The 115,343-nt window shown below is 35.8% G+C and carries 116 protein-coding genes, 1 pseudogene, 1 riboswitch and 3 other annotated features; of the genes and pseudogenes, 75 read left to right on the top strand and 42 right to left on the bottom strand.

The features are described from left to right. Nucleotides 1–542 precede the first annotated feature (542 nt). The 4 genes from AC3WSK_RS16900 to AC3WSK_RS16885 all read left to right on the top strand — a co-directional run bounded on the left by AC3WSK_RS16900 (nucleotide 543) and on the right by AC3WSK_RS16885 (nucleotide 5,933). Entirely contained in the window at nucleotides 543–1,076 is a 534-nt protein-coding gene (locus AC3WSK_RS16900) for an RNA polymerase sigma factor (RefSeq protein WP_427483276.1), read from the top strand. A 19-nt stretch (nucleotides 1,077–1,095) separates the two neighbouring features. Then, entirely contained in the window at nucleotides 1,096–2,676 is a 1,581-nt protein-coding gene (locus tag AC3WSK_RS16895; protein ID WP_492535072.1) for a DUF4179 domain-containing protein, read from the top strand. A 634-nt stretch (nucleotides 2,677–3,310) separates the two neighbouring features. Then, nucleotides 3,311–4,750: an MDR family MFS transporter gene (locus tag AC3WSK_RS16890; protein ID WP_079562222.1), complete on the top strand. Its 1,440-nt coding sequence runs from the start codon at nucleotides 3,311–3,313 to the stop codon at nucleotides 4,748–4,750. A gap of 381 nt (nucleotides 4,751–5,131) precedes the next feature. Beyond that, nucleotides 5,132–5,373 (top strand) — a binding site (T-box leader). Between the two features lie 245 nt (nucleotides 5,374–5,618). Further along, nucleotides 5,619–5,933: a hypothetical protein gene (locus AC3WSK_RS16885; RefSeq protein WP_079562115.1), complete on the top strand. Its 315-nt coding sequence runs from the start codon at nucleotides 5,619–5,621 to the stop codon at nucleotides 5,931–5,933. 250 nt (nucleotides 5,934–6,183) lie between these two features. Here the strand turns inward: AC3WSK_RS16885 and AC3WSK_RS16880 are convergent, their stop codons facing one another. The 4 genes from AC3WSK_RS16880 to AC3WSK_RS16865 form a co-directional block, all read right to left on the bottom strand. Continuing rightward, nucleotides 6,184–7,125 carry an ABC transporter substrate-binding protein gene (locus AC3WSK_RS16880; protein WP_492414274.1) on the bottom strand — a complete coding sequence of 314 codons (942 nt, stop codon included), beginning with the start codon at nucleotides 7,123–7,125 and terminating at the stop codon, nucleotides 6,184–6,186. A 139-nt stretch (nucleotides 7,126–7,264) separates the two neighbouring features. Beyond that, on the bottom strand, nucleotides 7,265–8,077 hold the full coding sequence (locus AC3WSK_RS16875) for an ABC transporter ATP-binding protein (RefSeq protein WP_492414273.1): 813 nt from the start codon (nucleotides 8,075–8,077) through the stop codon (nucleotides 7,265–7,267). A gap of 15 nt (nucleotides 8,078–8,092) precedes the next feature. Further along, entirely contained in the window at nucleotides 8,093–9,109 is a 1,017-nt protein-coding gene (locus AC3WSK_RS16870) for a FecCD family ABC transporter permease (RefSeq protein WP_079562118.1), read from the bottom strand. Beyond that, nucleotides 9,106–10,161: a FecCD family ABC transporter permease gene (locus tag AC3WSK_RS16865; RefSeq protein ID WP_079562119.1), complete on the bottom strand. Its 1,056-nt coding sequence runs from the start codon at nucleotides 10,159–10,161 to the stop codon at nucleotides 9,106–9,108. The genes AC3WSK_RS16870 and AC3WSK_RS16865 overlap by 4 nt, the downstream gene beginning before the upstream one ends. Before the next feature lie 716 nt (nucleotides 10,162–10,877). Here AC3WSK_RS16865 and AC3WSK_RS16860 point away from each other — a divergent pair. Then, nucleotides 10,878–12,650 (top strand): oleate hydratase, encoded by a 1,773-nt coding sequence (locus AC3WSK_RS16860; protein ID WP_427483287.1) that lies wholly within the window; start codon nucleotides 10,878–10,880, stop codon nucleotides 12,648–12,650. A 74-nt stretch (nucleotides 12,651–12,724) separates the two neighbouring features. Here AC3WSK_RS16860 and AC3WSK_RS16855 read toward each other — a convergent pair whose 3' ends face one another. Then, nucleotides 12,725–14,389 (bottom strand): methyl-accepting chemotaxis protein, encoded by a 1,665-nt coding sequence (locus AC3WSK_RS16855; RefSeq protein ID WP_427483289.1) that lies wholly within the window; start codon nucleotides 14,387–14,389, stop codon nucleotides 12,725–12,727. A 651-nt stretch (nucleotides 14,390–15,040) separates the two neighbouring features. On the opposite strand from AC3WSK_RS16855, the gene AC3WSK_RS16850 reads away from it, so the two are divergent. The 3 genes from AC3WSK_RS16850 (at nucleotide 15,041) to AC3WSK_RS16840 (ending at nucleotide 17,192) form a co-directional block, all read left to right on the top strand. Beyond that, nucleotides 15,041–15,616, top strand: coding sequence for a GNAT family N-acetyltransferase (locus AC3WSK_RS16850; protein WP_427483291.1), 576 nt, complete (start codon nucleotides 15,041–15,043; stop codon nucleotides 15,614–15,616). 41 nt (nucleotides 15,617–15,657) lie between these two features. Beyond that, nucleotides 15,658–16,095, top strand: coding sequence for a GNAT family N-acetyltransferase (locus AC3WSK_RS16845; RefSeq protein ID WP_492414272.1), 438 nt, complete (start codon nucleotides 15,658–15,660; stop codon nucleotides 16,093–16,095). A gap of 146 nt (nucleotides 16,096–16,241) precedes the next feature. Next, nucleotides 16,242–17,192 (top strand): alpha/beta hydrolase, encoded by a 951-nt coding sequence (locus AC3WSK_RS16840; protein WP_492414271.1) that lies wholly within the window; start codon nucleotides 16,242–16,244, stop codon nucleotides 17,190–17,192. Here AC3WSK_RS16840 and AC3WSK_RS16835 read toward each other — a convergent pair. Next, nucleotides 17,181–17,828, bottom strand: coding sequence for a TetR/AcrR family transcriptional regulator (locus AC3WSK_RS16835; protein ID WP_492414270.1), 648 nt, complete (start codon nucleotides 17,826–17,828; stop codon nucleotides 17,181–17,183). The two genes, AC3WSK_RS16840 and AC3WSK_RS16835, sit on opposite strands and share 12 nt — an antisense overlap. Before the next feature lie 143 nt (nucleotides 17,829–17,971). Here AC3WSK_RS16835 and AC3WSK_RS16830 point away from each other — a divergent pair, with 143 nt between their 5' ends. The 6 genes from AC3WSK_RS16830 (at nucleotide 17,972) to AC3WSK_RS16805 (ending at nucleotide 21,365) form a co-directional block, all read left to right on the top strand. Beyond that, nucleotides 17,972–18,889, top strand: a complete 918-nt coding sequence (locus AC3WSK_RS16830; RefSeq protein WP_492414280.1) for a DsbA family protein — start codon at nucleotides 17,972–17,974, stop codon at nucleotides 18,887–18,889. A 34-nt stretch (nucleotides 18,890–18,923) separates the two neighbouring features. Beyond that, the gene (locus AC3WSK_RS16825) at nucleotides 18,924–19,229 is read left to right on the top strand and encodes a monooxygenase (RefSeq protein WP_079562125.1); all 306 of its coding nucleotides are present in this window, start codon (nucleotides 18,924–18,926) and stop codon (nucleotides 19,227–19,229) included. A 272-nt stretch (nucleotides 19,230–19,501) separates the two neighbouring features. Continuing rightward, nucleotides 19,502–20,359, top strand: a complete 858-nt coding sequence (locus AC3WSK_RS16820) for an ABC transporter ATP-binding protein (protein ID WP_492414279.1) — start codon at nucleotides 19,502–19,504, stop codon at nucleotides 20,357–20,359. A gap of 4 nt (nucleotides 20,360–20,363) precedes the next feature. Next, complete coding sequence (locus AC3WSK_RS16815) at nucleotides 20,364–20,762, top strand: ABC-2 transporter permease (RefSeq protein WP_492414269.1); 399 nt, start codon at nucleotides 20,364–20,366, stop codon at nucleotides 20,760–20,762. Nucleotides 20,763–20,768: 6 nt separating this feature from the next. Beyond that, on the top strand, nucleotides 20,769–20,978 hold the full coding sequence (locus AC3WSK_RS16810) for a hypothetical protein (RefSeq protein WP_492414268.1): 210 nt from the start codon (nucleotides 20,769–20,771) through the stop codon (nucleotides 20,976–20,978). Nucleotides 20,979–21,095: 117 nt separating this feature from the next. After that, nucleotides 21,096–21,365, top strand: a complete 270-nt coding sequence (locus AC3WSK_RS16805; protein WP_079562128.1) for a hypothetical protein — start codon at nucleotides 21,096–21,098, stop codon at nucleotides 21,363–21,365. A 120-nt stretch (nucleotides 21,366–21,485) separates the two neighbouring features. On the opposite strand, the gene AC3WSK_RS16800 is transcribed toward AC3WSK_RS16805, so the two are convergent. Further along, nucleotides 21,486–23,114 (bottom strand): hypothetical protein, encoded by a 1,629-nt coding sequence (locus tag AC3WSK_RS16800; protein WP_492414267.1) that lies wholly within the window; start codon nucleotides 23,112–23,114, stop codon nucleotides 21,486–21,488. 2 nt (nucleotides 23,115–23,116) lie between these two features. Beyond that, nucleotides 23,117–23,893, bottom strand: coding sequence for an ABC transporter ATP-binding protein (locus AC3WSK_RS16795; protein ID WP_492414266.1), 777 nt, complete (start codon nucleotides 23,891–23,893; stop codon nucleotides 23,117–23,119). 442 nt (nucleotides 23,894–24,335) lie between these two features. Here AC3WSK_RS16795 and pdxR point away from each other — a divergent pair, with 442 nt between their 5' ends. Further along, nucleotides 24,336–25,784: a MocR-like pyridoxine biosynthesis transcription factor PdxR gene (pdxR, locus tag AC3WSK_RS16790; protein ID WP_492414265.1), complete on the top strand. Its 1,449-nt coding sequence runs from the start codon at nucleotides 24,336–24,338 to the stop codon at nucleotides 25,782–25,784. After that, nucleotides 25,768–26,691 carry a D-alanine--D-alanine ligase gene (locus tag AC3WSK_RS16785; RefSeq protein WP_492414264.1) on the top strand — a complete coding sequence of 308 codons (924 nt, stop codon included), beginning with the start codon at nucleotides 25,768–25,770 and terminating at the stop codon, nucleotides 26,689–26,691. The genes pdxR and AC3WSK_RS16785 overlap by 17 nt, the downstream gene beginning before the upstream one ends. Nucleotides 26,692–26,788: 97 nt before the next feature. Here the strand turns inward: AC3WSK_RS16785 and AC3WSK_RS16780 are convergent, their stop codons facing one another. Next, the gene (locus AC3WSK_RS16780; RefSeq protein ID WP_079562132.1) at nucleotides 26,789–27,628 is read right to left on the bottom strand and encodes a YitT family protein; all 840 of its coding nucleotides are present in this window, start codon (nucleotides 27,626–27,628) and stop codon (nucleotides 26,789–26,791) included. A 363-nt stretch (nucleotides 27,629–27,991) separates the two neighbouring features. Here AC3WSK_RS16780 and AC3WSK_RS16775 point away from each other — a divergent pair, with 363 nt between their 5' ends. Together AC3WSK_RS16775 and AC3WSK_RS16770 are read left to right on the top strand one after the other, a co-directional pair. Then, nucleotides 27,992–29,113 carry a serine hydrolase gene (locus AC3WSK_RS16775; RefSeq protein WP_492414263.1) on the top strand — a complete coding sequence of 374 codons (1,122 nt, stop codon included), beginning with the start codon at nucleotides 27,992–27,994 and terminating at the stop codon, nucleotides 29,111–29,113. Nucleotides 29,114–29,224: 111 nt separating this feature from the next. Further along, nucleotides 29,225–29,788: a cupin domain-containing protein gene (locus tag AC3WSK_RS16770; RefSeq protein WP_079562134.1), complete on the top strand. Its 564-nt coding sequence runs from the start codon at nucleotides 29,225–29,227 to the stop codon at nucleotides 29,786–29,788. Between the two features lie 64 nt (nucleotides 29,789–29,852). On the opposite strand, the gene AC3WSK_RS16765 is transcribed toward AC3WSK_RS16770, so the two are convergent. After that, entirely contained in the window at nucleotides 29,853–31,322 is a 1,470-nt protein-coding gene (locus AC3WSK_RS16765) for a serine hydrolase domain-containing protein (protein WP_492414278.1), read from the bottom strand. A 584-nt stretch (nucleotides 31,323–31,906) separates the two neighbouring features. Here AC3WSK_RS16765 and AC3WSK_RS16760 point away from each other — a divergent pair. The 4 genes from AC3WSK_RS16760 to AC3WSK_RS16745 all read left to right on the top strand — a co-directional run bounded on the left by AC3WSK_RS16760 (nucleotide 31,907) and on the right by AC3WSK_RS16745 (nucleotide 35,383). Then, the gene (locus AC3WSK_RS16760; protein WP_170938988.1) at nucleotides 31,907–32,260 is read left to right on the top strand and encodes a YunG family protein; all 354 of its coding nucleotides are present in this window, start codon (nucleotides 31,907–31,909) and stop codon (nucleotides 32,258–32,260) included. Between the two features lie 550 nt (nucleotides 32,261–32,810). Next, the gene (locus AC3WSK_RS16755) at nucleotides 32,811–33,404 is read left to right on the top strand and encodes an NADPH-dependent FMN reductase (RefSeq protein WP_079562135.1); all 594 of its coding nucleotides are present in this window, start codon (nucleotides 32,811–32,813) and stop codon (nucleotides 33,402–33,404) included. Between the two features lie 417 nt (nucleotides 33,405–33,821). Then, nucleotides 33,822–34,760, top strand: coding sequence for a ring-cleaving dioxygenase (locus AC3WSK_RS16750; protein ID WP_094075108.1), 939 nt, complete (start codon nucleotides 33,822–33,824; stop codon nucleotides 34,758–34,760). A gap of 14 nt (nucleotides 34,761–34,774) precedes the next feature. Continuing rightward, entirely contained in the window at nucleotides 34,775–35,383 is a 609-nt protein-coding gene (locus AC3WSK_RS16745; protein WP_094075109.1) for a flavin reductase family protein, read from the top strand. Nucleotides 35,384–35,431: 48 nt separating this feature from the next. Here AC3WSK_RS16745 and AC3WSK_RS16740 read toward each other — a convergent pair whose 3' ends face one another. Together AC3WSK_RS16740 and AC3WSK_RS16735 are read right to left on the bottom strand one after the other, a co-directional pair. Beyond that, nucleotides 35,432–36,367, bottom strand: a complete 936-nt coding sequence (locus AC3WSK_RS16740; RefSeq protein WP_492414262.1) for an aldo/keto reductase — start codon at nucleotides 36,365–36,367, stop codon at nucleotides 35,432–35,434. Nucleotides 36,368–36,501: 134 nt separating this feature from the next. Next, the gene (locus AC3WSK_RS16735) at nucleotides 36,502–37,254 is read right to left on the bottom strand and encodes an IclR family transcriptional regulator (protein ID WP_079562139.1); all 753 of its coding nucleotides are present in this window, start codon (nucleotides 37,252–37,254) and stop codon (nucleotides 36,502–36,504) included. 269 nt (nucleotides 37,255–37,523) lie between these two features. Here AC3WSK_RS16735 and AC3WSK_RS16730 point away from each other — a divergent pair, with 269 nt between their 5' ends. From AC3WSK_RS16730 to AC3WSK_RS16715, 4 genes are all read left to right on the top strand, one after another. Beyond that, nucleotides 37,524–38,924, top strand: coding sequence for an amino acid permease (locus AC3WSK_RS16730; RefSeq protein WP_079562140.1), 1,401 nt, complete (start codon nucleotides 37,524–37,526; stop codon nucleotides 38,922–38,924). A gap of 867 nt (nucleotides 38,925–39,791) precedes the next feature. Beyond that, on the top strand, nucleotides 39,792–40,835 hold the full coding sequence (locus AC3WSK_RS16725) for an AI-2E family transporter (RefSeq protein ID WP_079562228.1): 1,044 nt from the start codon (nucleotides 39,792–39,794) through the stop codon (nucleotides 40,833–40,835). A gap of 287 nt (nucleotides 40,836–41,122) precedes the next feature. Then, on the top strand, nucleotides 41,123–41,386 hold the full coding sequence (locus AC3WSK_RS16720; protein ID WP_079562141.1) for a CD3324 family protein: 264 nt from the start codon (nucleotides 41,123–41,125) through the stop codon (nucleotides 41,384–41,386). Between the two features lie 126 nt (nucleotides 41,387–41,512). Then, nucleotides 41,513–42,052 carry a GNAT family N-acetyltransferase gene (locus AC3WSK_RS16715; RefSeq protein WP_427483318.1) on the top strand — a complete coding sequence of 180 codons (540 nt, stop codon included), beginning with the start codon at nucleotides 41,513–41,515 and terminating at the stop codon, nucleotides 42,050–42,052. A 160-nt stretch (nucleotides 42,053–42,212) separates the two neighbouring features. On the opposite strand, the gene AC3WSK_RS16710 is transcribed toward AC3WSK_RS16715, so the two are convergent. Continuing rightward, entirely contained in the window at nucleotides 42,213–43,556 is a 1,344-nt protein-coding gene (locus tag AC3WSK_RS16710; RefSeq protein ID WP_079562143.1) for an MATE family efflux transporter, read from the bottom strand. Next, entirely contained in the window at nucleotides 43,543–44,010 is a 468-nt protein-coding gene (locus tag AC3WSK_RS16705) for a GNAT family N-acetyltransferase (RefSeq protein WP_079562144.1), read from the bottom strand. Before AC3WSK_RS16705 ends, AC3WSK_RS16710 begins: the two co-directional genes overlap by 14 nt. 176 nt (nucleotides 44,011–44,186) lie before the next feature. On the opposite strand from AC3WSK_RS16705, the gene AC3WSK_RS16700 reads away from it, so the two are divergent. Further along, complete coding sequence (locus AC3WSK_RS16700) at nucleotides 44,187–45,017, top strand: MerR family transcriptional regulator (protein WP_079562145.1); 831 nt, start codon at nucleotides 44,187–44,189, stop codon at nucleotides 45,015–45,017. A gap of 57 nt (nucleotides 45,018–45,074) precedes the next feature. Next, nucleotides 45,075–46,250, top strand: a complete 1,176-nt coding sequence (locus tag AC3WSK_RS16695) for a DUF4272 domain-containing protein (RefSeq protein ID WP_492414261.1) — start codon at nucleotides 45,075–45,077, stop codon at nucleotides 46,248–46,250. Between the two features lie 55 nt (nucleotides 46,251–46,305). Here AC3WSK_RS16695 and AC3WSK_RS16690 read toward each other — a convergent pair whose 3' ends face one another. The 3 genes from AC3WSK_RS16690 to AC3WSK_RS16680 form a co-directional block, all read right to left on the bottom strand. Beyond that, nucleotides 46,306–47,730, bottom strand: coding sequence for an erythromycin esterase family protein (locus tag AC3WSK_RS16690; RefSeq protein ID WP_427483326.1), 1,425 nt, complete (start codon nucleotides 47,728–47,730; stop codon nucleotides 46,306–46,308). Between the two features lie 329 nt (nucleotides 47,731–48,059). Then, the gene (locus AC3WSK_RS16685) at nucleotides 48,060–48,413 is read right to left on the bottom strand and encodes a hypothetical protein (protein WP_079562148.1); all 354 of its coding nucleotides are present in this window, start codon (nucleotides 48,411–48,413) and stop codon (nucleotides 48,060–48,062) included. 23 nt (nucleotides 48,414–48,436) lie between these two features. Further along, nucleotides 48,437–49,132 (bottom strand): DUF2225 domain-containing protein, encoded by a 696-nt coding sequence (locus AC3WSK_RS16680; protein ID WP_197143899.1) that lies wholly within the window; start codon nucleotides 49,130–49,132, stop codon nucleotides 48,437–48,439. Between the two features lie 748 nt (nucleotides 49,133–49,880). Here AC3WSK_RS16680 and AC3WSK_RS16675 point away from each other — a divergent pair. Together AC3WSK_RS16675 and AC3WSK_RS16670 are read left to right on the top strand one after the other, a co-directional pair. Next, nucleotides 49,881–50,654, top strand: coding sequence for a Cof-type HAD-IIB family hydrolase (locus tag AC3WSK_RS16675; RefSeq protein WP_492414260.1), 774 nt, complete (start codon nucleotides 49,881–49,883; stop codon nucleotides 50,652–50,654). 102 nt (nucleotides 50,655–50,756) lie between these two features. Next, nucleotides 50,757–51,362 carry a DedA family protein gene (locus AC3WSK_RS16670; RefSeq protein WP_427483328.1) on the top strand — a complete coding sequence of 202 codons (606 nt, stop codon included), beginning with the start codon at nucleotides 50,757–50,759 and terminating at the stop codon, nucleotides 51,360–51,362. Nucleotides 51,363–51,406: 44 nt separating this feature from the next. Here AC3WSK_RS16670 and AC3WSK_RS16665 read toward each other — a convergent pair whose 3' ends face one another. From AC3WSK_RS16665 to AC3WSK_RS16655, 3 genes are all read right to left on the bottom strand, one after another. Beyond that, nucleotides 51,407–52,144, bottom strand: coding sequence for a cyclase family protein (locus tag AC3WSK_RS16665; protein WP_079562152.1), 738 nt, complete (start codon nucleotides 52,142–52,144; stop codon nucleotides 51,407–51,409). Between the two features lie 126 nt (nucleotides 52,145–52,270). Next, a riboswitch (SAM riboswitch) is annotated at nucleotides 52,271–52,375 on the bottom strand. 164 nt (nucleotides 52,376–52,539) lie between these two features. Next, nucleotides 52,540–52,947 (bottom strand): YuzC family spore coat inner layer protein, encoded by a 408-nt coding sequence (locus tag AC3WSK_RS16660; protein WP_079562153.1) that lies wholly within the window; start codon nucleotides 52,945–52,947, stop codon nucleotides 52,540–52,542. A 350-nt stretch (nucleotides 52,948–53,297) separates the two neighbouring features. After that, nucleotides 53,298–54,482 carry an MFS transporter gene (locus tag AC3WSK_RS16655; RefSeq protein ID WP_492414259.1) on the bottom strand — a complete coding sequence of 395 codons (1,185 nt, stop codon included), beginning with the start codon at nucleotides 54,480–54,482 and terminating at the stop codon, nucleotides 53,298–53,300. 110 nt (nucleotides 54,483–54,592) lie between these two features. On the opposite strand from AC3WSK_RS16655, the gene AC3WSK_RS16650 reads away from it, so the two are divergent. After that, nucleotides 54,593–54,976 (top strand): winged helix-turn-helix transcriptional regulator, encoded by a 384-nt coding sequence (locus tag AC3WSK_RS16650; protein ID WP_079562156.1) that lies wholly within the window; start codon nucleotides 54,593–54,595, stop codon nucleotides 54,974–54,976. Nucleotides 54,977–55,030: 54 nt separating this feature from the next. Here AC3WSK_RS16650 and AC3WSK_RS16645 read toward each other — a convergent pair whose 3' ends face one another. Further along, nucleotides 55,031–55,876, bottom strand: coding sequence for an aldo/keto reductase (locus AC3WSK_RS16645; RefSeq protein ID WP_492414258.1), 846 nt, complete (start codon nucleotides 55,874–55,876; stop codon nucleotides 55,031–55,033). A gap of 225 nt (nucleotides 55,877–56,101) precedes the next feature. Between AC3WSK_RS16645 and AC3WSK_RS16640 the strand changes: the two genes are divergently transcribed. From AC3WSK_RS16640 to AC3WSK_RS16625, 4 genes are all read left to right on the top strand, one after another. Continuing rightward, the gene (locus AC3WSK_RS16640) at nucleotides 56,102–56,911 is read left to right on the top strand and encodes a GNAT family N-acetyltransferase (protein ID WP_492414257.1); all 810 of its coding nucleotides are present in this window, start codon (nucleotides 56,102–56,104) and stop codon (nucleotides 56,909–56,911) included. Nucleotides 56,912–56,989: 78 nt separating this feature from the next. Continuing rightward, on the top strand, nucleotides 56,990–57,436 hold the full coding sequence (locus AC3WSK_RS16635; protein WP_492414256.1) for a VOC family protein: 447 nt from the start codon (nucleotides 56,990–56,992) through the stop codon (nucleotides 57,434–57,436). A gap of 281 nt (nucleotides 57,437–57,717) precedes the next feature. Beyond that, nucleotides 57,718–58,386 carry a response regulator transcription factor gene (locus AC3WSK_RS16630; protein WP_079562160.1) on the top strand — a complete coding sequence of 223 codons (669 nt, stop codon included), beginning with the start codon at nucleotides 57,718–57,720 and terminating at the stop codon, nucleotides 58,384–58,386. Next, on the top strand, nucleotides 58,383–59,744 hold the full coding sequence (locus AC3WSK_RS16625) for a HAMP domain-containing sensor histidine kinase (RefSeq protein WP_079562161.1): 1,362 nt from the start codon (nucleotides 58,383–58,385) through the stop codon (nucleotides 59,742–59,744). Before AC3WSK_RS16630 ends, AC3WSK_RS16625 begins: the two co-directional genes overlap by 4 nt. 42 nt (nucleotides 59,745–59,786) lie before the next feature. Here AC3WSK_RS16625 and AC3WSK_RS16620 read toward each other — a convergent pair whose 3' ends face one another. Further along, on the bottom strand, nucleotides 59,787–60,098 hold the full coding sequence (locus tag AC3WSK_RS16620) for a hypothetical protein (protein ID WP_492414255.1): 312 nt from the start codon (nucleotides 60,096–60,098) through the stop codon (nucleotides 59,787–59,789). Between the two features lie 66 nt (nucleotides 60,099–60,164). Here AC3WSK_RS16620 and AC3WSK_RS16615 point away from each other — a divergent pair, with 66 nt between their 5' ends. The 5 genes from AC3WSK_RS16615 (at nucleotide 60,165) to AC3WSK_RS16595 (ending at nucleotide 64,282) form a co-directional block, all read left to right on the top strand. Next, complete coding sequence (locus tag AC3WSK_RS16615) at nucleotides 60,165–61,076, top strand: ABC transporter ATP-binding protein (RefSeq protein WP_427483339.1); 912 nt, start codon at nucleotides 60,165–60,167, stop codon at nucleotides 61,074–61,076. Then, on the top strand, nucleotides 61,073–61,783 hold the full coding sequence (locus AC3WSK_RS16610) for an ABC transporter permease (RefSeq protein ID WP_079562164.1): 711 nt from the start codon (nucleotides 61,073–61,075) through the stop codon (nucleotides 61,781–61,783). The genes AC3WSK_RS16615 and AC3WSK_RS16610 overlap by 4 nt, the downstream gene beginning before the upstream one ends. Further along, complete coding sequence (locus tag AC3WSK_RS16605) at nucleotides 61,783–62,517, top strand: ABC transporter permease (protein ID WP_079562165.1); 735 nt, start codon at nucleotides 61,783–61,785, stop codon at nucleotides 62,515–62,517. Before AC3WSK_RS16610 ends, AC3WSK_RS16605 begins: the two co-directional genes overlap by 1 nt. 67 nt (nucleotides 62,518–62,584) lie before the next feature. Next, nucleotides 62,585–63,847, top strand: coding sequence for an erythromycin esterase family protein (locus AC3WSK_RS16600; RefSeq protein WP_079562166.1), 1,263 nt, complete (start codon nucleotides 62,585–62,587; stop codon nucleotides 63,845–63,847). 276 nt (nucleotides 63,848–64,123) lie between these two features. Then, complete coding sequence (locus tag AC3WSK_RS16595) at nucleotides 64,124–64,282, top strand: DUF1540 domain-containing protein (RefSeq protein WP_079562167.1); 159 nt, start codon at nucleotides 64,124–64,126, stop codon at nucleotides 64,280–64,282. A 46-nt stretch (nucleotides 64,283–64,328) separates the two neighbouring features. On the opposite strand, the gene AC3WSK_RS16590 is transcribed toward AC3WSK_RS16595, so the two are convergent. Continuing rightward, nucleotides 64,329–64,574, bottom strand: a complete 246-nt coding sequence (locus tag AC3WSK_RS16590) for a group-specific protein (protein WP_079562168.1) — start codon at nucleotides 64,572–64,574, stop codon at nucleotides 64,329–64,331. Nucleotides 64,575–64,911: 337 nt separating this feature from the next. On the opposite strand from AC3WSK_RS16590, the gene AC3WSK_RS16585 reads away from it, so the two are divergent. Further along, complete coding sequence (locus AC3WSK_RS16585) at nucleotides 64,912–65,583, top strand: uridine kinase family protein (protein ID WP_079562169.1); 672 nt, start codon at nucleotides 64,912–64,914, stop codon at nucleotides 65,581–65,583. A 52-nt stretch (nucleotides 65,584–65,635) separates the two neighbouring features. Here AC3WSK_RS16585 and AC3WSK_RS16580 read toward each other — a convergent pair whose 3' ends face one another. The 3 genes from AC3WSK_RS16580 to AC3WSK_RS16570 form a co-directional block, all read right to left on the bottom strand. Continuing rightward, nucleotides 65,636–66,286 carry an SIMPL domain-containing protein gene (locus AC3WSK_RS16580; protein ID WP_492414254.1) on the bottom strand — a complete coding sequence of 217 codons (651 nt, stop codon included), beginning with the start codon at nucleotides 66,284–66,286 and terminating at the stop codon, nucleotides 65,636–65,638. A gap of 63 nt (nucleotides 66,287–66,349) precedes the next feature. Next, nucleotides 66,350–66,973: a DUF2238 domain-containing protein gene (locus tag AC3WSK_RS16575; protein WP_079562171.1), complete on the bottom strand. Its 624-nt coding sequence runs from the start codon at nucleotides 66,971–66,973 to the stop codon at nucleotides 66,350–66,352. Nucleotides 66,974–67,087: 114 nt separating this feature from the next. Then, complete coding sequence (locus tag AC3WSK_RS16570) at nucleotides 67,088–67,390, bottom strand: YunC family protein (RefSeq protein ID WP_079562172.1); 303 nt, start codon at nucleotides 67,388–67,390, stop codon at nucleotides 67,088–67,090. 204 nt (nucleotides 67,391–67,594) lie between these two features. Between AC3WSK_RS16570 and AC3WSK_RS16565 the strand changes: the two genes are divergently transcribed. Then, complete coding sequence (locus AC3WSK_RS16565) at nucleotides 67,595–68,329, top strand: polysaccharide deacetylase family protein (protein WP_427483349.1); 735 nt, start codon at nucleotides 67,595–67,597, stop codon at nucleotides 68,327–68,329. Nucleotides 68,330–68,416: 87 nt separating this feature from the next. Here the strand turns inward: AC3WSK_RS16565 and AC3WSK_RS16560 are convergent, their stop codons facing one another. After that, nucleotides 68,417–68,677, bottom strand: a complete 261-nt coding sequence (locus tag AC3WSK_RS16560; protein WP_079562174.1) for a hypothetical protein — start codon at nucleotides 68,675–68,677, stop codon at nucleotides 68,417–68,419. Nucleotides 68,678–68,783: 106 nt separating this feature from the next. Here AC3WSK_RS16560 and AC3WSK_RS16555 point away from each other — a divergent pair, with 106 nt between their 5' ends. Further along, nucleotides 68,784–69,572: a DUF2268 domain-containing putative Zn-dependent protease gene (locus AC3WSK_RS16555; protein WP_427483351.1), complete on the top strand. Its 789-nt coding sequence runs from the start codon at nucleotides 68,784–68,786 to the stop codon at nucleotides 69,570–69,572. A 266-nt stretch (nucleotides 69,573–69,838) separates the two neighbouring features. On the opposite strand, the gene AC3WSK_RS16550 is transcribed toward AC3WSK_RS16555, so the two are convergent. The 3 genes from AC3WSK_RS16550 to AC3WSK_RS16540 form a co-directional block, all read right to left on the bottom strand. Then, nucleotides 69,839–71,161: a CitMHS family transporter gene (locus AC3WSK_RS16550; protein ID WP_492414253.1), complete on the bottom strand. Its 1,323-nt coding sequence runs from the start codon at nucleotides 71,159–71,161 to the stop codon at nucleotides 69,839–69,841. Nucleotides 71,162–71,266: 105 nt separating this feature from the next. Continuing rightward, a complete protein-coding gene (locus AC3WSK_RS16545) occupies nucleotides 71,267–71,980 on the bottom strand; it encodes a response regulator (RefSeq protein ID WP_492414252.1) in 714 nt (237 codons plus the stop codon). Beyond that, nucleotides 71,949–73,487, bottom strand: coding sequence for an ATP-binding protein (locus AC3WSK_RS16540; protein WP_492414277.1), 1,539 nt, complete (start codon nucleotides 73,485–73,487; stop codon nucleotides 71,949–71,951). The genes AC3WSK_RS16545 and AC3WSK_RS16540 overlap by 32 nt, the downstream gene beginning before the upstream one ends. A 558-nt stretch (nucleotides 73,488–74,045) precedes the next feature. Here AC3WSK_RS16540 and AC3WSK_RS16535 point away from each other — a divergent pair. Beyond that, nucleotides 74,046–74,558, top strand: a complete 513-nt coding sequence (locus AC3WSK_RS16535) for a DNA-deoxyinosine glycosylase (protein ID WP_492414251.1) — start codon at nucleotides 74,046–74,048, stop codon at nucleotides 74,556–74,558. Between the two features lie 74 nt (nucleotides 74,559–74,632). Here the strand turns inward: AC3WSK_RS16535 and AC3WSK_RS16530 are convergent, their stop codons facing one another. Further along, nucleotides 74,633–75,493 carry an endo alpha-1,4 polygalactosaminidase gene (locus tag AC3WSK_RS16530; RefSeq protein WP_492414250.1) on the bottom strand — a complete coding sequence of 287 codons (861 nt, stop codon included), beginning with the start codon at nucleotides 75,491–75,493 and terminating at the stop codon, nucleotides 74,633–74,635. Nucleotides 75,494–75,653: 160 nt separating this feature from the next. On the opposite strand from AC3WSK_RS16530, the gene AC3WSK_RS16525 reads away from it, so the two are divergent. Then, nucleotides 75,654–76,163 carry a transporter gene (locus tag AC3WSK_RS16525; protein ID WP_492414249.1) on the top strand — a complete coding sequence of 170 codons (510 nt, stop codon included), beginning with the start codon at nucleotides 75,654–75,656 and terminating at the stop codon, nucleotides 76,161–76,163. 128 nt (nucleotides 76,164–76,291) lie between these two features. On the opposite strand, the gene AC3WSK_RS16520 is transcribed toward AC3WSK_RS16525, so the two are convergent. Continuing rightward, on the bottom strand, nucleotides 76,292–76,783 hold the full coding sequence (locus AC3WSK_RS16520) for an SRPBCC family protein (protein WP_492414248.1): 492 nt from the start codon (nucleotides 76,781–76,783) through the stop codon (nucleotides 76,292–76,294). A 1,136-nt stretch (nucleotides 76,784–77,919) separates the two neighbouring features. Here AC3WSK_RS16520 and AC3WSK_RS16515 point away from each other — a divergent pair. Genes AC3WSK_RS16515 through AC3WSK_RS16500 form a run of 4 tightly spaced genes read left to right on the top strand, consistent with a single transcriptional unit; the run spans nucleotide 77,920 to nucleotide 81,878 of the window. Next, nucleotides 77,920–78,813, top strand: coding sequence for a polyprenyl synthetase family protein (locus AC3WSK_RS16515; RefSeq protein ID WP_492414247.1), 894 nt, complete (start codon nucleotides 77,920–77,922; stop codon nucleotides 78,811–78,813). Nucleotides 78,814–78,821: 8 nt separating this feature from the next. Then, nucleotides 78,822–78,995 carry a competence pheromone ComX gene (comX, locus tag AC3WSK_RS16510; RefSeq protein ID WP_492414246.1) on the top strand — a complete coding sequence of 58 codons (174 nt, stop codon included), beginning with the start codon at nucleotides 78,822–78,824 and terminating at the stop codon, nucleotides 78,993–78,995. Then, nucleotides 78,992–81,262 (top strand): ATP-binding protein, encoded by a 2,271-nt coding sequence (locus AC3WSK_RS16505; RefSeq protein ID WP_492414245.1) that lies wholly within the window; start codon nucleotides 78,992–78,994, stop codon nucleotides 81,260–81,262. Before comX ends, AC3WSK_RS16505 begins: the two co-directional genes overlap by 4 nt. Further along, a complete protein-coding gene (locus tag AC3WSK_RS16500; RefSeq protein ID WP_492414244.1) occupies nucleotides 81,255–81,878 on the top strand; it encodes a response regulator in 624 nt (207 codons plus the stop codon). Before AC3WSK_RS16505 ends, AC3WSK_RS16500 begins: the two co-directional genes overlap by 8 nt. 141 nt (nucleotides 81,879–82,019) lie before the next feature. On the opposite strand, the gene AC3WSK_RS16495 is transcribed toward AC3WSK_RS16500, so the two are convergent. Beyond that, complete coding sequence (locus AC3WSK_RS16495) at nucleotides 82,020–82,193, bottom strand: hypothetical protein (RefSeq protein ID WP_492414243.1); 174 nt, start codon at nucleotides 82,191–82,193, stop codon at nucleotides 82,020–82,022. Between the two features lie 862 nt (nucleotides 82,194–83,055). Here AC3WSK_RS16495 and AC3WSK_RS16490 point away from each other — a divergent pair. Further along, a complete protein-coding gene (locus AC3WSK_RS16490; RefSeq protein WP_492414242.1) occupies nucleotides 83,056–83,523 on the top strand; it encodes a hypothetical protein in 468 nt (155 codons plus the stop codon). A gap of 426 nt (nucleotides 83,524–83,949) precedes the next feature. Here the strand turns inward: AC3WSK_RS16490 and AC3WSK_RS16485 are convergent, their stop codons facing one another. The 3 genes from AC3WSK_RS16485 to AC3WSK_RS16475 form a co-directional block, all read right to left on the bottom strand. Next, a complete protein-coding gene (locus tag AC3WSK_RS16485; protein ID WP_492414241.1) occupies nucleotides 83,950–84,129 on the bottom strand; it encodes a hypothetical protein in 180 nt (59 codons plus the stop codon). A 96-nt stretch (nucleotides 84,130–84,225) separates the two neighbouring features. Then, complete coding sequence (locus tag AC3WSK_RS16480) at nucleotides 84,226–84,435, bottom strand: Blp family class II bacteriocin (protein ID WP_492414240.1); 210 nt, start codon at nucleotides 84,433–84,435, stop codon at nucleotides 84,226–84,228. Nucleotides 84,436–84,448: 13 nt separating this feature from the next. Beyond that, the gene (locus AC3WSK_RS16475; protein ID WP_492414239.1) at nucleotides 84,449–84,670 is read right to left on the bottom strand and encodes a bacteriocin, lactococcin A1 family protein; all 222 of its coding nucleotides are present in this window, start codon (nucleotides 84,668–84,670) and stop codon (nucleotides 84,449–84,451) included. Between the two features lie 249 nt (nucleotides 84,671–84,919). Between AC3WSK_RS16475 and AC3WSK_RS16470 the strand changes: the two genes are divergently transcribed. From AC3WSK_RS16470 to AC3WSK_RS16455, 4 genes are all read left to right on the top strand, one after another. Further along, nucleotides 84,920–87,112 carry a peptidase domain-containing ABC transporter gene (locus AC3WSK_RS16470; RefSeq protein WP_492414238.1) on the top strand — a complete coding sequence of 731 codons (2,193 nt, stop codon included), beginning with the start codon at nucleotides 84,920–84,922 and terminating at the stop codon, nucleotides 87,110–87,112. Between the two features lie 13 nt (nucleotides 87,113–87,125). Beyond that, the gene (locus AC3WSK_RS16465) at nucleotides 87,126–88,802 is read left to right on the top strand and encodes a beta-barrel domain-containing protein (RefSeq protein ID WP_492414237.1); all 1,677 of its coding nucleotides are present in this window, start codon (nucleotides 87,126–87,128) and stop codon (nucleotides 88,800–88,802) included. Between the two features lie 10 nt (nucleotides 88,803–88,812). Beyond that, nucleotides 88,813–90,087: a TolC family protein gene (locus AC3WSK_RS16460; RefSeq protein ID WP_492414236.1), complete on the top strand. Its 1,275-nt coding sequence runs from the start codon at nucleotides 88,813–88,815 to the stop codon at nucleotides 90,085–90,087. A 100-nt stretch (nucleotides 90,088–90,187) separates the two neighbouring features. Then, nucleotides 90,188–90,547 (top strand): YybH family protein, encoded by a 360-nt coding sequence (locus AC3WSK_RS16455; protein WP_492414235.1) that lies wholly within the window; start codon nucleotides 90,188–90,190, stop codon nucleotides 90,545–90,547. Here AC3WSK_RS16455 and AC3WSK_RS16450 read toward each other — a convergent pair. Further along, a complete protein-coding gene (locus tag AC3WSK_RS16450) occupies nucleotides 90,544–91,338 on the bottom strand; it encodes a sulfite exporter TauE/SafE family protein (RefSeq protein WP_492414234.1) in 795 nt (264 codons plus the stop codon). The two genes, AC3WSK_RS16455 and AC3WSK_RS16450, sit on opposite strands and share 4 nt — an antisense overlap. A gap of 179 nt (nucleotides 91,339–91,517) precedes the next feature. Between AC3WSK_RS16450 and AC3WSK_RS16445 the strand changes: the two are divergent. The 13 genes and pseudogenes from AC3WSK_RS16445 (at nucleotide 91,518) to AC3WSK_RS16385 (ending at nucleotide 101,230) form a co-directional block, all read left to right on the top strand. Further along, nucleotides 91,518–92,083 (top strand): annotated as a pseudogene (locus AC3WSK_RS16445) (nucleotidyltransferase family protein). Nucleotides 92,084–92,107: 24 nt separating this feature from the next. Beyond that, nucleotides 92,108–92,572 carry a DinB family protein gene (locus tag AC3WSK_RS16440; RefSeq protein WP_492414233.1) on the top strand — a complete coding sequence of 155 codons (465 nt, stop codon included), beginning with the start codon at nucleotides 92,108–92,110 and terminating at the stop codon, nucleotides 92,570–92,572. 10 nt (nucleotides 92,573–92,582) lie between these two features. Then, nucleotides 92,583–93,413 carry an AraC family transcriptional regulator gene (locus AC3WSK_RS16435; protein WP_079562181.1) on the top strand — a complete coding sequence of 277 codons (831 nt, stop codon included), beginning with the start codon at nucleotides 92,583–92,585 and terminating at the stop codon, nucleotides 93,411–93,413. A gap of 219 nt (nucleotides 93,414–93,632) precedes the next feature. Further along, a complete protein-coding gene (locus AC3WSK_RS16430; protein WP_079562182.1) occupies nucleotides 93,633–94,616 on the top strand; it encodes an ABC transporter substrate-binding protein in 984 nt (327 codons plus the stop codon). A 282-nt stretch (nucleotides 94,617–94,898) separates the two neighbouring features. Next, nucleotides 94,899–95,906, top strand: coding sequence for a FecCD family ABC transporter permease (locus AC3WSK_RS16425; RefSeq protein WP_492414232.1), 1,008 nt, complete (start codon nucleotides 94,899–94,901; stop codon nucleotides 95,904–95,906). Further along, a complete protein-coding gene (locus AC3WSK_RS16420; RefSeq protein WP_276207762.1) occupies nucleotides 95,899–96,930 on the top strand; it encodes a FecCD family ABC transporter permease in 1,032 nt (343 codons plus the stop codon). The genes AC3WSK_RS16425 and AC3WSK_RS16420 overlap by 8 nt, the downstream gene beginning before the upstream one ends. Before the next feature lie 11 nt (nucleotides 96,931–96,941). Continuing rightward, on the top strand, nucleotides 96,942–97,742 hold the full coding sequence (locus AC3WSK_RS16415; RefSeq protein WP_079562184.1) for an ABC transporter ATP-binding protein: 801 nt from the start codon (nucleotides 96,942–96,944) through the stop codon (nucleotides 97,740–97,742). Continuing rightward, the gene (locus AC3WSK_RS16410) at nucleotides 97,739–98,509 is read left to right on the top strand and encodes an alpha/beta hydrolase (RefSeq protein WP_492414231.1); all 771 of its coding nucleotides are present in this window, start codon (nucleotides 97,739–97,741) and stop codon (nucleotides 98,507–98,509) included. Before AC3WSK_RS16415 ends, AC3WSK_RS16410 begins: the two co-directional genes overlap by 4 nt. A 92-nt stretch (nucleotides 98,510–98,601) precedes the next feature. Continuing rightward, nucleotides 98,602–98,796: a hypothetical protein gene (locus AC3WSK_RS16405; protein ID WP_492414230.1), complete on the top strand. Its 195-nt coding sequence runs from the start codon at nucleotides 98,602–98,604 to the stop codon at nucleotides 98,794–98,796. A gap of 121 nt (nucleotides 98,797–98,917) precedes the next feature. Further along, nucleotides 98,918–99,328, top strand: a complete 411-nt coding sequence (locus AC3WSK_RS16400; protein WP_492414229.1) for a GNAT family N-acetyltransferase — start codon at nucleotides 98,918–98,920, stop codon at nucleotides 99,326–99,328. Between the two features lie 5 nt (nucleotides 99,329–99,333). Further along, nucleotides 99,334–99,984, top strand: a complete 651-nt coding sequence (locus AC3WSK_RS16395; RefSeq protein ID WP_492414276.1) for a hypothetical protein — start codon at nucleotides 99,334–99,336, stop codon at nucleotides 99,982–99,984. A 99-nt stretch (nucleotides 99,985–100,083) separates the two neighbouring features. Then, entirely contained in the window at nucleotides 100,084–100,566 is a 483-nt protein-coding gene (locus AC3WSK_RS16390) for a DUF4871 domain-containing protein (RefSeq protein ID WP_492414228.1), read from the top strand. Nucleotides 100,567–100,717: 151 nt separating this feature from the next. Continuing rightward, entirely contained in the window at nucleotides 100,718–101,230 is a 513-nt protein-coding gene (locus AC3WSK_RS16385; protein WP_492414227.1) for a YfiT family bacillithiol transferase, read from the top strand. Between the two features lie 140 nt (nucleotides 101,231–101,370). Here the strand turns inward: AC3WSK_RS16385 and AC3WSK_RS16380 are convergent, their stop codons facing one another. Then, entirely contained in the window at nucleotides 101,371–101,979 is a 609-nt protein-coding gene (locus tag AC3WSK_RS16380; RefSeq protein WP_079562188.1) for an exosporium glycoprotein BclB-related protein, read from the bottom strand. A gap of 252 nt (nucleotides 101,980–102,231) precedes the next feature. Next, nucleotides 102,232–103,683, bottom strand: coding sequence for a hypothetical protein (locus tag AC3WSK_RS16375; protein WP_492414226.1), 1,452 nt, complete (start codon nucleotides 103,681–103,683; stop codon nucleotides 102,232–102,234). Between the two features lie 308 nt (nucleotides 103,684–103,991). Here AC3WSK_RS16375 and AC3WSK_RS16370 point away from each other — a divergent pair, with 308 nt between their 5' ends. The 4 genes from AC3WSK_RS16370 (at nucleotide 103,992) to AC3WSK_RS16355 (ending at nucleotide 106,427) form a co-directional block, all read left to right on the top strand. Further along, complete coding sequence (locus AC3WSK_RS16370; protein WP_079562190.1) at nucleotides 103,992–104,630, top strand: BMQ_0737 family morphogenetic spore coat protein; 639 nt, start codon at nucleotides 103,992–103,994, stop codon at nucleotides 104,628–104,630. 141 nt (nucleotides 104,631–104,771) lie between these two features. Continuing rightward, nucleotides 104,772–105,347: a hypothetical protein gene (locus AC3WSK_RS16365; protein ID WP_079562191.1), complete on the top strand. Its 576-nt coding sequence runs from the start codon at nucleotides 104,772–104,774 to the stop codon at nucleotides 105,345–105,347. Beyond that, complete coding sequence (locus tag AC3WSK_RS16360; RefSeq protein WP_240518307.1) at nucleotides 105,340–105,618, top strand: hypothetical protein; 279 nt, start codon at nucleotides 105,340–105,342, stop codon at nucleotides 105,616–105,618. The genes AC3WSK_RS16365 and AC3WSK_RS16360 overlap by 8 nt, the downstream gene beginning before the upstream one ends. Nucleotides 105,619–105,632: 14 nt before the next feature. Then, nucleotides 105,633–106,427, top strand: a complete 795-nt coding sequence (locus AC3WSK_RS16355) for a hypothetical protein (RefSeq protein ID WP_492414225.1) — start codon at nucleotides 105,633–105,635, stop codon at nucleotides 106,425–106,427. A gap of 75 nt (nucleotides 106,428–106,502) precedes the next feature. Here the strand turns inward: AC3WSK_RS16355 and AC3WSK_RS16350 are convergent, their stop codons facing one another. Beyond that, nucleotides 106,503–107,045, bottom strand: coding sequence for an isoprenylcysteine carboxyl methyltransferase family protein (locus AC3WSK_RS16350; protein WP_492414224.1), 543 nt, complete (start codon nucleotides 107,043–107,045; stop codon nucleotides 106,503–106,505). A gap of 1 nt (nucleotide 107,046) precedes the next feature. Beyond that, nucleotides 107,047–108,129 carry a type III polyketide synthase gene (locus AC3WSK_RS16345; protein WP_427483384.1) on the bottom strand — a complete coding sequence of 361 codons (1,083 nt, stop codon included), beginning with the start codon at nucleotides 108,127–108,129 and terminating at the stop codon, nucleotides 107,047–107,049. Between the two features lie 419 nt (nucleotides 108,130–108,548). Here AC3WSK_RS16345 and rsgA point away from each other — a divergent pair, with 419 nt between their 5' ends. The 4 genes from rsgA (at nucleotide 108,549) to metG (ending at nucleotide 113,008) form a co-directional block, all read left to right on the top strand. Next, nucleotides 108,549–109,577 (top strand): ribosome small subunit-dependent GTPase A, encoded by a 1,029-nt coding sequence (gene rsgA, locus AC3WSK_RS16340; protein ID WP_427483506.1) that lies wholly within the window; start codon nucleotides 108,549–108,551, stop codon nucleotides 109,575–109,577. A 51-nt stretch (nucleotides 109,578–109,628) separates the two neighbouring features. After that, complete coding sequence (gene fosM, locus AC3WSK_RS16335) at nucleotides 109,629–110,054, top strand: FosM family fosfomycin resistance protein (RefSeq protein ID WP_079562197.1); 426 nt, start codon at nucleotides 109,629–109,631, stop codon at nucleotides 110,052–110,054. A 55-nt stretch (nucleotides 110,055–110,109) separates the two neighbouring features. Then, on the top strand, nucleotides 110,110–110,757 hold the full coding sequence (locus AC3WSK_RS16330; RefSeq protein WP_079562198.1) for an HAD-IA family hydrolase: 648 nt from the start codon (nucleotides 110,110–110,112) through the stop codon (nucleotides 110,755–110,757). A gap of 164 nt (nucleotides 110,758–110,921) precedes the next feature. Beyond that, nucleotides 110,922–111,188, top strand: a binding site (T-box leader). A gap of 185 nt (nucleotides 111,189–111,373) precedes the next feature. Beyond that, nucleotides 111,374–113,008, top strand: a complete 1,635-nt coding sequence (metG, locus tag AC3WSK_RS16325; RefSeq protein ID WP_492414223.1) for a methionine--tRNA ligase — start codon at nucleotides 111,374–111,376, stop codon at nucleotides 113,006–113,008. Nucleotides 113,009–113,106: 98 nt separating this feature from the next. Here metG and AC3WSK_RS16320 read toward each other — a convergent pair whose 3' ends face one another. Beyond that, the gene (locus AC3WSK_RS16320) at nucleotides 113,107–114,678 is read right to left on the bottom strand and encodes a 2-isopropylmalate synthase (protein ID WP_079562200.1); all 1,572 of its coding nucleotides are present in this window, start codon (nucleotides 114,676–114,678) and stop codon (nucleotides 113,107–113,109) included. Between the two features lie 123 nt (nucleotides 114,679–114,801). Then, nucleotides 114,802–115,039: a binding site (T-box leader), on the bottom strand. Nucleotides 115,040–115,343: the final 304 nt, after the last annotated feature.

Genomic DNA, 115,343 nt, shown 5'->3' with positions numbered 1-115,343 from the left:
TCCAACTTAAAAGTATTTCCCAAAAAAAGCAGATGGCTTAGAAGTTCTATAATGAGCTTCTATATCGCCGTCTGCTTTTATTATGAGATTGTAAATGACTTATTATATCTCTTTTTAGAACGTGGATTTCAACACAAATTGGAAGACTTCCTATTTGGACTTACGAGTTAAAAGTGCTTATACAAGGAATGGGCTAAAATATACTGAGGAAATTCCGGAAGAAGATTACCACATTAGATTTTTAATAGCTAAAAATAGTTAGTGGATTAGTATGGCAGAAAAAATACATATATGAAGGCGATAATCTGATTTATCATATTTATAATAGCTCAAATTTGAACCCCGCGCTTTGACATTATTTCAAAATGCGGGGTTTCTTTAGGATAAAAGCTTTCATTTCTGTTGTAGCTATCTTAGTAATGAATAATAAAGTGTGAAAAAGTAATTAAGTATAATTAAAGAATAATTTTACTAAAAAAGATGAACCTTTTCCAATAGTCATTTGTTTATAAAGTATAACGCAAAGAAAGGAGTGCCTTGGATTGACAGAGCGTGAATTATTCGATTCTTATAACAAGGATGTATACCGCACATGTTATTACATGCTGCGAAACGCACAAGATGCGGAAGATCTATGCCATGACGTATTTATCACCGTTTTTCGTCAGGATTGGCAAAACGTTGAGCATACGCGTGCCTGGATCATGCGCATCGCAATGAACCATTGCTTAAACTTGCTAAAACGGAATCAGACTCAGAGGGATAAACAGGGTCAGGTGCAATGGCTTCATGAGCAGGAAACATTTTCAATTAAATCCGTAGACACCATTGTAGTAGAAAAAACAGCTCAGGAAGAATGGGAGGAACTACTGAAGCAACTACCAGACAAATTGGTGGCAGTTGTTACCCTCCGCTATATCGGTGAGCTATCCATGGCAGAGATCGCTGAAACTCTGCAGATTCCTGTGGGTACAGTGAAGTCGAGACTCCATAAGGCATTGAAAATCATGCGCAAAAAGCTTGAACACAAAAACAACTTATGGTTGAAGGGAGAGAACCAATTTGGAACGCATTGAAAACAAGGTTAAAAACCAAATGAAGGCATCAAATAACATCGATTATCCTAACTTTGATCAGATGTGGAACAGTATCCAGCAGGACGAGCTAAAGGTTGCTGGGGGTGAACCAGTTGTGCTCCGTCCTCGAAAACGAAAGCGCTTTGCATTGGTCGCAGGGCTATCTGTAGCTTTGATGGCTACACCAGTTTATGCAGCTCTGAATTATGACTGGTCCAGCATGCTTTCATATAGGGAAGGTATTCAGTCCGCATTAGAGCAGGGCTTAGGTCAAACGATTGAGCAATCCGTTACAAAGGAGGGTGTTACGTTAACCGTACATACGGCGTTTATAGATGAGAACAGAACCGTATTGCTGTATAGTTTGAAACCTGAAACATCCCAAGATGTAACGGATATAGATTTTAAACTTATCGGACTAAAAGATTCAAAGGGCAACTTTGTTGAAGGGAATTATAGGGGTAAGTGGAATGAAGAGCTAGGTGAATACCAGGGATATTTTGAAACGGACTGGGTTGCCGAAGGGCAGACGACCGATGTTGAGTTTATAATGGAGAATATCCGATTCATCGGCAATAAGAAGCAGTCCATCAGCTATAATCCTAATGACGCTACTACGCAAGTGTTCCCAATTCAAAAGGATGGAGTGGGTAGCGTGACCTTACAGTCTTTTGAACAGGCTGAAGGTAATGTTCTCCTAAAATCAGACGTTACGTTTACGGATACTGAAATGCCGTACAAACGTGTAGAATTCGAGGCAATTAATGATGTGGGTGAATCTGTTAAACAAGTGACAGGTACTTCTTCTTCATACCGTGACGGAGGAGCAAACATAAGTCAAATATTCAAGTCTAACAACTTAAGTGAAGAAGGGACTAAATTCCAGCTTTCTTATGAGCACATACTAGAAACAAAAGAAAGTACTTGGAACATAAATATGAATCTTTCCAAAAAACAGTTGGAAAATGCGTCTTTCAAGCAAGTGCTAGATATCCCTATGGGCAATGTCCCTAACACGAAAATCCATGAAATGAAGGTTACACCAACCCAAGTTCGTTTGAACATTACTCAAGAAGACTACTACACTCTTCCTTTTAGAGAGTATCAACTAGATGTAGGTGGAACTCTGTTAAAAGGCTATTCTATGGGTAAAGGACAAGATCTACGCTTTGAAGTGGTAGGGCTAGATGCAGCTTCTCTGGCTAATAAGCCTATAACCCTCGTCGCGAAGCACCGTATCGATAGTTTTTACGGAGACGAGAACGACAAACCAATCCGTTTGACTGACATATCAGAAAAACATCAAACTACAACGTCTAGCATTGCGGGGTATCCAATCTCATGGACTTATTATTTGAAGGACAATAACCTCTATGTGGAAACCTTGAGCTCAGACCCGATGTTTGAGGGAGTCGATCGAACTTATTATCTGGACGGTAAAGAACAGATCTTAGGGGAACCGGAATCTTATGATGAAAGTAATAAATCTATGGACGTTTATGAAAATTTCGACAAGAAAGAGCTAGATATTTACATTTATAGTTATGGAATCAATAAGCCAAACGAAGAGCTTCGTATTCCACTTAAGTCTGGAAAATGACCTGCATTATGAATGTCAGAAAGCCCAGTGGGGGTTTAACAGAACTTGAAGAGATATATTTTTAATTGAAAATCTAACCTACTATAGATAGTCCTATTCATATAACTAAATGAAGTAACGAAAAAACCCAGCTTCTCTATATTAATTTGCAGAGAAGTTGGGGCTTTTAATTAAAGTAACAAGCTCTTTTAAATGAGATTAACTATAACGCTCCTTTATTCTACTTTCTCAATTTACAACTTTATTATCTCTGCACATCAATCACCTCTTTAGCTATTCTTTGAGGTGGTTTTTTTATGGATATTTGTGTTAAAATTAATGATTGTCTTGTGAATTATAGAATGAGCAATTATTAAGAAGGTTAATGAATAACTTTTCTTGTTCCATTAACGAGCGATTATTCTATTAGAGCAATCGCTTTTTGTGCTAACCTAGGCAAATCAGTTGAAGTACATAATGTTAATGAGGCAGAAATTAATGGTGACTGACGATAATTGTTTTATTGATATCCGTTTCAATGGTGGAGATATTCAAATTGACGTTTTAGAAGATACATAGTTATTAATTGATATATAATAAAAAAACTTAGCTATATATTGGGTTATTTAACTAGATGGAAGTGAAAGGGAAAAATATGAGAAAAAAAGTTATTTTATCATTAATGTTAATGACATTTCTATCTGCTGTAGAAGGAACAATTATTAGTACAGCAATCCCCCGTATAACGAATGATTTGTCAGGTGTCGAACTTGTTAGTTGGGTTTATGCAATTTATATGCTTGCCACAGCTGTTTCGACTCCAATCTACGGGAAACTGGCTGATTTATTCGGTCGTAAAAAAGTTTTACTGATCGGAGCTACAATATTTTTAGTTGGCTCTGCACTTTGCGGTATCGTTACATCGATGGAACAGCTCATCGTCTTTCGTGCCCTTCAAGGTCTAGGTGCTGGCGCTATTATGCCAATAACAATGACAATCATTGGTGACTTATATAGCGAAGTGAAGGATCGTGCAAAAGCACAGGGATGGATTAGTGCTGTTTGGGGTATCTCTGGTGTGATCGGACCATTAGTTGGCGGATTTTTAGTGGATTCTCTTTCTTGGCGCTATATCTTCTTCTTAAACGTTCCATTTGGAATTATCGCTTGCATAATGATTGTCATTTATTATAAAGAATCTATTAAGCCTGCTAAGCATCATATCGACTATCTTGGTGCAACAGTCTTCTCTTTAAGTACAATCGCTTTACTATACGCATTATTAACAGGTAGCAGTCAGCAAAACTGGGGTGATATGACAATTGTTGGTCTCTTAATCTTTGCAGCTGTTTCATTTATTATTTTCTTATTCATTGAGAAAAAATCTCCGGAACCATTAATTCCGCTAGCACTTTTCTCTAACCGTACATTATCTATTATTAATATACTAACACTTATGTCGGGTGCAATGATTATTAGTATTACAATGTATCTTCCGATTTGGAGCCAAGGTGTATTAGGAAAAAACGCGACAGACGCTGGACTCATATTAATGCCACTACCTGTAATGTGGACATTCGGCACTATTTTTTCAGGTAAATTAGTTGGTAGTCTAAATACGAGACAAATTATTTTACTTGGAGCTAGCGTTCTTTCGGTTGCTGCCTTTTCATTATTTACATTGTCGACAGATTCACCAGCATTCCTAATTTATGTTGCAGTTGGACTATTCGGCTTAGGGATGGGGCTTATTACACCTATCTATATGGTAACAATTCAAGCAGCTGTTCCAAATCATACGCGCGGGACGGCAATTGGCTTAAACACATTTATCAATACGTTTAGCCAAACATTAGGAGCTGCAGTTTTCGGGGCGATGTTTAACACGATGATTCATGCACGCGGTATTAAAAACCTTGATCTTGTAACTTCTGGTGGTCATGAAGGAACTACAGCAAACGTAGTAACCGAATCGCAAGAAGCATTAGCCTCAAGTGTACATTTTATTTATATGGGTACTTTTATATTAGCACTAGGAACTTTAGTAATTGTTTGGTTCTTATTAAAGCCAAACACACAAACTAGGGAGCAATAAAAAAAGAGGACAAGCTTGTCCTCTTTTTTATATGTATATTCTAGTAACTTCATATTGTTTTCGATTTTAGCAAATGAAGCTGGTTTTTGACACAATTACTATGTCAGGCTATGATTCTAAGGAATTAAAAGATATCTTAAATATTTCTGAAAGGTATTTAGACGTTATGCTTATAGCCATTGGTAAAGGTACTAAAGCCGGCCATAAGACCGTAAGGCATAATGTTAGTAAGGTAATGTATAGAAACAACATAATTTAGTGTTCCTATGGTCTTTGTGAAAACAGTACCAACTTAATTTATTGACAATTCAAAAAAGACGCTATAATAATTAACAAGATTTGCATAACGAAAAATTGTTGTTAACAATTTGGAGTATAAGAGTAAAAGTGTTGAAGAGAACTAGTAGTTTTAATGGAACTTACAGAAAGTAGCCGGTCGATGAGAGGCGCAAGGAAAGTTAAAATGAATTCATCTTGGAGCTGCGTACCGAACTTTAGTAGGCTACGACGGGTTTGCATCCGTAATCAATGCAAAGGTATCGCATATAGCCGTACCTATTGAGAAGAGTTATGTGAGTAGCTCTTAAATTAAGGTGGTAACACGTTCATAACACGTCCTTTAGGTTTATTCCTAAAGGGCGTTTTTTTTTATCTCCATTCAGCAGAAGTGGATGATAAGATGAATGCGATGTGATTCCTTTTCAGTAGGTGTCCAAACAACTTTATAGAGGAACCCAGTCTACGTTATGTCTTGTGATAATTTATCTGTAGCGAAAGCAAGGCGTCCGCTACAATTATGCCAAGGCGAAATTGATTTTTACTCTTATAGAACTTGCAATATTAATTCATATTGAAGGAGTTGTATTGTATGTTTTTAAAACTTGAAGAACAATTAGGGGAGATTGAAAATGGTATAGGTAGGACCGTTAATGAGGGAGAGGTTTTGCCTGATATCATCCCCACTATGTTAATTGAAATAGGAAAAGAATCTGTATTAGATATTATTCCATCATTAATTACCGAAGGATATATTAAAAGTAAAAGAGAATTTATGCGTTTAATTAAACAAAAGGGTGTTTCTTTAAATGGGGAAAAACTTGAAGAAGAGGATACGGATATAATATTAATGAATGATGAGATTTTGCAAATTGGGAAGGAAAGATTTATACGATTTATAAAATAGGGGATTAAGTTGAACTATTTGCAATCGATAACTAAACAACTATATCATGCTTCTTAAGCGAGGTTTTTATTAAAAAAAGAGGTTGGGACAGAAGGTTTTAAGTAACTTGAAAAGCCGAACTATTATAACAGTGCTGACACAGCATTCTACAATAGTTCGGCTTTTTGTATTTCAATAAATAAAAAGTAAATTTATCATTCGGCTTTGGATACAGATAAATTAGTTATGTCCCAGCCTCTTCTCATTATTATTATTTCCCTAAAACAAATTCAGCAATTTCATCTAAAATCATTTCTTTACCAAGAGGGAAGTATCCTTTATTGACTGCATCATTTTTAATAATAAATACGTGGTTGTTCTTAACTGCGTTCATGTTTTTCCAAATTGTTTCTTCTTGGAATTCTTTCAAACGTTCAGAACCATCACCTGTTGTAAATACGAATAGGTAATCTGGATTGTAGTCAATTAAAGCTTCTTTTTGTACTTGTACTAATGCTTTATCCAATGGTGTACCTGGAACTGCTGGTAATTTTAAATCATTAAAGAGTACGCTACCGTAACCATAGTCACCGTATACACGGAATGCATTTGGATATGCAGCCATTTTCATGAACTTTGCATCACCAGTCTTAGCAACGATTTTATCGTGTAACTTGCTCGCTTTTTCGTCATACTGTTTGAACCATTCTTCTGTCTCTTTTTCTTTATCGAAGATTTTGCCTAATTCCTCGAACTTTGGACGCCATTGATCTAATGGAGTTTTTAACATAACAGTCGGTGCAATCTTAGATAGTTGATCATAGATTTTTTCTTGACGATCATTGATAAGAATTAAATCCGGTTTTGCAGCAGCTACTGCTTCGATATTAATTTTGTCACCCCATGCTGAGCCGACTGGTTTTACATCTTTTAATTTATCTGCAATATGTGGATCAATCTCTTCTTGAGACGTATTTGCAGTAATGATTGGTTTCATGCCAAAGATTAATAATTCTTCTGTTGAACCACTAAGGTCAGCAATTTTCTTTGGATTAGCAGGGATTTTAATTTCCCCTTTAGCGTGTTCTACCGTACGCTCTTCTGCTTTTGTGTCGGTCTTTTCTTCTTCTTTCTTATCTGAAGAACAAGCTGCAAATAGTATAGATGTAACAACTAATACCATTGCTAGTAACGATAGTTTAAATTTCTTCATATTTTTGTTCCTCCCGGATAATTTGTCTACGACCCATTTCATTCTAATGGGTGTTCAGCCTCTCGGGCTAAGTGAGGAGCTCAGCACCCATTAGAATGCTTCCTCTCTATCTATTTAAAAGAGAAAGAGGGATTTCCTATTATGCTTTTTCCTGTTCTAGATTATTAACCAACGTTAAATCGTAAGTTAAACAAATAGGTTTACTGTTTACAGGACACGAAACGATTAGTGCTTCAATTTCAAACACATTTCGAAGTGTGTCACTTGTCATTACTTCGTCTGGAGCTCCTTGATGCATCAGTTTACCAGCTTTTAAAGCAACCATATGATCAGAAAAACGAGAAGCATGGTTTAAATCATGAATGACCATAACGATTGTACGGCCTTCTTCCTGATTTAATTTTTTCAATAACTTTAATATTTCTAACTGGTGAGCCATATCCAAGTAAGTTGTCGGCTCATCTAATACAAGTAAATCCGTTCCTTGAGCAAGCGCCATCGCAATCCAAACTCGTTGGCGTTGGCCACCTGATAAAGCTTCTGCTGAACGATTTGCAAATTCTGTCATCCCTGTCACTTCAAGTGCCCAATGAATATAGCGATAATCTTCTTCCTTCAGCGTTCCAAATCCATTTTGGTGTGGAAAACGACCATATGAAACAAGCTCAAACACAGTAAGACCTGTCGGCACTTCTGCAGTCTGCGGTAAAATTGCCATTTTCTTTGCAATTTCTTTCGTTGACTGTTTCTCAATTGCTTTTCCATCAAGATAAACAGATCCGCGTTTTGCCTTTAAGATGCGAGAAGCTGCTTTTAACAATGTAGATTTCCCACATCCATTTGGCCCAATAATCGTTGTGATCTTTCCTTCCGGGATTTCCACTGATAGTCCATCTATAATTAATCCTTCATTATAGCCAACGGATATCGAATCAACTGCTAAAGTTACCATTAAAAAAGACTCCTTTTATTTTGTCCTCATAAGTAAATAAATAAAATAGGGTGCACCAATAATAGAAATAACAAAACCGACTGGTATCTCTGAGGTTGTTAGTACACTTCTTGAAATTAAATCTGCAAATAGTAATAGAAGCGTGCCGATTAATGCTGCTGTCGGTAACATAATTTGATGTTTCCCCCCAACAAGGCGTCTTGCCAAATGGGGTGCCATTAATCCGATAAATCCAATTCCACCAGCAACAGCTACCGATGCACCGGCCAAGCAAACGGCGATAAATAATAACTTACGTCTTTCCTTCTCTACATTTAGACCGAGGCCTACCGCTGCTGCATCTCCTAAATTCATGACATTCAATACATGTGCCTTGCAAAATGCGATTGGTATAAATATGAGCATCCAAGGAAGTGCACTTAATACAAATTTCCAATCTGTTCCCCATAAACTCCCTGCCAACCAAATAGTTGCAAAACGAAAATCATTTGAAGTCATTTTCATCGAGAAGATTAAACTAACAGCACCGAATCCTGCTGCAACTGCAATACCGACAAGAATCAAACGAGTGGATGAAACCCCGTTCTTCCAAGCTAGGGTATAAATAATAACCGCTGCTAATAAGGCACCAACTAACGCAAATAACGGAAGAATGAATACAGATAGTAGCGTACCGGTTCCAACTTTCCCGAAGAAAAAATAGACGAAAACTACAACTGTTAATCCGGCACCAGCATTTATACCGATGATTCCTGGGTCAGCAAGTGGATTTCGAGATAAACCTTGCATGATAGCCCCTGATATCGCTAGCGCTGAGCCAACTAAAATAGCAATAACCATTCGAGGCATACGAAACTCGAATAAAATGACAGATTGTTCTTCAGAACCTAAACCAATTAACGATTTCAATACTTCTATTGGCGGTATTTTAAACGTTCCTGTATTTAAGCTAATTAAAAATACTGCCACAATTAGGCAAGCTAAAATAGCTAAAACTGAAATATTCTTTGTTGTTAAGATACGTTGCCTCATATTTTCCCTCTCCCTTCATTACGAGCTAAATAAAGGAAGAACGGAACGCCAATTAAAGCTGTAATTGCACCAATTGGCGTTTCAAATGGAGGATTGATCACACGCGATAACATATCTGCACATTCTATTAATAACCCACCTAGTACTGCTGAACATGGAATGACCCATCTATAATCGGATCCGACAAGAAAACGCGTCATATGTGGGATAACAAGCCCAACAAATCCGACAGAGCCTGCCATAGATACAGCTGATCCAGTTAAAACAAGCACAAGTACAGTACCAATAAATTTAATGAAGGTTGTATTTTGCCCAAGTCCAATTGCAATTTCTTCACCGAAACTTAAAATAGTAATGTATCTTGACAATAAAATTGCAATAACAAGACAAAGTAGTCCAATTGGTAGCAACATTTCAATACTTACCCATTTCACACCTGAAACGCCTCCTGCATTCCACATGCTTACTTCTTGAGCAAGATTGAAATAAAGTGCGATACTAGACGAAATGGCCCCAAGCAGTGCACTAATCGCTGCACCAGCTAACGCTAATTTAACAGGTGTTAGCCCTCCTGGTGAGAACGAACCTACACCATATACAATACTTGCGCCAAATGCAGCACCAATAAATGAAGCAATAACAAACATTATGTATGGGGAATTAGGGAAAAAAGCATATGTAATGGCAATTCCAAATACTGCACCGTCTGTAATCCCCATTAAAGAAGGTGAGGCAAGAGGGTTACGTGTCATACCTTGCATAATTGCTCCAGATACCGCTAGAAACGCACCAGCGACCACTCCTCCAATTGCTCTTGGAATGCGAAGCTCCCAAATGACATTATGATGTGTATTTGAAACATCAAACTGAAAAACAGCTTGCCAGACAGTCTTTAAACTAATATCTGCTGCTCCAAATGAAATGGACGTGCTCATACTGAAAGCTAATAAAATCGTACCTGCTATTAAAATAATAGAAGCTATAAGCGGTCTGCTCTTAATCTTTTTCATATTCGCTTCTTGTTGTTCTACGCTCCTTGCGCTTGCTTCCATTCGTTAACCATCCTAACTAACAACTTATATTCTTTTGAATGAGATTCATTCTCAATCAGAAATAAAAAATATAATTCTCATCCTAACTGATAATGATTCTCATAATCACTCGTCCTATTCTACATACCGCCCTTTTAGGTGTCAAACATTATTTTTAAAAATATATTAATTTTGTTTATTTTTATACGTTTAAAAATTCGTTTACAGCGCTTACATTAAGCGGTTTATCAAAAAGAGTGGAGAAAGTAAAATTATTCAAAGGATAATAAATTCGCATAGAAGCTTAAATAGTTTTATAAAAAGTAGATTTTACAAATTTGAATAAAACGGATTTAAAAAGTTGAATTAGTATTTTTTTGTTTTCTTACTATAGTAATTATGTGAGGCAGCACTTGAAAGGTTGTGTACTTTAACCACTTAGGACAGTCTTATGGTTAATAGTATAGAAGGAGATCATTCAATAAATCCAAGTTCCTTAAAGTTTAACCACTACAATGACAAACTAATTTTAGGTGTTGCATAAAATCGTTGATATAAAAGACATTGATAAACAATTTATAAAAATGCAATGAATTGTTATGTCAAATAATAGGGTATATGTATATTTAATGTTCAACTTCAAAATTGAATTTTTTGTTAATTTCTCTCTCATTTTACCATTATCATGCGAATTGGTGGTATGCTATATCACGATAATAGTTTATGGAGGCGGTATTATGTATTACAGTAATGGTAATTATGAGGCTTTCGCACGTCCTAAAAAACCTGAGGGTGTTGATGAGAAGTCAGCGTATCTTGTTGGTTCGGGGCTAGCTTCACTGTCAGCCGCATGTTTTTTAATTCGTGATGGTCAAATGAAGGGAGAGAATATTCATATTCTCGAAGAGCTAGATATCTCAGGAGGTAGCCTTGATGGTATTCTAAATCCGACAAGAGGTTTTATTATCCGTGGTGGTCGGGAAATGGAAGATCATTTTGAGTGCTTATGGGATTTATTCCGTTCAATCCCATCTTTAGAAGTAGAAAACGCTTCTGTTTTAGATGAATTTTATTGGTTAAACAAAGAGGATCCTAACTATTCTAAATGTAGATTGATTGAAAATAGAGGGCAAAGACTTGAGGATGATGGCAAGTTTACATTATCTGATAAAGCTTCTGAAGAAATGATTAGATTATTCTTTACTCCTGAAGAGAAGTTAGAGGATGTAAAAATTACAGATGTTTTCTCTGAAGAGTTCTTTGAATCAAACTTCTGGCTATATTGGTCAACGATGTTTGCTTTTGAAAAATGGCATTCAGCAATGGAAATGCGTCGTTATATTATGCGTTTCATTCACCATGTTGGGGGTCTACCTGATTTATCTGCTTTAAAATTTACGAAATATAACCAGTACGAATCGTTAGTACTGCCTATGATTAAATATTTAGAAAGCCATAATGTTGATTTCCAATTTAATACTGTTGTAGAGAATGTTTTAGTTGATAAAGTTGGAGACAAAAAAGTAGCTCATACTTTAGTGTTAAAACAAAATGGTGTGAAAAAGAACATTGAGTTAACAGAAAATGAATTAGTGTTTGTTACAAATGGCAGTATTACGGAGAGTACAACTTATGGTGACAATAATACGCCAGCTCCTATAAGCACTGATTTAGGTGGAAGCTGGTCACTTTGGAAAAACATCGCTTCTCAGGATTCTGAGTTTGGTAGACCAGAAAAATTCTGCGATGATCTTCCAGAAGAAAGTTGGTTTGTTTCAGCAACACTAACTACATTGGATGCTAAAGTTGCTCCATATATTGAAAAGATAAGTAAAAGAGATCCATATGCAGGCAAGGTAGTTACGGGGGGGATCGTAACTGCTACAGATTCTAATTGGATGCTAAGCTATACATTAAACCGACAACCTCATTTTAAAGATCAACCAAAAGACCAATTAGTAGTTTGGATTTATGGTTTGCTATCTAATAAACCTGGTGATTTTATTAAAAAGAGTATCACTGAATGTTCTGGAAGTGAGATAGCGCAAGAGTGGTTGTATCATATGGGTGTACCTGTAGACGAAATACCGGATTTAGCACAAAATTCTTGTAATACAATTCCATGTTACATGCCTTATATAACATCTTATTTCATGCCTAGAGCAATGGGAGATCGTCCTTTAGTTGTCCCTAAAGGATCTACTAACTTAGCCTTCATTGGTAACTTTAGTGAAACAGAAAGAGACACAGTATTCACAACTGAGTATTCAGTAAGAACAGCGATGGAAGCTGTTTATCAATTGTTAGATATTGATCGAGGCGTTCCAGAAGTATTTGGATCTACTTATGATATTCGTACTTTGCTCGCTTCAACTGCTCGCTTACTAGATGGTAAAAAATTAACAGATGTAGATGCGCCGTTTATGTTAAAACAAATAGGTAAATTTGGTATTCATAAAGTAAAAGACACGATCATCTATGATTTACTCAAAGACAGTAAATTGATATAAAAATATATGTTAAAAAAGCTGATTCAATTAAGAATCAGCTTTTTTGCAATACTATTTAGTCTTGCTTCGTTCAGTTAAATAGTGAATTTTTTCATTTCATCTCTTAAAGCATCCACCATAGCGGTAAGATCCTTTGCTTTTTCAGAAACAGTTTCAATGCCTTTAAGCTGTTCAGTTGCGGATGCTGAGACTTGTTCTGCTCCAGCAGAGGTTTCTACTGCAGAAGCGGATATGTTTTGAACTGCACTAACGATTTGCTCTTTGCGCTTATTCATCTCATGAGATAAATGTTTCACCTCTTGTGCCACTTCACTAGTTTGGTCTAGAGCTACCTTTATTGTATGGAAGATTTCACTAGTATCCTCTGTAGCTTTAGCATTTTGCTCAACAATGCTAAGGCTTGTACTAATTTCCTCCACAGCACTATTAGATATATTTTGAATTGCGGAGATTTTATTTTTAATATCTTCAGTGGCAGTGGATGTCTGTTCTGATAATTTTCGAATTTCATCAGCAACAACCGCGAAACCTTTACCTGCTTCACCTACTCGAGCTGATTCAATGGATGCATTTAGAGCCAATAAATTAGTTTGAGTTGCGATATCTGTAATTGTATTGACAATGCTTGATATATCAGATGAAGTATTATTTACTTCTTGAACGATGTTACTTACTTGTTGAGAAGAATCACGATTCTTCTCTGACCAAATAGAAAGTTGGTTAATCGTTTCTACACCTTGATTACTTAATTGTTCAATATCCTCTGTCATGGAAGCAATTTTTTCTGTATGCACAATAACACGATCAATATTTCCGGATAGTTGATTTAATTGTTCAGCACTTTTTTCTGTATCATGAGCCTGCTCTTCTGTAGCTTTTGCTATTTCATTAATAGCTGAGCTAATTTCGTCAGTTGTACGTACCGTATCTTCTGCTACTTGAATAAGAATTTGTGATGAATCTGATAACTCGGTGCTAGTATTATGTATGTTGACGGTAACATTCTTTAATGAAGATTGCATGCCAGAGATGCCTTTCGCCATAAGACCAATTTCATCTTGATGATTTAAAAGTTTTTCTAATTCTGGATTTGCGGTAAAGTCTAAGCTTGTTGTTTGATGAATAATATTTTCGAGATTCTTAATAGCGGCAACAATGCGACCGATAATCCACCACATTAAAGCACCTATAATGATAAAGCTCACTACACCTGTAATAATCTGATAGCTTAGTACAGAGTTTGTAATAGATTGAATACCACTTTCAGGCACTCCAATATCAATTACTCCATAAAGCTCGCCATCTTTATAGATAGGCTCCATGATGTCATATGTCCATATACCTTGAACTTCGGCATACCATCTTGTAAATTGCTTTTTTCCTTGTTTAGCACCATCGATTGTGTATGTATCCGTATATGTTTTTCCTAGTTTATCTTTATCACTATGCGCTACAGCTTTTACATTGGTATCAATGACAACAGCATAAGTCACATTCTCTTGTTGTGCTTTTAACTCCATAAAATCTTGTAAAGCTGGAATGGGATCACGCTCAGAGTTTAATATAGTTTCTGCTTGCTTTGCGATTTCATAGACCTGTTCATTGGCCTTCTCAATTAAAACTTCTTTACTATTTTTACCAACAACCCAAACACCTAATACAGAATTGATTACAGATGACAATAGCAGCAAACTTAATGTAAAGAACAATAAACGTCGCTTCATACTTTTAATTTTCAAATAGTTTCCTCCTCTGAGTTTTGTTGGAAATTTATACCTAAAAAAACTCGAATTTTAAGTATAGTATTAAGCAATGGAACAGGAATGTCAATGACATATTGTAAGACTTGTTACTTATATTGTGTCAAAGATAGGGATAAAAGTCCTTTTATTTTTCGGTAATATTATAAAACTTAGAACGGATCGTAAATACCTATTTTAGGAGAGAAAGCAATGTTAGTTGTTTTACATATCCTCTCATTTACAATTTATATTAGTAGATGGCAACCAGCTTTTATTTCGTTGGTTGCTTTTTAGTTAAAAAGTAAAGAATTATAGAGCGTTTTAATTCCCTTCCAATTCCAGACGCAATTATGCCGAGGCATAATTGATTTTTTATAACGATTATCTGTCGGGAGCGGACAGGGTTACTTTAGGTGAAAAATATTATTTGTCTTCAAAGAGCATCCAAAGAATTGTACTAAAAGAGAAAAGAAGAAGAATAGAATAGAATTAGCCAGTGTGGTTTTTGACCACATTGGCTTATTTTCTTTTATGAAATATGTATGAGGTTTTTTCAGGCAATATAGGTAGGGTATAATTTAATCAGCTTCTTTTGAATTTTCATCTTTAGTCTATTTTGATAGTCATTCAAACAAAGGGGAGAAAAAAATGAACTTTACCGAACTATTAGGAAGCTCTTTTCCAACAGTACAAACTGAACAGATTATATTAAGAAAGTTGAAGTTGGAGGATGCCCCTGCGTTATTCAACTATTATTCAAATGAAAATGTAAATCGTTATCTTGATTGGAACGGACCAGAGACTTTAGAAAGAAGTTATGAAGTAATTCATTTTTGGAACGAAGGCTATGATAAAGGTTGGATTGTTCGTTTTGCTATTGCTAACAAAGAAACGGATGAAATTATTGGTACCATTTTCTTGAGTGAATTTGCAGGCAAACGAGCTGAAATTGGCTATGAATTATCTGAAGAATATTGGCATCGTGGTATTATGTCTGAAGCTGTTAAAGAAGTATTATCAATAGGATTTAATCAGTTAGGTTTAGTAAGAATACAGGCAATTGTGACGGAAGAAAATATAGCATCAAAGAAGTTATTGTCGAAATTCAACTTTAAGGAAGAGGGCTGTTTAAGACAGTTTGAATGCCATAGTGTTACAGGAGAATGCAAAGATATGTTGATCTATAGCTTGTTGAATACCGAGTTTTCGAAGAAGCATATATAAGTTATATGGTAGTTTTTTTAATACTAAGGGGGTTAGTTAGCTTGGAAATATCAATTAATAGCTTGCAAGAACGTGACGCAGAAGAATTATTTCAGTTTGAAACGGATAATAGACTATTTTTTGAACAAACGGTCCCTAGTCGTGGGGAAGATTATTATAAGTTTGACACTTTTAAAATAAAACTTAGAGAACTTTTAGCTGAACAAGAAGAAGAGAAATCGAAATTCTACTTAATAAGGGATAACTCAGGCAATATTATTGGGAGAATTAATTTAGTCGATATAGATATAACGAATGATATAGCAGAAGTCGGTTATAGAGTAGGTAAAGAATATGGCGGAAAAGGAATAGGGGCAAAAGCCTTAAAACTACTTTTAGAAACAGAAGTAAGTGTAAAAAAGATTAAAGCAAAAACAACAACAACTAATATTGCCTCTCAAAAGGTTCTTGAAAAAACGGTTTTAAACAAGTGTGTATAAGTGGTGATGAGTTCGAAATGAATGGCCAAAAGATGCGGTTTATCGATTACATGTTGGAACTCTAAAGGCTATACAAATGTTGTTGGGGGAATTTTCACCTGTTCTTGATGAATAGTAAAAATCTTGTGAGGGGTGGTTGAAAGACAGTGTTTAAACGAATATTGATACTTTTTTCAATTATTGCAGCGATATTTTTGTTAATCATTGTGACAAGTTATATTATTCATCAAAACCAATTATCGAAGGAAGATCAATTATTTACGTCAACAGGGAAAATGGTAGAAGTGAATGGTCATCAGATGCATGTGTACATAGAAGGAGATGGAGAAGATACGCTTGTATTTATGTCTGGAGGAGGCACAAGCTCACCTGTTTTAGATTTTAAATCATTATATTCATTATTAAGCGATAAATATAAAATTGTTGTCGTTGAAAAGGCAGGCTATGGATTTAGTGACATTTCAGATACTGACCGTGATATGGATACTATTCTACAAGAAACAAGAGAAGCTTTATTAAAATCAGGTGTTGAAGGACCATATATTTTATTTCCTCATTCTATGTCTGGCATTGAAGCATTGTATTGGGCACAAGTCTACCCGAATGAAGTAAAGGCAATTATAGGATTGGATATGGCCGTTCCTGCCGCATATAAAGAGTATGATATAAATATGCCTCTAATTCATTTAAGTGCCTTTGCTGCAAATATTGGTTTTACTAGATGGATTTCGGGTCTGTCTGAAAGTGATGCTATAAAATATGGGACTTTAACAGATGAGGAAAAAGAGATGTATAAAGTGATTTTTTACCGCAGAACGGCAACTAAAAATATGATAAATGAAGTTCAGTATATTAAAGAAAATGCTGAAAAGGTAGGAGCGGCTAGAATTCCAAATGTTCCTCTGCTTTTGTTCTCTTCAAACGGTCAAGGGACAGGTTGGAATGAGGAGGCGTGGAATGAATTTCAAAGAGATTTCATCAGTAAGCATAAAGAAAGCAAATTAATAAAATTGGATTGCTCACACTATATTCATGATATTGAATTTAAGCGAATAGCGGACGAATCAGAAAAATATATAGAGAGTTTAAATCGTTAAATATTCAGAGCATGTTTTGAACAATCTTTTCAAAACATGCCCTATTTTTATGTGATATGGAAACTCCTGGTTTTTAGAATCTAATGTAATCCCAGATAATATATAAGGTATTGACGATTTAATAAATTCCTCCGGGGATTTATCTGTATCATTTTTTCTCCATTCCACAGAAGCACCGTAAATTCCCCAGCCTAGTATGACAGCGGTAGTTTTTAGTGCCGCATCCTCTTTTGTATTATGTTGTATTAATAACATCTTGTATAAAACGATTTCGAGATGCTCCCTAATAATACGGGAAATGGTATCTTCGTATCCTCTATGACATCGATTAGATAAAGATTTTTGAAAGTTCGTGATGGCTGTAAAAATACGAATAATTGATTCTTCATTTAGATCGCTTTTTTCGAAGATACTACAATTTAAATTAACTAATAATACTTCGGATAATACCTTATCCAATAAATTATATACATCTTGAAAGTGATAATAGAATGTTGCGCGATTAATCATAGCTTCTGTCGTAATATCCTTCACAGTAATATCCTTAAACTCTTTTTGACCTGAAAGTTCAATAAAAGAATCCATAATTAATTTGCGAGTACGAAGAACACGAGGGTCAGTCTTTGATTGAGTCATATTTTTGTATCACTCCCTACTTTTTAAACAATTTCTTCGATGTGTTGTATATACGACAAATCTAAAGAACTATTGGTACAGATGATCTTCATTATTTACTAAACTACGCTTATAAAGCAATTAAAATGAAAGTGGTGAGTATGATGACGAACAATAATTTAATCTGTGATTTAGAAACTGGCGTATGTGGTGTTTCAGAAGATAACGAAATGCAGGTGATTGATTTCGATCAAAAAAGGAAATCGATTAATTTATATTATGTGACAGATCCAATCTGCTCGCATTGTTGGGCATTAGAACCGATTCTTCGTCGCTTTGTAGAGCAATACGGTCATTATATAAATTTCCATACTATAATGGGCGGTTTGCTAGAAAAATGGGCCGGCTTTGCTGATGTATCTAATGGTATATCACGCCCATCTGATGTGGCTGGACACTGGAGAGAGGTTGGCGAGCAGAGTCGTATGCCGATTGATGGTACGCTTTGGCTTGAGAATCCCATTCAGTCCTCCTATCCTCCATCTAAGGTTTTTAAAGTGATTCAACAGCAAAATGAGGATTTAGCAAATATATTTTTACGCCGCGCAAGAGAAGCAGTTTTCGTATTTAATCAAAATATTGCAGAGAAATCTGTTTTAATTGAAATCGTTAATAATATCGGACTTGATGGGGAGAAGGTTATAAAAGAGGCCGAGCTACCGATTGGACAGCAATTATTAAGTGAGGACTTTGCGCTAGCTTCACAACTAGGCGTAAAAGGATTTCCAAGTATTATCATGTTTAACAAAGACAATAAAGGTGTGAAAATTGTCGGCAGCCGAACGTTAGAATCCTATATTGCTGGGCTAAAACAAGTTCTTCATTTAGATGAACTACAGCCAAAACAACAACCAGCACTTTTCAGTTTACTTGAGAAAGAAAAGCTTCTTTTTTCGAAAGAGATTGAAGTTATGTATGATATTGAGCAAAAAGATATCAACGTATTTGCTGAAAAAGAGCTTTCAACGACTGCTTATGATGCGAAAGAAATACTTGGTGAAACTTATTTTGTAATGAAATAAAAGAGTCGCTATTTATAAAATGGGGGTTTTAATCATGAAATATTTATTACAAGTCGATTTTACAATGGATGGACCATTCGGTGAAGAAATGTCCGAGGCATTCGTTGATTTAGCCAAAAGTATTAATGAAGAGTCAGGTGTGATTTGGAAGATTTGGACTGAGAATGCAGCGGCTAAAGAAGCGGGTGGGATCTATTTATTTGAAACCAAAACAGATGCTGAACAATATTTAATTATGCATTCAGAACGATTAACAAGTTTTGGTGTTACCGATATTCGTGGGAAGATCTTCGAAGTGAATGAAGCATTATCAACAATTAATCATGCACTAATTAAATAGTTACCTAGGCTAAGGTTTATCAACTAAATAATTCGGAATCGAAAACATGGGATTGTAATTTAACAGTCCCATGTTCTTTTTTGGGGCTAATAATAATTCTTTACTTGCAAAATTAGTATAGTGTGTATATATTGTATATAAAGTGTATATACATTGTATTATAGATCTTGAGAAATACGGATGGATTCTATTTGTTGGAAAGGTTCGTTCATTTCGCGAAAGAAACGGACACTCAAGGAAATGCTTACATTATTGTATACGGAGGATGAATGATGGAAAATGTCATTGAATTACAGAATATTCATAAAGTCTTTAATGGATTTCAGGTAAAGGATTTTTCTATTAACGTTAAAAAGGGCTATGTAACTGGATTTATTGGGGGGAATGGTGCAGGTAAATCAACAACGATCAAGTTGATAATGAACTTATTACAGCAAGATAGTGGTACTGTTTCATTATTTGGTATGAAATATAAGGGACATGAGAAAGAAATAAAAGAACGTATTGGTTTTGTCTATGATGAAAATGTCTTTTATGAAAATGTAACGTTAAAGGATATGAAAAAGATTATTAAACCCGCCTATAAAAACTGGGATGATAACACTTTTCAACATTATGTTGAAAAATTCGAACTACCATTGAATAAAAATATGAAGAACTTTTCGAAGGGAATGAAGATGAAAGCTTCGTTAGCCATTGCTCTAGCTCATCATGCAGAATTAATTATTATGGATGAGCCAACTGCTGGGCTCGATCCGATATTTCGAAGAGAGTTACTAAACATTTTGCATGAGTTAATGCAGGATGGTGAAAAAACAATTTTCTTTTCAACACATATTACAACAGATTTAGATCGTATTGCGGATTATATTACCTTTATTCATAACGGAGAACATATTTTCACGAAAGAATTTTATAAAATTGAAGAGGAATATGCCCTTGTCAAAGGGAAGTTAGATTTATTGGATATAGAAACGGAACAAAAGTTTATTTCGATTAGAAAAACGAATGCAGGCTTTGAAGCATTAACAGCTGATAAAAATCGTGTGGCAAACATATTTGGGGATTCTGTGATTGTGGAAAAACCAACGCTTGAAGATATTATGTATTATACGAAGAAAGGGTGGTAACTGTATGTTTAACCTTATATTTAAGGATATTTTAATACAAAAGAAAGTATTTTTAATTTACATTGCTACTATAATAATTTACTTATTGATAGATGTTTCTCCAATTCCTATTGCAGTTGTATGTAGTCTAACCTTTATTAATATGGCTTTGTCTTATGATGAAAAAGATAACGCTAATATGCTGCTCAATTCGCTTCCATATACGAGAAGGGAAATTGTTTCTTCAAGGTATGTAGGTGTATTAATATTTACATCACTATTTATAATGCTTACTTACGGAGGGAGTTTCTTGTTAAATGGAAAAGAAACACCGTTTTCGTGGAAAGCAATACTGCTAATTATCGGTATTGTCATGGTCGCTATTTCACTCTTGCTCCCAGTGTTTTATAAATTTAAAAGGTAATATTTAATGCTTGCTGCAGGTGCTTTATTTGGCATCTATCTAGCAACGATTAAGCTTTTAATCCCTAATTTAAATGAAACATTAAGGGAATTGACACGAAAGTTCCTAGCTTTACAAGAAACGCAAATGTATCTTGTAGCTATCCTTACAATTGCTATATTGTATGTTGGGTCATGGCTACTATCTATTCGTATATATGAGAAAAAAGCTTTTTAAAGCGGTTTTCTTATAAGCTCCAACAAAAAAACAGCTTCATCCTAATTGGTTAGCTATTAATTAAGTGTAGTTCTGCAAATACTTCTAATGAAATGTTTTTAAAGGAGGAGGATAATTATGGGCAAGTCTATTGTAAAAGCTCTTATTTCTACATTAGTGACCTTACTTGGAATTTTTATTGTTTTTTGGTTATTGGATAAAATTGAAGCTGGTGTAAGGGGAACGGACAATCTATTTAGCACTTTAGATAATGTAGGCATTTCATTTATAAATGTATACAATTTAGAAGCTTATAATATCGGTGCGAGTATTGCTGTAATTATCTCTGTATTACATTTAATTGTTGTTGTAGCTAGTGAGAAAGTTAAAAAAGCTAATGAAAAATAACTTGATCTGATTAGACCAAGTTATTTATATATGATAGTTCATGAAGTGTAGCTAGGAGGGGCATCCACTAAGCAAAGGGATGGTTAGTATAGCTTGCTAGATTTTTACGGTCACTAGATATTACTGTGTACGTCTAAAAACTAGTTTCCATATAATAAAATTCATGATAATAAGCACAATTAGATAAATAATTGACCCAAAGGAAATCTGACTAGCTATTAAATAGTGTAGCCCCGCCAGCATACCTAATGGAATTAACAACAAAAGAGTTTTCCAACTCTGGGCATCGCCAACTTCATTATAAGGCTTTGTGAAAGGAATCTTGCTTCCTATTCCGAGGTAACAAATGACTGTGTACATGCAGCTTGCTACTAAAACAGTCAGTAAATCAGGGATAATTCTCGTACCATAAATGAAGCAGAAAATGATGCTCAGAACAATATACAATGGAATATACAATTTAATCAAAAATGCTTTTAAGCTACCTTTTTTTAAGTTTGTATAATCTTTCATTGGAAAGACTTTATAGATCCAAGCGGCTTTGTATTTGCCGGAATGCCCAAGCAAAAGCACAGCTGTCGGAATAATTAGCATGCTGAAATAAATGTTTAAATAGCCCATGCTAACGGAATAATCAATAGCTTCGTTCCTTGAAAAAGAAAACATAAAAATAAATGGAATGACAAATGAAAATCCTAAAGATGGATATACTTTCAGTTTAAACTCTCGCTCCTGTTTCATCATAAGGGAGGAGAAGCGGTAAAAAGCTCTTTCTTCATTTGTTCTACAAATGATTGTTAACAAAATCGTCTTAAGTCGATTGTTCTTTTCTTTTTTCGATTTGCTAGTGTTTAATAGTTTTTGCAGATTACGTTCAAAGGTTGGAATTAGCTTTAGGTAAAGCCATATTGAAATGATTGGCATGACGACAGCTAAAATACTAAAGATCACTGTAAATAAAGAGACGTCACCGTTTAGCAGTAATTCATAAGGAGCGGCAAACCACATAGGAATGAGAAAAACACTCCACCAATGAAATGTTACGACCATATCAAAATTGACGAATTCAAAGGATCTAATAAGAACTTGATAGCCAATCATCAGCATTAAGGATAAGCCGATTTGTACATAATTGATGACATCTTTCAGCTTTTCTCCATCAAAGAATCTTAAAATAGCAATATATAAAACAGCAGTTAATACGACAATAAAAATATTAATTAAAACTAGTAAGAGCAACGTTAAAATAAAGAATACAATTCCTTGCCTAAATAGGCCAACGACTAAGGAGATGGCAGTAAAAGCAATCGTTAAATACGTCAAGTAGATGAAAATATGCATAAATTTGGCCGCATTGACCGTCCTAGCAGAGATAGGCTTGGTCGAGAGAATGCTTCTGTCCCGTACATCCAAAAGTACGGAAGAAAAATCAGAAATCAATGTTGTCATGATGATAAAAATAATCATGGCATAAGCAATACTCATCTGGAAAAGATAGTTTTGACCAAATCCCATAAAAGGAATTAACATAAGCCCAAATAATACATAAATCCATAAAGATTTGATGTAACCGTATTTTTGCTCTTCTTTGTTTTTATTTGATGCTTGGTTAAATATTGTCGGTACTTTGCGCTCATCCATTGTTAGTTTTATATGGAGAATCTTTCTCATGATGTCGTAATCGATGCCCATTCTCACAAAGATAAATTGAATTTTATCAAGCAATTGTAGGATTTTAAAATCTTTCATGTTCATACCTCTTGTACAATAGAAACGAATTTCTCGCCAATTTCCTGATGATCATGGAAGCCTGTCAATTGGTTGAAAATTCTTTCCAGAGTTCCTTCAGTATTGTCTGCCTGTAGTTGGGCAAATGTCCCGTCGGCAGCAATTTTCCCATCATTCAACAAAATGATACGACTACTGATTTTTTCGACAACATCCATGATATGAGAGGAATAAAATATTGTTTTTCCTTGGGCAGCCAGTTGAGTCAAAATTTCTTTGAAAATCATTACACTATTTGCATCTAACCCATTGATTGGCTCATCTAAAAATAACAAGTCGGGATTATGTATAAGGCTAGCGATAATTAATAGCTTTTGCCGCATCCCTTTTGAATAAGAAGATATTCTGGAATGATACGCTTCTCCAACACCGAACAATTCCATTAAGGATGTTGATTTATCAGCAGCCACCTCTAATTCAAGACCATAAAGCTGCCCGATGAAGGTTAAATACTCATACCCCGTTAAATTATCGTAAACGTCTGCTATCTCCGGTACATAGCCAATTCTTCGTTTATATTCAAGGCTGTCTTTGCCGATATTCTCTCCGAAAAGCTTAATGTCTCCACCGTAATCGCCTTCAATTCCTAAAATGATTTTGACAGTCGTACTTTTACCAGCACCGTTCGGGCCGATATAGCCAATGATTTCACCCCTCGAGACGTGCAAGTCGATTCCTTTTAATATTTCCTTGCTACCATAACTTTTCGTCAAATTTGTAATCGTTAAGATTTCTTCCATGTTGTAACTCCTTTCTGTTTTTCACTTTATCTTATGTTCAGTGTAATTGATTTAGAGAAAATATCCATAAATATAATATAACATTTAAAAGTGGGTAAATATTCCTCTTCGGAAATGAAGTGGGTTCTTTAGAGGACTGTTAAAAAAGAACTGTATATCAAAATGATTACTTATTCCCAGGAGATGAGTAAGATTAGTGCTTTAAGATACTATATGAAGTTATGAATATTTTCGAAGTGTTCAATTAGAATTTATTAAATATACAACGATTCATGTTCAAGAATAAAAATAATAAATAGCATATAATAGGTGCAATTCTTCATGTTGAAGGATTGCATTCTTTTGAGGTTGGAACCATACCACTCGGATGGGAAAATACATATACTGTGGACCTTTTGAGTTAGATACGGTTATGCAAAAATAAAGCAAGGAGGTCAAGGAAATGTTTAATGATTTTAAGCTTATCGATGATCGTCCGGTTTATATTCAGTTAAAAGATTATTTGAAAGAAAAGATTATGAAGGGACACTTGCTGGAGCATCAGAAGCTTCCATCAACCCGTGAACTAAGTAAATTATTATTGGTCAGTAGAAATACGGTACTGAATGCATATGCAGATTTAGAGCAAGAGAGCATTATCTATGCGATAAAAGGAAAAGGAAACTTTGTAGGGAAGGTCACAACATTGAAAGCACCCTCCATCGAGCTTAAATGGAAGGAAAGGCTTAATAAAGCTACCTTATTAGCTGATGAATTAGATTTAATGAAGCAAGATATTCACTGGGAAAAAGGCATGATTTCCTTTAATAGCATCGCCCCCGAAGAAAAGCTTTTTGATGTTGAAAATTTTAAAAGATCCTTTCTGACTCGAATGTCCCTTGAAGGTGATATCGTTTTGAATTACGGGTACGCAAAGGGTTATAAACCGTTAATCGAGTACCTTCTTCACTATATGGAAATGAAGGGCGTAGATATTTCCAATAAGGATATTTTGATTACGAATGGCTTTACCGAGGGATTGGATATTTTATTATCTTCCTTAGCGAAAAAATCTGGATGTGTTATTTGCGAAAATCCTACTCATCATGCAGCATTAAAGCTTTTTCGCTTACATGGATTTGAGATCCACGGAATCGACATGAAGGATGACGGTATCGATATTGAACAAGTTGAGAAAAGCTTGTCGGAAAAGGAATTTGATTTTGCCTACTTAATCCCGTCTTATCATAACCCGACAGGCATTGTTACATCCTCTGAAAAAAGAGCTGAAATTATTAGGCTTTTTTCACAATATCAAATTCCGATTGTAGAGGATGGCTTTAATGAAGAATTACGTTATTCAGGCTCGCATTTAGCACCGTTAATGACTTTTATCGGTGAGGGCAACAATGTTATTTATATCAGTAGCTTTTCTAAAATTCTTTTTCCTGGCTTACGTGTTGGATGGATATTAGCAGATAAGGAGCTCATCAACTGTTTGGAAAGTATGAAAAGAGCCCGTACTATTCATACATCGACACTAGATCAGGCTGTACTTTATCAATATTTACAGGATGGCTATTTTGAAAAATATTTAAAAAAGGCTAAGTTCGTGTATAAGAAAAAATATGAATTAGCCCGTCAAGCATGCCATCAATACATCTCCTTTAAGAGAATGACAGGAGATGGTGGACTGCATCTCTTTATTGAGCTTGAAGAAGGAATGAATGCTCGTACATTATTGGAAAAGTGCTATCAAAGGGGAGTTGTTTTTTATCCTGGAGATGTTTTTTACAGTAATGGCGAAGGAAGTAACACATTTCGCTTAGGATTTTCCCGGCTAACAGAAGAGGATATTGTGCGGGGTATTAAGATCATTGGAGATACCTTGAAAAATGAAATGGGGAGTTGAAAATATGAAGGTTGGCGTTATTATGGGAGGCGTTTCCTCTGAAAAGCAGGTCTCTATTATGACAGGGGAGGAAATGATTGCTCATTTAGATAAGAGTAAATATGAAGTTGTAGCAATTGAATTACATGATAAAAAAGAGCTTATAGAAAAGGTGAAAAATCTCGATATTGCCCTGCTAGCGCTTCACGGGAAATTTGGAGAAGATGGAACGATTCAAGGTGTGCTAGAAACGTTAGGTGTTCCATATACCGGAAGTGGGATGCTATCTAGCGGTATTTGTATGGATAAAAATATATCGAAAAAAATTTTGCGTTATGAAGGAATTGAAACTCCAAATTGGCTTCATCTTTCGAATATTGAGGAGCTTCAGTGGGATGAGTTAGACAAAATGGGCTATCCGTTAGTAGTAAAACCTAATTCGGGTGGCTCCAGTGTAGGGGTAAAAATAGTTTATGATAAAGATTCTTTACTCACTTCGGTTGAGGACGTATTCAAATGGGATGCTGAAATCATTATTGAAAAATATATAAAGGGTGAAGAAATAACATGCTCTATTATAGATGGCAAGCTTTTACCGATTTTTTCGATTCGCCATACAGCAACATTTTTTGATTACAAGGCGAAATACGAAGATGCCGCAACGATCGAGGAGGTTGTAGAACTTCCGTCTGCCATACATGACCGAGTTGCGAAAGCTGCAAAGGCCAGTTATGACGCATTAAAATGTAGTGTTTATGCCAGAATTGATATGATGCTCAAGGATGGAATCCCATATGTCATGGAGGTAAACACATTGCCAGGAATGACAAAAAAAAGCTTACTGCCAAAAAGCGCATCCTCGGCAGGAATGTCTTATACACAACTTTTAGATACGATTATTGAAACTTCCTTACAGGTAAGAGAATAAAGGGTTCAGCTAAGCATGAATAGCGCTAAAAAACACCTTTAATGTTGAGAGGGGATTAAACCCATTTTCAACAAAAGGTGTTTTCTCAGTTATCTTATTAAGCCTTAGATAATTCAATAAATCCATGTCCAAAGACATCTCGTACATCATGAATGGCAATAAAGGCATCCTTGTCTATTTCTTTGACGATTTTCTTCAGCTTTACAACTTCTTGTTTACTAATGACAATATACAGAATTTCTTTTTGCTCTTTCGTATAATAGCCATGACCTGAAAGGACCGTCACGCCTCGATTCATAAAACCATTTACATGACTGGCAATCTCTTCAGGTTTTTTCGAAATGATCGTAACAGCTTTTTTAGGATTCACACCTTCAATAACAAACTCCATTACCTTTGTTCCGACATAAAGCATAATAATAGTAAGCATTAATGCTTCTGCCCCAATAATAAAATAAGATGAAAAAGCAACGATTAAATCAAAAAACAATAAACCGTAACTAATACTCCAGCCTAAATATTTATTGGTCATTCTAGCTAAGATTGTTGAACCTGCTGTTGTTCCACCAACTCTTATAATTAAGCCTATACCAACTCCAGCGAACACCCCGCCAAAAATAGTATTCACGATAATTTCATTTGAAGAAATTGACCACGATTCTGTTAAATGTAAAAAGAGTGAATGGAGGGACACGGCAATAATTGTATAAATAGTCGTTTGTCTACTTAAAAATTTATAACCAACTGCTAATAAAGCTGCGTTTAACACAAGGCTCACAATACTAGGCGACCATCCGAACAAATAATAGGCAATGATTGTTACACCTGTAACGCCACCTTCACCTAAATCATTAGGTATAACAAATAAGTTTACAGCTAGTGCAAAAAGCAGCGCTCCGACCGTAATCATTAATAAATCCATACTGAACTTCTTCATATATACACCACCAAACAAATTGATTATTCCTAAATACATACTATATCAAGTTCTAGTCAAATTATATACTTTTTGGAATGTTCGTTTTTGATAAATCTATAATTGATAGTATGTCCTTTATCGGTGAGAACATTGAAAAATATATGAGCGTAGAAAGAATTGTTAACGGCAACGTTAGATTTTATTGAATATATTGGTATATCTTTAAAATGTTTTCTGGAAAGGGAGGATAAGTTACACTACTAGTGAGGGACATGCTATTTTCATCTCTGCGTGATCGGGGGAATCGTATGAGAACAAGTGTTGAAAGCAACATAACAAATTCGGCAGTGAAGATAGAATATTAATAATGGAGGTATTAATTTGAAAATAGTACTTTGGGTTATTGGAGGTTTATTAGTTTGTGCTGTTTTAGTGATAGGAGTTGGAGTTTGGATGTTTAAGAAAGAAGTAAATGAAGAGAATCCTGAATATATTGTACAATTCATCAAGGAAAATATAAGTAATGAAAATGTATCTTTAGCAATCAATTACAATAACGAAAAATGGTCAGAGGTTAATACGAATAAACAACTTCCTTTAGCAAGCACAGTTAAAATTATTGTAGCCATAGAATATGCACAACAGGCAGCAGACGGACTTATAAACCCTCAGCAACAGGTCAGTTTAAAGGAATTAGAAACGTTTTATATTCCAAAAACAGACGGTGGGGCACATGAAGCATGGATATCTGGGTTAAATCAAAGCGAAAATATTGATAGTGTGCCTTTAAGTGAAGTAGCCAATGGGATGATTGCTTATAGTTCTAATGCAAATACGGAATATTTAATGCACGTGCTAGGGCTTCATAATATTAATGAAGTGCTAAAGAGTTTAGATGTTTTAGATCATGAACCCTTATATCCATTCACGAGTGCATTGTATATACCTATTCAGTTGATGAATGAAAAGAAATTAACTAAAGAAGAAACATTAAAAGCTATGCAAAGTATGGATATGACTGAATATCGGGATCGAGCGCTGAGTATTCATAATAAATGGTTAAAGAACCCTCTTACTGATGAGGAGAAAAAACAGTTACAAAAAACGCTAAGTATGGATATGCAAAAAGTATGGTCTGATCGTTTGGTAAAAGCAACTACAGCGGACTACATTTCTATTTTGGAAAAACTAAATAGTAAAAAATACTTTAATGAAAATGTACATAAGTATCTTGACCCAGTTATGGAACAGTTAATGCAAAACCCTAAAAATCGTGAATGGCTAACTCACGCTGGTCAAAAGGGTGGGTCTACTGCATTTGTTTTGACACAAGCTTTCTATGCAAAAGATAAAGATGGTAATCAAACGGAAATCGCCTTTTTTGCAAATAATTTATCTACGATAGAGCAGGCAAAACTATCTAAAAACATGAATAATTTTCTATTAAAATTTTTAACAGACGAGGAATTCCGTTTGCACATAAAAAAAGAATTGTCTCACTGATCGATGTCTATATACAAAGTTTCCGACTGAGACGATGATGTTTGCAAATGAAGTACATTCTTTTAGCAAGCTGCATAGGATATTCTTATAATGTGTGAGGGGATTGAGAAAATGTACTACATTCCTTATTACGAAAACATGCCTATGTATAACTATGGAGATCAGCTTGTTTATTGGGCACCTCCTTATCAGATAGGGTATGCGAACAGCGCTGAACCTTCTCGTTTTTCTAATGGTGGAAGTATTGAATTAAAAGATTATGGAGCTCAGCCACTTGTCATCGATCTTGAAAATGCGACTAAGCAAAACGATATGTATCGTACGGCTCTGTGGACGGGAAAGAACTTACAGATTACTTTAATGAGTATTAATGTTGGTGATAGTATCGGTTTGGAAGTACACCCAAATGTTGAGCAATTTTTATATATTGAACAGGGTGAGGGACTTGCTCAAATGGGCCCTAGTAAAAACAATTTAAACTATGAAAGAAGGGTCCGTGAAAATTATGCCATAGTAGTACCTGCTGGAACATGGCATAATGTCACAAATACAGGGAATGTTCCACTAAAGCTTTATTCGATATACGCTCCTCCTAACCATCCATTTGGTACTGTACATGTTACGAAAGCAGACGCTGAGGCCTCGGAAGCAGGATATGGACATGGCGATGAATAATCAATTTTAGATATGTAACTTTTTCTTCGATAATACAAGCATAACTAAAAAAGACAACTCCTATTTAAAGGAGTTGTCTTTTTTGTCGTCGTTTAAATGATATATATATAGAAAATAAGCCATTCAATGTTAAAAGAGTAACCATCATTATAGTCAAAAATGCAATATCAGGAGCAAAATATCTAATCGTATGCCAAGGTGTTTCTATACTATAGCTTAATAATGGGATTGAGATCATGGCTAAAACCAAAAGTATGAAACCGAATATACCCAAAACGCCTCTTTTATTTACTTTTTTAGCTTTAACCTTTATTAAAAGATAAATAAACATCACAAAAAGTAAACATATTATAGCAATTGCTATGATTTGTAATGTTGGTTTATATTTAGGCGCTTCAACGGGCTCTTTCCCATTTAAAATATTGATAATCCCTTGTTTTAAGTAAAGAAGGGACTTTTCCTCTAATATATGACTTTTGTTAGTGAGAATCACACCGCCCCAATCGGTTTCTGGTAGATAAAATACTTCTGAGCGTGCGTCAGGATTTGAACCAGAATGCCATATCATTTCTTCTTTAGATTCTGGATAGGAGATTCGTACACCAAGGCCGTAATATCGAGATTTACTAGTTCGAACAAACGGTGAAATATAAAGGTTCATCGCATTTTTACTTAAAAAATTGTTTTGCTTATGTTGACTAAGTAGTCTAATATACTGCACCATATCTGTTGCACTTGCCGTTATATATCCATACGGTGCACCTCCATTATCATAGGTGACTGCACTTTTGACAGGGTGACCGAGCCATGATTGATAACCAGATAAGTATCCATTATCATAGGCCTTGCTACTATTAGCTGCTGCATTTTTCATCCCTAATGGAGAAAAAACTTGTTCCTCCATATACTCAGAAAAGGTTTGATTAGTCACTTCTTCGATGAGAGCGCCAAGAATTGAAAAGTTAGCATTACTATACTGATGCTTTTCTCCAGGAGCAGCAGTCAGCTTAACATTCGATAAGCTTTCTACATTTTCCTTTATAGCACTCAAATCATTAGATTCTTTGTCCGATATAGATAAGCCAGAATAAGTGCTTATCCCACTTGTTTGGGTAAGCAAATGTTTAATCGTTATTTGGGAAGCGGCCTTTTTATCTTTAAGTGTAAACCATGACATATACTTTTGAACGGGATCATCTAATTGGATGGTGCCTGCATCAACCAATCTCATGATAGCTAAGCCAGTTAACGACTTACTGATAGAGCCGGTTACAAATGGAGTTTCAGCAGTTATTTTTTCTTCGGATTCTCCTGTTACGCCCCACGATTTAGAGTAAAAGATATTATTTTTATGAACGATAGCAATAGATGCTCCTGGAATTCGCTGCTCTTCCAAAAAGTTTTCAACATATTTATCTATAGTACTCTTAATGTCTTGTTCTGCTGCGGAGATTTGTGAGACTGGTAGAAATAGATTGAATGGAATTAATAATAAACAAACTAATATAGCTTTATATATGGGGGTTGTTTTCATTGTCGTTTTCACCTATTTCCTCCAAAAAAGTTTTCCTTCATAATTTCATAGCAAAGATCTTTCATCCATGTTTAGCAAAAATATACACTTCTTTATAGTATATGATAGTTGCTGCGTATACTATTCGAAAGAAATTTGTATTCTCTTTTGCTAGCTTTGGCATTGTAACTTTAAAAACACCATTTTTCGACTCATCAATAAAAGTTGGGAATAATATTTGTTAAAATGTTTGCCTTGTAAATAAAGCAATAATCCCTTTATTCGATCTCCGTTTAAGTACACGTTATAGAGGAAATGGATACGGAGTAAAAACACTCCTTTGGTTACAAGACTATCTGTTTGGAGAAAAAGATAAGATTCGAATCGAAGGATATACGAGAATCGATAATATCGGTATGAGAAAATGCTTTACGAAAGCTGGCTTTGTGAAAGAGGGCTATTTAAGAAATGCCTGGGGAAATGCAGATGGTACTGTAACTGATAGTATCCTATATGGTGCAATAAAAGATGATTGGGCATTAGCGGAACAACTCCTATTAAGATGGATGATGTACCTTTTTAAAATAAAGTATAGGTTGAAAAGGATGATGAGAATGTATACAGAAAATGAAGTGCTAAGAGCTTTAAAAAAATCCTGGTCAATTCACTCTAGCTCAAAATGGAGTAAAGATAACCCTGCAAGAGGACATTGCGGAGTCACTACATTAGTTGTAAATGATATTCTTGGAGGCAAAATTTATAAAACATGGCTTGATGAAGGCTGGCATTTCTATAATATCCTAAATGGAGAAAGAAAGGATTTTACACAAGAACAATTTACATACAACCCCGAATATCATGATGTTCGTTCAAACAGGGAAGAGGCTTTTCAAGATACGAATGATATTCAATATAGCTATCTAAAATCGCAGGTTTATGTGTATTTAAGAAAAAGCTAGGGAGTTGAAGGCAGAAATGTTGTTTTCATAACACCTCTGCAAAGTCTCGTCTTCTTCCATGATAATTTGTCTGGTTTTCTTGATATTTTAGCAAGGTATAGTACTTTTTGATTCCAGCTTTGCGATTCATCCTGTGATAAGGAATAATTGAATTTTAGCGGAATTGTTTTTTAGGGATGATAATTCATCTTTGTTCATTTCTGCATTTAGCTATTCACTAAAAGTTGGAGATGGCATATGCGATGTATAATATGTTGATTGTAGTGGAGGCTGGGCGACTCCTTGGGGATCAGCGTCACAGATGAGACCCTGCAGCGAAGCGAAGCGGCTCATCGGACGCCGCGCCCAGCCGGAACGGAAATCAACCCCACGCTAAAGTGATGAGCCATATTATTTTTTTAATAAACAAACATGTTGACGTAAATTAACCCATCGTGTTATTATTATCTCGAATTCAAGATAACTTAATTCAAGATAAACGAATTCGAACTTTTAAATCCATATATAGAAAGTAAAGTTTAACTTTTTTCATCAGAAGGAGGTAATGATCATGGGTTTTTTAAATAAATTATTTACTTCAAAAAAAGAGGAGGAAAAAACAATGGCAGAATTAAATATCGGAATTATTATCGGATCAACACGTGAAGGTCGTGTAAGTCCACAGGTAGCACAATGGGTGAAAGAAATCGCAGATCAACGAGGCGATGCTAATTATACAGTTATTGATATTGCAGATTACAAATTACCTTTACTAGGTGAACCAGGGCAAGATGCTTCAGGCGCTCAAGCTTGGTCAGAAATTATTGCAAAACAAGATGGATTTGTATTCATCGTACAAGAGTACAATCACTCTATTACAGGTGCTCTAAAAAATGCACTAGATTATTTACGTGAAGAATGGAACAACAAAGCTGCAGGTATTGTTTCTTATGGTTCTGTAGGTGGTGCACGAGCAGCTGAACATTTACGTGGTATTATGGGTGAACTTTTAATTGCAGATGTACGTGTACATCCAGCATTGTCACTATTCACAGACTTTGAAAATGGTACTGAGTTTAAACCAAAAGAAGTGCAATCAGATTCGGTTAACCAAATGTTAGATCAATTAATTCCTTGGTCAAAAGCTTTATATACAATTCGTTAATCTGGATCAACTTACTTCAGCGAGTGTCCAAACACCCACTGAAATAGAGGAACTTAGTCTAACGCCACGTCCTGTGGCAATTTATCTGTGCGAAAGCGTAGCGACAGCAACACACGACTGAGTGACCAACATCTTGTTGCTGCCGCTACGTTAGCACTACGCTTTCGCACAAAAAACATCTGTTGGCCCAAAGCCTCCGGCGGATGTCACGGAATCGGAAAGGAGTTCTTAGGGGGATGTTAGCCTATAATCATCGCATCCATGCGATAACGCTAACTGACCTGCATCCTGCAGGCCTAAGCGCAAAGCCGATTTCGGACGCAATTATGTCGAGGCATAATTGATAGATTGAGTTAGAACAGTATTGGGTAAAGTATAGGTGAGAAAATACATTTAGTCATGAAGGGGCTTGTTAACATGAAAAAACATACTGCGGGTATTCACCATATCACAGCCATTGTAGGGCATCCACAAGAAAATATTGATTTTTATGCTGGTGTACTAGGCTTGCGTTTAGTTAAACAAACAGTAAACTTCGATGATCCTGGCACATACCATCTTTACTTCGGTAACAAAGGTGGTAAACCTGGTACAATTATTACATTCTTTCCATGGGCAAATGCTTATCAAGGACGTATTGGTGATGGTCAAGTAGGCGTAACTACTTATGTTGTACCAGAAGGAGCACTACCATTTTGGATTAATCGTCTTGCGAAATTCACTATTCCATTCCAAAAAGCTGAACGCTTCGGTGAACAAGTAGTGCAATTTGATGATCCACACGGACTTCATATTGAATTGGTGGCACGTGCAGAAGGCGAATTGAATGAATGGACATTTGGTGAAGTAACTCCGGAGGTTGCCATTAAAGGATTTGGCGGTGCAACACTGTATTCAAGTCACCCAGAAGAGACAGCAAAAGTATTAACTGAAGTTATGGGTCTTGAAAAAGTAGCAACAGAAGGCGAGTATACTCGTTACAAATCCAGCGCAGATATTGGCAATACAGTAGATTTAAAAGTTGTTCCTGGTGTGCGTGGTCAAATGGGCGTTGGGACAGTTCATCATATTGCTTGGAGAGCACAGGATAATGTAGATCACCTAGAATGGCAAGAGTATGTAATGAATCATGGACAACATGTAACCGAAGTGAAAGATCGTAATTATTTTAATGCGATTTATTTCCGTGAACCTGGTGAGATTTTATTTGAAATTGCGACAGACCCACCTGGATTCGCTCATGATGAGACACCTGAGACAATGGGTAGCCAATTAATGTTGCCATCTCAATACGAACAGCATCGTGAACAATTGGAAAGAACATTAATTCCAATCGAAGTGCGTGCACTAGATTAAAGGAGATGGGACGTTTGATTTCAATTGATCCTAAGAAAAATACAGAGCGTGAGAATTATAAGTTATTGATTGGCAGTATTATTCCGAGACCGATTGCCTTTGTTACGACAAAGTCAGAGCAAGGGGTCATCAATGGCGCACCTTTTAGTTTTTTTAATATCGTGTCTTCCAATCCGCCGATGATTTCTCTAGCTGTTCAAAGACCAAATGGGCGTTTAAAAGATACCGCTCGCCATATTCATCATCAGCAACAATTTGTTGTGCATATTGTAGATGAGGATAATGTGAAGCAGGTGAATGAAACAGCCGCGTCCTTACCTGTGACTGAAAGTGAAATTGATCGAGCACAATTTACATTAATCGATAGCCAATTGATATCTATACCAGGCATTCAAGAGGCGAAAGTTCGAATGGAATGCCGTTTAGTACAGTCGATTCCTTTAATGAATGGTGACGAACAGACAGGTGATTTGTTTATTGGTGAAGTCGTACAATATCATATAGATGAGACCATTTATAATGAAGGACGAATTGATCCAAGAAAACTAAAAGCAGTTAGCAGACTTGCCGGCTCAAATTACGCAAAAATTGGAGATATATTTGAGATAGAACGTCCTGATTAAAATAAAATGCGAAAATGTTGGTATAACAGCATTCTCGCATTTTTTTGTTTATATTAAAACTTTTCCTATATTCACTATATCTTCGTTTGTTAATAGGACATCCGTTGCTTTCACATTGTTAGCCACTTGGTTTTTATGTTTCCCGCCCGGGATAACTGCATCAACGCCATCTTGAGCTAATAACCAAGCAAGCGCTAAATTTGGTAATGTCGTTTGCTTTTCCTCTGCAATTCCTTTTAATGCTTCTACTTTTACTAATGTTTGTTCAAATGATTCGCCTTGGAATAAAGGGTCTGAAGTTCGCCAGTCACCTTTACCTAGCTTAAAGTCTTTTGTATACTTTCCGCCAAGTAGGCCATATGCAAGTGGACCGTAAGGAATAAATGAAATTTCATTTTTTATACAGTATGGCAATAAATCCTGTTCTCCTGAACGATTTAACATATTGTAAGGGGATTGTAGGACAGAAATATCATTATGCACATTTGCCTCTATAAGCTGTTCTAATGTTACGTTTGAAATGCCTATTGCTCGGATCTTTCCTTCTTCTTTTAAGCGTGACAATTCACCAATCGACTCCGCAAGAGGAGTTTCGTTATCCGGGAAGTGTAGGTAGTAAAGATCTACGTAATCCATTTGTAGCCGTTTCAAGCTATTTTCAAGTGCCCCACGTAGATATTGCGGATGATTATCTGTTTTTACTGAACCATCCTCAAACCAATGTCTACCTCCTTTTGTTGCTAAAACGAACTCATCCCTGGAGTAATTTTTTAATACTTCGCCAACAAGTTCTTCTGAACGCCCTTTTCCGTAAATGTCTGCTGTATCAATAAAAGTTATCCCTAAGTCAAGTGCAGCTGAGACTAGTTCCTGCCCATCTTGTTCATTTAAGTTTTCAAATAAGTTATGCCCACCTACAGCATTCGTCCCAAGACCAATTTCGGAAATCTTGATATTTGTTTTTTTCAAAGTATGAAATTTCATATTCCTACCTCCTCGTTGTTCTGTAATCAGAATAGAGTAAAAAAGAATATTTTACCAATATGCATCGTTATCGTTTCATATATAGAAACAAGTGCATTTTAATTGCAAAAAAGGACCAATCAAAGGTCTTAACATTATGCTAAAAGATAATGTATTTCTTCCGTCAACTGCTGACTTGCCTCGCCTAACTTTTTTGCAAACGACCGAATGGCAGTTTTCTTAATTTGATTCGTCGAACCGTGGACAGCAATTGCCCCGATGACTTCTTCATTCACATAAATAGGAACGGCAATACAACATTTACCTTCATACGTTTCTTCATTATCAACAGCATATCCTTGAGCTCTAATGACCTGTAAATGAGGAATCAATAAACCATAATCATAGAAGGTTTTTGTTGTAAAGGTATTAAGTTCAATACTATTTAATAGTTCACGTTGTTTTTTAGGTGACAGATGAGCTAATACTACTTTTCCTAGCGCGCTTGAGTGCATAGGTGTCCGAGTATCGATCGCATGAAAAGTAGGCTGTTCAAAAGGCTCACTAATCACATTTTTTATTACCATCTCACAATCTTCCAAAATACCAATATAAGTAGTTATTTCTTCTTGGCGGGCTAAATGGTATGGCGCTACGAGAGACGCCCATTGGATATCTTTGTGCCAATATAAGTGCTCATCCCTAAAAATATGAGGGTTTAATTGATAATACTTATTATATTTAAGAACATAATTCATTTTTTCTAGCGTATAAAGCATGCGAAAAACGGACGTCTTATTCATTGATAATTCTTCCATAATTTCAGTTAATGTAAGAGAATGCTTCTGACGTAATATATCTAAAATCAAAAGGCCCTTTTTTAATGTCGATACTTCATAGGAATCCATTTTGTCCTCTCCTTGCTTCTAGATAGCTTGTACAATATCATCTTTACTATTTATTTACTAGGTTGGATCGTTCATTCATTCCAGTAAAATAGTATTACAAAGTTTGATATAAAAGAATGCATCGATTAACTCGTTTTCTAGTAAAAGATAAATTGCTATAATAATCTAATTGTTGACTCGATTTAAAAATATATATAATATACTGATTATTAGTAAAAATGCATAAAAATGATATTTATTAGCTGTTTATTGGAAATGGAGTGGTTATTATGGCGAATTTTTTTCGAAGGAAGTCAATTGAGCAGGCCAATAAAATAACTGAAGTCGAACGTTTTAAACTAAAGCGTGAATTAGGGTCGTTGCAGTTATTGCTGTATGTACTAGGGGCTACAATAGGAGCTGGAATTTTTGTACTGCCAGGAACTACAGCTGCTCTTCATGCAGGCCCAGGTGTCGTTGTTTCTTTCTTAATTGGGGGTCTTGTAACAATCGCAGTCGGATTAGCCTATGTCGAATTCGCAGCGATGGCGCCCGTCGCAGGTAGCGCTTACACCTATTCTTATATAGCGCTAGGTGAAATTATTGCCTGGATGATCGGTTGGGACTTATTACTGGAATTCATCGTTATTTCTAGCACGGTCGCAGTCGGTTGGAGTGGTTACGTCGATTCATTTTTACAATCTGTCGGTATTCACTTACCGGGAGCCTTAACAAAAGATATTGCTCATGGTGGGGTTGTCAATCTACCTGCTGTGGTAGGTTGGCTTATTGTAGCTTGGATTGCTATGAGCGGGATTAAAAATGTTGGTCGATCAAATATGTTATTTACAATGGCAAAAGTCGGCGCGATTGTTTTATTCCTTGCTATCGGGGCTTTTCACATTAACCCTATAAACTGGACACCATTTACACCGTTTGGCTGGTCAGGTGTAATGGCAGGGGCGGCATTAGTGTTCTTCGCCTTTACTGGATTTGATGGTGTAACAACTGTTATGGAAGAAGTAAAAAATCCACAAAAAACAATACCAAAAGCTTTAATTGGTGGTCTGAGTGTATTAACGCTTATTTATGCATTAGTTGCGCTAGTATTAACAGGTATTGTACCATTCCCTCAATTGGATGTCCCAAATCCTACAGTGTTTGCACTACAATCTGTTGGTATTCAATGGGGCGGTGCTATCATCGCAGTATCAGTTATTTTTGGATTGCTTGCTACGATGATTGCAAATACAACTAGTGCGACGCGCGTGTTGTTTGCAATGAGTCGTGATGGGCTTCTGCCAGAACGTATTGCACAAACAAATAAAAAAACAGGGGTACCTGTATTATCAACTTTAATTGTAGTTGGAACAGGTATTCTCTTATCAGGATTTTTATCAATCGGGGAATTAGCGGAATTTGCTAACATCGGAGGTTTAACTGCTTTTGCTTTAACAACAGTTAGTGTCGTTGTTCTTCGTTATACACGACCAGATCAACCGCGTATATTCAAAGTACCTGCGTTATGGCTTGTAGCAACTGTAGGGGTTGGAGGATGTATTGTATTAATATTTAGTCTGCCACTATTTACTATAGTACGCTTTATGATTTGGTTAGCGATAGGTTTAGTCATTTACATAGGCTATGGATATAAGCACGCTAAAATGGGCTCTGATAATGAAAATCTATAAATGAGATAAACACCTCTTTAGCTCTAAAGAGGTGTTTTTTTAACTAAATTTAATGCAGGATCTGGCGCACATCCTTGTGAATAACAACATAGTATAAGTTAAACTCCCTTATATGCCCATGCGTCGATTTCGCAGAAGGCATAGCCAAGAAAGTCGTTTATAATTTTTTGCTTTTCTTGTGCCGTATTAATTTCCCCAAACAAATAAAAAGACTATCTTCGTTATATCTTGAAGTTCCATATGTGCACTTTCAAGACTCTTCCGGTACAATCCCATCTTGTCCAGAGATTTTAAGGACTCGTTACTGCAACTTGATGTTCATAAGGAGCAATTGGTTATGAATATCCTTCGAGGTTTATGGAACTTTCACAAAATCCATCTTTTCTATTATTTTCAGTTTAAAATTTTAATAAGAATATCATACTGAAACTAAGGAGCAATACTAAAATCTGTTCTTGATTAATAGGAATGAATGCTATTATGCCAGAGCATAATTGATTCCCTTCATAAAAGAAGTTACATTGGCTATGATGGTGTTCAAAGGGTTATAATAGAATAATAGAATTAAGGCTTATAACGCTGATACAGCTTTCAATAAAGTACAAAAGTATGGTCATTAATTTACAATTTGATAAGACATATAATTCTTTTCGCTCCATGGATTTAGTTATTTCTTATAAGACTTATAAAGCGGCATGCAGTAAGTCTTTTTCTAAGTGATGATGGGAATAATAATCCAAAGAAGGGGGCATATACATAAGAATGATACGTAATGTTTTACATCAATTTATTAATTGCTTATGTTCATTTGATAGCGAAACCCAGGCAGTAAAGGCAGCGAAGCCGTTTTGTAGAAGGAGTGAATACATGAGTAATTTCTTTCGAAGCCACGGATTTAAACGTTTTATAATTCTTGTTGGGATCGCTATTGCACTATATTTGATGCGAAGTATGATCAATCTTATTCTTCTCACGTTCATTATTACTTACTTGATGAATCAACTGACTACGAAGACAACAAAAAAGATTAGAAAATACACACCAATGAACGAAAAGGCTGTGACAGTTACCCTTTATCTTTTACTTGTCGCAGGTATTGTTGCAATTATCTACAAGTATTTGCCTGTCGTAACCCAACAAATTACACAGCTCTTTGACCTCATTGCTAGCTTTAGTCTCGATCCAGATGATAACGAGATTGCAAGGTATTTAGCTCCAACCTTCGAGAAGATTGAACTAGGTAAATATTTAGAGCAGGGTGTAGACCTCACACTAAAAAATCTCACGAATATTGGTAAAATTATTTTGCACATATTCATCGCACTAATTTTAAGCTTGTTTATTTTACTTGAGAAGAAGCGGATTATAGATTTTACAGCGAAATTTAAAGATAGTAAAATGAGCTACCTGTACGATGAACTACATTATTTCTCGAAGATCTTCATTCGTTCTTTCGGTAAAGTTATTGAGGCGCAGTTCATTATTGCCGCTGTTAACTGTGTTTTATCTGTTATTGCTTTATACATTATGGGCTTCCCGCATTTAATTGCACTGGGAATTATGCTCTTTATACTAGGATTAGTGCCAGTTGCAGGGGTTATCATGTCCTTGATTCCTCTCACTATAATTGCATATAGTATCGGTGGACCAATGTACATTGTTTATATTTTGGTGATCGTTATGGTACTACATGCTATGGAGGCATACTTCTTAAATCCAAAGCTGATGTCTGCCAAGACAAATCTTCCAATTTTCTATACATTCATCGTCATCCTCTTCTCAGAGCATTTCCTTGGTGTATGGGGATTAATTATTGGTATTCCATTATTCATGTTCCTTCTCGATATTCTAGGGGTTACGTCCTCGGAGGATGAACGGCAAAAAATAATGGAAACACAAGTGGACCAATAAATTGTATAAAGTTTCGGAAAAGGAATCAGTGTATCTGATTCCTTTTTGTTTTATTAATTGAAAATATATACATATGATAAAATGAACAATGACACAATTTAGGGGGGGATAGATGTGAGTAATTATGTTAAGTTCCTAGATACGGAAGCAGCCCATGCAAAGCCTAATTTTGATAGGGCAATACTTTGCATGGGGTGAATTTCAATATTTGCCCTGAAGTATTTCTTATAAAATTAGCTTTGCTACCTTATTTTATTCATTTCAAAATAAATGAGGGGTTGGCATAATTGGCTTATAAGAAGGCTTCAGCTATATTACCGGAAGAACTTTTAGTAGAAATCCAAAAATACGTTCAAGGTGAAACGATTTATATTCCTAAAATAGAAAACACGTATTTAGAGTGGGGTGCTCGTTCAGGCTCAAAGAAATATATTGAGAATAGGAATAAGTCTATAAAAGAAGCGTTTACAAATGGAGCTTCTATTGAACAATTATCTAAGGAATATCATTTAGCTGTAGAAACGATTAAAAAAATTATATATACAAAGTAATTTATTGAAGCACTAGCACCTGATATGTTAGTGCTTTTTGTATGTCTAGTACGTTTCTTAATCGAACTAGGCATATTCTTTCCGCTAGAAATCTTGTTCAATATAGTTAAAGGGGGAGGTTGATTTATGATTACAGGGCAAAGTGTATTTTTAAGACCAATTACTGAAGAAGATGTAGATAGTATCTATGAGTGTTTTCAAGATGAAGAAATTATGTATATGACAGGTATACGTAACATTTTAACGAAGGATCAAATTAGAGAGGCTTTGAGTCGATTTAGCGAAGATTCTACACGCCGTGATTTTGCTATTTGCTTAGTAGAAAATAGCCGAGTTATTGGTGATTTAGCTATTATGGAAATAGACTTAGACAATAAAAAGGCAATATTTCGCATAGCTTTACATAGGATAGAGGATTGTGGCAAGGGATATGGGGCTGAAGCGGTTCAGCTTGTTCAAAAATTTTCGTTCGAGGAGCTTCAGCTTAATCGCTTAGAGTTACAAGTATACTCCCATAATATTCGGGCAATAAAATCGTACGAAAAGGTAGGCTTCAAAAAGGAAGGAGCTTTAAGGCAATCCTTATATATGAACGGTAAGTATTCAGATGAAATTATTATGAGTATTTTACGTGATGAATATATGGAATTAAATAAGAGCTATTAGAATAGGTCAATGGTTTGGCGGTATTCTGCTAGCGATTGATGGAGGAACAATCATGGCCTTCAAATGCCTTGTAGATAGTTAATTCTTTTATTTAGGAAAACAATAAAAAACAGCTAACCCCCTTTCAATTGAAAGAGGGTTAACTTCTTTTATTGTGCATTTAAGAACTTGTTACTGAAAAAATTGTATGCGTTTTTTTCTTCATAAATATAAAAATTAGCAATGCGGTAATACCTTCTGCGACAGGGAACGTCCACCAAATAGCTTGTGGGCCAAAGAATTTAGGCAATAGTACGAGAGCAGGGATAAATAATAGAATACTGCGAAGTAACATGATGGTTGTTGCAAGACGTATTTTTTCAATTGACTGGAAGAATTCCGCAAATACCATGTTCACTCCAAGGAATGCATACCCAATTGCAAAATGTATAAAGCCTTGTGTAGCCATATTGCGAATGTCAAATGTGCTATCACCAAATAATGCAATTAGCTGGGAAGGGAATAACATAGCAATAATGACAGTCGTTAAACCTATAATAAATGCAGTGGCAATACCTATTTTCAATAATGCTGTTAATCGGTCAATCAACCTCGCACCGTGGTGATAACTAACTAGTGGCTGTAAGGCCATACCGATGCCAAGGAATACTGTTAAAAGTACAGTATGAATATAGTTAACCATTGCATAAGCAGTAACGCCGTCTGAGCCTAAATAATGTAAAAATGTAACATTGTATAAAATAACCATTACAGCGACGGAGGCTTCAACGATAAAGCTTGGTAGACCAATAGCGAATATTTTCTTTAAATCAGATGTGCTGAAAAATGTACGAACAAATTTTAATTCGGATTGCTTGCGGAAGAAGTGTAGGCATAGAACCGACATACCGATTATTGTGGAGATTGCTGTAGCTAGGGCACAGCCAGTTACGCCGTAATTGAGTACGAAAATAAAGATGTAGTTTAAAATAATGTTTAACACAGAAGTAGTGATTAAGCCCATCATCGCAAGCTTTGGATTGCCATCATTTCGAATAAAAATACTTAATAAGTTTTCAATTGTATAGAACACACCGAAAATCAAAATAACATGTAGATACTCTTGAACATAAGGGAAGGTGGCGTCACTTGCCCCAAATATATAGGAGATTTCCTTTAAATTTAATAAAAGGATTAGAATCAGTGTCATGACGACAACGATCATTGTTGTAAATGCTAATGTAAAGAGCTGATGTGCTCGTTTTTTATTGCCTTCACCGAGGGAAATTGAAAATAGTGTTGCTCCACCCATACCAATCCAAAGGGAAATGGATAGTAAAATCGAGAAAATTGGTACGGCGATATTTACTCCTGCTAAAGCGGCTGGTCCAACTCCATGACTAACGAAAATACCATCTACTAAAATATTGACTGACATCAGCAGCATACCAATCATAGCCGGGAATAAATATGATAAAAACAAGGGCCTGAGCGGCCTTGTTTCAATTGGATTAATGGTAGTCATGAGCATATACCTCCTTTACCATCACCTTTTCACCTTTAGTATCTAGCTCACCGTTAAAGACGAAGCCAAACTTTTTATATAATTGAATAGCTACTGTATTGTTGTCATAAACGCTTAAATATATATTTTGACAGCTGTATTTAGCTACTAAATATTGAATAAGCTGCTGTAAAAAGTATTTTCCCAATCCTTTGTGCTGGTAGCGCTCATCAATGAAATAGCGATCTAACCAAACACGTTGTGAATTGTCTGTTTGTGGGAACATGCCATACATAGCGAAGCCGACTGCATGATCTTCCTTATACAATCCTACAGGGATAAAGCGTTTATCTTCCTTTGCCTCTGCTAAGCATTGTTCTGTACTTTCAATAAAATCTTGCTGATTATCAGCAATGCGTAGTGCTAATACTTCCTCTTTGTTTAAAGCTGTAATGTCACGAATTTCCGTGAACATAATTTCAAAACCTTTCTATTTTTAATTTCTTTCAGCAGATGTCACGGAAATCGGAAAGGGATCTTTATGCAAGCACAAACCGATCCCGGACTCAATTATGCACTGGCATAATTAATTGTGAATAGCTACAATCTAATGTATATAGTTACTATATAGTCAAGGAGGGGATTTTAAAAATGTTTAATAAAAATGTAAAATATTTTACAACTGGTGAGTTTGCTAAAATATGCAAGGTTAATAAACAAACGTTAATTTACTACGACCAAATTGGTTTATTATCACCAATTATGAAAGATAGTAAAGACTACCGTTATTATTCTGTTGCACAATATGAATTTTTTAGTGTGATCGAGCTATTAAAGGCGGTCGGCATGTCTTTAAAAGATATTCAAAAATATATGGCCGAAAAATCACCTGAAAATTTTTTAGACTTGATGTATCAGCAAAAGGAAATTGTAGCGAAAAAACGCCGGGAGCTGGAGATGATTGAAAGCATTATTGATGTCAAAATTGATTTAACAAAAGAGGCTTTACACCTTGATTTTGATAGCATTACGATTGAACATCTGCCAGAGGCAACGTTGTATTTAAGCAAAAATATTGAGGATTCGACGGAAGAACAGTTTACGAAGGCTGTTTCAGACTTTATAGATGAATTAGATCGCTCGCAATTAGACACAGGCTATCCTATTGGAGGAATTACAAGAAGAGAGCAAATATTAGCCGGAAACTATGATAACTATAGTTACTTGTATATAGAGCAGCCGCATCCACGAGAAGGCCATCCTTATTTCGAAGCGATTGAAGGGGATTTTATTGTTGGATACCATGTAGGAACGTCCACTACATTGGGTGAATCATATGAGCGATTATTTAAGGTCATGCGGGAAAAGGGCTTTGAACTAGGGCAATACGTATATGAGGAATATATTTATGACGCCGTTATTAAAAATCGTGAAGAGGATTATGTAACGAAAATTATGATAGAAATTAAAAAGGGTTGTTGATCCGTAGTATGTAATTTAGGTACAAAAAATAGTTGGTGAATAAAAGGGGAGAGAAGAATGAACTATTTTACAATATTTGCATCTAAGAACAACATTGATGATATTGAGTTTAAAATTTCAGATGTTTTTGCAAAAGGTTTTGCCATTGGTAAAAATGAAAACGAGTATTTATTAAAGTCTAAGGCGCTGTTTAAAAAACATAAATTAATCATTAGAGTCATGTCTGAAGATACGAATCCAAACTACTTCGTTAATAATATTCCTGGGATGATGGGGTTTTACGATAACATTCCTTTTGAAGATGATCATTTAAAAGAATTAGTGTTGACTCAAATAGCCGTTTTAAATACAGTGATTGCGATTGAATCAGAAAAAGAGATACATGAAGACCAGATGCTGTTATTTACGGAACTGCTATCAAAAATAGGGGGGATTGGCTTTTTACCGAATGGCACTTTGTTAGCCGATGAAGGAGCGGTTATTGTTTATCCTGACGGGCAATCAGGACCGTCCAATTTCAGACCCCATGCGTGTACACGCAAGGTTATGGGACAAGAGGTGACATCAGAAGAAGGCGAGCAAAGAAAAAATAAAACGATAGCCTATTTAAAAGAAAAAGCTATTCTATATACAGCTTCCCTTCCTCAACTCCCAGCAATAGAGGCTTGTCAGTTTAAAACCAAAGAAGACATTGCTAGAAGAGCAGTAGCTCTGTTAATTGTCATTCAATTTGCTTGTGATGTGGCACAAGGCGGAAATGTGGAAGAATCGCGAGACTTTTTCATCAATATGTTACGCACATATAAAGTGGAAAACTATCTAACTGAAAATGAAAGAGACTTTTTACAAGCTTCAGAACCAGATGTGCAAAAAGCCATTAATATTTCATGGCAATACGAGGCTTATTGGGCACTTATTTGGGCACTTGGCTTTGTTGAAGAACTCGATTTTCCTGATGAAGTATGCGATTGCGAGTATGCCATTCAAGTTGTTTCTAACTGTGAAACGTTTGAACAACTTTATCTTCAAGCTGTCATGCGTAGTCAGGAAGAGATTTTAGATGAAGCCGACAAAATTTACAGATATCATTGGGCTTGTGTAGATAGTCGTATACAAGAACGACCAGCTCCTGCGGGGATGAATGAAAGTATCGTTATGGAAAGACGTAGGGGCTTGTTCTGGATAATAGGGCATCGCAATGAAGACTGGGATACAATTTCAATGGATACTTAAACATAAAGAAAAATAGCAAACTAGTAGGTTGAGCTAGTTTGCTATTTTAACAATATTATTTAATATAATTAGGCTTACTTACCTTATCAATCAGAAGAAGGCCATCATATTGATCTCGCGGAACAAGACTTTCCTGAATCATTCCCCAGCTATACGATAAACGTGGTTCAAACATCCATGAGTTTCCTCGCTCATTTTGACGGTTTCGCATGTCGATAAATGTGTACGGTTTATTTGATGACGAAAGAATATCCTCGACCGATCCCTTTATAGGAGGTAAAACGGTCATAGGTTCACCCATATTGTTTGCTGTTTCGCCACTAGCCATATAAAGGCCAAGTACATAGCTATATTTCTTGTAGATATCTGGTAGACGCTCACCCATTAACTTTACCGGGTAAGGAGAACCCATTACTTCGGATTGTGCTTTACGAATATGGTCATTATGCGCCCAGACGATAAACTTTTCAGTCGGATAAATCTCCTCTGCCAACCAAAGTAGGTTTTCCATCATTGCTTGGTCACGCCATTCCATTGTCTTATAAAAAGACTCAGGGTTATATTTTTCTAGATCAATATTTGATTGAATTGATAGTTCTACATATTCGTCTGCTAAACGGATACGGTCAGCCAAAGTACGTTCCATAAGTTTTACAATATGTGGCTCGCTAGGATAAGCTGCTTGTAACTCTTTTTCTTTAAGCTGTACCTGTGATTTTACTTGTTTATACACGTCGATAATGCTAGGTTTCGCCTCTTGGTAGCCTTTTAAATCCTTACCGAAGCTCCAATCAGCAAGTTGCTTCTCTACTTCACTGAACTGTTTCGCAAGCTGACTATTTTGTAGCCAGTCACCGTTCGTAAATGCATTTTGCTGTTGAATATCAAAGCCTGCTAATTTTAAAGGTTTATCTGTTTTCTGTGTTTTTTTAGCATATTCAAATAACGGTAGTGTTTCTTTTGTCCACCATACACCAAAAATAGAATCCTTCATCGTTTGTTTCGCTGTTTGTTTGTCGATTTGCCCCTGAGCATTCATGGCATTCCCCATACCACTTTCGAAGGCTAGGACATTGTAGCCCATTTCTTGGTGTAAAAATTGAATTAAACGTGTTTTTGCTAGGTTAAATTCTGCTGCGCCATGTGAACTTTCCCCTAAAAAAACGATGCGCTTATCATGGAGTAAAGGCTTTAGCATCTCTAAATCTTCAAATTTATTAGATGGAATGTTTTGTTGAATAATAGCTTCAGGCTGAATGGACGTTAAACTGTAAGCATGGTCGTTTGTCCACTTTTTCCACTCTTGAAGTGTTTCATTAGATGTGCGAGCTACCTTAACTTCTAATTTATTTTCGAAAGCTACGCGTTCTTCTATCACCGGAACTGCTGCCGATGCATTTGAAACTCCGTTGAACGCTACAAAACTTGTTAGCGCGATACTTAATGATAATAAAACCTTACGTTTCTTACCTTTTGTCACTCTCTATCAGTCCTTCGTTATATGTTAAGGCTAATTATAGATAGTGAAGTTTAAAGTAAAAGGGGAGTTTGTTTAAATTTTGTTTAAATTTGGTCTAATTACATGATTAAGGTTCATCACCAAAAGTAGTGGGTGAAATTTTTAAAAAAACATTTTATATTAGTTGATCTTCGTTCCGGCTGGCCGACTCCTCGGGGCGTCAGCGACAAAGCGCCCAGCCGGAACGGAAATCAACCACACGTTAGGGTGATGAGCCATTATTAAAGTTATTTGAGCGAAGACAGTAAAAAAACATCTCCAAAGTGTAAGTACACTGTAGAGATGTAATTTTATTTATAGTGATACGTGCTAGCTCTAGGATGATTCCGTTGTATTTGATTGAACCATGCACGATCCTTTTCCTCTTGTTTTAATGTACTAACGATTGTTGATGAGCAACTAACACAGATTTTTGCCTGAGTAATTTGTCCACAGCGTTCACAAGGCGCCCCTAAATTAGGGAAAATCGATTTTTTTAACTTTCCTGCTTTTACCCATTTATAGAGTAGGTCTGATGAAACCCCAGTCACTGCAACTACCTCATCGTTCGTTAAATAGCGATTATTTTTTCTTAGTAAAAAATGATGCAATTCCGAAAAAATATCTTCTTCTCTCACATCAATCCTATTAGTAAATAGCAACATATTTATTACTCTCCCCGTTTACATTAATTGATGACTTCTCCTATATTGTCATTTACGTTGTTAGGTTGATCGTCGTATTTATAGTTTTCCCAACGATTTCGTGCTAGTTTTCGATATTTATTGGAAACATGTCGATCTGCAATTAATCGAGAGAATCCTTTTTTCGCCTCAGCAATATCTCCAAGTCGAAGGCTTAATTCAGCATGTAAATATTGAATTCTCTCTCCGCCCTCTTGATTGGATGCAAAAGATTTACTGTAAAAGTCTCTTGCTGCAAAGAGGTAGCGCATTTCCGATTCATGATCATTTTTTAAGCGATATAGCCAGGCTATTTTTAGTGCGAAATTGGCCATAAGAAGTGACTCTTCCATTGATGCTCTTGATACAAGATAGGCTAATTTAAGGCTTACAATGGCATCATCAATCGTACGTTCCTTGCAAATATCCATTGGTTTTTGTAGCTCTTTAATGTACAGCTCATCTATAAGAAGCATGAAAGGTCCATACGTTCTTGTCATAGATTTGTGATAAGCGTAGCCACAATGCGGACAAACGGCAACCTCATACAATAACGGGTTTAAACCTTCATAAACTGGCATGAAGTCTGTTTGTTCCTCGATAATTTTATATCGATTAGGGCGAACTTTATATGTAGTAAAATGCTTTTTGCAAAACTTACAATCCACACTACTTTCATAGTAATAAATATTAAATGCCATAAGAATCAACTCCTTTCCACCCAAATAATTTTATGTAGAAGACTCCTACCTCTGATGGTAGTAAGAGGGATGTGAATATATTTCTTTTGTTCTATTTATATGAAGGGCGATGTCGTTCAATATATTTAATTTAGTTTCTCTTATTTTAACAATTCTATGTTCTTTGGTATACTCCTTTAGAATTATTAAAATAAAAATGTTCGATGCTTTTTTAGTTATTTGAAATACCGATACGTACCCGTAATAGTATTTATCGGTGTTGCTGAAGTAATTTACATGTTCGTTTTAGTTTGTCGAAATACGTACAAATGTTTAAATAAATAACTACTTATTTTTTTATTATAAAGTCGTTTGTGCAGGTTAAAATACCTATATTGTGTTTTGGAATAAAGATGCTTCCTCTCAATTATTAACGTAAAATTACAAGTATGTTGGATAGGGAATATAGGATTATGATTGACGGTAAAGAGGAGCCAATTAACGCTCGCCTGTAGTGGAAATGAGTGTCTTTAAATTAGATTCATCATCAAAATTGCGGATGACATTTATAGGGTAATCTTCGTTCCGGCTGGGCAAATCCTTGGGCAGCAACGAAGCGGCTCATCGGACGCCCCCAGGAAGCTCTACTCTGTGCGAAAGCGTAGCGGCAGCAGCAAAGCGCCCTGCCGAACGGAAATCATCCCCCATGCTTTGGTGTTATTCCTCTGCTAGATTTACATCTAATATGTAAAATGAAAAGGAGCGAACGATGGATTATAAAATTGTATTCTTTGATGTAGATGGAACGCTTGTTAATTATGAAGATGGTCGTATGCAAGAACGTACAAGGACCGCTATTCAACAATTAAAGGATAAAGGAATTCATATTGTAGCTGCTACAGGAAGACCTTTATCAATGTGCCAGGATTTAAGGAATGTAGGAATAGAGACGTTTATTACAGCTAATGGTGCATATGTTAAGCACCAAGATCAAGTCATACATAAAATACCGATTGCCAAAGAAGTAGTCCAAGTAGTGAAGGCTTTTGCTGATGAAAATAAACAAAGTCTATCGTTTTTTACAGAAACATTATCAATGAATAACGTTCAAGAAGAAGAGACATTAAAAGCTATGAAAGAAACATTATCTTTGCGAGAGTTTCCCGTTATCAATGAAGATATTGGAACGAAAGAAGTGTATTTAATGTGTTTATATGGTGATGAGGATGTTGAGAAAAAGTATACCTCCACATTTCCTCATTTATTATTTAAAAGGTGGCATCCTAACATAACAAATGTTTTGCAGTATGATGTTTCTAAGTCTATTGCTGTTCAAGCTGTACTAGAATATTTCGACTTGAGTCCTGATGAAGCACTTGCTTTTGGGGATGGAGATAATGATATCGATATGCTAGAGCAGGTCGGCTTCGGTATTGCAATGGGAAACGGTAGTGAAGCATTAAAAAATATCGCTAATTTTGTAACAAAGAAATCAACTGAAGATGGTATTGATTATGCTCTTCGTGAGCTAGGAATCATTTAATGGGAAAAACTGTATTGAATTCATAACACTCATAATGTTGTCTCCATTGAGTTATGATAAAGCTAACTATAAAAATTATTATGCTTTAGGTGGGATGGATTTATGGCGCAGCATGTGCAATCTCTTATTGAACATTATGGATATTTTGGCATCATTCTTGTCCTAATTGGGGGGATTGTCGGGCTGCCACTTCCTGATGAATTATTTTTGACATATGTAGGGTATAGCGTTTATCGAGAAACGCTTGCACATATTCCTGCTTTAATCAGCGCTATCGTAGGTGCGGTAGGAGGAATTACTTTGAGCTACTATATAGGCTATAGATTCGGGCTACCTTTATTGCAAAAATACGGTTCGAAAATTCATATTACTGAGCAGAAAATTGATTTTACTAAAGAGTTATTTGCAAAAATAGGGCCGGGATTATTATTAATAGGATATTTTATTCCTGGTGTGCGCCATCTTACAGCATATATTGCCGCTATTAATAATTATCCTTATAAAAAATTTGCTTTCTTTGCGTATACGGGAGCAGTTATATGGACATTTACGTTTATTACTTTAGGTAATGTACTAGGTGAGAAATGGCATTATGTTGAGGCATATTTATCCCGTTACAGCATTTATCTTATAGTATTGTTTATAATAATTATGCTGATCGTTTATGTTGTTTTTAAAAAAAGGAATCCCACTAATATAAATGATTAAGAAAGGTCTGGTTCAATATTTATTGAATCAGACCTGTTGCTATATTAAGGCAATATAGCAAATGAACGAACAGGGAATCCAGATGCTTTTTCAGGCTTCGGCACAATATTGAATATAACGGCGCCTTTTGGAGGTAGCTTATCCAAATTTGTCATAAGCTCAATTTGATAAGTATCTTGCTCAAGCACAAAATATTCGCCGTCTAACTTACCGTTTTTACGAAAATCTGTTGCTGAATCCGTATCAAAAGTTTCGTGGCCGATTGCACTTACTTTTCGTTCGTTGAATAAAAATTGCAAAGCTTCTAATCCCCAGCCAGGAATATGATTATTGCCATCGGTATCTTTATTGCTGAAAGCCTCTTTATCTGGCCAACGTTTACTCCAATCTGTACGCAGCGCAACAAAGGTACCTTCTTCAATTTCTCCATATTCAGCTTCAAAGTTAAGAATATCTTGAACGCTTAACGTGTAGTCGTTGTTAATTTCAGCTTCCTTCGATTTATCAATAACGATTAGTGGGAGTACTAGTTCTTTTAGCTCCAATTCCTCTAAATAGCGTGTTTCTTGCACGAAATGGATAGGTGGGTCGATATGTGTTCCGTATTGTCCAGGGAAAGAGAATTGTTGTGCAAAGAATCCATCATCATGTGAAAATAATGTTTCAAATTTTGCATCATCAAACATAAAGAAATGAGGAGAGTTTGGACCGAATGTATGTGTTAAATCAACCCATTCTTTTGATTTCAATAATTTTATTGCTTGTAAAAGTTCGTTTGCCATACTATTTCCCTGCTTTCTGTGCATATTTTGGGTGCGATTCTTTGCGTATCATTCACGTTAAAGAGCAAATAAAAAAGAGTCCTCCTTGTAGAAGAGGACTCTTGTGCAAAGCAAATGCAGTAAGTCTTCTCATCTTCAAGGCTAAATTATGCCATTTGGAATTAGCACCATACCTATAGGCTGGTTGCTGAGACTTCATAGGGCCAATCCCTCCGTCTCTCTTGATAAGAAAATACGATATAAAAATTTTCAGAAATAAAGTTTACAAATAATTTAGCATATTTATTTATAGGTTACAAGTTCAATAGGGATACGAGGTTAAAAAATTTCAACACTTCAAAACCTCCAAAAGCATGCGAAAAGCAAAAAGAGGCCCTCTTCAAAGGGCCAACTCTTCACCAACTCAAAGCTAATGTAAGCTTACAACAGCCGCTATCAGTAAATATTATACGAATGCCATCTGGCGTATAGGTAGTTTCGAATTTTATCGTAACGCCCGTTGACGTAATTAATTTTTCAACTTCTGTTTTATTTGATAGTTGCGCTGCGTTCATAAGATCATGTGCAAATTGCTCTGATTCATCAATTTTATCCGTAAGTAATTGTGCTTGCTGCATAATAATCTTGACTCGTTTCGCGGAAGTCTTTAATTTCACTGTATTGATGGATGGAAATGGACTTCTATTCGTTGGGTCAGGCATTGCTAGATGTCTAGAAGGTTGTTGAGTAGTTGGTTGATTTGCCATTACCCATGCCGGATAATAATTAGGATAGACAAAATACGGATAAGGATTGTAATACAACTAAATTTCCTCCTATCCTATAGTTGATACATTATCTTATGTACAACAAAGACTTTAGGTGTTAATGGCAAATGCTTTGAAAAGCCTGAGCGAAAAGGTACTCAAGTCTATGCAAAAGGAGGGATTGATTTCCGTCATCGCTGATCCCCGAGGAGTCGCCCAGCCTCCACTCCAATCAACATGTATCTTCTGGCATGGCACTTTAATTTATAGTGATAAAACAAAACATTAGCCACAGATTTTTTGAGCGAAAGCGAAGTAGCTTAGAACGGAAATTATCCTCATTTAAAGTGCTATAACATTGACAAATATGTCCTTTTCATTGTTTTTTGATCCTATAAGCAAGGGGACTATTGTTTGTTTCTATCAAAGATTAACCATAGGAATGTAGTAGCTGCTGCAAGCATCACTAAGCCGAATCCGTATATAGGTGTATGTGCTAATGATTGGTGGCGAATGATGAATCCTCCAATGTATGACCCTATAAAAATGCCAATGTTAAAGGCCGAAATGTTTAATGCGGAAGCCATTGAAATAGCTGATGGTATATATTTTTCTGAAAGCTGAACGGCATAAAGCTGTAATCCCGGTACATTCATAAACATAAATAGACCCATCATAAGGACCATTAATAATCCCATGATTGATGACTCCAAAAAGAAGCCAATGCCGAGTACAGCCAGTGCTAAGCCGATAAAGATAATAAAGATAGAACGTAAAGGGTTATTATTCGCAAAATGACCACCTAATGTATTACCGATTGCAACACAAATACCGTATCCGATTAAGATCACGACAAGTGCTTTTGGTGAGTAGCCCATATACTTCTCTAAAATAGGGGAAATATACGTATATACTACGAATGCGCCACCATATCCAATTGAGGTAATAAAGAGAATTAGTAGCATTCTTATATTCCCTAAGACTTTCCCGATATCTCGAATAGATATTGGATTTCCTTTAGATAATTGACTAGGTACAAGCAGGGCATTACTAATTAATCCGATAATACCAATAACAACAATGAAAAAGAACGACATTCGCCAGTCAGTTACTTGTCCAATAAAAGTTCCTAGCGGGACGCCTGTGACAGTTGCTAATGTTAACCCTGTGAACATAAAAGCTATTGCACTTGCTCGTTTATTAGGTTCCACAACATCTGCAGCGATAACAGAGGCAATAGACATAAACACGCCATGTGCTAATGCTGAAATAACACGGCCGATTATTAGTAATGAGAATAAGGGTGCTAGAGCTGTGAGTAAATTACCAATAATAAAAAGTACCATGACGAGCAGTAACACATTTTTCCGACTAAAGCTTGATGTACATGCTGTCAAAAGCGGTGCACCAATAGTTACACCTAGTGCATATATGGATACGGTTAAACCCGCAGTACTTAACGTTATGCCAAAATCTTCTGTTATTAATGGGAGGAGTCCGACGCTGATAAATTCTGTTGAGCCAATGCCAAATGCACTGATTGCAAGTGCGAGTAATGTTAGTTTAGCATTCGGAACTTTTGTTTCTTTCATTCTATTACTATCTCCTTTGATTTTTTGTATAGTGTATTGTAATATTCATACATGCCTAAAAGTTGTGTAGAGTACTTTTAGTTACTTTTGAATATTTTAGGAGGTTTACAATGAAAAAAGTTTATAATATTGGTGTTGAAGCCACTCTTGAAGTCATTGGGGGCAAATGGAAACCTATTATTCTTTGTCATCTTAACCACCATGGTAAGATTCGTACGAATGAATTCCGCCGATTGATTCCAGGCATCTCGCAAAAAATGCTAACGAGCCAATTGCGTGAATTAGAGCAGTCTGGTTTAATTAATCGCAAGGTTTTCAATCAAGTACCGCCAAAAGTTGAATATTCGCTAACACCTTATGGTCAAGAGATGGACCCTGTGTTGAACGTCCTTTGCACTTGGGGTGAAAAACATATCGAAAAGCTACAAGATAAAGGTGAAGATGTACTGTTAATGCAACGTGATGAGGATATCGCGATGATGCATACATCTTAAATAGATTGGAAAGAGACTGTCTGAGAAGAAAATTAGACAGTCTCTTTTTTCCGTTTATAGAGCAAAGTCAAAGTCATCTGGATTTGGGCCAACACGTTGTTCCAGATTCATAGCGTTAATGATCGCCATCTCTTCTTCAGTTAGGGTGAAATCAAAAATATCAGCGTTTTGAATCATACGTTCTTTACGCACAGACTTTGGAATTGTGATGATACCGTTTTGAATATTCCAGCGTAAAATAACTTGAGCATTTGATTTCCCGTATTTTTCAGCTATTGTTGAAATAGTTTCGTGATCAAGAAGCCCACCTTGCATTAACGGTGCCCAAGCTTCCATTTGTATATTGTGCGCTTCGCAAAATGAACGTAGCTCAGCTTGTTGTAAACGTGGATGGAATTCCACTTGGTTAATAACAGGTGTGATACGTGCTATTTTAAGAAGATCCTGTAAATGTGACTTATGGAAATTACATACGCCAATGGCTTTAATTTTCCCTTGCTCGTATAAATCTTCGAGTGCCTTCCAAGCTTCTTGATATTTATTTTTACCTGGCCAATGAATAAGGTAGAGGTCTAAATAATCTAGCCCTAATTTTTCTAAGCTTTCCTCGTATGCTGCAATTGTCGCTTCATAGCTCAAGTCATCGTTCCATACTTTGGATGTAATAAATAAATCCTCACGCTGTAAATCAGTAGTTGTTAGTGCCTGCCTAATACCTTCACCAACCCCTGCTTCATTGCCATAAATAGCGGCAGTATCGATGCTACGGTAACCGACCTCAATCGCATTTTTCACTATTTCTGCTGTAGCATCATTCTCTACTTTGAATACGCCTAACCCCATTCCTGGCATTTGTAAGCCATTATTTAATGTGATTGTATCTTGTAAATGATTGATCATTTTTCTGTCCTCCAATTTTCGTTGTTGCTTTGTGCTTTTTTATTATGCTTTCGTTCCATTGCGAAAAAAAGTACGCACTTTTTAGTTTCATAGAAACGTGGAGGTTACTTTTGTGAAATATCAATGATTCACAGGAAGAAATTTTTATAGTTTACGTAGTTCGGTCACCTGGGTGGATTACAATTAGTGGTAGAAAAGTAAAAATTATAGGGTGGTGAATAAGGGGTGGTAATAACGAAAAACTTGGCAGATCACTTTGAAATGACGGAAATCAAGATGTTTGAGTCGAGGCTGAATGCAATAAAGGAAATTCAGAACAATGCTATGGGAGTAGAGGTTGGTCAATTTGATGGTGCCTATGCTTTTTTCATTAAAAATATCCCCGGTCCCTCATACAATGTGGTAAAGGGTGATAGCTTTAGTTCAGAGGATACGATAGATAAAATACTTAGCTTTTATAAAGCAAGGGAAATCCCAGCCCGTTTTGATTTAGCCCCTCCATATGTAAACACTACTTCGCTAAAAAACTTACATAATGCTGGTTTTTTTCAGAGTGATTTTCATGCAACATTATATTGTGAGCTAAATGAAGAGATGGTAGGGAAAACAAAGAATTCGTGCATTAAAATAAGGCAAATCGATGAAGACGGATTTGATCGTTACGGAAATATCTATGTTGAAGGTTTTGGTATGCCAGCATTTTTAGCAGAAAGTGTTGCGACAAATAATCAGGTGTTGCATGACAAGCCTGGCTGGTCGTTTTATATTGCTTCTCTTCAGGGTGAGGACGTTGGTGTTGGTTCTTTATATGTATATAATGGGACGGCCGTTTTAGCTGCCTTTGCCGTGAAACAAATTGCCCGTAATCAAGGAATTCACCAAGCGTTAATACAGTTTCGTATCAACGAATCCCTCAAACAAAATTGTAGTGTAATGATAGGGCACGCCAAATTTGCATCTATTAGTCAAAACAATATGGAGCGTTGTGGATTGAAAATGGCTTATACAAAGAGTACATGGACAGAAGCAACATGAGGATTGCAAGAAGCTAGAAGGGGATTCAATGCTTAAGATAGAATAAGTAATTGAATCTTTTATAAAGGAGAGAGTAGGATGAATCGTTTAAATTTAATTACATTGGGTGTAAAGGATATGATCGAGTCTCTTAGGTTTTATAGAGAGGGTCTGGGATTTGAAGTGGTTGTGTATGGCAAGGAAACAAACCCAGATGTTATTTTCTTTAATAATGGAGGGACAAAAATCTCACTGTTTCCGATTGAGCGTTTAGTAAAAGATATAAACGAGGTAAATCCACCAACTATTGGTAATGGCTTTAATGGGATTACGCTTGCTTATAATGGAAAATCGAAAGAAGAAGTTGATCAAGTGTTTGAATTAGCTAAAAATGCCGGAGCGGAAATCGTCAAGGAGCCAGAAACTGTATTTTGGGGTGGTTATAGTGGCTATTTCCAAGATCCGAACGGCTACTATTGGGAAGTTGCTTACGGGGACATGTGGCAGTTTGATGATCATGATATGTTGATTATTACAAATAACTGAAAAGATTGACGTATTTGGGGAATCCAAATACGTTTTTTTGATGGTTAGCTTGTTTTATCGAGAAATAATTTGGTTTTATCGACGTAATTTTTAATTTATCACCCAATTATTTAGTTTTATCACCCAAATTTTTAATTTTATCGACATATCCCTAGCCTTAGATGTGATTTATGCAATGACTCTCTCACTTTACAGACAATGATTGAGTACAAATCTATGAAATCGTATAATACAGAATAACATTTATTTCTAAAATCTAGATTAGATTGGGAGGATTACCATTGTATCGGATATTGTACATAGAAGACGAAAAAGAGATCGGCCAATGGGTGACAAAGGATTTAACGGAAAGAGGCTATGAGGTTACATGGCTTGAATCTGGGGAAGAGGTCGATCAGCACATAGCTTTTAAAGATATCGCTATATTGGATGTGATGCTGCCAGGCTTAGATGGCTTTTCAATTGGCAAAAGAATTAAGCGAGAAAATAAAGAGATCCCAATTTTAATGCTGTCAGCACGAACTGCCGTTGAGGATAAAATAGAAGGCCTTAACTTCGCGGACGATTATTTAACGAAGCCATTCCACCCAGATGAACTTATAGCCCGTATAGAGGTTTTACTAAGAAGATATCAAAAAAATGATGATGTATTAGATCTTCAGCATTTAAAAATTTATACGAAAGATATGCGGATTATCAACAAGGAAACTGATGAAGAAATTCAATTAACGGGTAAGCAATTCTATTTATTACAGTATTTTATTCGCCATTTAAATCAAATTTTAACGAAGGAACAGCTCTATGAAGGTGTCTGGGGAGAAAGCTACATAGAAGGCGATAAAACATTAATGGTACATATTCGATACTTAAGAGAAAAAATAGAAATAAATCCTGCTAAGCCGACAATTATTGAAACCATTCGTGGTATTGGATACAGGGTGAAACAATGAAATTTTTTCGTTCATTACTAGCTAAGTATATGTTTATCATTCTGCTCGCTATTTCTATTGTTCAAATAGCCTATCTCGTCATTCCTCTTTTTGTTTTAGGGATTGCCCAAAATGGAGAAGATGATCTTTCAAAGGGAGCTGAGATTGAGAGTAAAGTAGAGGGAAAATGGCATGCAGAAGCTAAAAGTTTAAAAAACATGACAGAGGAAGCAATTGTTCAACATTTTGAAAGTTGGAAAAAACAATACCCTAAAGCATCTATGTTTTGGGTAGGTGAGGATGGTACATTGCTTACAACATTGAATGTGACTGAGCAACTTCCATCAAAATGGACACCAGCATTTACAACAAAGTTTATAAAAGAACGCTATGGTGGAGATCCATTTACTGTCATTGCTTTTTTAGGTGAGGATGAATCGAATGGATTTATCGTTTTTGAAATTCCTAAAGAAGTGTTTACACCACCAATTAGGAGTGTTTATGAAAAATATGGTGCCTTTGTATTTTTTGGTGTTATTGCGATTATTTTATTTTTCATTATCATCTCCTTTTTATTTTTCAAAGGGATTCGGAAACGACTGTTGCACCTTCAAGAAGCAATGGAACTTCGTGATGTAGATGGCCTACCTATTGAAACAAAGGTCAAGAAGAAGGATGAAATCGGTCAGCTTGAACATAGCTTTAATCGCATGGTGTGCGAGCTTAGGGAAAGTAAGAATCGCGAGCAAAAGGAAGAACAGTTAAGACGTGAATTGATTGCTAATTTATCACATGATTTACGAACACCATTAACGAAAATACGGGCGCAATCCTATTCAATAAGTAAAGAAGCATTATCAAAGGATGGAAAACAAGCGATTAAGGCAATGGAAGCATCGATTGTTAGTGTTGACGCTTTAATAGAAAATTTAATGTCCTATACACTGTTGATGGCTAGTAAATATAAATTTGAGGCGAAAGAAATCAACGTTATTCGTTTTGTACGTGAGCAAATGACTACATGGTATTCAGTATTTGAAAAGGAAGGCTTTGAAATCGATATTGAACTACATTCATTTGAGAAAAATGAATGGCAAGTGGATCCGATTTGGCTTGGACGTATATTTGATAATTTATTTCAAAATATATTACGCCATGCAAGTAGCGGGAAATATATTGGCGTTGAAACCGAATCGACGGAGCATTATGATGCATTTATCATAAAAGATCACGGGAACGGAATGAAAAATGAATCCGATGCTAAAGGCGCTGGTATTGGCTTATCTATAGTCGATATTATGGTGAAGGGCATGAATTTAGATTGGGATATTGAGTCAAGTGAATCCGGCACCAAAATTAAAATTAAACACTACAAATAGAATAATTCGTGAAGCATGTTAAGGCATGCTTCATTTTCATACTTAGATTGATTGTCCAAATAGTATGTCTGCAAAGTTCTTTTTAAAGCTCATCACAAAAATAGGGATTCCAATTGATAAAACGTACGCCATGTAAATAAGTTGATCTTCGTTACGGCTGGGCGATTCCTTGGAGATCAGCAATCGAGGAACGAAGGCTAAAACCATCACATCCTGTGATAACGCCTTCGTGACCAACATCGTGTTGGCCTGAGGCAGCGGGTGTTTTCTGTGCGAAAGCGTAGCGGCAGCTACAAAGCGCCCAGCCGGAACGGAAATCAACCCATGTTTTGATAAATTGTCTTTTTTAAACAAAATTTAACCTTGAACCTTACCTGTTTTTAACCTTCATTTCTTATGATAATTACAGAGGTGAGGACAATGGAATATATCGTACAAACAGAAAATTTATCAAAGAGCTTTGGTAAAGAGCAAGCTGTATCAAATATAAATTTAAAAATACGCAAAGGTGAAATATACGGATTTTTAGGACCGAATGGAGCGGGGAAAACGACGACGATTCGTATGCTTCTTGGTCTAATGAAGCCATCTTCCGGAACTGTTAAAATGTTCCAAAAAGATCTAACGAAGGAACGAATTAATATTTTATCAAAGGTTGGTTCATTAGTAGAGAACCCTTCTTATTATCCACATTTAACGGCCTATGAAAATTTAGAAGCGTTAAGAAAAATTTTAGGTGTACCGAAGTCACGGATCGATGAAGTGTTAGAAATTGTTCGTTTGAAGGATGCCGCAGATAAAAAAGTAAAGGGCTTTTCTCTTGGGATGAAACAGCGTTTAGGTATAGCTGCATCGTTGTTACATAATCCTGAATTACTTATTTTAGATGAACCAACGAATGGTCTTGATCCATCTGGTATTATCGAAATTCGTAATTTGATTAAACGACTACCTTCAGAATATGGAATGACGATTATTATTTCAAGCCATCTATTATCTGAAATTGATCAAATGGCTACGCAAGTAGGTATTGTGACAAAGGGGAAAATGATTTTCCAAGATTCAATTGAAGCAATGCGTAGATTTGCCCAGCCAAAGGTAGTCATTAAAGTGAGTGATAGTGAAAAGGGCTGGCGTTCATTAGTAGCAAATGGTATTAAGGCAGAACATAAGGATGACCTCATCTTATTTGATGAATGCTCAGATGAAAAGGTAGCACATATTGTACAAATCCTTGTACAAGAAGGCATTTCGGTTTACCGAGTGGAAGAAGAGAAACGATCTTTAGAGGATATTTTCCTTCAAATGACAACAGGAGAGCAAGCGCTATGATAGGAAAACTATTAACTTCTGACTTTTTGAAAATTAAACGCAAAGGATTATGGTTTCTAACAGCTTTAGGACCAATCGGTGTTGTTGCGATGCAAATGGTAAATTACGGCGTAAGGAAGGACTATTTGTTAGAGCAAAGCGAGGACGATTGGGGCTACTATTTATTAAATGTTCATTCATTTACACCACTTGCTATCGTTTTAGGGATTGCTATTTTAACTTCATTTATAGCGAGTATTGAAAATGAAACGAACGCGTGGAAGCAATTAATTGCACTACCGGTGTCTAAATTGACAGTGTATTTATCAAAATTCTCGGTCTTGGCAATTTTACTGTTCTTGTCTTCCACGATTTTAATGCTAGTGACACTGGCTTACGGAGTCTTTTTAGACTTAGGCGATAGCACACCATATATGGAAATTGCTAAATTTGCTTACTATCCATATTTTGCGTCATTGCCAATATTGGCACTTCAACTTTGGATTGCAAGTGTTTGTCATAATCAGGGGATCCCAATTACAGTAGGCATTTTCGGCGTGATTTTTGCCTATTCCTCCTTTGTATTGCCTGATTGGATGATTTGGAAATGGCCATCTTTAATGAATCAATGGGATGAACCCGTTATAAATGTCGTGCTTGGAATCAGCATCGGTATTTTGCTGTATATTATCGGAATGATAGATTTCGCTAGAAGGGATGTAAAGTAATGGGATCTATATTGAGCGCTGAATGGTTTAAATTACGTAAATCAAAAATGGTGCCATTAATTTTGGCAGGACCTATAATCGGACTTTTTATAGGATTAACATCGAATTTTAGTGATATGGCGGATTCTGGAGTTAATGAATGGTATAGCTCGTTAATTTCTATGAATTTATTGTATGCATTATTATTTCTACCTTTAATTTCAGGAGTATTTGCGAGTCTAATTTGTAGATATGAACATCAATCTGGTGGCTGGAAACAACTTTTAGCACTACCTGTGACAAGAGGGAAAGTGTTTGCCGCAAAGTATGTATTAATTATGCTTCTTGTGATGGCGATGCAGATATTATATTTATGTTCTATATATGCAGTAGGTCTTATGAAAGGCTACTCAGATCCCTTCCCAATGGAAATTGTGTGGAAAAGTATTTTTGGCGGATGGCTAGCGACAATGCCATTAGTCGCGTTGCAGCTTTGGACGTCCATTATGTTTAAAAGTTTTGCTGCTCCATTTGCAGTAAACGTTGTATTTACTTTACCGTCTATATTAGCGGTCAATTCCGCACGTTTTGGACCTTACTATCCATGGGGGCAGCCCTTCTTGATGATGAATGTAGGTGGTAATACAGGTGATGTATTCTTCGTGCCTTGGGATCAATTATTAACAGTTGTAGGAGGAGGATTCTTACTGTTTTTCCTTGGAGGATATTTATATTTCCAACGAAAAGCTATATAAAGTGTGGGACTATTTCATTCTGCTAATGTGGAGTAACTTTTTTATAAATAAAGGGAGGCTTTTTTAAATGGCACTTGTTAAAAGGAGTTTTTTGTTAATTTCAACAATATTTCTTGTGTTTGTTTTAGCGGGGTGGGGAAAGGTAGAGGCTGTTAAGGATGCTTCAAAATATACATCCGCGGTTGAAAATATCGATATTCCAAATGACGTGAAAGTAATTGGTTTTGGAGAAGCAACACATGGTAACGTTGAATTCCAAACTTTAAAGAAAGATGTATTTCAAGCTTTAATAAAAAATGAAAATGTTCGTGTGTTTGTGTTAGAAGGTGATTTTGGTGGCGCTCAGCAAATTAATCAGTTTATTTTAAATGGTACTGGCACAGCTGAGGAAGCGGTAAAAGCTTTGGATTATGGTATTTATAAAACAGAGCAAATGATTGAGTTTGTTCAGTGGATGCATGATTACAATATGACTGCCAATGAGAAAGATAAAATTTATTTTTATGGTAACGATATGCAACGCTATGATTATAGTAAAAAAGGATTACTAGACTATTACGAAGTGGTCAATAGTGAAGGTGCTAAGAAATATAAGGAACAGCTAAAAGATGCGACGAATAAAACAATGAGAGATTTATCTAGTAGTCAGCTAGAGAAACTTGACAAAAGTATGGATGCAATCATAAAGGATTTGCAAACAAATAAAGATTCTTATGAAAAGAAATCGTCGAAAGAAGCTTATTTACTTGCTGCTCAATATGCGCAAATTATGAAGCAGCGAACGCAATTATTTTTAAGTGATAATAATTATGCAAATCTTCGTGATGAATATTTAGCGAACAACTTACAATGGATCGTTGATTTTGAAGCGGGTCGAGGTCATGATAAAGTACTGATGTCTGCTCATAATGGACATATAGAAAAAACTTCGGCGAATCTGGCAGGGTACAAATCTATGGGCCAATACTTAGACGAAGTGTATAAAGATGCGTACTTTGCTATTGGGACTGACTTTGTTAAAAATACGTTTCAAGCACAAAATGAGTCTGGCGTAAGAAAAGAGTATACAATTAAGCACCGTAATGCATTAATAGATGCTTTCAGCGAAGTGAAGGAAAATATATTCTATGTAGACTTTAAAAAGGCTAATGAATCTCAGGATTTAGCTGACATCTTAGCACAAAAACAAAGAATGGGTAATATCGGAGATGACTTTAGTGTTTGGTATAAGTTTATGAAGATGCTTTATACAATTAATATGACACCTGCTGAGGCATATGATGGCATTATAATTGTGCAAAAGGCAACACCAACAAAGGTTATTGATTAACGTGGAGAAAAGCTATTGAGACAATGAAATTAAAGTATGACTCTTATGGCAAAATGAGGGGTTGATTTCCGTTCCGACTGGGCGAGTAGCCTGGAACGGAAATCACTCTCACTTAAAGAGCCGCAACATTCACAAAGATTTCTTTGACCATTTTGTTTTTCAACACTATGAAATCGAAGTTTAAATGATGTATATTTCCGTTTCATTACACCTTCTAAGACTAAGTATTGAATACCTCAATTTTGTTAATGATAAAAAAGAGGAGGTGTGGAAACGATGGCACAAGAAATTCTTTGTGAAGTCAATAACTGTACATTTTGGAACTCTGGAAACAGATGTGGTGCAGAAAAAATTTATGTTGTAAGTCAAAAGGGACAACATGCATCTAATAGTGAAGAAACAGATTGTAAAACATTTAATCCTGAAACACATTAAATGTTTAAAGGGTAACCATATAAATGGTTACCCTTTTCCTATATCTTTATAAATAGACATCCACTTTTTCTTTGTTAAACAAAAGCGTATGAGCATTTTCCACTTTTTCCTCTACATAATCTAATGAATACTTTCCATAGGAATCTGTTAAATCACCAATCGCACGAGATAAATTATCAATAACAGGAATCAACGTTTCTAAGTGAGTAAGTACTCCGCCTTTATTCATTTCATCAGTAATTTCATGAGCAAGATGTTGAATCTTTCTTAATCGCAATTTTTCAGATTGCATGAAACCCTCCTTGTTGAACCAATTTATGATGCTTAAATATATGTCAAACCATATAATTTCATGAATGATTCCGATGGGCCTTCATCTTGCTCGATTTTACCGAAAGACTACTCAGATCCAACAGCCGACAGCTCAGGTGAAATCCGAAATATTCAATCTCCATATTATTTTTTAGCGATATAAGCGTTAATTTAGAAGGTTATCAGAAAGAAGAACATACGGATCAATTAAAGAAAGGTAAAATTGGCGATGCGTTAAATGAATTGGAACTAATTAGCAAATAAGGTATAATAACTGTGAAATAAAAACTAATAATAGAAGTAGCGGGGGAAGAAAGATGGATAGGTTATTGCAAAATATTGTTACTTGGGCCAGCAAGAAAGAAACGCCAATTGTTATTGGTATTTCTGGTCATGGAGCAGCAGGAAAAACAACGTTCGCCAATAATCTTATTAACTGCTTTAACGGAGATGAAGTGAATTATATCAATACAGACCCGTACATTGTTAGTTCGGATATACGAAAGCATACAATTATCAATTATACTTATCGAAACGAGCAGCATCATTTTAAAATGACAGCTTGCCATCCAGCGGCGCATCATTTGCCTTCTTTGGAAAGAGATATTCAAATGGTTAGAAAGGGTCTGGATTTATTGACAATAGATACGCACTATATGAAATGTGCGTTTATTTCTTCAAAAAATAAAGTAACAATTGTAGAGGGGATGTGTGTAGCATTTATTGATCCCCAACTATTTGATTTGAAAATTTATTTTTATACAGATGGTGAGACGGAATTAAAGAGAAGGTCCGGTCGTGATGTAATTGAAAGGGGAACCGATATCAATTATTTAAAGCAATCCCATGAAGAACGTCGGATACAATATGAATTGTTTATGCATTCGTATAGTGAGCATTTTGATATTATTTTTAAAACTTCCGATGAAGTAGTATGTCTAGAAAAAAATACGTTTGAATTTAACGACAGATTATCTCTACAAGCTTAAATAACTATAAGAGCCTACATCCTATTTAAATAGGGTGTAGGCTCTTATACAATTAATATTGAAATTTCACTCGAACATTCGCTTTAATGGCTATTTGACCTTGTTCAATAGGTGTCGATATTTTGGAATCAGCCATCGCCATTGATCTATACAGGACAGGTGTATCTTCATGTCCCTCAACGATTTCGATTGGTTGTGGTTGTAAAGGCAGATGCATCGTTTCTGCAATCGTTTTAGCTTTCATTTGGGCATTATGAAGGGCCAAACTAAGAGCTTGTTTATAATAGGCATCTACATTGTCAATGTTGAATTGGATAGATGAAATCCGATTTGCACCATTTTCTACTGCTGTATCAATAATTTCACCAATCTGGCTCGTATCCGTTACTTTAACGGTAATACCATTTGTTACTTCATAGCCTTTAAAAATCTGTTGGCCGTCCTTATAATCATAAAGTGGGGAAATAGTATAAACCGTTGTTTGAATATTTTCTCTCGGGATATGGAGAGCTAAAAGAGATTGGATGACACGATTCATAATTATCGCATTTTCCTGCTGTGCATCTTGTACATTTTTTCCTCTTGTTTGGACTTCTAACTGAATTTGAACATAGCTTGGAGTAGCTAATACTTTTCCATTTCCAGTGACAGCAATTACGCGAGATACATGGGGTGATTGTTGACTAACACTTGCATAGTACATAGAGTACCACCTTTCGAATGGTTCATATTAGTTATGCTATGCTTGCTACAGAAGAAAATTGTTTTACTTTGTCTGCTTTCTCAACAATTTATCATGGAGTTTTGTAAATAGCAGTAAAGCTAAAATTGTCCCAAGGAAGGCCGAAAGCATGTCCCATTGTGCATCCCATTGATCTCCTTGCATACCTACAAAATCTTTCGCTGCTCCACTACCCTTTGAAATTTTTGTACTGAGCCATTCAATGATTTCATAGAGAGCGGCAATAGCGAGCATAATGCTTATTGTTATGCCTGTTAACCAGGCGCCTTTTACTAGTGGTGTTTTTCGTATTAATATTTCTCTTATGACGATGGCCATCAAACCTTTTAGGAAATGCCCAAATCGATCGTAGTCATTTCGTTTTAAGTGAAACTCCTCTTTAATCCAGTTAAAAAGTGGAACCTCCGAATAAGTATAGTGTCCACCAATAAATGTTAGAATAGATAAAAGGGCAATGATAAAATAAGAAAGTGTTGTAAGGCGAAACTTGTTATAAATAGCGACTACAATAATAATTGCAACGACAGCGGGACTAACTTCTGCGAGCCAGTCTAAATAGGATACTGGTTTTATGACAGACCACACGAAAATAATTAGTACTATTAACAACAAAATTACATGTATTTTCCGATGATTATCTTTAGACAAAACAAACACTCCTTTTGTCTAAAGTATAGGAATAGAGTAAATAGCTTATACACTTTATAAGACTGAAGAAAAAAGCGCCTAGTCGTATTGCACTGACGCTTTGTAATAATTTTGTTATACCATTCTTAATAATGCCTCTACACCAGACATTCCTTCAGAAATACCAAGTTGATGCGCTTCATATGTCACAGATTCTAATGGAGCTGTCAATAATTCATCAATTGTTTTCACGCCAACTGCTCGACCGGCAATAATTTTCCGATCTGCTAAGCGGTCATTTAATAGACCAACATCTAAAGCCCCACACATAATGTACCCCGTGTCGTTAGAAATTGTTAGCAGTGTTGTTTTTGGTAATTGAACAACTATTGCAGTGAAAAAATGGCCTTTAATCATAATAGGCTCAATTGTTACCATCCGAAATCACTCCTTTTCTCTCTATATACATATGGCGATAGTTAAAAAGGTGTTCGGCATTTTTATTAAAAAATTATTAGTTACCAAAAATGATCGGTGTTTTAAGAGGAGAAAACAGCCAAACCTTCATAAGTATAATTCATTGTAATTCGTAAATAGTAAGTTGACGGAGTTATGTGAATTTGAACTTGGGAGGTGATGCTTATGACACGTAAATATGTATTGGTTCTATCCTTGTTTTTTTTAATCATATCGGTAATTTCTTCAGTGACAACCTATGCGGATAAAGGACGACCTTATTATGAGGAGACAGGGGAAGTTGTATGGGACATTAACACAAAAGACAAAATAATTGCTCTGACTTTCGACGATGGCCCTCATCCCCAGTATACGGCAGCTATTTTAGATTTATTGGCTAAGTATGATGCAAAGGCGACGTTTTTTATTATTGGAAAAAATGCAGAAAAATATCCAGACCTTGTTTTACGATCTTTTTCAGAAGGACATGAGCTTGCCAATCATACGTATTCACATCCGTTTAAAGCTTCCGTAGCTGAATTACAGTCACAACTACGTAAGACAAAGGAAATAATTTATAGTATTACTGGATTTTCACCGATATTGTTCCGTCCTGTAGGTGGTTACTATAATGATCAAATGATTAATGCCGCTGTAAAGGATGGATACAAAGTAGTGATGTGGTCTTGGCATCAGGATACTCAAGATTGGAAACAGCCAGGGGTCAATAAAATTGTACAAAAAGTGATGAAGGGAACGGAGCCAGGTGATGTTATTTTGTTCCACGATGGAGGCGGCAATCGTACGCAGACCATCAAAGCATTGGAAAAAATATTACCAGAACTGAAGAAACAAGGCTATACATTTGTCACAATATCCGAGTTGATTAAAATCAAACAGCAACAAGAGCAAGTGCAATGAGGATAATAAGCCATCTCAGTAGATTGAAATGGCTTATTTTTTCTCCATGTCTTCGCGCAGCGGATAGTAAAATTAGTCATTTCAATATTACCAAAATAGTAGTGGTGCTAGGGCAATTCCGGCAACTACCCCAAATGCGATTCCAATTCCAAAAGCTGCTCCGGCTCTTCCAAAACCCCAACCCCATCCTAAACCATAACCGCCAAATCGTCTATCAGGTAGAATCCACACCTGTCTTCTATCCACCCTAGTTATTTCTCCATAATGTACTCTGCCACCAGTTTCTACAATTCTTACACGTTTACCATGATATTTACAGCAAAGATTATAAGTATCAGCTGGATTCACAAACTATCCCTCCTTTCGCTTCCTTACAAGCTAATATATGCGGTTGCAAACATTATCACTAGCCGATTGTCTACGTCAGACATAAGCTATAGTAAGGGGGGAATGTATGTCAGTAATACCTACAGATGAGTGGCTCAATGAATTAATAGCTAGTCAAAAGCGTAATCACAAAAATCTTGAGGACTTACAACGCTCTATACTTTGCAGTCGTTTAGTAGAGATTTTTATTGGAGGATCTCTAGATGAAATACAATTTGAACTACTGCAACAGGGACTTTTTCAGTCACATGAAAAAATAGATATTAACATGTTAAAAAGACAAAACGTTTGGGAAGTAGTACAGAAGGAATTTAACTATTTAAAGGAGAAATGGAGCGGTCCAAATATACCAATCTATATCTTCCCAATCACGCAGGAGCAAACGATTACTAAGAAAAACGGTGTTGCCTATCCAAATGCTATGTTTTTATATATAGGAGAGCTTGAAAAGCAGGAGCTTAAAGCGCTATTTGCACATGAGTATAATCATGTTTGTCGTCTACAATATGTAAATAAATTGCTAGACGATGTGACTTTATTAGATTCTTTAATTTTAGAAGGATTAGCAGAATGTGCAGTGGAGGAAATTTACGGGGATAAATGGTTAGCACCATGGTTGAAGTACTACTCATTGGATAAGATGCTAGAAATTTGGAGGGGGCATATTTTGCCTCAAATCAATATTCAAGGATTAAACAATCATGTTGAGTTCTTATATGGTGGAAAGCTTCCTCAGTGGATAGGATATTGCATTGGTTACGAAATAGTAAGGACCTATATAAAAAATCATTCATCCAATAACCTGCATGTAAAAAGCTCGGAGGAAATACTTGCTGGCTCTGATTTTTCTTTATAATTAATTTCTATGTAAAGTTCAACCACTGAAAAATGTGGATGACACTTTGTTGAAACATATGTAAAGAGGATAAGTTGATTGGAGTGGAGACTGGGCGACTCCTCGGGGATCAGCGATAGAGGAATGAAGGTTAAAACCATCACTTCCTGTGATAACGCCTTCGTGACCAACAACAAAGCGCCCAGTCGGAACGGAAATCAACCCCACGTTACGATGATAAAATAACCAGTTGCCGAACAATTTACGACAACTGGTACACTAATAAGTTAGATAGCAATAATTCCTAATGCTACAGCAGTGAATAGTAAAGTAATGCTTAGTCCCCACATCCAGAAGAAAGAGTACTTTAAGTGTTTCCCCATTTCTAAGCCTGATAAGCCTAAAGCCAGCCAAACTGCAGGAGCAAGTGGCGATACAAATGTACCTACGATATTACCGATAATCATGGCATAGGCAGTTGAAAGTGAGTCGATATCGAAAGATAAGCCAATTTGTTCAACTACAGGGAATAAAGCAAAGTAATATGCATCCGTACTTAGTAATAAATCAAATGGTACCCCCAATACCCCGATAATGATATGTAAATAAGATGATAGGGCTGATGGTAGAATGTTGACAGCATTGTTGGCAATCGCAGTTAACATCCCGGTACCATTAAGTATGCCTAAGAATAGTCCAGCCGCGATTATGATAGATGCCATCGTTAAGGCATTTGGAGCATGTGCTCGTACACGTTCCATTTGTTCTTTAGGAGAACGATAGTTGATTGGCAGGGCGATGGCCACTCCAATTAAAAAAGCTAATCCTGCTGGTAAAATACCTGCAACTAAAATTCCGATAACAAGAACAGTAACTATTGCATTAAGCCACAATAGTCTTGGTCGTTGTAAGCTCGTGTCTACTTCTGATGAAACAACACCTTGTGTAATAGTATGATCATCATTTGTGAAGTCCAGGGTACCGTATTGTTTCAGAATACGCTTCTTTTCTCTAAAACCAAGGAACACTGCTAAAGCTAACATTAAAACGACACCAATGATTTGAATAGTGATTAAAGGATACCAAAGTTCAGTTACATCTGTCTCTAAAACGGAAGCAACACGACCTAATGGACCACCCCAAGGAATCATATTAATAACGGCTGCTGCTCCTCCGACTAATAACAGTAAAAGATATGGATTCATCCGTAAACGTAAATATAAAGGCAATAATGCTGGGATTGTAATTAAAAATGTTGAAGCTCCAGAACCGTCTAGTTGAGCTACTACAGCAATTATCACTGTTATCACTGCAACGACAACAATGTTTCCTTTTGAAAGCGCAATCATTTTATTGATCAATGGCTCGAATAAACCTACATCTTGCATAATACCAAAGAAAATAATAGCGAAGATAAACATAACAGCTACGTTCATCACAGAGTTTAATCCAGAACTAAAGAATTCTCCCAATTCATCGAAGTTAAAGCCAGCTATAAATGCAGCTATGATAGGTGGTATAACCATTGCCACAAGTGGTGATACACGACCACTAATTAGTAGAGCAACAATAATAATAATTGTTAAAAATCCGATTATACTTAGACTCAAAAATATTTCCTCCCTTTGTGATTAATCATTCAGATTATTTAAAAAATATCACAGTGCTAAAGAGAGGAAAATAATATAATCATATGTTAAATAAATAACATACTATTAGTTTTGTTCATAAGTTCCATGAAAGACATATTTCCGTTCAGGTCTTCCAACAGTACCGTAAATTAGCTTTGTCTCTAAAAACTGCTCGCCAACTAAGTATTCTAAATAACGGCGAGCTGTTGAACGACTAGAACCAATTAGATCACTTAATTGTGAGGCGGTGAGTTCTTGGGTTTTGAGATCTTCAAAAATGCTTTTAACAATTTGTAATGTGTGCAAATCAATCCCTTTTACTAACGTTTCTTCATCTACTACCTTATTGTTTGATTCACTGTAAAATAAAGAATCAATGTCATTTTGAGTGACATTTTTGCTATTTTGAAATAAACGAAGTTCCTGCAAATATTTCTGAAATGCGCGTTGAAGTCGTTGTTGTTCAAATGGTTTAATCAAGTAATCTAAAATACCTAAGTCCAATACATTCTTTATAAAACTTACTTCAGTTGCTGCTGAAATTACGATAATTTTTATAGAGGGATAGAGGTGACGTATATGGCTAACTAATGAGCTACCTTCAACATCCGGAATATATAAATCTGTTAATATAATTTCTGGTAAGCTAGAAGTCTTCTCCAGCTTTTCAATCGTTTCTTTACCTGTGCGGAAATTTTCAGTGACGATAAAACCGTCTATATTATGAACATAATCGGCATGAATTTTTGCTACTCTAAAGTCATCTTCAATAATCCATACACTTTTTAATGTTGTCATTCTCAATGTCTCCTTTAGGAACTATAATTAAAAAACATGCTCCTGATAAATCACCGGAATCCAATAAAATTTCCCCATGTATCTCCTGAAGGGCTTTCTTACTTAGAGCAAGTCCATGTCCGCGGTCTAATCCTTCTTTAGTCGATATACCCTTTGTAAAAATTTTATCGTAAATATTGTGATCAATACCTGGTCCATTATCTTGAATCTCAAATAAGTAATGATTTTTAAATTTGTTGATAGATAGTCGAATCACTTTATCTGAGGATTCCCAGCTTTTTAAAGTTTCAATAGCGTTTTGAAGTACATTACCAAGAGCTGTTAGGACAGCATCTTCTTGCCGCTTAGATAATTCAATAGATGAGGAAATTTCGTTTAGCTCGAGTTTAATCCCCAATTCTGTGGCTTCTGCAATTTTCCCCTGAATTAGGGCAAGTAGAAGCGGGGTCGTTATATTGCTGTTTAAAAAAGCTTGATTTTTAAGCTGTATGTTTCGTTCTTCTTTAATAAACTCAATTGCTTCGTTGTAATGTTTATGAACAAGTAAACCTAAAATGATATGAAGCTTATTAGCGAATTCATGAGTATATGCCCGTTGAACATTTGCATACTGCTTCATCTGTTTTAATTCATCAGTGATTTTTTGGATATCTACTTTTTTTCTAAAGGTGTATAACGAACCAATTTTCCTTTTCTTCTCAACTAAAGGTACTTTATTTAAAATAATAATATGCTCATCAAGTGGTAGCTCTAAATTATGAATGTTTTGCTCTGCAACAATTTTAGGCGTAAAAATATGTTCAATTTTTGTACCCATCCAATCTGAGAGAGATTTATTGTGAGCAGAATCTAGCATTTCATAAGCACTCTTATTAATGGTAGTAATTTGATGAAAGTGATCGACAGCCAGTATACCTTCTGCTGTTGTTTCTAAAATGACCTTGTTTTGTTGATATAATTTAGCAATTTGAATAGGTTCCATATTAAACAGTAATTTTTTTATATAAATGGAAATTGCTATTGCGCCTAATATGCCTATTAAAAGAATAATTACGGTGTATTTGATCCATTTGTGAATATAGCTTTCGATGATTGTGTCGATATTTTCTGTTAAAAAACCGACAGATACAACTCCAATAATTTTATTGTCTAATAGAATAGGAGCTTTACCTCGAATCGATTCACCCAGTGACCCTATAGTTTTAGAAATATAAGCTTGTCTATCTAGCAATGCGGCATCGTTGTCTCCGCCAACCATTTTTTCTCCAATTTTATCTTTTAAAGGATGTGAATAACGAATTCCTTCAGAATTTCCAACGACAATATATGCAGCGTTAATTTCTTTTCTTAAAGGTTCGACGATTGGCTGGACTATTTCACTTGGCTTTTCTGTATTAAATGCCGCAATGATCTCTTCTGTAGATGCGAGGGTTTTTGCAATATTTAATGCTTCCATCCCCATCTGTTTTTCTGTCGTATCACGAATATGCTCTTGCAAAAGATACATAAACAGTCCACATATTAAAAGGATTAGGATACTTATTAAAAAAATCATTCTAGCTGTAAGAGACTGGAACCAACTTTTCATATTTCACCTCTATGTAGTTTGATACTCATAATCAACGTTTCTCTTGCTATACAGATTGTTAAAGTGGCAGAATGCTACTTTGAGGAAAAAATAAAAACATATCAAAGAGAGTGCATTTGAATTAGTCTATCATAAATCTCAAACAAATAGAGAAGGGCGTTCAAGCTTTAGGATAGTAGTAAAACAAGTTGGTCTTGGCTCATATCAAAAGAAGGGGATGACTTTTGTTAAAAATGCCATGATTATAAGTTGATTGGAGTGGAGACTGGGCGACTCCTTCGTGACCAACATCGTGTTGGCCCGAGACCCTGCAGCGCAAGCGAAGCGGCTCATCGGACGCCCCCAGGAAAGCGCCCAGCCGGAACGGAAATCAACACCACGTTATATTGAAGAGCCTTTATTTTTAATATTTGATACATGCCCTTCAATGACATTGACGCAAATTTTCCGCTACAATATAGGGAAGGAGTGATTGTCATGTCAAATGAACTTAAAAATGTATTATCACCGGTTATTGATTTGTCAACGAAAGTGCTAATTGTCGGCTCAATGCCGGGGAAACAATCGTTAGAGAAGCAGCAATATTATGGTAACCCACGTAATCACTTTTGGCCGATTATTGGGGAAATCTTAGAAGTAGAAATACCTCGGAATTATGGAGAAAGATTACAATTGCTAAAGAACCATCATATTGGTCTCTGGGATACCATAGAGTCGTGCGAGCGTAAAGGAAGCTTAGATGCAGCCATTCGTAATGAAAAACCGAATGACTTTAAAACGCTTTTTGAACACTATCCTTATATTGAGCTAGTGCTTTTTAATGGCGCAAAGGCGTTCGAGGTTTTTAAAAAGCATATTGGCCTTGAGGTTTTAGATGGTCGAGCATATCAGAAAATGCCTTCAACTAGCCCAATACCAGGGAAAAATATTAAATCCTTTGAAGAAAAGCTTGAGGATTGGCGGGTAATGCACTCTTATTTGTCTAGATAATTACATGACAAAATCCCCTCCGAGTGTGTTGCTTTACGGAGAGGATTGTAAGCATTATTTAATAGATGATGACATTACTGCCATGTGTTGTAGTAAGATCCTGCTGGGCTATAAAAGAATTTAAAATGATATTTTTCAGCTAAGGCTCGACTTTTCTCTTCGTCGTCAAATCCGATTGCCATCACCTGAGTGCCGAATTTTTCTCGGATCTGAATTAATTGTTGCATCTTATTCAGCGCCCATTCATCTTCTCCGACTACATCATAAGAAAAGTTTTCCCACATAACAAAATCGATATTTGGTGCTGTATAATCGGCTAATGTTTGAAAGCCCCAATTTTGAGCAACAGACAAGTCGTTATATTGCTGCTTTATGTTTTTTATAAAGGCAAGCATTGCTTCATTTTGTACGCCCTGTTCTTTTTCAGGTAAGTAGGACTCGATATTGCCAACAGTATCTAAAAACACACCATCCAACCCTTTTTGAACAATTTGTTTTTGAATTTCTTCTAGTAAAAGCGCTTGATAGTGTTCAGATGTCATATCCATTAAATACGAATCCCATTCAGAGAAATACATCTTTTCTCCGCGTTCGTCTTTATAAAAATCCTCTTCTTTTAATTGGCTATAAAACTCTAAATTCCATTTGTCTGCTTCCATTGCGTTAATATAGCCATAAATTAATGTTCCGTTTTTTTGAGCCTGATTAATATATTTCTGCTGCATTTCGATTGGCTCCACAATGACCAAATCTTCTTTAGCCATTTCCTTGCCAATTTTATCGTTCCCTTTATCTAAATAATATTTGTACTTTTTAACAGCAGCTAGCCCGTCTTGAATACTTGTTGATCCTGCAGAAAAATTTGTACAGTTGAAAAATAGCCAGATCCCAAAGGACAATAAAATTGTAGTAATTAGTAAAATTATTTTTCGCATGAGTACCCCTTTTCTTGGAAAACATGCCTTTTATTATACGGTGTTTACAGTGAAAATACGAATGTAGTTTAAGTCGACTAAATACAAGGCTAATAGGCAATTGCTCAACGGTTATTAGCCCTCCTACATATATTGAATTATGTAAAAGGAGGGGTTTATCATGAACAATCCATTTGAACAGATTATGCCACTTCCAGAATCCGATTTCGAACCTTCATTCGGACGACCTGGTTTTGGCCAATCACCATCATTTAGACCACCTGGTTTTGGTCCACCACCGTCGTTTGGCCCGCCTGGTTTCGGCCCACCACCATCGTTCGGCCCGCCTGGTTTTGGTCCACCACCATCATCTAGACCACCAGGTTTCGGCCCGCCGCCATCGTTTGAACCACCTAGTTTTGGCCCACCACCAGCAGGTCAAATGCCTCTAGGCCCACCACCTAGCTTTGCACCATCAACTCCACCATTCGGAATAGGAACAAGTGGTATTCAATCATGCCTATTTAGAAATACGTATATATGGATGTTTAATGGATCGAGCTTTTGGTTCTTCCTAACTGCTGTAGGAAGAGAGTTTATTGCAGGGTTCCGATGGAGTAGCAGAAGTGGCTGGCGCTTCCAAACTATTGCAAGAAGAAATATTCGCTCGTATGAATGTTCGAGATGGTAATTAAGCGTATTGAGAAGCCGTGATAAATAGTTCATTTATAAAATAAAGGTAGTCATTTTAAATAAAGTTTTCAACACTCTGAAAACTCCTGAAGCATGTATGCTCTAGGAGTTTTATTCGTAGTATACTTAATACTTCTCTACGTCATGCACAAGTTGCTTATACTCTGCAAACCACTTTCGCCATTCTTCCTCTGGGAATTCTTCATGTACCGTTCCATTTAATAAATCCGAAAGTAGACATAAGCATATATGCCACCCGGCTAAATCTTTAGGGGTGTGCTCAGTTAGCTCACCAATCGATTCAAGTAATACTAATATAGAACCGCTGCTAGTAGGAGAGAGTTCAAATCTAACTGTATCTTTGCCCCAGTCAAATTCGAGCACTTCCTTCTCAACATAGTCTGTAATTGTTATTTCCATATAATTATCTGTTCCATCATTCATATTAAAATGGATTTTACCGTTTTTTTGAAGATCAATAATTTCTAAATTATTCATCCAATTTCGAATCTTTCCATTCTCCGTTAATACAGCCCAAACAGCATCAACAGAATGTGACAGTGGTCGGTTAAATTTTACGACATAGTTATTTTGTTGTTTTTGAGTAGTAGCGAGCATGGGTATCCTCCTTACTTACTTTAGCTAATCATAAACTGCCTGAACTGTCCTTGTCATGTTATCTTTTCTTTATTTTAATGTTTATATTCAGTGTTTGGAGTGTGTATTGTGAGTCTATATTGAATAAAAGAAGCGGCTTATATGCCATCATAATCTCATTCAAAACATAGCTTTTAAAACATAGCTGGTACTCGCTACAGAATTTCGCTATTTATTTTTTCTAAAATACATAAGAGTTCCTGAACATATACATGCAATTATACCCAATCCATGGAGTTTAATAAAAAATGAAGCATTTTCTATGATTGCTACAACTAAGGCAACGCAGAAAAATATAAATAAGGGTAGTATTCTTTGTATCTTTGATTTTTTCATTATATATTGCTCTCTTTATTTATTTTTTGAATTAAATTTTCACTATTAATAGTCCCAAACTTAATCCTTATTTAGAAAAAAATTTTTGATCAAATTAATTACGAATTTTACAATAGCCTCTAGCCTCTTTATGAAAGAGCACTTCCGTTTTTTCGTTTATATGAATGTAGAATAATCCAGTTAACATTGTTCTCGATACTAGAGTTCTTTCTCGCTTTTAGTTACAAATAATGAATATAATAAAACAATTGCCAAAAAGATTGCACTGAATAAATAGAACCAAAACGCGGTCGTATTTTCTCTCCAATGAATTATTACTTGGCGTAAAAGAGTAATGGATAACTAACATAGGGATAAGTACAGCTTTACTATTAATCATCATAGTTCACCATCTATTACATTTAACTTTACTCCGAGCTCATCCCTAATATACTTATTTACTTTTTTTTCAATAATCTTAAGCGAAAATAATATTCCTTTAATTAGAAAATACATTGACTGAGCATTTTTTACAATGGTGTGATTCCGAACCAAACAAACTGCTTATTCACGCAAGTGAACACTAAGTGTGGTGCTCCTTTAGAAGTGTATTTAAAATTAAATTCACTAACATTTATTATGTAATTTTTACCAAAAAAGATTATCTTTTTTAACAACGGAACAAAAATTTAAAAATATTAACAAAAAATTACTATTCCATTTTATTGTTAGATGTTTAATAATGATAGGTACATATTTTAAAGGTAGGTGATGGATAGGAATTGTTGTATCAAAAAAATATTATTAAAAAAATGAAGGATCTAGTCATATATGAAAAGTTTGATGAGTCTTTCAAAACTATCATTTTAAATTATGTTAATGAAAAAGATGATTCACAAATGATTTTTGGTCACCTTTGCATTATTCATTATCAAGAATTCGCACAAGATAATAATCCTGAAATTATAACAATAGCAGCAGCAATTGAACTTATAATTTTAAGCTTCGATATAATAGATGACTTACAAGATAATGATACAGATTATTTATGGTGTAATGAACCTGCTTTTGCTATGAATGCAACTTTGGCAATGATTTTTTTAGCGATAAAGCTGATAAATGAAAGTACTTTTAGGCATAAACAAGTAGCATTAAGTATTTTAAATGGTTTTGCTTTAAAAAGTATTAATGGCCAACACTTAGATTTATTAAATAGTTGTAGATTTGAAGAGAGTTATATAAAAATGATCTCTTTAAAATCGGGATCATTAACAACTTTAAGTAGTCTTTTAGGGACAGCACTAGCAATAGGAGAAAATGAATCCCGTGTAGCAGAGTATTCAAATTATATAGGTGTCATTCAGCAAATAAATAATGATGTTGAAGATTTAAATATATGGAACAAAAAAAACGATTTGCTGAATAAAAAGTTTTCTTTACCTATCATTTTTTTGTTTGAACAAAGTGAGGAACATTCAAAAATTTTAAATGATTACTATTCTGGGACCACAACTTACTTAGACAATCAAATTATTGAAGAGGCTTTAATGAATACGGGAGCTATTCACTATGCGGTTGCTCTAAAAAATACATTTAAATTTAGTGCATTAGATTTAATAGAAACGATGTCCTTTAGCGAAGAAAGTATGCAATACTTAAAAAAATTAATGAGATGAGATTTCATATGAGAAAATTAATTCAGTATTTAGTAGCAAACCCTAATTTATTAAGTTTGTTAAAAGAAAAAAAGATATCACTTGTAGGTGTTACAGCACGCGAGCAACAAGCTATAATGAAAGCATTTAATGAGCCTATCTATATAATAGGCATTGGGTGGCGCGGAGCAGGGAAAGAATGAAGATAAACTATAAAACATTTTTATTTACGATTACTAGTTATACATTAATAATCGTGTATATGTTATCCTTCAGCTTCAGGTTTCCATTAATCGGTATTGAAGTAGAAAGAGTTCATAATGATTGGATAATAAAGAGCTTTACTTATCCTGAATGGGCAGAACTCAATAATGTAGAACAAGGGAATATTGTGTTAGAAGTAGATAATAAAGCAATAGAAGCAAGTAAAGACTCGATGCAATATAGTATAAGAAGTGCAAATAGTATGTTATTAAAAGATACACTCGGTAATCTACATACAATATACATAAATTATTCAGAGTTGCCAAATCAATTTCTACATGTTTTTATTATACCATTAGTTTATTTTTTAATAAATTTAGCGATAAGTATTTATTTATATACATATAAAAGAACATCCTTTCAATCTTTAAATATCTTTATTTTATATATACTGACAGTTTCGCTGACTTATAGTAGTGTAGGTGCTTCTACTCAAATGGATAGATTAGGTATGTTTATTATGAGTAACGGCATCATATTAAGTTTAATTTTATTGATTCATTTTTTGAGTAATTATCTTAAATCATTAAATATTAATCTAACTTTGAAAGTAAACAAAAGATTTTTATATGGAATACTTTGTACTATTTGTTTATTGACACTTTTTGAGATGGTCAATCCTGTCATAATGCCTTTCAATACACTCCTTATTTTAATTACATTCAGTGTGCTTATACTTTATGCCATTTTTATGCTGGGTATATCTTACATACGATATCGTAAACAACAGCTTTTGCTATTATTTTTATGTTTGATAGTACCATTCCTTCCATTTGTGCTTCTCTATATTTTACCGATGCTTTTATTTAATCAATTTATAGTATCATCTTCGGTTTGCGCATTGTTTTTGTTATTTATCCCTATTTCGTTACTGTTGGTACATTTACCTGAACGGTTGTTTGATTTAGATTATCAAATTACAAAGATCCGTTATTATAGTTTGTTTTCATTAACTTTAGCTGGTTTAATATGCGCGGGAATATATCTCACGATTCATATAGACTTAATAGATTTACTATATATCTTTTTATTCGTGTTTATATTATTAGTTGTTGCACTCTATTTTAAAGAAAAGATGGATTATGCAAATCGCAAGCTACTGTATTCTCCTAAAGGGGATTATATTCATGTCGTACATAAAACTATTGAGCGCATTTTAAAAGTGACAACTGTTGAAGAACTATTAGATCGTTTTAAAGAAGAACTATCACAACAATTAGCTGTTAGTGATGTCAATATTTATATCCACTCTATAGTTGATGGAACAGTTATAAAAAATGATTTAGCCACTGCTCCTGTCTTTAACACTGGTACAATTGAAAAATTACGTTTAGGGGAGATAAAGAAAATAGGTGACCTTTATATAGGTTGTTTGCATGAAACCTTAAATCAAAAGTACATTCTTACGCTTGAAGATAAAGGTAAAATTTATTTGAAAAGAGAAGAGTTGCTATGTCTAGAATTGTTGATTATTTACATTAGTAATTTTATTGAAAATACACATTTAGTGGAAGACTTATTTAATCAATTAGATAGTGTACAAAAGCTAGGCAAACAGTATCCTTCATGGTTAAGGAAATTTGTTTGGATAAAGCTTGAAAACGAAAAATATCAATTAGCTCAAGAGCTGCATGATACGATTTTGCAAGAGCAAATCCATCTAATTAGAGAGATAGATATGATTCAAGACAAGCAAGTACCGAAAGAACTACAACAACCCATTCAGCAACATCGCGAATATTTAGTCGAGCTTAATCACCAATTACGCTATTATTGTGAAAAATTGAAGCCACCACTACTGGAAAAGCAAGGTTTACTGGCTGCATTAGATAGGTTGTTCGCAGAGATAGATCTGCGTGCGGATTTTTCTACGATATTTGAGATTGAAGATATTGCGGTAGAGAATGCGGAAATTCCTTTACTAATTTATCGAACAGTTCAAGAACTGTTAAATAATGCGATAAAGCACTCACAAGCAACCTATGTGAAGATACAACTTATCTCGACACTAAATGGCTTTGAGTTGGTGTATTTTGATAATGGTGTAGGATGTGATTTGTCCGAAAACGAACAGAAAAATTCTATGGGACTCCAAGGAATAAAAGAGCGTATTTATGCTTATAACGGTTTTATCCAAATTGAGTCAGCTCCTGATGAAGGGATGCGTGTTCATATAAAAATAGAGGAAGGAAATTCTTATGATTAAATTACTTATTGTAGACGATCATCCTATGATTTTGGATGGCAGTAAAAAGCTTTTTAGTGAAGTATCAGACATTTCGGTGGATACATTAAATGATATAGAGACATTTGCCAATGTTATTGAGGAAAAAGTGTATGATATTTTTTTAATTGACGTTAATCTTGGTGCTTGCAGTGGTCTAACATTTGCTGAGTTAGTAAAGGAAAAGTATCCGTCCTCAATTGTAATCTTATATACGGGTGACAATATTAAAGATTACTATTCTTTAATTATTGAAAAGAAAATTAATAATGTGATTTCCAAGACAGCAGCGAAAGATCGAATTTTAAAAACCATTTACTCAGCTATGAACAAAGACATGTTACTTCCTGAAAACTTTATTGATTACGTCAATGATCGGCATTCCAGAAATTCTATCAAAAAGATATTACGCTTCAATAACAGGGAAAAAAGAATACTCGAGCTCGTGATGGAGGGATATACAAATCAAGCGATTGCACTTGAATTGAACGTGAAGCAACGGACAATTGAAAATAATTTATCTCAAATCTATGCACTGTTAAATGTGGGCACGCGAGCTGAAGCGGTAATAAAAGCGAAGGAGAAGGGGTTGATTTGAAAAATAGGGAGAGTAGTATAAACTAGCGCTTATACTGCTCTATTTATAAATAACCTCCAAACAAAATTGTGAAAAACTACCAATTATAAGCATTTACCTATGGTTACCGTTCTACCTATAATTTTAAGACTAAAGAATAGCTTATTCTTTAGTTGTATTTTTATTTGAAGAAAAAGTTTCTTTCAATTTAGGTAATGGTAACCAAGAAAATCTATCTTCGTCTATTCCTGAAAGTGCCAATAACATCCCTGCTGCTCCAGAAAAGATTTCACCTGAAAGCTTATAGCAATAGTCTTCTGTTAAAATAGTTATCATTATGACTAAGTACATATAAATTTAACGTATTTAATGCTTTATCTAAGAATCGCCCTCCCGTTTGAAGTTCGATATCAATATTGCGTTGGCAGTTATGATTATCCCGTCTAAGCCACGGAACAGGCATGAACCTTAAAAACATTTGGGGCTAGCCACTTTTCCAATTCCTTTTATCCCAGTTCCCCATCTTTTGTCTTTTAACAAATATCTTAATTCTATCATACTAAGGCCTACACCTGCGCTACCACCTGCGAGATAAGGAACCTTGAATTTTCTTTATCATTAACTTGATACATTCTAGAATTGTCTATAATGCATATACTTATATATTTTTCAAAATCTTGCAGAGGAAGTTCTAACTAGGATTACTTTCATCCAATTATTGCATTAGATGGGCTGATAGGCGATTTTTTGAGAGCACAGCTATGTTCAAATGTAAATACATAAAATTTTATATTTCCATTATTCGTATACAACGATAGCTACCCTGTAACTTCCTAACTCGTACAGAACAGTAGTTTTATGGTGTCAGGATTATAGGATTTAAGTGAGAGGAATCCGTGTTGAACATCATTCGCTCGAAATTAAACACCAGACTTAAAACTCGCTGAAGAACTGTACCTAGCTGATGAAATACTTGACGTGCCTGTTTCAGACCACTATGTGGAGGAAATAATTTATCAAGGTTGCGTGTTTCCGTAATTTGTTACTGCGGATTTACGCAATTGTGTTTAATATATTTTTATCTAAAAATAAAGATGAAGAAGCAAATGGCATTGTGATTTCAGGATAGATAGAGCTCTACAAGATCTTTCTTGCGGTGCGATTTGTAGATATAAAATATTAGATAGGAGATTATAAAATGATATTAGACAAGCAAAGGATAATCGAAGGACAAGAATTAAAGTTATCGAACCTAGTTTCTTATCGAGGTGAGGTATTGGCTACAGAACTACAACATAAAATTATTGAAATGAAGCAAATAATAGAAAGTTCAGGTGCCAATTTTAGAGATCTTATAGTAACGGCCACATTTAATATAAGGGTTGAAGATAATCAACAAAAAATCGATATTGAAATATTATTGCCAATTGAAGAGTCATATATAGAGTTAGAACAAGAATATAAATTCAAAAAAGATTTTCACCTTGTTAATGGTTTATATGTTAAACATGAGGGTAGTCCAAATGATCTTCAAGAAACCTATTCTCAAGTGGATCATTATTTAAAAATAAAATCCTTAGACAGAATAACAGCAGCATATAATGTCCATAATCAAAAAACATCTACTATAGAAGTTTATTTGGGTATAAATCCTTCTATATTATAATACTGAGCTTCTAGTTTTATTTTAAATACAGAAAAATTTGAAATGCTCTTTAAAAGGAGAGTACGAAGTGATTATAATTATACATTATATTAGTCTGATAATTAGTATAGTAGGGCTTTTAGTCTTTTTATTTTTTAACAACATAGATAGTAAATGTGAGAAAGGACAAGCTATACTATCAAAATCTGCAAACGTTTGTTTCGTTGCTGTTTTATGTGGTTTTTTAATATTTAAATTAGTTACAATATATTTGCAATTGACACTAGAAGAGTTAATGCTTTTTGTTGAAATATTTTTCGCCGCTATATTTATTATTAATGCATTTGTTATTACCATTTATAAATACAAAAATTGAAGCTTTAGAAACTTTCAATTAAGTAACCAGAAAAAGCTTCGGTAGTCTTTTCTGGTTACTTAACCATTAGATTACTGAAGCTTTTTATATTTTTTATAGAAAAATAAACTTGAAGTTAAACTGGAGATAATTCCTATTGAATGCAATATAATGAAAAATTTTTGTTGTTCAATTATAGCAATAATGGTTGCAACTACAAAAAAAACTAAAAAGAATAGTGCCCCAGTTAATGATTGTTTGATTATACTCATATAATAAACATCTCCTTACAATAAAAAGGAGATATGTGATTAAAATTAAACAAGTTCCACTATATCTCCTTTTTAATTATCTATACATTATAATGATTAAAAAGCGTAAACTAAGCCGCCAACAATTCCGCCAATGATTCCACCGCCGGCTGCACCCGCTGGTCCGCCACCTGATCCTAATGTAACTCCTATTCCAGCACCACCAATAACAGCTGCACCAAATCCTGTCCAGTAACCGCCACCATCAATTGCTAAAAGTTCATTAAAATCGAGTTCCTTGAAATTACTGTCAATTACAAGATTCATTATACATTACCTCCTATTTTTTTAGCATGCCATTATCAGCAATGAAACCAATCGCATAGCTCATTGTACCAACGCTTGCTCCGATAGCTCCGCCTACAATAGCCCCACCTGGACCAGCAAGTCCACCAAAGTAAGCTCCAATACCAGCACTGCCGCCAACTTGAGAAAGGTAGTTTGTTAATTCGCCTCCTCCTCCATCAATCATTAATAGTTCTTGATTTGTTAATTCTCTCATTATTAATCCCAACCTTTTTAATATTCTAGAGGGCAAAAATATGTTTTCAATAAAACATTTCCCCCTAAAGAAAATATATATATCCCTTTAAGATTTAACAATTGCGTGATTACGCAATTTAATAATGAGTAATCACGCAATTGTAATTGTTTGTTCTTTTCCTTAATTATAGAAGTATATATTCTTATGGAATATACAAAGATAATCATTAATTTTTCATTAAAAAATTGAATAGAGGGATAGAGTTAGATGTTTAAAAGATATGTTTGTGTAAAGCAGCATGATCAAAAGGATTGTGGAATTGCTTGTTTATCTACAATTTCAAAGCAACATGGATTAAAAATTCCTATTTCTAAATTAAGAGAAGTAGCAGGAACAGATAAACAAGGTACGAATGTTCTTGGTTTAATAAAAGCAGCTGAAGAACTAGGTTTTACTGCAAAAGCAGTTAAAGGAGATGCTAATGCTATTTTCCAGGAGTTCCCGTTACCGGCAATAGCGCATTGTATTATGGATGGTAAATTATTGCATTATATGGTTGTACATAAAATTACTCAAAAAGAAGTAATTATTGCCGATCCTGCAAAAGGAATTGTGAAATATACACCTGAAGAGTTCTTGCAAATATGGACAGGCGTTCTCATACTACTTGTACCATCAGTCAAATTTGAAAGAGGTGATGAAACACAAGGTCTTTTTACACGTTTCTTTCATCTACTAAAACCACAAAAATGGCTATTCTTTCAAATATTTATTAGCTCTATTTTATATACATTACTTGGTATTGCAGGTGCATTTTATTTTCAATTACTAATTGACGATATTCTTGTTTTTAATTTAGAAAAGTCATTACATATTATTTCTTTAGGCATACTTTTACTTTATACATTTCAAATTATACTGGATGCATTTCGTAACTACCTTTTGTTACATATTAGTCAAAAGTTCGATATTTCACTTATTCTAAGTTATTACAGCCATGTTATAAATTTACCTATGAATTTTTTCAGTACAAGAAAGGTGGGGGAAATTATCTCTCGAATAATGGATGCGTCTAAAGTTCGGGAGGCATTATCAGGAGCAACTTTAACAATTGTATTAGATACCATGATGGTAATAGTAGGGGCTTTTATACTGTATACCCAAAGCGCCTTTTTATTTGGAATAACGCTGATTATGGTTCCTATTTATATCTTGATCGTATGGGTATTTAAAAAAGCCTATGAAAATATTAATCGTAGGGAAATGGAAGAAAATGCACAACTAAATGCCTATCTTGTAGAATCTCTTAATGGAGTAGAAACTATTAAAGCTTATAATGCTGAAAAGGTAACAAACGCTGAGCTTGAAAAACGCTTTATTAAGTTTTTAAAAAGTATTTTTAAGCATGGCTTAATTGATAATTATCAAAACGCCTTGAAGAATTATTTAGGTCTAGCAAGTGGAACGGTCATATTGTGGGTAGGGTCATATCAAGTTTTAAAGGGTGAGATGACAGCGGGGCAGTTAATAGCTTTTAATGCATTATTAGCCTATTTCTTATCGCCATTACAAAACTTAGTTAACTTACAGCCAATGCTTCAATCTGCTATTGTTGCTTCTCAAAGATTAGGAGAAATACTTGATTTAGAAACAGAAGAAGAGAAGCATAAAGGAAAAAGGATAACTCCTCAACATTTAAAAGGCGATATAGATATTCGAAATCTTGATTTTAGGTATGGCACAAGAAGTCTAATCTTAAAAGATGTGAACCTTTCTATTGGCCAGGGGGAAAAAGTAGCATTTGTTGGTGAAAGCGGCTCCGGTAAGACTACTTTAGCAAAGCTTCTTTTAAACTTCTATCAACCTGAAAAAGGTGAGATTTTAATTAATGGTAATAATCTGCAGGATTTAGATTTTCATAAATTGCGTGAGAAAATTGCCTATGTTTCTCAAGAAAGTTTCTTTTTTAGTGGCACAATTGAAGAAAATTTATCATTGGGCACAGATAATGATGTGACACTTGAGGATATTGTGGATGCTGCAAAAATTGCGAAAGCCCATGATTTTATTAATACTCTACCTTTACGTTATAGTACGGTTCTTGAGGAAAATGCGTCCAATTTATCAGGCGGACAACGTCAACGTCTATCCATTACAAGAGCAATTTTAAAAAGACCAGATATTCTTATACTTGATGAGGCAACAAGTAACCTGGATTCCATCACGGAGAAAGCCATTTCGGAGACCATCGATGACTATTGTTCTGGAATTACTACTATTATTATAGCGCATAGATTAAGCACTATTAAGAAGTGCGATAAAATTTGTGTGATTGAACAAGGGCATATTATTGAATTAGGGACACATGAAGAATTAATGAATAGTAAAGGTAGATATTTTGAGCTTTGGAGAAATCAAATGGCTGGTGAAAATGAACAAATAGAGTTAGTTACTAGTTAAAAGGTGATAACAGATGAGAATAAAAATAAGTAATTTAAATGAATTAACTGATAGTCGTGAGATTTTAGAGTCCAAACCACATCCGTTCGTATCAATCTTTATTTCTATTTTGGTAATTATATTAATTTGTGCTTTAGCTTGGAGTTACTTTGGTGAGATAGATACTGTTGCCAAAGCGAATGGCATAGTACGTCCTAATGAAAAAGTGCACACAGTACAAGCGCCTATAATTGGAAAAGTTCAGGAACTATATATCAAAGAAGGTCAAAAAGTAAAAGAAGGAGAAGCGCTATTTTCCTTAGAACAAAAGGAAGTTTTAAAAGAACTAGAGAATAGAAAAGTGGAATTAGGACAAATCGAGGCAGAATTAATCCTTCTGAGCAAATATAAGATGAGTATTCAACAAAGAAAGAATCAATTCTCCAAGTCAGAGGAGAATGAATTAAAATATTTAAAATTGGTAGATCAATATATTGCGAACTATAAGCAGCTAGAAATAGACTTTCAAAGTAATTCTATTGATGTAGAACAGAAAAGAAATGCTTTAGAACAATCTAGTCAAAAGGCTGATATTAAAATACGTGAAAATGAGAGAACTTTCAAAAATGAAAAAACTAAGTATGGGGTAGAAAAAGGATTACTAGAGAATAAAATTAGTCAAATAACTTTTGATTTAGAAAGTGAGAGAAAACTAAAGAAATCAATTATTACTAAACAAAATCATTTAAAGCCAGATGATTCAGTACGTAATTCCCAATTAGCTAATTATCAAAAAAAGTTCGATCAATTAACTTTAATAATGAATGATAGCGAAAAAATATATAACAGATCTGTTGAATTAGGTGAGCGTTTTGTTCCTAGGGCTCAGATGGAGAGTGAAAAAACACAATATGAAAATGCCTCTTTAGAATTAGAGAAGTTCGTAAAAAATACCGTTTTAGACATTGATACAAATATCAAAACTTTGGAAAATCAACTTAAACAGGCAAAAACTGATTTGGAGAGCTTAGACAAAGTAACCGATTTAGTTATAAATAATGACGAGTTAAAACTAGAAAAGCAACATTTAGCTGAGAGTATACAAGATATAGACAGCCAAGAAGGCTTATTAAATGAAGGTATACAAGTATCACTGAAAAAGTTTGAACTAGATAAAACTGTAGAAATAAATAGTCTTATTGAAGAGGAAGAGAATAAGAAAAAAGCTATACAGGAAAACATTGAACAGCTTGAAATTACCTCAAATAAAGGTGTAGTTAAAGCATCTACTAGTGGAACAATCAATGTTATTAAAGAGATTAATGTTGGAGAATTTCTTCAAGCGGGAGAACCTATTTTATCCATTATTCCGGATCAAGAATCTCAATATAAAGTCACTTTAGCGGTAACCAATCAAGAAATAGGCAAAATAAAAGAGGGCGATAAGGTTAATTTTCACTTTACGGCTTTTCCAAAACAAAATTTTGGCTATTTATCAGGTGAAATTTCTTCAATTAGTCCGGATTCAGTGATTGGCGAAGATGGCTTGAGCTATTATACAGTGGAAGCGTCTCTTACAAGTAAAACACTTAGTAATAAAAAAGGGGAAAATGGAGAAGTTAAGGTAGGTATGACAGCGGAAGCGTCTGTCATTACAGATTCTAAAAAAATTCTTTATTATCTTTTAGAGAAAATAAATCTTATAGACTGAGGTATAAGTTATGCACTTAAAGTTTGTTGTACCTTATTTTTTTAGCATTCTATTATGTATGTTTTGCTTATCAACGACAGCTCAAGCAAAAGGAAAGGATACTATAGAAACGATTACTAAAGAAGAGGCGGTAGAATTAGCACTAAATAATCATGGAAATATAAAACTTTTAGAAGCGAAAATTAAGGCATTAAATTCGCAACACAAATATATCCAAGATGAATTGAAAGAGTTAGATAACGTTCATAATCCGACAACAAGTCGTCTCCCTACAGATTCTGAGTATTTTCTTAATCAGTATCCGGAATTTGACCAATTAGCCGATGAAGAGAAGAAGGCTATTGGACAATTAATTGTTACACAAATTTTGATTAATACATCACTGAATCAATTATTAGAAGGACAGGAGATTGCAAGAAATCACGAATTACAAGAAAAGATAAAATTGCAACGAGAAGAATTAAATAAGGCTGCTAAAGCAATAGATGCTGATAAAAATAAAAATACTATCGAAGTAGAACAAACAAGGGAAGCTATTAAGCATTATATTTCTCAAAAATATATTAACCTTTTATTACTTGATGCTGAAATTAAGCAAATAAAAAAAGAGATATCATATATTCAAGCTGATATCGGGAATTTTTTGATAATGCAAGAGCATGGAATAATGAGTAATAAAGATGTTGAGAAAAAGGAACGTGAAATTGAAAAATTAGACCAGCAGCTTAATGAAAAAGGAAGAGCCTATCATTTTTACTTAGAGGAGCTAAAACTAGAGATTGGGTTACCGTATAATCAGATGTTTCGTCTTCAATCAATCGATAAAAAAATCAATAAATTATCAATAATGGAGTTAGAGAGTAAAGTCGATAAAATGTTCAATGTTCGAAAATTAGAAGAAGATATCTTGTTAGCAGAGAAAAACTATAGTAGTACAGAATCTAAAAAGACAAATTTAAAAGATTATTACTATCAAACATGGCAAGTAGCTAAATATGAAAAGGAAAATCTGATAAAGGAAACAAAGGCTAAAATAAAAAAATTTTATTTTGAACAAGAAGAAATATTTTTGCATTTGAATGACTTGCAAAAAGCCAGAGAGTCTTTAATTGCAGATAAAAAAGATTTAGAAATACAATATAATGCTGGAGTGATTACTAGTATAGAAGTAGAGAAAATAGATCGAGATATTCAGCGAATTGAATCAGATATAAACATATATAAATACGAATACTATATTCTAAGAGAAAAGTATACGCAAGCATTAAACGGATATATAGAATAATTATGTATATAAAAATAGCATGTTAGGAAGTCATTTACTAACATGCTATTTGCATTTCCGATTAATGGACTTTAAGATGAGTTAAAAAAGGGGAATCGTCATGCCATATCAACAAGCTTTAGTGCGCTATATTACAGCTACAAATTCCCATGATTTCAATAACGTAAAAGAAACTTTGCATCCGCAAGCAGTGTATTGGTTTACCAATAAAACATGCACAACAGTAGATGAAATAGGAACTTATTTCAACAATGCGTGGGAATTGATAAAAGAAGAAGTATACTCGGCTACCGATGTACAGTGGCTCACAGTTGATGAACAATCAGCTACCTGTATTTATACATACCATTATGAAGGCTATCATAACGGAAAGTTTGTATCAGGTAGCGGAAGGGCAACGAATATTTTTACTGTTCTAAACAATGAATGGAAGTTAATTCATGAACATTTAAGTAGTTAAATTATTTTTATTGCTACTTGAATAAGTAGTAATGAAATGATAATTATTAGCAGTGTTTTAGCTATTCTTATCGGAACTTTCGGTAGAATAAAAAGTCCGAGTTGAGAGCCGATAATGGAGCCAATTGCCATCGCAATTGCGTAATGCCATTGAATAAAGCCAGTCTGGTAAAAAACTAAAAATGCTCCTGTACAGCTCCCAAATATAAGTACGCGTGTGAGCTGTACAGCCTTTATATAGGAGTAATGGTAGGGAAAAAAATGTAGTATGCTGAAAGTTGAAGAGCCAGGTCCAAAGCCACCATCATAAACCGCGATTAAAAGTGGCTGCCATAATTTATCGCTGTGCTTAGTGTCATCTTCTTCTGAACTAACAGTCCATTCTTTATTTTTCAACGTTATAAATAAGGCGAAAAAAAGTAGAATACATGCAATAATATTCATCGTTTTTTCTGAGATGGATACTGTTAGGAGTGCACCACAAATTCCTCCGGCAAAAGCTACAGCAACATATTTCATAATAGAGGCTAGTCGAAGTTCCTTATGGTAAAGAAGATAAAAGATACTCGACAACGCTGCAATGCCCGATGAAAACTTATTCGTAGCAATGCTTGTTTGAATAGGTATGCCAACAAGCATCATGGCCGGGATCGTAATAAGCCCAGCGCCCCCAGCAAGGGTACCGATAAAAGCGGCAATAATTCCAATACTGACGAGGGTCAGTGAAAGCTTCGTATAAAAAAGTCCCATTACGATGGCAATAGTCACAATCAAAATAAAAGATTTTTTCATAAGCGGCTCCTTTAGCGTTATTAGTTAAAGGGTACTGGTAAATAATTTATAAATCTAATATATTATTTTTCGTTTTGTATAAATAAAATTTATAAATATAATCGGTACAATGGTCAGCCGATTTTTTCTCTTCCAAGCCCTTCAAATAGAACTGTAAATAGCTATGAATTCAGAGGTGAATGAAACTGATAAAAACAGAAGAAGAGTTAAAAAGCTTAATTGCTGCAGATGAATGGACGATGGACATTCTAAAAATTGTAGAAAAGCTCCAATTACCTGATTCATGGATATGTGCAGGATTTATTCGATCCAAGGTGTGGGATTATCTGCATGAAAAAGAATATAGAACGCCATTAGCTGATATTGATGTGATATATTTTGATAAAGTAAATCTCTCAGATAACTATGAGAAGCAACATGAACAAGAATTGACGAAGTATTTACCTGATGTGCCTTGGTCTGTGAAAAACCAAGCAAGAATGCATGTAGTAAATAACAGTGAGCCTTTCAATCATCTAATGATGGTATTGCGCATTTTCCAGAAATGCCAACAGCTATTGGAGTGAGGCTTTCTTATGGAAGACTTGAGATAGCTGCACCTCATGGTATTAAACACTTAGTTTTTGGAATTGTCGCTCCTACACCATATTTTCAAAAGGGCTCTCCGATGCATGAAGTTTATAAGGGTAGAATCCATAACAAACAGTGGGAATCAATTTGGACGAAACTACAGATTTTCTACTAAAATGAAGCGAAGGAGCTAAGGGATTTGTATCACGATAAACATCAAATAATCTCGCATTATGAAAGATCTATCGTATTTGTGAAAAGTTTAGCAGGCATAACTGAAGAACAATGGCGTACCCCTATAGAGCCTAGGAAATGGGCGGTTGCAGAGGTAATTGGACATCTTACACCCTGGGATGAATTTGTGTTAAATCAACGTTTACCGTTTCTTTTTACAGAGGAGAGCTTACCAAAAGGGCCAGATGTAGGAGAGATGAATGCTAGTGCAGCAAGGAATAGTCGTGCAAGAAGTAAAGATGAAACGATAGCTAATTTTATCCATCAGAGACATCAGCTAATAGATGCGCTTTATGAAATAGTGGATGAGCAATGGCAACAGCCTTTTACAATTGGTGCTTCTGAACTAACACTTTACAGTTATTTTGCTAGTTTAGTAGATCATGATCTACATCATTTTTCACAAATTCAAACAGTTTTAAAGAAGTAGGGGCTATAAAATGGATATCAAGCATTTAATCGATTACTATGCACATGCGTCTGTAAAATTTACGGATGTTTTTACGAATAAAATGGAGCCAGGTCAAGTAGACAAAGGTCGAACAACAGCCCCCGGGAAGTGTGGATTGGTTGTGCCACTTGCTGGTAGCGCTATATTTAGTTTTAACGGTACTCCTTATACAATGGAGCCGGGTATGGTCGTACATGCAGGACCACAAATGCCAATCGAAATTAAAGCTTCTAATGATAAAGGATGGGAGTATGCAGTTGTTCATTATCAACTTTCTACCGAAGAGTCAATTTTATATCCATTATCAACTCAGCACTTTTTAATCAATACAGGCTATCATACTAAAATTATTGACTATGTACAGCAGTTAATAGAAAGCCAAGCAATGCCAGGTAATATGTCAGTGCTAAAAGCAAAGACTCTATTTATGAATCTTTTGGAAGCTATTCTTATGTCGGCAAAAGTGAAGGTGCTCGATACGGCAAGTCACCAGATGGAACAAGCTTTACAGTATATACATGAGAATTATGCTACACAACTTTCTGTTTCGAAAATTGCTGAAGAATTTGGCGTGGAGCGTCGTAAGTTTGCCTATCTGTTTGAACAGCATACAGGGATGAATCCTAGCGTCTACTTAACGGAATATCGTATTCGACGGTCAAAGGAGTTACTGAAATATGACGATTCGCCAGTAGCGGAAATAGCAGAATGTGTAGGTTATATAGACTGCTTTTATTTCAGTCGAGTATTTAAAAAATGTACTGGAATGTCGCCGACAACATATCGAAAAACAATGCTTGAGGAAGCTAAATACTTATAAAAAAGTTGTTTCTTTAAAAAGAAGCAGCTTTTTTTGTGCTCGGGAATCGGCAAAAGTCCATGTGATTCGTGAAATCGTCCATTCACATCTGTTTTCCACTTTGTTAGGATAGTATCCGTAAATGATAATAGATATCAATTAAAAAATAAATACTATTGACTTATAAATGAAAATGATTATCATTATCAATATAATCAAGTTCGTTAGGAGAGAATATCGATGAATAAATATTTTAAAATGTGTGCACCTGCTCTATTAGCTCTATCTTTGGCTGCGTGTGGAACGGATAAAGCAGAAGAGTCATCAACATCTACAAATAATGCAGCAGAAACTAGTGCAACAGAAACGCAAACAAATGAAGCGAAAACACAAACGATTACATATTTAGGCGAAAAATATGAAATTGCTACAGATGTCAAAAACATAGTAGCTGCAAGCTTAGAATCTATGGAAGATGCGGCAATGCTCGGTATCAAGCCAGTTGGTGTGCTTGATATAGGTGGGAAAATTCCAGCATATCTTGCTTCTGAATTAGAAGGTGCTGAGCTTGTTGGGAATAAAATGACACCGAATACGGAAGCCATTCTTCAACTGGATCCAGATGTTATTTTAGGTTCCTCAAAATACCCTGAGGAAATGGCTGAAAAGCTTAAAAAAATTCAAACGATGATTCCGTATTCTCATGTCTCTACAAATTGGAAAGAGAACTTAACGTTACTTGCACAGCTTACAGGTAAAGAAGATGAGGCAAAAAAAATCATTGCAGATTATGAAGCGAAGGTTGCTGACTCCCAAGTGAAATCTAAAGAGCAATTAGCGGACAAGCAAATTCTAGTTATTCGAGTACGTGGTGGCATCATGTATATCTATCCTGCGGGAGTTTACTTAAACCCTGTTTTATATGAAGATTTAGGTGCTCCAATACCAGAGATTTTAAAAACGGCAAAGGCACAGGCTGAACTATCTCTTGAAACATTAGCCGAGGTTAATCCTGATGCTATTTTCCTTCAATTCGAGGAATCAGAAAATGCTGACGCACCAAAAGCGTTAGAAGAGCTACAAAAAAATCCAATCTTTACAAGCTTAAAGGCATCACAAAATAATCAAATTTTCGTGAATGCCATTGAACCTTTAGCACAAGGTGGTACTGCATGGTCTAAGGTGAAATTCTTAGATATCGCAGCTGAAAAATTACTTAAATAGTATAAAGAGGCTGGTAGTAGATTTGGTGGTATCACCAGGCTATTACCAGCCTTTTATAGGTTAGAGGAACTCAGTCTAAGAACGCCACGTCCTGTGGCAACGACTGAGTGACCAACATCATGTTGCTGCCGCTGCGTTATCACTACGCTTTCGCACAGAAAACATTTGTTGGCCCAACGCCTCTGGACGCATTGTTTATCCGCGCGACAGCGGCAAATGTTTACTGTAGCGATAGCTACAATTACGTCGAGGCATAAATTGATATAGAAAAAGGTGCGGAAGTTGAAAAAAACAAACATTGTAGCATTTTCAATATTAGCAGCTTCTCCATTCCTAATTGCGATTGTGGCATTAGTCTCCGTTATGTACGGCACAAAAGACATTAGCGCAATAACGGCGTGGCAGGCGATTACTGCATTTGACCCTTCGAATGTGGACCACCAAATTATACGAACAGGACGTATTCCTAGAATTGCAGCGGTTTTACTGGTGGGAGCATTTTTAGCAGTAGCTGGTGCAGTGATGCAAGGTATTACACGGAATTATTTAGCGTCTCCATCATTAATGGGCGTGAATGATGGGTCTGCATTTGTGATCACGTTAGCAATCGTATTTTTTCCAGAGCTTCCTAATTACCAAATGATTTTACTTTCTATGCTCGGTTCAGCATTAGGCGCAGGAATTGTATTTGGTTTTGGCTCTTTAATTCGCAATGGTTTATCACCAGTAAGGCTTGCCATTATTGGTACGGTCATTGGTACGTTTTTAAGCAGTATTGCTACAGCTATTGCGATGTATTTCCAAGTATCACAAACGGTAAGTGTTTGGTATAACACAAAAGTCCATATGGTAGATATGGATATGCTCATGCTATCGATTCCATTTGGGTTAGTTGGTTTAGTGCTTGCATTATTATCAGCTAAGGCCATTACGATCACTTCATTAGGAGAAGATATCGCTATTGGACTTGGGCAAAAGACAAAAGCCGTAAAAATTATTAGTATGCTTGCCGTTGTATGTTTAACAGGAACGGCTGTCGCACTTGTAGGAAAGATTGCCTTTGTAGGGTTAGTTATTCCTCATATTACACGTTTCCTTGTTGGCGTAGATTACCGCTTTATCATTCCGTGTGGAGCTGTAGTAGGTGCGTTTTTCTTAGCGCTTTGTGATGTGCTCAGTCGCTTTGTTAATTACCCATTCGAAACTCCAATCGGCGTCTTAACGGCATTGGTTGGTGTCCCATTCTTCTTATATTTAGTTCGTAAACACGGAGGTGAAAAACGTGCGTAAAAAAACCTCAAGTGTATTCGTGATGACTGTTTCAATATTGGTGTTATTAATTTTTGGTGCAAGCTATCTCCATCTTACAAATGGTGTCTTTGATATGTCGGTGATGGATGTCTTAAAAACATTGCTACGAATTGAGCCGAACCCCAAATTTGATCTTGTCATTTTTGAATTCCGATTACCACGTATTGTCATAGCAGCATTAGTCGGTGTTGGCTTAGGAATGGCAGGGGTTGTGCTACAAGGTATTACGCGTAATGGCTTAGCAGACCCTGGGATTCTAGGGATCAATGCTGGTGCTGGTGCAGCAGTAGTCATATTTATGTTTTTCTTTCAATTACATCTTACATCTGCAGATATGAGTAGTTGGCTATCTATTTTGATGATGCCGATTTTTGGGTTTATCGGTGGTGCGATGGCCGCTGTATTAATTTTCTCATTTGCCCTAAAAAATGGTCATTTAGATATGCAACGGCTAATTTTAACAGGGATTGCGATTAATAGTGGCTTTGGGGCATTGTCATTATTTTTATCATTGAAAATGAATGCTCAAGATTTTGAAGCTGCTGCAGTTTGGATGGCAGGCTCCATTTATAATGCAAACTGGATTTTTGTTGTGACTATGCTACCGTGGCTTATTTTATTAGGCTTTTACGTTTATCGGAAATCATATTTGCTCGATTATTTCCAATTAGAAGAGGATAGTATTACTAGCTTAGGGATAGCGGTAGAAAAAGAGAAAATGAAGCTGTTATTGGCGAGCGTTGGCTTAGTCAGTGCCTGTGTATCTGTATCAGGTAGTATCGGTTTTATTGGATTAATGGCACCACATATTGCTAAACAGCTCGTAGGTATACAACATCGTTACGTCATGCCAGTAAGTGCATTAATAGGTGCGGGATTGCTTATTGCAGCTGATTTTATAGGAAAAACAGTATTTGCGCCGTCTGAGCTAGCAGTTGGTATTGTTGTCTCGATTATCGGGATTCCGTATTTCTTATATTTACTAGTGAAATCGAAGGCATAGGGGGAAATCGTATGCAAACGGCATTTAGAATGGAAAATTTGGCTTCAGGCTATGAACAAATTCGTGTGTTTGAAGGCTTAAATTTAACAATAGAAGAAGGAAAGATTACGACTATTATAGGCCCCAATGGATGTGGGAAATCTACACTTTTAAAAACGATTGGTCGTATATTAAAGAAGCAGCAGGGGACGGTTTATTTACAGGACCAAAACATGCAAAATTTATCGACGAAAGACATTGCGAAAAAGCTAGCTATTTTATCACAGACGCCTATTGCACCAGGTCAGTTAAAGGTTGAGGAGCTCATAGCTTATGGTCGTTATCCACATCGAAATAATGTGAATCGCTTAACAAAAAAAGATGAGGAAATGATTGAATGGGCTTTAAATGTGACAAATACGATGGAGTACCGAGATCGAGAGCTTGCTCAGCTTTCTGGAGGTCAACGCCAACGTGTATGGCTTGCAATGGCCTTAGCCCAAGAAACGAGTATTCTGCTGTTGGACGAACCGACAACTTATTTAGATATGGCACATCAGTTAGAGGTGCTAGAAATTGTGAAAAACTTAAATGAACGGCATCGTTGTACGATTGTTATGGTATTGCACGACATTAATCACGCGGCGCGATATTCTGATCATTTAATCGCAATGCGACAAGGGGCAGTAATGAAAACTGGAACACCTGAGGAAATTTTATGTGCAGATGTTATGCGTAACGTATTCAATATTAACGCACGTATTATGCAAGATCCAGTTACGAAAACACCCGTATGTTACGGCTATGATGTTATGAAGGAGACCGACAAATGATTGAGGAGAAAGCACTTGATTATGTGACGCAAGAAATTGTATCGAAGTTTACGGATTATACGTATACGGTAAATATCTATGTACCGAATGGAGAAATACCGGAAGGAGGTTTTCCAGTCTTATACGTATTAGATGGATCGTCCTATTTCCATCTTGTTAAGGAAGCGGTCCGTCTACAAAGTCGCAATGCACCTAAAACGGGTATTTTGCCAACTATTGTTGTTGGCATTGGGCATGGTGCGGATATGCATGAACGAAGATTTTATGACTTTACAGGACAAGCCGAAACGTATACGTATCCTGCAAGATTTAAAGGAAAGGGCTATGAGAAACATGGAGGAGCTGAAAACTTCAGTACATTTTTAGAGGAGGAATTAAAGCCAAGTATTCAGGCTCAATTCCCTGTAAATATGCTGCAGCAATCACTGTTCGGGCATTCATTAGCGGGCTACTTTGTGCTTTGGCAATTATTCCATCATCAAGCAGCCTTCCAACGTTATATAGCGATTAGTCCTTCTGTTTGGTGGAATGAGCATGAACTATTCAGTTATGCTTCAAAATTTATAAATGAGCGTCCATTTGCGTATGAAAAATTATTCATCGGCGTAGGGGAACTTGAAACCTTTATGGTGGATGATGCGCAACAAATTGCGAGCGATTTAGGGGGAATTATGGACATAGCGTTTTATGAAGCGTTGGAGGAAAATCATGCATCAGTCGTCCCAACGGTAATGAGTAAAGCCATTCGTTTTGTGAATAAAAACTAATAGTACAAACCGCATTATCTTCTGATGATGCGGTTTGTTTTTGGTTAAAAATAAAATATAATGTATTTTTAACCAAAAAGGAGTGTTGGTATATGAACATTATTTTAGCGCAGGCAAAGGATGCATCAGCAATTCATGACGTTATGCTACAAGCCTTTAACTACTTTCAGCGCGTGTCCAAACATCCGCTGAAAGTAGTTAAAGCCTCCAGCGGATGTCACGGAATCGGAAAGGAGTGCTTAGGGGATGTTAGCCTAAAACCATCGCATCCATGCGATAACGGCTAACTGACCTGCATCGGTAATAACGCCACGTCCTGTGGCACTACCGAAATGACCGACATCGTGTCGGCCCTCGTGCAGGCCTAAGCACAAAGCCGATTCCGGACGCAATTATGCCGAGGCATAATTGATAGAGTATGAACATGCAACCCCACCATCAAGTGCACTAAGTGAAACAATTGAATCGATTGAACAGGTGATGAAAAATGGAGAGCATGCCTTTATCGGATATATCGATGAGCAACCAGTTGCGATGGTAAGATTTACACTTAGTGCTCAAAGAATTTATTTTTTTAGATTATCCGTAATTCCAGAAAAGCAAGGACGAGGATTAGCTAAAGCATTAATTGAAGAGCTTGAACAATTCGCATGTACGAAAGGAAAAATGATTAGCGAATGTAAAGTACGAATGAGCGTACCAAGAAATATTGAGTTATATCGCTCATTAGGTTATGTTGTCACAAAAGAGGACAAAGAAGAAAATCGTAACGTTTTCTCTCTTTCTGTAGCGACAATGGAAAAACAGCTTACTAATTAGGAGGACTGCACTTGAAGAAAAAACTTGGCTGTTTACATGCACATCATTCAAATATTGAATATATCGAACGGGCATTTCAAAATATGGAGAAAGTAGAACTAATCCATTTTGTGGATCCAGGTCTTATCCATCAAGTTTCAAAAGGAACTGAAGGGTTAGCCTTTAAGGTTAAAGAACAACTTAAATGGATGGAAAGCTGTAATATAGATGTCATTCTAATAACGTGTACGAATTATATTGCGTTGTTAGAGGGAGAATTTCTAGAACTTTCTATTCCCATTATTAAAATAGACGAGCCCTTCTTTGAAGCAATATGTGAAGAAGAACGGCCTCAAACGATACTTTTTACAAATCCTAAAACCGTAGAAGGGACGATGGACAGACTTTATCAATACGCCTTACTACATGAGAAATCCAATAATGCTGAAGTGAAAGTTATCGACAATAAGTTTGAATTGATTATTCAAGGAAAAAAGGATGCGTATAATAACGCTATTATACAAGCTCTTCATGATGTAGCAGGGGAACTGCGGCATCTTTCAGTTGCACAGCTTTCAATGGTTGAGGCTGCGCGGCAATTCGAAAAAGAGTCATCGTTAACGATTATTCATCCTCTAAAGTCGTTAGTTAAATATGTGATGAGGTTTATAGAATAATAGGTTGAACTAGAGAATGCATTTTCTGAATAATCTGTAACAATGTGAGTAGAAAAATCGTTTCATAGGAAAGAACCATGCTTATAAAGGGGGGATGAAGTGAGGCGATGTATAGTTTTGTTTTCAGTGTTGTTGTTTTTAGTAGGCTGTACAATGAATGGGAAAGCAGTTGCTCTGCCAGATGATTTGCCTGACTTTGTGCAAGAAAGTGATTTTAAATCAATTGATTGGGACAAAAAGGCTGTTGAATTTGGAGACAGAGGTATTATTGGTAACTCAAATAAATCGGGTGTTATTGGAGTCGGTATGCAAAGTTTAAACACTCAAAAATGGATGTGGCATATTTGGGGGATTGAAGAAGGACGTGATAATCAATTAACGATTGTCGGGTATCACAAAGATTCTAACACCATACATCCGCTTTTATTAAATGGATGGAATATAGGACTTAGTGGATCTGTTAATGGTGCAGATGCACATGCACCTTCAAATGTGAAGATCCCGAAATCTGGGGACTGGGCAATTTTACTTTATACGAATGGGAGCTATTTTGATACGTTAATTTATGATATTACTGAATAAAAAGTTGATATTCCATATAATGTAACCCTCATTTTGTAAGCTAAAATCCTTACAAAATGAGGGTTTTACTTAGAAGAACAAATGTGAATAGCGTGAAAAATATAATATTGGTAATATGAAAAGTAAGAACACAGAAATGGAGGATAGCTACATGACCGATTTACGATACCCAATTGGACAATTTCAATTTCCGGAAGTAGTGACAGCGCAGCAAATAAAGGAATGGATAGAGGATATTCGTCTCTTACCGACACAACTAGCAGAGGCGCTTAACGGAGCAAATGAACAATCCTTCATAAAATCCTACCGAGAAAATGGCTGGACGATTACGCAGCTTGTCCATCATATTGCAGATAGTCATATGAATAGCTATATCCGTTTTAAGCTAGCTTTAACAGAGGATACTCCGACAATTAAACCTTATAACGAAGTGGAATGGGCACAGCTTCCGGATTCGGAAATACCTGTTTCGACATCTTATAAATTGATTGAGGGCTTACATGCACGCTGGGTTTATTTGCTGGAAAGCCTAACAGCAGAGCAAATACAACGAGCGTTTAATCATCCTGATTCAGGATTAATGACGCTTGAAAAAGCTCTAGCCTTATATGCTTGGCACGGGAAGCATCATCTTGTTCATATTCAGATTGCTTTGGCGAATTAATAATTATATTTTTAGAATGAAAAGTAGGCGATTTTTAAAATCACCTACTTTTGAAATTGTTTTTCAAGTAAATATCGTATGTTACACGGATTATGGTGCTATATGGTAGATTTAACCTAAATTACGAACATAATTATCTTTTATACAATATTAATTCCTGCACTTGCGTTACCAGCAAGAGTAGCAGCAACTCCTGTAGTAGTCATGGAGAACACCATTAGTAAACGATCACCAGTATTTACTGGCACTGAAACGTCTGCATTACCACTTGCAATCGTACCTACTAATAAAGCTACTAATGGTAAATTTGGTACTAGGTCAACGAATGCTGCAGTAGGACTGAAAACATTGCTTCCCGGAACTGCGCGGTAAATTTGTGCTCTGACTGTTGCTGTTCCTGTTAGGGTTAAAGCGGCAGTTGCTGCGATTGTTGCAGAAATAGATGTAATAGTGCCAGGACGTGGAACCGTAAAAGCTTCTGTGACAGCACTAGATGTTAGATCTATATTAATGCCAGCAAGTATTATCCCTGGAACAGCTGTACCGAATCCTACAAGACTTACAGAAGCAATTAAACCAGAACCAGCAGTTACTAAAGCAACAGGAGTTATTCCTGATGAAAATGGGATAATTGAGCCTGTTGGTGCTGGTGTAGTAATACATGCAGCGTCGACCGCTAAGAAAGGTCCAAAATTTTCACATTCATTATTATTAGAAGAGCAGCCACACATAGAATTATTCATACACATTTTTACACCCCCTTTCTTCATTATTCTATTCAGCTAAGATTGGGGGGGGAGGGCAATTATCTGTATCGTAGTTTTTATATGTGGAAATTTTGAGGCTTCATTTGAGAAGCTTTGGCATTTTACGAGTATTTACTAAGGGGACTTGTTTTTTCAATTGAACATAAAAAAGTCCAATATGTATTTTCATACTTATTGGACTTATTCATCGTATACTTCTCCAGTTTGCTAAACACTGTACATCCTAATTTTAAACTAACTCCATTTTCGAAAGAAATTGAAAAACAAAGAGTTCTTTTCTTTTTTATGCCCTTCTTCAGTTGCTTCTTCTTTTAGCTCAGGTTGTTTGTTTATCTCTTCTATTTGTATATGTGTTTCATATTTCTCCTCTGGCGTAGCTTCAAAGACTTCAAATTCGTTACTTTTTAAAGTGGTGGATGTATTTGTGTCGACTTGCTTAACTACTTGAGAAGCTTCAGGAATGGGATGCCCATTAACTACTTGAGAAGCTTCAGGAATGGCATGTTCATTAACTACTTGAGAAGCTTCAGGAATGGCATGTTCATTAACTACTTGAGAAGCTTCAGGAATGGGATGCTCATTAACTACTTGAGAAGCTTCAGGAATGGGATGCTCATTAACTACTTGAGAAGCTTCAGGAATGGCATGTTCATTAACTACTTTAGAAGCTTCGAGAATGGCATGTTCGTTAACTACTTGTGAAGCTTCAGGAATGGCATGTTCATTAACTGCTTCAGAAGCCTCAGGAATGGCATGTTCATTAACTACTTTAGAAACTTCGAGAATGGCATGTTCGTTAATTACTTCAGCTACTTCAGAAGTGACAGGCTCATTTGTTATTACAGAGCTCATTTCATCTATAGTGACAGTGTTATTAATTTTTTCGGGTTCTCCGTAATTAACTAAATTTTCCGTATTAAGATCGTTGCCAGTGGAATTATGGATTTCGGCATGCGGTAAAGTATTAGATTCATAAACACTAATTGGAATTTCCTGTGCATTGGTAGCGTGTTTAAAATGGAAGGTGGATTTGGTAGTGGTATTTCTATATAAACCATTATATATTTGGCTTGGATGAGTATTTATTGATTGAAAATATTGTTGATTAAAATGGCGTTCTTCAGGTACATTTCTTTGATTTTCGTTGTGAGCAGAAGGTATACCATTGTTACCATCTAATTGCGCATTTATTACTTTTCCTGCCAGACTTTGTAGCATTTTATAAGATGGCTGTTTTGATGTAATCGCCGATTGGTTTGTTGTCTGTGTAATGATCAGATCCCTTTGTACACCGTTAGCAATAGATTTGGATGTGTTTTCAATTTTAGGTGTAGCGGTTGGAGCTTCAGTATTTTCAATAGTGAGTAATTTGTTTAAAACCCTTAATAATTCTTGGTTCATTTCCTCAATCGTTTGATTCAGAGACTCAATTTGTGCTGATAGAAGTTTTATCTGCTCCTCATAGCCTCCGATTTGTGAATTTTGCTTATCATCTATTGTTTCAGTTAGCCCTTCTAAAAGTGCCATTTGCGTTTTAATCCCATCAAAATCAATTTTCATAAATAAATAATCTTCCATTGAAGTTCCCGTTTTTAATGAAGTTAACGTGTCCTTGTAGGTTTCTATTTTTTGCTTCAATTTTTCAATGTCTTGAGTGGAGTACAATTTTGATTTTGAATCTTCCATTGCATTTCCCCCCTTTCAGTCCATTAATATTTTATTAAAAATATTTACTTTCTGTTACAAATATACCGGTCCTTTCAAACATTTTTGTTTCTTCTTAAGAAGAGGCGATGTAATTAATAACGATACATACTGATACTTAAGTATTTTAACTTCTTTCATCAATTATTTTCTGTACGACAGCTACAAGTATGCCGAGGCATACTTGATTAAATAAAAATCAGAACGAATTACTTTTTAGCCCATGCACTTTTAGTCAGAAAACATAAGATACAAACGAAAGGTAAAAAAAATATGGAGGTGTCAAAAGGATGCAAGATAATATGCCATCCCAATTGCAGGAAACAATTTGTATAAACGTCGATAAGGTATTCGACTGGATTGTAAAGGAAGCGTCGTTTGAGTTTTCTACTACTGGACCAATTACTTTTCCAGGAGTAACAGCAACTACTAACCTAACAGGTGCAGTGGTTACATGTACTGTAGTTCCAAGAGCAACTAATCCTATTGTTATTTTGAACCGTGAGAATCGTCAGTTCTCCATTGATGGTGCAACGGTATGTCTTCAAAATCTGACTATTCAAAAGAACTTTACTCTTACATTAGTTGTTACTTTACCAAATGGTACTAGGTTTACAAGCAATCCTATTACAGTTTCACGTTGTGAACAAGTTACATTATGTGCGCCGAAAGGGACAGATGTAGAAATTTTATTCACAGATTTAGATTGTTTCGTGTGTTCAACAGGAACTCTAACACCTGGAGCAGGTACAATTACGTTTTCTGCATTAGTAGTTACTATATCAGTTTGCCAAAGTATTCAATCTACATTCCCAGTTACTGTGGAATTCTTAGCGACTTTCTGCGAGCCAAGAGCAGAATTACCGTTCGCGTGTCCGGGTGTAGTTCGCCCAGCGCAATGCCCTTCTGTATTCCCACCTGCTGGTTAATGGTACTAACACATAGAAGAAAATCATATTGTAAAGAGAGGATAATCCTCTCTTTTTTTTTATGAAAGGACGTAACTGTCATATAAAGAAGTTTGAATTCAATTTGATTAATTCAATACTATTAGTAAGGGGGTACTGATTATGCTTACTCGCATCAATCGTGTAGAAGAAAAAATAAATGAGTTGAAAAAACAAACGGATTTTTATGTTCATGAAATGAAAAAAGCGATTGAGGAGTTGATCGTTCCGGAAAGTGTCAACGTTATTAGTTATTTTACATCCTCAATCAATATTTCATATAATCCCGATGAGGAAAGCTTATGCCTGGGCTCTTATCATATTCGTAATATAGGTACTCAGCCTATAACGAATCCTTCTCTATGTATAAAGCTACCTGAAGACTCCCCATTCTCCTTTTCAGGAAGGTATGTCTATGAACATTTCGCACCAAATTTAAAAGGAAATAGTAGCTGGGAGCGAATTAATGATCAATCGAGCAAAGAGGAGTTTTGGCTTAGACCTATAGGAAAAACAACGTTAGAGCCAAACGAGACACTATCATTTCCTAACTTTCAAATTAAATGGGGTAATAATTCATCTTATTCAGGAAGTATTATGGGTTTTACATATTGTGATCAGTTAGAAGATGGTATCGTCGTCTTAAATCCTATTAATCTCAATGGAATGAGTTATATACAGGAGGATGAAAATGAGTGAAAAAATAGATAGTGTTGCCCATCAAATTATTAAGGAACAGCTTGCAAATCTACCTAACTATATTAATGAGGAAAACAATAGCTTTGCTTATCTCGAAAAAGGCACGTTGAATCTACTTATTACCCATTTAATAGCAGGAGAAAAGAGAATAGCTAATGAAGTTGGCGATGAGGAAATAGAAATTAAGATGATTAAGCAGCTTGATGAGGTGTTAGAGGAGAGTAAGGAGCAATTTGAAGAAGTGATTAGTTTACTTAAAAAATTGTCGTGATAGGAGGTGTAAGTGTGGATAATGATATTGTCAAAAACAATGATCCTATCCAGCTTCAACAAATGATCATTTTTTTAAGAGCCGAATTAGCGAAGTATAAAAATGAAGTTAAAAGGCTTAGAGATGGTGATTATTATTCACTAATACTGAGATTAGAGCGAGAAAATGTTGATTTAACAAAACAGAAGAAGGAGCTTTCGATGGAGCTATTAAAGCTGAAGAGAGACCATGATAGAACAATAAAAACTTACTATGATGATATACAATCAAGAGAAATCCAGAAGAAAAAACAACTTTCTTCGATAGAGGGTTTATTAAAAGAACTGGAAGAACTGCGTGTAGAAAATAAGCTAATAAAGGAATCTCTAAATTTCACTAAAGATGAATTACTTTCTATGAGTTCAGATAAGATTACAGTGGATAGCCTTGAAAATAAGTTGAATGTCTTTACGAGAGATATAGGCCAACAAATGAAGTCGATCATTGAAGCCATCGACAGATCCCGTTTAGAACAAACCGATTCAGACAATCTTAATAAGCATTTAGTCAAAGAAATAGAGGAGAAAAGCAGTGAGGTAGCAAAATTATCGGAAGAATTAGCAGATGTAAAAAAACAAAGCCCTTCTCTGAGTGGAAAAACGACGATGGATCCCGAATTCCTGACACGTGTAGATGCCCAAGTGAATAAGGTATTGGCTCAATCAATGGATTTTGAAAAACAGTTGAATCATAAATTACGCTTGCTTGAGGACCTGGATCACAAATTGAACGAGCTAACAATAGAAATAAATACTGATAAAACTGTATAAAGTATGCTGTGAAAGGCTGTTTCAAAAGTAAGATGAAACAGCCTTTTTATATTATAAATTGGAAGAAGATTTCGGCTAGGACTCCGAAATCTTCTTGTGAAATACATGATTATAATTTGTTGCATCTCGTAAAGCTTTTTCCTCAATTGGAATGCGTACAGATAGCATTGTTATATTTAAAAGTGTGAAGCAGAAGGCTGTGAAATATGCTTGAAACATTAAAGGCAGAAGAATAATTTCTAAGCAAACCACTGCGTAATTTGGGTGACGCATAAATGTATAAGGGCCTTTCCGTACCACTTCTGCATTAGGCAATATGAGTATTTTTGTGTTCCAAAAAGACCCTAATGAGCGGATACACCAAATGCGTAATGCTTGAACGGCAATAAATAATAAAAATAATAACGGAAATAAAGGCGATACACTTTTATGATTAGTAACTACTTCAATCATTAAAAACACGAAAAAGGCGGTGTGCAAAGTAACCATATACGGATAATGAGAGGAACCAACTTCATATGCCCCTTGTGAGAGCAACCATTTTTCATTGCGTTTTGCAATGAAAACTTCTGTCAATCTTTGTAGAATGACGAGGATCAAAATAATGTAAATAATCATGTTACTCCCTCCATTTAAGTAATACAGCTTCAGCACAAAAGCCAGGGCCAAGAGCGACGAGCAAACCAGTATCCTCTACTTGTCCTTCATTTAACATAAATTGCTCCAACACGTATAGCACCGTAGGAGATGACATATTTCCATGATATTTTAATATTTCCCGAGAAATGTCGGTTTTTTGGGGAGCTAAATAAAGTGTATCTTCATAGGCTGTTAATACTTTTTTACCGCCAGGATGCGCAATAAAATGGTTAAGCTGTTCACTGTACAGTTCATGTTCTAATAAAAATTGTTCAATGAATGGACCGAGCCAATTGGTGATGATGGCAGGAATGCTTTTCTGAAAAATGACATGTAGGCCATTATTTTTAATATTCCAGCCCATAACATTTTCTGAATCTGGCATCCACTTAGAGCCAGTTCCGATAATAGTAGGTGTTGATTTTTTTACTGCGATATTCACTTCGTCTCCACAGACGAGTATACATGCTGCGCCATCCGCAAAAAGAGAGGCACCAATTAAATTACTTTTAGAAAAATCATTTGGCTGAAAGGTTAGACTACAAAGCTCAACGCAAACGACAAGAACTTTTGCTTCCGGATGAGCACGACAAAAATCATAGGCTCTACTAACACCAGCTGCACCACCAGCACAGCCAAGTCCCCAAAGTGGAATACGCTTAAGTCGGTCTGAAAAAGGAAGTTGATTCATAACCCGTGCATCAATACTCGGTGTGGAAATGCCTGTGCTACTCACAAAAATAATAGCATCGATATCTTCAGGAGAAATCGGTGATTGTAAAAACGTTTTATTTTGTAAACAGGCTTGAATGACGTTAACGCTATATTGTGTAGCAAGCTCAATATATAAATCGTTACGTTCCTCGAAGGAATGATCCATACGATGCCATTCCGGTGGCACACAAAAATGGCGTGTTGCAATACCACCATTCTCAAACACTTTTAAGTAGCGTTCTAATTTAGGGATTTTTGCATGAAAGAGTTCCTTCGTTAGCTCCTCTGCATTTGTCTGTTGTAATGTGTAAGGTGGTTTGTATGTACTGATCGAAATGATTTTTGACAACTCAACATCTCCTTCGCCAATAGTGGTCTTGTTTATTATATGCAGGTAGGGAGGGGATACATGCTTGTAAGTTATAATTGACAATTTCGGAAGATTCCGTTATATTGAAAATAACAAAATCGAAAGTAGGTGATGTGACATGATGAATAAAGCCGCTATTAACGAACAGCAATTCGGTTTGTTCAATTTCACACGCCTAAAATATACAATTTAACCACACGTAGTAACGAGATTTAATTCATGATTGTGGTGTTTGTATATTCTCTTAAATGTGCCTGTGAACCTTGTAACTGCCGAATTGCGCAGAGACATGGTTTTTTTGTGTTTATTTTCAAGTGATGATAAACGATATGCATATTTAGGAGGAAAACAAATTGAATTTAACAACTTTAGGATTTTTAACATATTTTGAAGAGCAAATGACTGGATTTAAACAGGAGGCTAAGCTAGCGAACTGTGTGCCGGCTAGGGTTACATTGGAGCATAAGCATTCCTATCGTGTACTGGCTGAAGAAGGGGAGTGGCTGGCAACGATTGCTGGACATTACGCGTATACATCATTAGCACGTGAGGATTTTCCCGCAGTTGGGGATTGGGTGCTAGTTGAGAAAATGCCTGGTGAGGAAAAGGCGATTATTCATAAATTGTTTACACGAAAGTCAGTCTTTTCACGGAAGGCCGCGGGGGCGGAAGTACAAGAGCAAATTGTAGCATCGAATGTTGATATCGTACTTCTAGTGATGAGCTTAAATGCAGACTTTAATATTCGTCGTTTAGAACGTTATTTAGTAGCTGCGTGGGATTCAGGTGCGAAGCCGGTCGTTGTATTGACGAAGGCAGATCTGTGTGAAGATGTTTCTAGTAAGATACGTGAGGTTGAGTCTGTAACGTTCGGTGTGGATATTTTTGTGACTAGTGCTCTGTCAGGGGAGGGCTTAGAGGATATTCGTGCGCTATTTACGGAAGGCGTAACAGGAGCATTACTTGGTTCTTCTGGCGCAGGGAAATCCACATTGACGAATGCCCTTAGTGGTGAGGACTATATGAAGGTTTCGGATATTCGTGAAGATGATGCGAAGGGGCGCCATACAACTACACATCGTGAATTAGTTTTATTGCCAGGTGGTGGCTGTTTAATCGATACACCTGGAATGCGAGAATTACAATTATGGGATCAGAGTGACAGCTTATCCTCTAGTTTTAAGGACATTGAGGAACTTTCTGCAGCCTGTCATTACAGAGATTGCAAACATCAGAAGGAGCCGCATTGTGCTGTACAGCAAGCTATTACAGATGGTGTGCTTGAACAATCCCGTCTTCAAAGCTACTTTAAATTGCAAAGAGAGCTTGCTTTTATCGAACGAAAAGCAAATGCACAGGCAAAACTTAATGAGCAACGCAAATCAAAGCAAATTGCGAAGGGGAAGAAAGGTAAAAAATCAAATTAAACGAAACTTGATATGGGGTGAACGGTTATCTCATAGTTGGGGGACACACATATGACAATCCAAAACATAAATCATTTATTATTTTCAGTTTCCAATTTAGAGGCATCCATTGCATTCTATGAAAAGGTTTTTGACGCAAAATTATTAGTGAAGGGGAAAAGTACAGCCTATTTTGATGTAAATGGGCTGTGGCTTGCCCTGAATGTAGAAAAGGATATCCCTCGTAATGAAATACATCAATCCTATACACATATAGCTTTTTCTATCCATGAGGATGATTTTGATAAAATGTATGAAAAGTTAATCCAACTTAATGTCAATATCCTAGAAGGTAGACAAAGAGATGTAAGAGATAAAAAATCGATTTATTTCACAGATCCAGACGGTCATAAGTTCGAATTTCATACAGGGACTTTACAGGATCGATTGAATTATTATAAAAAGGAAAAAATGCATATGGAGTTTTTTGATGTCTAAAGGTTGCAACACTCCTTCTGATGATTACGTTGATAATAGTAGAAGGGGTGATTTTATGAAAAAAGCTATTATTTTTGATATGGATGGTACTTTATTTCAAACAAATCTAATATTAGAGCCAGCACTAGCGGCGACGTTCGATGTGCTACGTGCAAAGGGCTTATGGCAGGGAGAAACACCAATAGAGAAATACCGCGAAATTATGGGTGTTTCATTACCTGTTGTGTGGGAAACGTTATGTCCTAGACACACGCTAGGGACACGGGAAGAAAGCAATGCATTATTCCACGTTAAGCTTATTGAACAAATACGGAATCGTCAGGGTGCATTGTACCCACATGCAGAGCAAACACTTGCCACTTTGGCGGATAACTATGATTTATTCATTGCTAGTAATGGACAAACTGAGTATTTACAGGCGATAGTAGAAACTTATCAATTACAACGTTTTATTAAAGGTACATATAGTATTCAATCCATTTCGAGTGGTCATAAATCGGATTTAGTGAAAAAGGTAATTGAAGAGAATGCCATTGAACACGGAGTAGTTGTTGGTGATCGTTCTTCTGATATTCAAGCAGCTCATGACAATCAGTTATTCTCTGTTGGTGTTCGTTTCGACTTTGCACAGGAAACAGAATTACAGAAAGCGGACATTGTTATTGATGATTTAAAAGAGTTACTTGATTTAAAGTTAGGATAAAACTTTATCGACTACATTTTCTGATTTATCACCCAACTTTTTCGGTTTATCGAGAAGATTGAATGATTTATCGCCATCTTTTTCAGTTTATCGAGAAATAGGAACGATTTATCGACATACATTGCAATTCATAATCAAAAAGAGTAAGATAGTGGAAATCTATAATAAAAGCATTGATAAGGAAAAGTAAATTGGATAAGCATTATATAGAGAGCCTCTGTTGGTGGAAATGAGGTAAATGTCCCCTTTTGAAAATGACCTTTGAGCTTCGTACCGAAAGCAAGTTTGCGAGTAGATTACGACGAGATGGGCACTCGTTACAACAGCGGCAGTATCTCTCATTGAAATTTGAAATGAGACGCACTGATGGAGGCAAATAGTGAGAGCTATTTGTAAATATAGGTGGTAACACGGGTAAACTCGTCCTAATCAATTTTGATTAGGGCGTTTTTTTTTATCTTCATTCAGGACTTGCCTGAATGAAGATAAAGCCTCCGGCGGATGTCGCGGGTTTTGAAAGGAAGAATTGTGCTAGCACAATCAAAATCCAGACGCGATTACACCGAGGCGTAATTAATCTACACTTTTTACATTTTTTCGAGGGGAGCAACTTAGGATGACAATTGTTATTGGAGGCGCGTGGCCATATGCAAATGGTTCTTTGCATTTAGGGCATGTTGCCGCATTATTACCGGGTGATATTTTGGCTAGATATTATCGACAAAAGGGCGAGAAGGTACTATATGTTTCAGGGAGTGACTGTAATGGCACCCCGATTTCTATTCGGGCTGCACAGGAAAAAACGACAACGGAAGCAATTGCTAATCATTATCACGAAGAGTTTTCAAAATGCTTCGATGAATTAGGATTTACCTATGATTTGTATACGCGGACAGATGCGCAGCACCATCATGAATCTGTTCAAACAATTTTTTTGCAGCTATTAGCGAACAATTTTTTATACAAAAAGAAAATTGAACAGGCTTATTGTGAAACGGACAAGCAGTTTTTGCCTGACCGATTTGTCGAGGGGATTTGTCCAAACTGCGGTGCGAAGGCACGTGGTGACCAATGTGATAATTGCTCAACCATTTTAGACCCTCTCGATTTAATCGACAAACGCTGCAAGATTTGTGGGGATGCGCCAATTATCAAGGAAACAGAGCATTTTTATTTTGCCTTTAGTCAGTTTCAGGGGAGGCTAGAGACGTATTTAGCGGAGGCAAAGGTAGAAAAACACTGGCGAGACAATGCCTTAGGTTTAACAGAGCGTTACTTGGCAGAAGGGGTCCCGGACCGTGCTGTAACAAGGGATTTACCAAATGGGATAGATGTGCCAGTAGCAGGTTTTGAAGGCAAAAAAATATATGTGTGGATTGAAGCAGTAGCAGGCTACTTAACAGCGAGTTTGGAATGGGCAAAGCAGCACCAAATAGCGATTGAAGATTTGTGGAATGAAGAAACAATTTCATATTATGTGCATGGTAAAGATAATATCCCTTTCCATACAGTTATATGGCCGGCCATTTTAATGGGGATGGGAGCAAAGGCATTACCTACACATATTGTATCAAACGAATATTTAACATTAGAAAAACGAAAATTATCAACGAGTCAAAACTGGGCGGTATGGGTGCCTTATATTTTAAGTCGATACGATGCAGATTCCATTCGATATTTTTTAACAATGAATGCGCCAGAAAATCGCGATACGGATTTCTCTTACCGAGAATTTATTTATAGTCATAATGGCGAATTACTTGGCGCTTACGGTAATTTTGTTAATCGCACATTGAAGTTTTTAGAGAAATCGTTTGATCGTCAAGTGCCTCATGCAGAGGTAGATGACACTATTCGAACACACACAATTCAGCTGTTTAATGATGTTGGGAATCATATAGAATCGGGTCATTTTAAGCAAGCGTTAGAGGCTGTTTTTGAATATATTCGTGCGGCTAATCGCTATTTTGATGAGCAGCAGCCATGGCTACAGGTGAAAGAGAATGTGGAAGCTGGAAATCAAACATTAGCGACATGTGTTTATATCATTGCCAACCTTGGACAACTATTACATCCATTTTTACCGTTTTCAGCTGAGAAGGTGAGAAAAATGTTAGGAATCAAAGAAGTGAAGTGGCATGAACAAGTAGACTTACCAACAGGCATTAGCGAAGTGACACCGCTGTTTGAACGTCTTGATGTTGCACTAATTGAAGAGGAATATCAAAAGTTAGTTGAGGGCAGTCGATAAGAAAAGTAAAAGCAGTATGACTCCAAATAGTGTCATACTGCTTTTAACTTCTTTCCGATTCTGGACGCAATTATGCCGAGGTATAATTGATCTATTATTTAATTCATAACAGGCGTTAATTTAGCAACAACGATACTATTAATCGCATTAATATAAGCTAGCGCACTCGCTTTTAAAATATCTGTATCTGCAGCTTTGGCGATATACTTTTCGCCTTCATGTTCGATTGTAATTTTTACTTTTCCAAGCGCTTCTTTACCGCGCGAAACGCTATTAATATTATATTCCACAAGTTTTACATCAATGTTCGTAATTTCTGCGATGGCAGAATAAAGGGCATCGATTGGACCTGAGCCAACTGCGCTTGCTTTAAATACCTCGCCGCCTTTACGGACTTTCACGCTTGCTGAAGGGAAGCTTACGTTGCTGACGACTTGTAAATCATCGAAGTCAAAGAACTGATCACTATAGTGAGTGGCATTAGCATTGTTTGCGTCATGCTTTTCATAATAGCTTTCTACAATAACATATAAATCGTGATCGTAAACTTCTTTCTTTGCATCAGCCAGCTTTAAGAAGCCTTCGAAGATTCCTTCGAATTCATCCGCTGTAAGATTTGAAAAGCCAAGTTTTTCAAGAGCATTTTTCACCGCGTGACGGCCAGAGCGCGCTGTCAGGACTAGCTCCATATCGTCAAGACCTACATCTTCTGGGTGGACAATCTCATAGGCATCACGAGATTTAAGAAGACCGTCTTGATGAATACCAGATGAATGGGCAAAGGCATTATCTCCAGTAATCGCTTTGTTTACTTGTACGTCTAAGCCCATAAAGCTTGAAACAAGACGAGACGTATTCATAATTTCTCTTGTGTTGATACGCGTCTTAGCATTGTATACAGAGCTACGTGTCTTCAATGCCATGACGACTTCTTCTAATGCAGCATTTCCTGCGCGTTCACCGATACCGTTAATTGTACATTCAACTTTATCTGCGCCGTTTTTAATCGCAGCAAGCGTGTTAGCAGTTGCCATACCAAGATCATTATGACAATGAACACTTAACAGAACACTATCGTCTAAATTTTTCATACGCTCATTTAGTTTATAAATCATCGCTCCAAATTCTTCTGGTTCTGCAAAACCGACTGTGTCAGGTACATTTATCATCGTTGCACCAGCCTTCATTACGGCTTCGATCGTCTTCCAAAGATACTCGAAATCTGAACGAGAAGCGTCTTCTGTTGAATACTGGACCTGTGGTAGAAGAGTTTTCGCATATTTTACTGCATCTACGCCAATCTGTAGAATTTGATCCTTGGATTTACTAAATTTTTTCTCAACATGAATATCAGAAGTACCGAGTACCATATGAATCATAGGGTTTTCTGCGTATTTTACAGCATTATAAACAGCGTCAATATCTGCCTGTACAGCACGTGCTAAAGCAGTAATCATAATGTCGCTTGTATTCCCAACTTTTTGTGCAACAGCTTTAACGGCATCAAAATCTCCTTGTGATGAAGCAGGGAACCCAGCTTCGATAATATCGACGCCTAATTTTTTGAGTTGCTGAGCAATCTCTACTTTTTCATATAAATTCAGTTTTGCACCTGGCACTTGCTCGCCATCACGTAAAGTCGTATCAAACACCCAAATTTTTCTTCCCATTTTCAAACACTCCTTTTGTAGTAGTAATATTGATATTGTCTCTGCTTTGAACCGTTAGCTCTGCTAGAGACGAAAACCACACCTAGGCCAATAAAAATAAAAAAACTCGCCTCTATATAAAAATATAGAGACGAGTTTATGCTCGCGGTACCACTCTAATTGACTTTCACTTTACAGAAAAAGCCCCCTTATCGACAGCTATCACTGTCTATCCCGTTAACGGAGGAAACCGACGTCCCTTACTTAGAGTTCAGGGAGTGGCTCATGGACGAGTTCGAAATGTGTGTCTATCGGTTTGCACCAACCACCGACTCTCTACAAGTACACTTGCATTTCTACTATTTCCAATCTTGGCCTACAATAATGTGTTGTTGAAAGCAATCATACTGCGATATTTCTGATTTGTCAATAATATTCTAAAAATTATTTCTTTTCTGTCTTGTTGTGGTGGGCAACTCCTTGGGGATCAGCGATATAGAGGAACGAAGGCTAAAAGGATCACATCCTGTCGCTGCCGCTAGCTTTCGCACAGAAAACATTTGTTGCCCCAAGCGGCTCATCGGACGCCCCCAGGAAGCTCTGCTCTACGCGAAAGCGAAGCGGCAGCAACAAATGTTTTAACTGTGCGAAAGCGAAGCGGCAGCAACAAATGTTTTAACTGTGCG

The sequence above is a fragment of the Lysinibacillus sp. EB271-A1-10B genome (genome assembly GCF_058791335.1).
This window is presented reverse-complemented; position numbering and strand designations above follow the sequence as displayed.

Bases quoted from the DNA above. Each gene is read 5' to 3' on its own strand.
- AC3WSK_RS16895 (WP_492535072.1), top strand. From the start codon at position 1,096: ATGAAGGCATCAAATAACATCGATTATCCTAACTTTGATCAGATGTGG.
- AC3WSK_RS16890 (WP_079562222.1), top strand. From the start codon at position 3,311: ATGAGAAAAAAAGTTATTTTATCATTAATGTTAATGACATTTCTATCT.
- AC3WSK_RS16885 (WP_079562115.1), top strand. From the start codon at position 5,619: ATGTTTTTAAAACTTGAAGAACAATTAGGGGAGATTGAAAATGGTATA.
- AC3WSK_RS16880 (WP_492414274.1), bottom strand. From the start codon at position 7,125: ATGAAGAAATTTAAACTATCGTTACTAGCAATGGTATTAGTTGTTACA.
- AC3WSK_RS16875 (WP_492414273.1), bottom strand. From the start codon at position 8,077: ATGGTAACTTTAGCAGTTGATTCGATATCCGTTGGCTATAATGAAGGA.
- AC3WSK_RS16870 (WP_079562118.1), bottom strand. From the start codon at position 9,109: ATGAGGCAACGTATCTTAACAACAAAGAATATTTCAGTTTTAGCTATT.
- AC3WSK_RS16865 (WP_079562119.1), bottom strand. From the start codon at position 10,161: ATGGAAGCAAGCGCAAGGAGCGTAGAACAACAAGAAGCGAATATGAAA.
- AC3WSK_RS16860 (WP_427483287.1), top strand. From the start codon at position 10,878: ATGTATTACAGTAATGGTAATTATGAGGCTTTCGCACGTCCTAAAAAA.
- AC3WSK_RS16850 (WP_427483291.1), top strand. From the start codon at position 15,041: ATGAACTTTACCGAACTATTAGGAAGCTCTTTTCCAACAGTACAAACT.
- AC3WSK_RS16835 (WP_492414270.1), bottom strand. From the start codon at position 17,828: ATGACTCAATCAAAGACTGACCCTCGTGTTCTTCGTACTCGCAAATTA.
- AC3WSK_RS16830 (WP_492414280.1), top strand. From the start codon at position 17,972: ATGACGAACAATAATTTAATCTGTGATTTAGAAACTGGCGTATGTGGT.
- AC3WSK_RS16825 (WP_079562125.1), top strand. From the start codon at position 18,924: ATGAAATATTTATTACAAGTCGATTTTACAATGGATGGACCATTCGGT.
- AC3WSK_RS16820 (WP_492414279.1), top strand. From the start codon at position 19,502: ATGGAAAATGTCATTGAATTACAGAATATTCATAAAGTCTTTAATGGA.
- AC3WSK_RS16815 (WP_492414269.1), top strand. From the start codon at position 20,364: ATGTTTAACCTTATATTTAAGGATATTTTAATACAAAAGAAAGTATTT.
- AC3WSK_RS16810 (WP_492414268.1), top strand. From the start codon at position 20,769: ATGCTTGCTGCAGGTGCTTTATTTGGCATCTATCTAGCAACGATTAAG.
- AC3WSK_RS16805 (WP_079562128.1), top strand. From the start codon at position 21,096: ATGGGCAAGTCTATTGTAAAAGCTCTTATTTCTACATTAGTGACCTTA.
- AC3WSK_RS16800 (WP_492414267.1), bottom strand. From the start codon at position 23,114: ATGAAAGATTTTAAAATCCTACAATTGCTTGATAAAATTCAATTTATC.
- AC3WSK_RS16795 (WP_492414266.1), bottom strand. From the start codon at position 23,893: ATGGAAGAAATCTTAACGATTACAAATTTGACGAAAAGTTATGGTAGC.
- pdxR (WP_492414265.1), top strand. From the start codon at position 24,336: ATGTTTAATGATTTTAAGCTTATCGATGATCGTCCGGTTTATATTCAG.
- AC3WSK_RS16785 (WP_492414264.1), top strand. From the start codon at position 25,768: ATGAAATGGGGAGTTGAAAATATGAAGGTTGGCGTTATTATGGGAGGC.
- AC3WSK_RS16780 (WP_079562132.1), bottom strand. From the start codon at position 27,628: ATGAAGAAGTTCAGTATGGATTTATTAATGATTACGGTCGGAGCGCTG.
- AC3WSK_RS16770 (WP_079562134.1), top strand. From the start codon at position 29,225: ATGTACTACATTCCTTATTACGAAAACATGCCTATGTATAACTATGGA.
- AC3WSK_RS16765 (WP_492414278.1), bottom strand. From the start codon at position 31,322: ATGAAAACAACCCCCATATATAAAGCTATATTAGTTTGTTTATTATTA.
- AC3WSK_RS16760 (WP_170938988.1), top strand. From the start codon at position 31,907: ATGATGAGAATGTATACAGAAAATGAAGTGCTAAGAGCTTTAAAAAAA.
- AC3WSK_RS16755 (WP_079562135.1), top strand. From the start codon at position 32,811: ATGGGTTTTTTAAATAAATTATTTACTTCAAAAAAAGAGGAGGAAAAA.
- AC3WSK_RS16750 (WP_094075108.1), top strand. From the start codon at position 33,822: ATGAAAAAACATACTGCGGGTATTCACCATATCACAGCCATTGTAGGG.
- AC3WSK_RS16740 (WP_492414262.1), bottom strand. From the start codon at position 36,367: ATGAAATTTCATACTTTGAAAAAAACAAATATCAAGATTTCCGAAATT.
- AC3WSK_RS16735 (WP_079562139.1), bottom strand. From the start codon at position 37,254: ATGGATTCCTATGAAGTATCGACATTAAAAAAGGGCCTTTTGATTTTA.
- AC3WSK_RS16730 (WP_079562140.1), top strand. From the start codon at position 37,524: ATGGCGAATTTTTTTCGAAGGAAGTCAATTGAGCAGGCCAATAAAATA.
- AC3WSK_RS16725 (WP_079562228.1), top strand. From the start codon at position 39,792: ATGAGTAATTTCTTTCGAAGCCACGGATTTAAACGTTTTATAATTCTT.
- AC3WSK_RS16715 (WP_427483318.1), top strand. From the start codon at position 41,513: ATGATTACAGGGCAAAGTGTATTTTTAAGACCAATTACTGAAGAAGAT.
- AC3WSK_RS16710 (WP_079562143.1), bottom strand. From the start codon at position 43,556: ATGACTACCATTAATCCAATTGAAACAAGGCCGCTCAGGCCCTTGTTT.
- AC3WSK_RS16705 (WP_079562144.1), bottom strand. From the start codon at position 44,010: ATGTTCACGGAAATTCGTGACATTACAGCTTTAAACAAAGAGGAAGTA.
- AC3WSK_RS16700 (WP_079562145.1), top strand. From the start codon at position 44,187: ATGTTTAATAAAAATGTAAAATATTTTACAACTGGTGAGTTTGCTAAA.
- AC3WSK_RS16695 (WP_492414261.1), top strand. From the start codon at position 45,075: ATGAACTATTTTACAATATTTGCATCTAAGAACAACATTGATGATATT.
- AC3WSK_RS16685 (WP_079562148.1), bottom strand. From the start codon at position 48,413: ATGTTGCTATTTACTAATAGGATTGATGTGAGAGAAGAAGATATTTTT.
- AC3WSK_RS16680 (WP_197143899.1), bottom strand. From the start codon at position 49,132: ATGGCATTTAATATTTATTACTATGAAAGTAGTGTGGATTGTAAGTTT.
- AC3WSK_RS16675 (WP_492414260.1), top strand. From the start codon at position 49,881: ATGGATTATAAAATTGTATTCTTTGATGTAGATGGAACGCTTGTTAAT.
- AC3WSK_RS16670 (WP_427483328.1), top strand. From the start codon at position 50,757: ATGGCGCAGCATGTGCAATCTCTTATTGAACATTATGGATATTTTGGC.
- AC3WSK_RS16665 (WP_079562152.1), bottom strand. From the start codon at position 52,144: ATGGCAAACGAACTTTTACAAGCAATAAAATTATTGAAATCAAAAGAA.
- AC3WSK_RS16655 (WP_492414259.1), bottom strand. From the start codon at position 54,482: ATGAAAGAAACAAAAGTTCCGAATGCTAAACTAACATTACTCGCACTT.
- AC3WSK_RS16650 (WP_079562156.1), top strand. From the start codon at position 54,593: ATGAAAAAAGTTTATAATATTGGTGTTGAAGCCACTCTTGAAGTCATT.
- AC3WSK_RS16645 (WP_492414258.1), bottom strand. From the start codon at position 55,876: ATGATCAATCATTTACAAGATACAATCACATTAAATAATGGCTTACAA.
- AC3WSK_RS16635 (WP_492414256.1), top strand. From the start codon at position 56,990: ATGAATCGTTTAAATTTAATTACATTGGGTGTAAAGGATATGATCGAG.
- AC3WSK_RS16625 (WP_079562161.1), top strand. From the start codon at position 58,383: ATGAAATTTTTTCGTTCATTACTAGCTAAGTATATGTTTATCATTCTG.
- AC3WSK_RS16615 (WP_427483339.1), top strand. From the start codon at position 60,165: ATGGAATATATCGTACAAACAGAAAATTTATCAAAGAGCTTTGGTAAA.
- AC3WSK_RS16610 (WP_079562164.1), top strand. From the start codon at position 61,073: ATGATAGGAAAACTATTAACTTCTGACTTTTTGAAAATTAAACGCAAA.
- AC3WSK_RS16605 (WP_079562165.1), top strand. From the start codon at position 61,783: ATGGGATCTATATTGAGCGCTGAATGGTTTAAATTACGTAAATCAAAA.
- AC3WSK_RS16600 (WP_079562166.1), top strand. From the start codon at position 62,585: ATGGCACTTGTTAAAAGGAGTTTTTTGTTAATTTCAACAATATTTCTT.
- AC3WSK_RS16595 (WP_079562167.1), top strand. From the start codon at position 64,124: ATGGCACAAGAAATTCTTTGTGAAGTCAATAACTGTACATTTTGGAAC.
- AC3WSK_RS16590 (WP_079562168.1), bottom strand. From the start codon at position 64,574: ATGCAATCTGAAAAATTGCGATTAAGAAAGATTCAACATCTTGCTCAT.
- AC3WSK_RS16585 (WP_079562169.1), top strand. From the start codon at position 64,912: ATGGATAGGTTATTGCAAAATATTGTTACTTGGGCCAGCAAGAAAGAA.
- AC3WSK_RS16580 (WP_492414254.1), bottom strand. From the start codon at position 66,286: ATGTACTATGCAAGTGTTAGTCAACAATCACCCCATGTATCTCGCGTA.
- AC3WSK_RS16570 (WP_079562172.1), bottom strand. From the start codon at position 67,390: ATGGTAACAATTGAGCCTATTATGATTAAAGGCCATTTTTTCACTGCA.
- AC3WSK_RS16565 (WP_427483349.1), top strand. From the start codon at position 67,595: ATGACACGTAAATATGTATTGGTTCTATCCTTGTTTTTTTTAATCATA.
- AC3WSK_RS16555 (WP_427483351.1), top strand. From the start codon at position 68,784: ATGTCAGTAATACCTACAGATGAGTGGCTCAATGAATTAATAGCTAGT.
- AC3WSK_RS16545 (WP_492414252.1), bottom strand. From the start codon at position 71,980: ATGACAACATTAAAAAGTGTATGGATTATTGAAGATGACTTTAGAGTA.
- AC3WSK_RS16540 (WP_492414277.1), bottom strand. From the start codon at position 73,487: ATGTATCTTTTGCAAGAGCATATTCGTGATACGACAGAAAAACAGATG.
- AC3WSK_RS16535 (WP_492414251.1), top strand. From the start codon at position 74,046: ATGTCAAATGAACTTAAAAATGTATTATCACCGGTTATTGATTTGTCA.
- AC3WSK_RS16530 (WP_492414250.1), bottom strand. From the start codon at position 75,493: ATGCGAAAAATAATTTTACTAATTACTACAATTTTATTGTCCTTTGGG.
- AC3WSK_RS16525 (WP_492414249.1), top strand. From the start codon at position 75,654: ATGAACAATCCATTTGAACAGATTATGCCACTTCCAGAATCCGATTTC.
- AC3WSK_RS16520 (WP_492414248.1), bottom strand. From the start codon at position 76,783: ATGCTCGCTACTACTCAAAAACAACAAAATAACTATGTCGTAAAATTT.
- comX (WP_492414246.1), top strand. From the start codon at position 78,822: ATGAGAAAATTAATTCAGTATTTAGTAGCAAACCCTAATTTATTAAGT.
- AC3WSK_RS16505 (WP_492414245.1), top strand. From the start codon at position 78,992: ATGAAGATAAACTATAAAACATTTTTATTTACGATTACTAGTTATACA.
- AC3WSK_RS16500 (WP_492414244.1), top strand. From the start codon at position 81,255: ATGATTAAATTACTTATTGTAGACGATCATCCTATGATTTTGGATGGC.
- AC3WSK_RS16495 (WP_492414243.1), bottom strand. From the start codon at position 82,193: ATGATAACTATTTTAACAGAAGACTATTGCTATAAGCTTTCAGGTGAA.
- AC3WSK_RS16490 (WP_492414242.1), top strand. From the start codon at position 83,056: ATGATATTAGACAAGCAAAGGATAATCGAAGGACAAGAATTAAAGTTA.
- AC3WSK_RS16485 (WP_492414241.1), bottom strand. From the start codon at position 84,129: ATGAGTATAATCAAACAATCATTAACTGGGGCACTATTCTTTTTAGTT.
- AC3WSK_RS16480 (WP_492414240.1), bottom strand. From the start codon at position 84,435: ATGAATCTTGTAATTGACAGTAATTTCAAGGAACTCGATTTTAATGAA.
- AC3WSK_RS16475 (WP_492414239.1), bottom strand. From the start codon at position 84,670: ATGAGAGAATTAACAAATCAAGAACTATTAATGATTGATGGAGGAGGA.
- AC3WSK_RS16470 (WP_492414238.1), top strand. From the start codon at position 84,920: ATGTTTAAAAGATATGTTTGTGTAAAGCAGCATGATCAAAAGGATTGT.
- AC3WSK_RS16465 (WP_492414237.1), top strand. From the start codon at position 87,126: ATGAGAATAAAAATAAGTAATTTAAATGAATTAACTGATAGTCGTGAG.
- AC3WSK_RS16460 (WP_492414236.1), top strand. From the start codon at position 88,813: ATGCACTTAAAGTTTGTTGTACCTTATTTTTTTAGCATTCTATTATGT.
- AC3WSK_RS16455 (WP_492414235.1), top strand. From the start codon at position 90,188: ATGCCATATCAACAAGCTTTAGTGCGCTATATTACAGCTACAAATTCC.
- AC3WSK_RS16450 (WP_492414234.1), bottom strand. From the start codon at position 91,338: ATGAAAAAATCTTTTATTTTGATTGTGACTATTGCCATCGTAATGGGA.
- AC3WSK_RS16435 (WP_079562181.1), top strand. From the start codon at position 92,583: ATGGATATCAAGCATTTAATCGATTACTATGCACATGCGTCTGTAAAA.
- AC3WSK_RS16430 (WP_079562182.1), top strand. From the start codon at position 93,633: ATGAATAAATATTTTAAAATGTGTGCACCTGCTCTATTAGCTCTATCT.
- AC3WSK_RS16415 (WP_079562184.1), top strand. From the start codon at position 96,942: ATGCAAACGGCATTTAGAATGGAAAATTTGGCTTCAGGCTATGAACAA.
- AC3WSK_RS16410 (WP_492414231.1), top strand. From the start codon at position 97,739: ATGATTGAGGAGAAAGCACTTGATTATGTGACGCAAGAAATTGTATCG.
- AC3WSK_RS16405 (WP_492414230.1), top strand. From the start codon at position 98,602: ATGAACATTATTTTAGCGCAGGCAAAGGATGCATCAGCAATTCATGAC.
- AC3WSK_RS16385 (WP_492414227.1), top strand. From the start codon at position 100,718: ATGACCGATTTACGATACCCAATTGGACAATTTCAATTTCCGGAAGTA.
- AC3WSK_RS16380 (WP_079562188.1), bottom strand. From the start codon at position 101,979: ATGTGTATGAATAATTCTATGTGTGGCTGCTCTTCTAATAATAATGAA.
- AC3WSK_RS16375 (WP_492414226.1), bottom strand. From the start codon at position 103,683: ATGGAAGATTCAAAATCAAAATTGTACTCCACTCAAGACATTGAAAAA.
- AC3WSK_RS16370 (WP_079562190.1), top strand. From the start codon at position 103,992: ATGCAAGATAATATGCCATCCCAATTGCAGGAAACAATTTGTATAAAC.
- AC3WSK_RS16365 (WP_079562191.1), top strand. From the start codon at position 104,772: ATGCTTACTCGCATCAATCGTGTAGAAGAAAAAATAAATGAGTTGAAA.
- AC3WSK_RS16360 (WP_240518307.1), top strand. From the start codon at position 105,340: ATGAGTGAAAAAATAGATAGTGTTGCCCATCAAATTATTAAGGAACAG.
- AC3WSK_RS16350 (WP_492414224.1), bottom strand. From the start codon at position 107,045: ATGATTATTTACATTATTTTGATCCTCGTCATTCTACAAAGATTGACA.
- rsgA (WP_427483506.1), top strand. From the start codon at position 108,549: ATGACTGGATTTAAACAGGAGGCTAAGCTAGCGAACTGTGTGCCGGCT.
- fosM (WP_079562197.1), top strand. From the start codon at position 109,629: ATGACAATCCAAAACATAAATCATTTATTATTTTCAGTTTCCAATTTA.
- AC3WSK_RS16330 (WP_079562198.1), top strand. From the start codon at position 110,110: ATGAAAAAAGCTATTATTTTTGATATGGATGGTACTTTATTTCAAACA.
- metG (WP_492414223.1), top strand. From the start codon at position 111,374: ATGACAATTGTTATTGGAGGCGCGTGGCCATATGCAAATGGTTCTTTG.
- AC3WSK_RS16320 (WP_079562200.1), bottom strand. From the start codon at position 114,678: ATGGGAAGAAAAATTTGGGTGTTTGATACGACTTTACGTGATGGCGAG.